102 protein-coding genes, 1 tRNA gene and 1 pseudogene (1 of these 104 running past the window's edge) are annotated in these 114,407 nt (G+C 70.9%); 49 read left to right on the top strand and 55 right to left on the bottom strand.

Translation table 11 applies throughout. The annotated features are described in order from the left end of the window. Positions 1–199 precede the first annotated feature (199 nt). The gene (locus AB0C78_RS11035; RefSeq protein ID WP_360745151.1) at positions 200–910 is read right to left on the bottom strand and encodes a VOC family protein; all 711 of its coding nucleotides are present in this window, start codon (positions 908–910) and stop codon (positions 200–202) included. Positions 911–1,091: 181 nt separating this feature from the next. Next, complete coding sequence (locus AB0C78_RS11040) at positions 1,092–1,340, bottom strand: SCO4226 family nickel-binding protein (protein ID WP_151543452.1); 249 nt, start codon at positions 1,338–1,340, stop codon at positions 1,092–1,094. A 255-nt stretch (positions 1,341–1,595) separates the two neighbouring features. Between AB0C78_RS11040 and serB the strand changes: the two genes are divergently transcribed. Further along, complete coding sequence (gene serB / locus AB0C78_RS11045; protein ID WP_360745155.1) at positions 1,596–2,804, top strand: phosphoserine phosphatase SerB; 1,209 nt, start codon at positions 1,596–1,598, stop codon at positions 2,802–2,804. A gap of 39 nt (positions 2,805–2,843) precedes the next feature. On the opposite strand, the gene AB0C78_RS11050 is transcribed toward serB, so the two are convergent. Together AB0C78_RS11050 and AB0C78_RS11055 are read right to left on the bottom strand one after the other, a co-directional pair. Continuing rightward, positions 2,844–3,683 carry a MerR family transcriptional regulator gene (locus AB0C78_RS11050; RefSeq protein WP_360745158.1) on the bottom strand — a complete coding sequence of 280 codons (840 nt, stop codon included), beginning with the start codon at positions 3,681–3,683 and terminating at the stop codon, positions 2,844–2,846. Beyond that, a complete protein-coding gene (locus AB0C78_RS11055) occupies positions 3,680–4,171 on the bottom strand; it encodes a VOC family protein (RefSeq protein WP_360745161.1) in 492 nt (163 codons plus the stop codon). Before AB0C78_RS11055 ends, AB0C78_RS11050 begins: the two co-directional genes overlap by 4 nt. Before the next feature lie 137 nt (positions 4,172–4,308). On the opposite strand from AB0C78_RS11055, the gene AB0C78_RS11060 reads away from it, so the two are divergent. Continuing rightward, positions 4,309–4,797 carry an isochorismatase family protein gene (locus tag AB0C78_RS11060; RefSeq protein ID WP_360745164.1) on the top strand — a complete coding sequence of 163 codons (489 nt, stop codon included), beginning with the start codon at positions 4,309–4,311 and terminating at the stop codon, positions 4,795–4,797. Positions 4,798–4,933: 136 nt separating this feature from the next. After that, positions 4,934–7,183, top strand: a complete 2,250-nt coding sequence (locus tag AB0C78_RS11065; protein WP_360745166.1) for an FUSC family protein — start codon at positions 4,934–4,936, stop codon at positions 7,181–7,183. A gap of 27 nt (positions 7,184–7,210) precedes the next feature. Here the strand turns inward: AB0C78_RS11065 and AB0C78_RS11070 are convergent, their stop codons facing one another. The 3 genes from AB0C78_RS11070 to AB0C78_RS11080 all read right to left on the bottom strand — a co-directional run bounded on the left by AB0C78_RS11070 (position 7,211) and on the right by AB0C78_RS11080 (position 11,910). Then, positions 7,211–7,684 (bottom strand): histidine phosphatase family protein, encoded by a 474-nt coding sequence (locus AB0C78_RS11070; protein WP_360745169.1) that lies wholly within the window; start codon positions 7,682–7,684, stop codon positions 7,211–7,213. A 345-nt stretch (positions 7,685–8,029) separates the two neighbouring features. Next, positions 8,030–10,510 (bottom strand): sodium-translocating pyrophosphatase, encoded by a 2,481-nt coding sequence (locus AB0C78_RS11075; RefSeq protein ID WP_360745172.1) that lies wholly within the window; start codon positions 10,508–10,510, stop codon positions 8,030–8,032. A gap of 443 nt (positions 10,511–10,953) precedes the next feature. Continuing rightward, positions 10,954–11,910 carry an AraC family transcriptional regulator gene (locus AB0C78_RS11080; protein ID WP_360745175.1) on the bottom strand — a complete coding sequence of 319 codons (957 nt, stop codon included), beginning with the start codon at positions 11,908–11,910 and terminating at the stop codon, positions 10,954–10,956. 124 nt (positions 11,911–12,034) lie between these two features. Between AB0C78_RS11080 and AB0C78_RS11085 the strand changes: the two genes are divergently transcribed. After that, on the top strand, positions 12,035–12,967 hold the full coding sequence (locus AB0C78_RS11085) for an NADP-dependent oxidoreductase (RefSeq protein WP_360745178.1): 933 nt from the start codon (positions 12,035–12,037) through the stop codon (positions 12,965–12,967). 205 nt (positions 12,968–13,172) lie between these two features. On the opposite strand, the gene AB0C78_RS11090 is transcribed toward AB0C78_RS11085, so the two are convergent. Next, complete coding sequence (locus tag AB0C78_RS11090) at positions 13,173–13,613, bottom strand: ATP-binding protein (RefSeq protein WP_360745181.1); 441 nt, start codon at positions 13,611–13,613, stop codon at positions 13,173–13,175. A gap of 16 nt (positions 13,614–13,629) precedes the next feature. Then, positions 13,630–13,983, bottom strand: a complete 354-nt coding sequence (locus AB0C78_RS11095; RefSeq protein WP_021597910.1) for an STAS domain-containing protein — start codon at positions 13,981–13,983, stop codon at positions 13,630–13,632. 248 nt (positions 13,984–14,231) lie between these two features. Between AB0C78_RS11095 and AB0C78_RS11100 the strand changes: the two genes are divergently transcribed. After that, complete coding sequence (locus AB0C78_RS11100) at positions 14,232–16,538, top strand: DEAD/DEAH box helicase (RefSeq protein WP_151543230.1); 2,307 nt, start codon at positions 14,232–14,234, stop codon at positions 16,536–16,538. Positions 16,539–16,616: 78 nt separating this feature from the next. Here the strand turns inward: AB0C78_RS11100 and AB0C78_RS11105 are convergent, their stop codons facing one another. The 11 genes from AB0C78_RS11105 to AB0C78_RS11155 all read right to left on the bottom strand — a co-directional run bounded on the left by AB0C78_RS11105 (position 16,617) and on the right by AB0C78_RS11155 (position 27,113). After that, a complete protein-coding gene (locus tag AB0C78_RS11105; protein WP_151543229.1) occupies positions 16,617–16,988 on the bottom strand; it encodes a hypothetical protein in 372 nt (123 codons plus the stop codon). 187 nt (positions 16,989–17,175) lie between these two features. Then, the gene (locus tag AB0C78_RS11110; RefSeq protein ID WP_360745184.1) at positions 17,176–18,453 is read right to left on the bottom strand and encodes a hypothetical protein; all 1,278 of its coding nucleotides are present in this window, start codon (positions 18,451–18,453) and stop codon (positions 17,176–17,178) included. Between the two features lie 177 nt (positions 18,454–18,630). Further along, entirely contained in the window at positions 18,631–19,194 is a 564-nt protein-coding gene (locus tag AB0C78_RS11115; protein ID WP_360745540.1) for an Rv3654c family TadE-like protein, read from the bottom strand. Positions 19,195–19,317: 123 nt separating this feature from the next. Beyond that, positions 19,318–19,770, bottom strand: a complete 453-nt coding sequence (locus AB0C78_RS11120) for a TadE family type IV pilus minor pilin (protein ID WP_360745187.1) — start codon at positions 19,768–19,770, stop codon at positions 19,318–19,320. Continuing rightward, positions 19,767–19,961 (bottom strand): DUF4244 domain-containing protein, encoded by a 195-nt coding sequence (locus AB0C78_RS11125; RefSeq protein WP_360745190.1) that lies wholly within the window; start codon positions 19,959–19,961, stop codon positions 19,767–19,769. The genes AB0C78_RS11120 and AB0C78_RS11125 overlap by 4 nt, the downstream gene beginning before the upstream one ends. A gap of 108 nt (positions 19,962–20,069) precedes the next feature. After that, positions 20,070–20,726, bottom strand: a complete 657-nt coding sequence (locus AB0C78_RS11130; RefSeq protein ID WP_360745193.1) for a type II secretion system F family protein — start codon at positions 20,724–20,726, stop codon at positions 20,070–20,072. Between the two features lie 915 nt (positions 20,727–21,641). Then, the gene (locus AB0C78_RS11135) at positions 21,642–22,358 is read right to left on the bottom strand and encodes a type II secretion system F family protein (protein WP_360745196.1); all 717 of its coding nucleotides are present in this window, start codon (positions 22,356–22,358) and stop codon (positions 21,642–21,644) included. Further along, positions 22,355–23,506: a TadA family conjugal transfer-associated ATPase gene (locus tag AB0C78_RS11140; RefSeq protein WP_360745199.1), complete on the bottom strand. Its 1,152-nt coding sequence runs from the start codon at positions 23,504–23,506 to the stop codon at positions 22,355–22,357. The genes AB0C78_RS11135 and AB0C78_RS11140 overlap by 4 nt, the downstream gene beginning before the upstream one ends. Positions 23,507–23,543: 37 nt before the next feature. After that, positions 23,544–24,620: a septum site-determining protein Ssd gene (gene ssd, locus AB0C78_RS11145; RefSeq protein ID WP_360745202.1), complete on the bottom strand. Its 1,077-nt coding sequence runs from the start codon at positions 24,618–24,620 to the stop codon at positions 23,544–23,546. 1,034 nt (positions 24,621–25,654) lie between these two features. Next, complete coding sequence (locus tag AB0C78_RS11150) at positions 25,655–26,275, bottom strand: pentapeptide repeat-containing protein (RefSeq protein ID WP_360745205.1); 621 nt, start codon at positions 26,273–26,275, stop codon at positions 25,655–25,657. Positions 26,276–26,321: 46 nt separating this feature from the next. Continuing rightward, on the bottom strand, positions 26,322–27,113 hold the full coding sequence (locus AB0C78_RS11155) for an oxidoreductase (RefSeq protein WP_360745208.1): 792 nt from the start codon (positions 27,111–27,113) through the stop codon (positions 26,322–26,324). A gap of 246 nt (positions 27,114–27,359) precedes the next feature. Here AB0C78_RS11155 and acs point away from each other — a divergent pair, with 246 nt between their 5' ends. From acs to AB0C78_RS11180, 5 genes are all read left to right on the top strand, one after another. After that, positions 27,360–29,327 (top strand): acetate--CoA ligase, encoded by a 1,968-nt coding sequence (gene acs, locus AB0C78_RS11160; protein ID WP_360745211.1) that lies wholly within the window; start codon positions 27,360–27,362, stop codon positions 29,325–29,327. Positions 29,328–29,584: 257 nt separating this feature from the next. Next, positions 29,585–30,784, top strand: coding sequence for a Na+/H+ antiporter NhaA (gene nhaA, locus AB0C78_RS11165; protein ID WP_360745214.1), 1,200 nt, complete (start codon positions 29,585–29,587; stop codon positions 30,782–30,784). Positions 30,785–30,812: 28 nt separating this feature from the next. Next, the gene (locus AB0C78_RS11170) at positions 30,813–31,244 is read left to right on the top strand and encodes a phage holin family protein (RefSeq protein WP_360745217.1); all 432 of its coding nucleotides are present in this window, start codon (positions 30,813–30,815) and stop codon (positions 31,242–31,244) included. Positions 31,245–31,252: 8 nt separating this feature from the next. Continuing rightward, on the top strand, positions 31,253–32,176 hold the full coding sequence (locus tag AB0C78_RS11175) for an alpha/beta hydrolase (protein WP_360745220.1): 924 nt from the start codon (positions 31,253–31,255) through the stop codon (positions 32,174–32,176). A 41-nt stretch (positions 32,177–32,217) separates the two neighbouring features. Next, complete coding sequence (locus AB0C78_RS11180) at positions 32,218–32,670, top strand: DUF309 domain-containing protein (RefSeq protein ID WP_360745223.1); 453 nt, start codon at positions 32,218–32,220, stop codon at positions 32,668–32,670. Positions 32,671–32,702: 32 nt separating this feature from the next. Here the strand turns inward: AB0C78_RS11180 and AB0C78_RS11185 are convergent, their stop codons facing one another. From AB0C78_RS11185 to AB0C78_RS11200, 4 genes are all read right to left on the bottom strand, one after another. Next, the gene (locus AB0C78_RS11185; protein WP_192809031.1) at positions 32,703–33,899 is read right to left on the bottom strand and encodes a MarP family serine protease; all 1,197 of its coding nucleotides are present in this window, start codon (positions 33,897–33,899) and stop codon (positions 32,703–32,705) included. A gap of 266 nt (positions 33,900–34,165) precedes the next feature. Beyond that, positions 34,166–34,762, bottom strand: a complete 597-nt coding sequence (locus tag AB0C78_RS11190; RefSeq protein ID WP_360745543.1) for a CoA pyrophosphatase — start codon at positions 34,760–34,762, stop codon at positions 34,166–34,168. Positions 34,763–34,919: 157 nt separating this feature from the next. Continuing rightward, positions 34,920–35,576, bottom strand: a complete 657-nt coding sequence (gene nth / locus AB0C78_RS11195; RefSeq protein WP_360745546.1) for an endonuclease III — start codon at positions 35,574–35,576, stop codon at positions 34,920–34,922. Positions 35,577–35,741: 165 nt separating this feature from the next. Continuing rightward, the gene (locus tag AB0C78_RS11200; RefSeq protein WP_360745227.1) at positions 35,742–37,991 is read right to left on the bottom strand and encodes a SpoIIE family protein phosphatase; all 2,250 of its coding nucleotides are present in this window, start codon (positions 37,989–37,991) and stop codon (positions 35,742–35,744) included. Positions 37,992–38,219: 228 nt separating this feature from the next. Here AB0C78_RS11200 and AB0C78_RS11205 point away from each other — a divergent pair, with 228 nt between their 5' ends. Further along, complete coding sequence (locus tag AB0C78_RS11205; protein ID WP_225992000.1) at positions 38,220–39,491, top strand: helix-turn-helix domain-containing protein; 1,272 nt, start codon at positions 38,220–38,222, stop codon at positions 39,489–39,491. Between the two features lie 25 nt (positions 39,492–39,516). On the opposite strand, the gene AB0C78_RS11210 is transcribed toward AB0C78_RS11205, so the two are convergent. After that, on the bottom strand, positions 39,517–40,980 hold the full coding sequence (locus tag AB0C78_RS11210) for a sigma-70 family RNA polymerase sigma factor (protein ID WP_360745230.1): 1,464 nt from the start codon (positions 40,978–40,980) through the stop codon (positions 39,517–39,519). A gap of 181 nt (positions 40,981–41,161) precedes the next feature. Between AB0C78_RS11210 and AB0C78_RS11215 the strand changes: the two genes are divergently transcribed. Genes AB0C78_RS11215 through AB0C78_RS11225 form a run of 3 tightly spaced genes read left to right on the top strand, consistent with a single transcriptional unit; the run spans position 41,162 to position 43,998 of the window. Next, on the top strand, positions 41,162–42,040 hold the full coding sequence (locus AB0C78_RS11215; RefSeq protein ID WP_360745233.1) for an SDR family NAD(P)-dependent oxidoreductase: 879 nt from the start codon (positions 41,162–41,164) through the stop codon (positions 42,038–42,040). After that, positions 42,037–42,597, top strand: coding sequence for a carboxymuconolactone decarboxylase family protein (locus tag AB0C78_RS11220; protein WP_360745236.1), 561 nt, complete (start codon positions 42,037–42,039; stop codon positions 42,595–42,597). The genes AB0C78_RS11215 and AB0C78_RS11220 overlap by 4 nt, the downstream gene beginning before the upstream one ends. A 24-nt stretch (positions 42,598–42,621) precedes the next feature. Next, positions 42,622–43,998: an alpha/beta hydrolase family protein gene (locus AB0C78_RS11225; protein ID WP_360745239.1), complete on the top strand. Its 1,377-nt coding sequence runs from the start codon at positions 42,622–42,624 to the stop codon at positions 43,996–43,998. Positions 43,999–44,000: 2 nt separating this feature from the next. On the opposite strand, the gene AB0C78_RS11230 is transcribed toward AB0C78_RS11225, so the two are convergent. After that, positions 44,001–44,627, bottom strand: coding sequence for a TetR/AcrR family transcriptional regulator (locus AB0C78_RS11230; RefSeq protein WP_151540230.1), 627 nt, complete (start codon positions 44,625–44,627; stop codon positions 44,001–44,003). 179 nt (positions 44,628–44,806) lie between these two features. Between AB0C78_RS11230 and AB0C78_RS11235 the strand changes: the two genes are divergently transcribed. Next, a complete protein-coding gene (locus AB0C78_RS11235) occupies positions 44,807–45,523 on the top strand; it encodes a Crp/Fnr family transcriptional regulator (RefSeq protein WP_151540231.1) in 717 nt (238 codons plus the stop codon). Positions 45,524–45,590: 67 nt separating this feature from the next. Here AB0C78_RS11235 and AB0C78_RS11240 read toward each other — a convergent pair whose 3' ends face one another. From AB0C78_RS11240 to AB0C78_RS11265, 6 genes are all read right to left on the bottom strand, one after another. Beyond that, positions 45,591–46,520: an MBL fold metallo-hydrolase gene (locus tag AB0C78_RS11240; protein WP_360745242.1), complete on the bottom strand. Its 930-nt coding sequence runs from the start codon at positions 46,518–46,520 to the stop codon at positions 45,591–45,593. Between the two features lie 99 nt (positions 46,521–46,619). Then, complete coding sequence (locus tag AB0C78_RS11245) at positions 46,620–47,438, bottom strand: NUDIX hydrolase (protein ID WP_360745549.1); 819 nt, start codon at positions 47,436–47,438, stop codon at positions 46,620–46,622. 164 nt (positions 47,439–47,602) lie between these two features. Beyond that, positions 47,603–48,064, bottom strand: a complete 462-nt coding sequence (locus AB0C78_RS11250; RefSeq protein ID WP_360745245.1) for a RidA family protein — start codon at positions 48,062–48,064, stop codon at positions 47,603–47,605. A gap of 53 nt (positions 48,065–48,117) precedes the next feature. Next, a complete protein-coding gene (locus AB0C78_RS11255; protein ID WP_151540233.1) occupies positions 48,118–48,276 on the bottom strand; it encodes a DUF4177 domain-containing protein in 159 nt (52 codons plus the stop codon). 49 nt (positions 48,277–48,325) lie between these two features. Continuing rightward, positions 48,326–48,691: a DUF4345 domain-containing protein gene (locus AB0C78_RS11260; protein WP_360745249.1), complete on the bottom strand. Its 366-nt coding sequence runs from the start codon at positions 48,689–48,691 to the stop codon at positions 48,326–48,328. Positions 48,692–48,762: 71 nt separating this feature from the next. Continuing rightward, positions 48,763–49,197 (bottom strand): helix-turn-helix domain-containing protein, encoded by a 435-nt coding sequence (locus AB0C78_RS11265; protein ID WP_360745252.1) that lies wholly within the window; start codon positions 49,195–49,197, stop codon positions 48,763–48,765. A 132-nt stretch (positions 49,198–49,329) separates the two neighbouring features. Here AB0C78_RS11265 and AB0C78_RS11270 point away from each other — a divergent pair, with 132 nt between their 5' ends. Both AB0C78_RS11270 and AB0C78_RS11275 read left to right on the top strand, forming a co-directional pair. Next, positions 49,330–50,280, top strand: coding sequence for an NADP-dependent oxidoreductase (locus AB0C78_RS11270; RefSeq protein ID WP_360745255.1), 951 nt, complete (start codon positions 49,330–49,332; stop codon positions 50,278–50,280). 153 nt (positions 50,281–50,433) lie between these two features. Then, positions 50,434–51,624 (top strand): FAD-dependent monooxygenase, encoded by a 1,191-nt coding sequence (locus AB0C78_RS11275; protein ID WP_360745258.1) that lies wholly within the window; start codon positions 50,434–50,436, stop codon positions 51,622–51,624. Between the two features lie 17 nt (positions 51,625–51,641). Here AB0C78_RS11275 and AB0C78_RS11280 read toward each other — a convergent pair whose 3' ends face one another. Further along, positions 51,642–52,223 (bottom strand): MarR family transcriptional regulator, encoded by a 582-nt coding sequence (locus tag AB0C78_RS11280; RefSeq protein ID WP_360745261.1) that lies wholly within the window; start codon positions 52,221–52,223, stop codon positions 51,642–51,644. Between the two features lie 80 nt (positions 52,224–52,303). Between AB0C78_RS11280 and AB0C78_RS11285 the strand changes: the two genes are divergently transcribed. Then, the gene (locus tag AB0C78_RS11285) at positions 52,304–53,563 is read left to right on the top strand and encodes an MFS transporter (RefSeq protein ID WP_360745264.1); all 1,260 of its coding nucleotides are present in this window, start codon (positions 52,304–52,306) and stop codon (positions 53,561–53,563) included. A 31-nt stretch (positions 53,564–53,594) separates the two neighbouring features. Here the strand turns inward: AB0C78_RS11285 and AB0C78_RS11290 are convergent, their stop codons facing one another. After that, positions 53,595–54,671, bottom strand: coding sequence for an SPFH domain-containing protein (locus AB0C78_RS11290; protein WP_360745267.1), 1,077 nt, complete (start codon positions 54,669–54,671; stop codon positions 53,595–53,597). A gap of 220 nt (positions 54,672–54,891) precedes the next feature. On the opposite strand from AB0C78_RS11290, the gene AB0C78_RS11295 reads away from it, so the two are divergent. Beyond that, positions 54,892–55,887, top strand: a complete 996-nt coding sequence (locus AB0C78_RS11295; protein ID WP_151540240.1) for an ArsA-related P-loop ATPase — start codon at positions 54,892–54,894, stop codon at positions 55,885–55,887. Next, entirely contained in the window at positions 55,887–57,059 is a 1,173-nt protein-coding gene (locus tag AB0C78_RS11300; RefSeq protein WP_360745270.1) for an ArsA family ATPase, read from the top strand. The genes AB0C78_RS11295 and AB0C78_RS11300 overlap by 1 nt, the downstream gene beginning before the upstream one ends. 127 nt (positions 57,060–57,186) lie before the next feature. On the opposite strand, the gene AB0C78_RS11305 is transcribed toward AB0C78_RS11300, so the two are convergent. Next, complete coding sequence (locus tag AB0C78_RS11305) at positions 57,187–58,014, bottom strand: MerR family transcriptional regulator (RefSeq protein ID WP_360745273.1); 828 nt, start codon at positions 58,012–58,014, stop codon at positions 57,187–57,189. Positions 58,015–58,140: 126 nt separating this feature from the next. On the opposite strand from AB0C78_RS11305, the gene AB0C78_RS11310 reads away from it, so the two are divergent. Continuing rightward, positions 58,141–58,545: a hypothetical protein gene (locus AB0C78_RS11310; RefSeq protein ID WP_360745276.1), complete on the top strand. Its 405-nt coding sequence runs from the start codon at positions 58,141–58,143 to the stop codon at positions 58,543–58,545. 276 nt (positions 58,546–58,821) lie between these two features. Here the strand turns inward: AB0C78_RS11310 and AB0C78_RS11315 are convergent, their stop codons facing one another. After that, a complete protein-coding gene (locus tag AB0C78_RS11315) occupies positions 58,822–59,133 on the bottom strand; it encodes a WhiB family transcriptional regulator (RefSeq protein WP_151540244.1) in 312 nt (103 codons plus the stop codon). A gap of 326 nt (positions 59,134–59,459) precedes the next feature. Between AB0C78_RS11315 and AB0C78_RS11320 the strand changes: the two genes are divergently transcribed. Next, positions 59,460–61,817, top strand: coding sequence for a transglycosylase domain-containing protein (locus tag AB0C78_RS11320; protein WP_360745280.1), 2,358 nt, complete (start codon positions 59,460–59,462; stop codon positions 61,815–61,817). Between the two features lie 97 nt (positions 61,818–61,914). On the opposite strand, the gene AB0C78_RS11325 is transcribed toward AB0C78_RS11320, so the two are convergent. Further along, positions 61,915–62,370 (bottom strand): GatB/YqeY domain-containing protein, encoded by a 456-nt coding sequence (locus AB0C78_RS11325; protein ID WP_151540246.1) that lies wholly within the window; start codon positions 62,368–62,370, stop codon positions 61,915–61,917. Positions 62,371–62,463: 93 nt separating this feature from the next. Here AB0C78_RS11325 and AB0C78_RS11330 point away from each other — a divergent pair, with 93 nt between their 5' ends. From AB0C78_RS11330 to AB0C78_RS11345, 4 genes are all read left to right on the top strand, one after another. Beyond that, complete coding sequence (locus AB0C78_RS11330) at positions 62,464–63,360, top strand: metallophosphoesterase (protein WP_225991583.1); 897 nt, start codon at positions 62,464–62,466, stop codon at positions 63,358–63,360. Next, on the top strand, positions 63,357–63,986 hold the full coding sequence (locus AB0C78_RS11335; protein ID WP_360745284.1) for a methyltransferase domain-containing protein: 630 nt from the start codon (positions 63,357–63,359) through the stop codon (positions 63,984–63,986). Before AB0C78_RS11330 ends, AB0C78_RS11335 begins: the two co-directional genes overlap by 4 nt. A gap of 37 nt (positions 63,987–64,023) precedes the next feature. Then, a tRNA-Pro gene (locus AB0C78_RS11340) sits at positions 64,024–64,097 on the top strand. Positions 64,098–64,493: 396 nt separating this feature from the next. After that, the gene (locus AB0C78_RS11345) at positions 64,494–64,829 is read left to right on the top strand and encodes a class I SAM-dependent methyltransferase (protein ID WP_360745287.1); all 336 of its coding nucleotides are present in this window, start codon (positions 64,494–64,496) and stop codon (positions 64,827–64,829) included. 597 nt (positions 64,830–65,426) lie between these two features. On the opposite strand, the gene AB0C78_RS11350 is transcribed toward AB0C78_RS11345, so the two are convergent. From AB0C78_RS11350 to AB0C78_RS11360, 3 genes are all read right to left on the bottom strand, one after another. After that, positions 65,427–66,023, bottom strand: a complete 597-nt coding sequence (locus AB0C78_RS11350; protein ID WP_360745290.1) for an NgoMIV family type II restriction endonuclease — start codon at positions 66,021–66,023, stop codon at positions 65,427–65,429. Beyond that, positions 65,962–66,291 (bottom strand): NgoMIV family type II restriction endonuclease, encoded by a 330-nt coding sequence (locus tag AB0C78_RS11355; RefSeq protein ID WP_360745293.1) that lies wholly within the window; start codon positions 66,289–66,291, stop codon positions 65,962–65,964. Before AB0C78_RS11355 ends, AB0C78_RS11350 begins: the two co-directional genes overlap by 62 nt. Before the next feature lie 160 nt (positions 66,292–66,451). Continuing rightward, a complete protein-coding gene (locus AB0C78_RS11360) occupies positions 66,452–67,300 on the bottom strand; it encodes a hypothetical protein (protein WP_360745296.1) in 849 nt (282 codons plus the stop codon). 309 nt (positions 67,301–67,609) lie between these two features. Here AB0C78_RS11360 and AB0C78_RS11365 point away from each other — a divergent pair, with 309 nt between their 5' ends. The 3 genes from AB0C78_RS11365 to AB0C78_RS11375 are packed head-to-tail and all read left to right on the top strand — an operon-like array spanning position 67,610 to position 68,747. Continuing rightward, positions 67,610–68,002, top strand: coding sequence for an HYD1 signature containing ADP-ribosyltransferase family protein (locus AB0C78_RS11365; protein ID WP_360745299.1), 393 nt, complete (start codon positions 67,610–67,612; stop codon positions 68,000–68,002). Next, entirely contained in the window at positions 67,987–68,277 is a 291-nt protein-coding gene (locus AB0C78_RS11370; RefSeq protein ID WP_360745302.1) for a hypothetical protein, read from the top strand. The genes AB0C78_RS11365 and AB0C78_RS11370 overlap by 16 nt, the downstream gene beginning before the upstream one ends. After that, on the top strand, positions 68,244–68,747 hold the full coding sequence (locus AB0C78_RS11375; protein ID WP_360745305.1) for a very short patch repair endonuclease: 504 nt from the start codon (positions 68,244–68,246) through the stop codon (positions 68,745–68,747). Before AB0C78_RS11370 ends, AB0C78_RS11375 begins: the two co-directional genes overlap by 34 nt. Positions 68,748–68,762: 15 nt before the next feature. Here the strand turns inward: AB0C78_RS11375 and AB0C78_RS11380 are convergent, their stop codons facing one another. From AB0C78_RS11380 to AB0C78_RS11390, 3 genes are all read right to left on the bottom strand, one after another. Next, positions 68,763–69,500: a DUF3883 domain-containing protein gene (locus AB0C78_RS11380; protein WP_360745308.1), complete on the bottom strand. Its 738-nt coding sequence runs from the start codon at positions 69,498–69,500 to the stop codon at positions 68,763–68,765. A gap of 85 nt (positions 69,501–69,585) precedes the next feature. Then, positions 69,586–71,421 carry a DEAD/DEAH box helicase gene (locus AB0C78_RS11385; RefSeq protein WP_360745311.1) on the bottom strand — a complete coding sequence of 612 codons (1,836 nt, stop codon included), beginning with the start codon at positions 71,419–71,421 and terminating at the stop codon, positions 69,586–69,588. Beyond that, positions 71,418–72,833 carry a ParB/RepB/Spo0J family partition protein gene (locus tag AB0C78_RS11390; protein ID WP_360745314.1) on the bottom strand — a complete coding sequence of 472 codons (1,416 nt, stop codon included), beginning with the start codon at positions 72,831–72,833 and terminating at the stop codon, positions 71,418–71,420. Before AB0C78_RS11390 ends, AB0C78_RS11385 begins: the two co-directional genes overlap by 4 nt. Before the next feature lie 115 nt (positions 72,834–72,948). On the opposite strand from AB0C78_RS11390, the gene AB0C78_RS11395 reads away from it, so the two are divergent. The 7 genes and pseudogenes from AB0C78_RS11395 to AB0C78_RS11425 all read left to right on the top strand — a co-directional run. Next, entirely contained in the window at positions 72,949–73,647 is a 699-nt protein-coding gene (locus AB0C78_RS11395; RefSeq protein ID WP_360745317.1) for a hypothetical protein, read from the top strand. A 178-nt stretch (positions 73,648–73,825) separates the two neighbouring features. Continuing rightward, positions 73,826–75,217, top strand: a complete 1,392-nt coding sequence (gene dcm / locus AB0C78_RS11400) for a DNA (cytosine-5-)-methyltransferase (protein ID WP_360745320.1) — start codon at positions 73,826–73,828, stop codon at positions 75,215–75,217. Positions 75,218–75,820: 603 nt separating this feature from the next. Then, positions 75,821–76,306, top strand: a complete 486-nt coding sequence (locus AB0C78_RS11405; RefSeq protein ID WP_360745323.1) for a hypothetical protein — start codon at positions 75,821–75,823, stop codon at positions 76,304–76,306. A 764-nt stretch (positions 76,307–77,070) separates the two neighbouring features. Next, positions 77,071–77,703, top strand: coding sequence for a hypothetical protein (locus AB0C78_RS11410; protein ID WP_360745326.1), 633 nt, complete (start codon positions 77,071–77,073; stop codon positions 77,701–77,703). A gap of 977 nt (positions 77,704–78,680) precedes the next feature. After that, entirely contained in the window at positions 78,681–80,768 is a 2,088-nt protein-coding gene (locus tag AB0C78_RS11415; protein WP_360745329.1) for a hypothetical protein, read from the top strand. Then, the gene (locus AB0C78_RS11420) at positions 80,765–81,757 is read left to right on the top strand and encodes a hypothetical protein (protein WP_360745332.1); all 993 of its coding nucleotides are present in this window, start codon (positions 80,765–80,767) and stop codon (positions 81,755–81,757) included. The genes AB0C78_RS11415 and AB0C78_RS11420 overlap by 4 nt, the downstream gene beginning before the upstream one ends. Further along, positions 81,672–85,307, top strand: a pseudogene (locus AB0C78_RS11425) (DEAD/DEAH box helicase); the annotation flags it as partial. The gene AB0C78_RS11420 and the pseudogene AB0C78_RS11425, both read left to right, overlap by 86 nt. 1,832 nt (positions 85,308–87,139) lie before the next feature. On the opposite strand, the gene AB0C78_RS11430 reads toward AB0C78_RS11425, so the two are convergent. The 4 genes from AB0C78_RS11430 to AB0C78_RS11445 form a co-directional block, all read right to left on the bottom strand. Beyond that, positions 87,140–88,831, bottom strand: a complete 1,692-nt coding sequence (locus tag AB0C78_RS11430; protein ID WP_360745335.1) for a site-specific integrase — start codon at positions 88,829–88,831, stop codon at positions 87,140–87,142. Between the two features lie 641 nt (positions 88,832–89,472). After that, on the bottom strand, positions 89,473–90,564 hold the full coding sequence (locus AB0C78_RS11435; protein WP_360745338.1) for a pentapeptide repeat-containing protein: 1,092 nt from the start codon (positions 90,562–90,564) through the stop codon (positions 89,473–89,475). A gap of 12 nt (positions 90,565–90,576) precedes the next feature. Then, on the bottom strand, positions 90,577–92,259 hold the full coding sequence (locus AB0C78_RS11440) for an RHS repeat-associated core domain-containing protein (protein WP_360745341.1): 1,683 nt from the start codon (positions 92,257–92,259) through the stop codon (positions 90,577–90,579). A 61-nt stretch (positions 92,260–92,320) separates the two neighbouring features. Continuing rightward, positions 92,321–92,479 (bottom strand): hypothetical protein, encoded by a 159-nt coding sequence (locus AB0C78_RS11445; RefSeq protein ID WP_360745344.1) that lies wholly within the window; start codon positions 92,477–92,479, stop codon positions 92,321–92,323. A 402-nt stretch (positions 92,480–92,881) separates the two neighbouring features. Here AB0C78_RS11445 and AB0C78_RS11450 point away from each other — a divergent pair, with 402 nt between their 5' ends. Genes AB0C78_RS11450 through galK form a run of 4 tightly spaced genes read left to right on the top strand, consistent with a single transcriptional unit; the run spans position 92,882 to position 96,710 of the window. Continuing rightward, entirely contained in the window at positions 92,882–93,709 is an 828-nt protein-coding gene (locus AB0C78_RS11450) for a sugar ABC transporter permease (RefSeq protein WP_360745347.1), read from the top strand. Between the two features lie 21 nt (positions 93,710–93,730). Continuing rightward, on the top strand, positions 93,731–94,594 hold the full coding sequence (locus AB0C78_RS11455; protein WP_360745350.1) for a carbohydrate ABC transporter permease: 864 nt from the start codon (positions 93,731–93,733) through the stop codon (positions 94,592–94,594). Beyond that, entirely contained in the window at positions 94,591–95,634 is a 1,044-nt protein-coding gene (gene galT, locus AB0C78_RS11460; protein WP_360745353.1) for a galactose-1-phosphate uridylyltransferase, read from the top strand. The genes AB0C78_RS11455 and galT overlap by 4 nt, the downstream gene beginning before the upstream one ends. Continuing rightward, positions 95,631–96,710, top strand: coding sequence for a galactokinase (gene galK, locus AB0C78_RS11465; RefSeq protein WP_360745356.1), 1,080 nt, complete (start codon positions 95,631–95,633; stop codon positions 96,708–96,710). The genes galT and galK overlap by 4 nt, the downstream gene beginning before the upstream one ends. On the opposite strand, the gene AB0C78_RS11470 is transcribed toward galK, so the two are convergent. From AB0C78_RS11470 to AB0C78_RS11480, 3 genes are all read right to left on the bottom strand, one after another. Then, positions 96,698–97,861, bottom strand: a complete 1,164-nt coding sequence (locus AB0C78_RS11470) for an ROK family transcriptional regulator (RefSeq protein WP_360745359.1) — start codon at positions 97,859–97,861, stop codon at positions 96,698–96,700. The two genes, galK and AB0C78_RS11470, sit on opposite strands and share 13 nt — an antisense overlap. A gap of 46 nt (positions 97,862–97,907) precedes the next feature. Further along, positions 97,908–99,401 carry a glycoside hydrolase family 36 protein gene (locus AB0C78_RS11475; RefSeq protein WP_360745362.1) on the bottom strand — a complete coding sequence of 498 codons (1,494 nt, stop codon included), beginning with the start codon at positions 99,399–99,401 and terminating at the stop codon, positions 97,908–97,910. A gap of 157 nt (positions 99,402–99,558) precedes the next feature. Then, positions 99,559–100,914, bottom strand: coding sequence for a sugar ABC transporter substrate-binding protein (locus tag AB0C78_RS11480; RefSeq protein WP_360745365.1), 1,356 nt, complete (start codon positions 100,912–100,914; stop codon positions 99,559–99,561). 145 nt (positions 100,915–101,059) lie between these two features. Here AB0C78_RS11480 and AB0C78_RS11485 point away from each other — a divergent pair, with 145 nt between their 5' ends. From AB0C78_RS11485 to AB0C78_RS11500, 4 genes are all read left to right on the top strand, one after another. After that, positions 101,060–102,472 carry a hypothetical protein gene (locus AB0C78_RS11485; RefSeq protein ID WP_360745368.1) on the top strand — a complete coding sequence of 471 codons (1,413 nt, stop codon included), beginning with the start codon at positions 101,060–101,062 and terminating at the stop codon, positions 102,470–102,472. 124 nt (positions 102,473–102,596) lie between these two features. Then, positions 102,597–104,552: a carbohydrate-binding protein gene (locus AB0C78_RS11490; protein ID WP_360745371.1), complete on the top strand. Its 1,956-nt coding sequence runs from the start codon at positions 102,597–102,599 to the stop codon at positions 104,550–104,552. 61 nt (positions 104,553–104,613) lie between these two features. Next, a complete protein-coding gene (locus AB0C78_RS11495; protein ID WP_360745375.1) occupies positions 104,614–105,834 on the top strand; it encodes a Gfo/Idh/MocA family oxidoreductase in 1,221 nt (406 codons plus the stop codon). A 193-nt stretch (positions 105,835–106,027) separates the two neighbouring features. Next, positions 106,028–106,546 (top strand): hypothetical protein, encoded by a 519-nt coding sequence (locus tag AB0C78_RS11500; protein WP_360745378.1) that lies wholly within the window; start codon positions 106,028–106,030, stop codon positions 106,544–106,546. Between the two features lie 30 nt (positions 106,547–106,576). Here the strand turns inward: AB0C78_RS11500 and AB0C78_RS11505 are convergent, their stop codons facing one another. The 3 genes from AB0C78_RS11505 to AB0C78_RS11515 form a co-directional block, all read right to left on the bottom strand. Continuing rightward, the gene (locus AB0C78_RS11505) at positions 106,577–107,119 is read right to left on the bottom strand and encodes a Pycsar system effector family protein (RefSeq protein WP_360745381.1); all 543 of its coding nucleotides are present in this window, start codon (positions 107,117–107,119) and stop codon (positions 106,577–106,579) included. A gap of 111 nt (positions 107,120–107,230) precedes the next feature. Beyond that, positions 107,231–107,956, bottom strand: coding sequence for a hypothetical protein (locus tag AB0C78_RS11510; RefSeq protein ID WP_360745385.1), 726 nt, complete (start codon positions 107,954–107,956; stop codon positions 107,231–107,233). After that, a complete protein-coding gene (locus AB0C78_RS11515; RefSeq protein ID WP_151546294.1) occupies positions 107,953–108,252 on the bottom strand; it encodes a helix-turn-helix transcriptional regulator in 300 nt (99 codons plus the stop codon). The genes AB0C78_RS11510 and AB0C78_RS11515 overlap by 4 nt, the downstream gene beginning before the upstream one ends. Positions 108,253–108,319: 67 nt before the next feature. Here AB0C78_RS11515 and AB0C78_RS11520 point away from each other — a divergent pair, with 67 nt between their 5' ends. Genes AB0C78_RS11520 through AB0C78_RS11530 form a run of 3 tightly spaced genes read left to right on the top strand, consistent with a single transcriptional unit; the run spans position 108,320 to position 110,935 of the window. After that, positions 108,320–109,243, top strand: coding sequence for a hypothetical protein (locus AB0C78_RS11520; RefSeq protein ID WP_360745388.1), 924 nt, complete (start codon positions 108,320–108,322; stop codon positions 109,241–109,243). Beyond that, entirely contained in the window at positions 109,231–110,151 is a 921-nt protein-coding gene (locus AB0C78_RS11525) for an ATP-binding cassette domain-containing protein (RefSeq protein ID WP_360745391.1), read from the top strand. The genes AB0C78_RS11520 and AB0C78_RS11525 overlap by 13 nt, the downstream gene beginning before the upstream one ends. Next, positions 110,138–110,935: an ABC transporter permease subunit gene (locus AB0C78_RS11530; protein ID WP_360745394.1), complete on the top strand. Its 798-nt coding sequence runs from the start codon at positions 110,138–110,140 to the stop codon at positions 110,933–110,935. The genes AB0C78_RS11525 and AB0C78_RS11530 overlap by 14 nt, the downstream gene beginning before the upstream one ends. On the opposite strand, the gene AB0C78_RS11535 is transcribed toward AB0C78_RS11530, so the two are convergent. Continuing rightward, the gene (locus AB0C78_RS11535; RefSeq protein WP_360745396.1) at positions 110,932–111,693 is read right to left on the bottom strand and encodes an NAD(P)H-binding protein; all 762 of its coding nucleotides are present in this window, start codon (positions 111,691–111,693) and stop codon (positions 110,932–110,934) included. The genes AB0C78_RS11530 and AB0C78_RS11535 overlap by 4 nt on opposite strands. Positions 111,694–111,827: 134 nt before the next feature. Then, complete coding sequence (locus AB0C78_RS11540; protein WP_360745399.1) at positions 111,828–112,370, bottom strand: hypothetical protein; 543 nt, start codon at positions 112,368–112,370, stop codon at positions 111,828–111,830. Between the two features lie 99 nt (positions 112,371–112,469). Here AB0C78_RS11540 and AB0C78_RS11545 point away from each other — a divergent pair, with 99 nt between their 5' ends. Both AB0C78_RS11545 and AB0C78_RS11550 read left to right on the top strand, forming a co-directional pair. Next, positions 112,470–113,153 (top strand): response regulator transcription factor, encoded by a 684-nt coding sequence (locus tag AB0C78_RS11545; protein WP_151546289.1) that lies wholly within the window; start codon positions 112,470–112,472, stop codon positions 113,151–113,153. Beyond that, positions 113,150–114,407 carry the 5' portion of a HAMP domain-containing sensor histidine kinase gene (locus tag AB0C78_RS11550; RefSeq protein ID WP_360745403.1) on the top strand. The gene runs 29 nt beyond the window's last position, so only the first 1,258 of its 1,287 coding nucleotides appear in the window; it begins with the start codon at positions 113,150–113,152; the stop codon falls past the right edge of the window. The genes AB0C78_RS11545 and AB0C78_RS11550 overlap by 4 nt, the downstream gene beginning before the upstream one ends.

The following is a 114,407-nucleotide window of genomic DNA, read 5'->3' on the forward strand; positions in this document are numbered from 1 at the left end:
CCATCGCGAAGCGACGCCGAAGGCGCCCTTGACTTTGGAGGGGCGGCCCCGTACGCAAGCGCCACCCCACCACCCGAACACCCCTCTTGCGATTCGCCCGAACACCCAACCGCACCAAAGACACGAATCTGGCTGGGGGCAATCCAAACAGCCTTTGGAATGTCGAACTTTGAGAGAACCAGGTCGGGCGCCGACCCGCTCAGCGAGGGGTGAGCAGGCAGAACTCGTTACCCTCCGGGTCGGAAAGGACCGTCCAGGGGACGTCGCCCTGGCCGATGTCGGTGTCGGTGGCGCCGAGCCCGCGCAGCCGGTCGCCCTCCGCGGCGTGGTCGTCGCCGGCGTACGGGCGGAGGTCGAAGTGGATGCGGTTCAGCCCGGTCTTCTCGTCGGGCGTGCGGATGAACTCGAGGTACGGCCCGAGGCCCGTGGCGGAGCGCATCCTCGCGAGATCGTCGGTCACCTCGTGGACGGTCCAGTCGATCGCCTGGTCCCAGAACCGGACCATGGCGCGCGGGTCCGCGCAGTCGACCACCAGCGCCGCGATCGGCCCGGTGTCCCGGTAGAGCTCCCGGGGCTCCAGGACGCAGAACTCATTGCCCTCCGGGTCGGCGAGGACCGTCCAAGGAACGTCGCCCTGGCCGATGTCGACGGGCGTCGCGCCGAGCTTCTGGAGCCGCGCGACCAGTTCCGCCTGATGCTCCAGGGAGGTGGTGGCGAGGTCGATGTGGAGGCGGTTCTTGACCGTCTTGGGGTCCGGCACGCGGAGGATGTCGATGAAGAGCACGGCGGGGTCGGGGTAGTCGACGCCCTCGGGCGCGAGGTTGGTCACGCCGGGGCCCTCGCTGTCGGTGCCCCAGCCGAGCGCCTCCGCCCAGAACCGCCCGAGCGCCGAGTCGTCCCCTGCCTTCATCGCAATCTGAATGAGCCGTGTCGCCATCCGGCGATCCTATGTCCGGACTGGGGGCGTGCCGTTGTCCGGGCTGGCGCGTCGGGCGCGTCCCCAGAACCAGGTGCCGGGCGCGTCCCCAGAACCAGAAGGACCCGGACGAGAACCAGAAGGACCCCGGACGCCGGGGGCGCGCGGCCGTTGCTCAGAGGGCCAGCGTGACGCAGTGGACCTCGTCGGCGCGGTGGCCGGCGCGCTCATGGATGCGCTGGACGGCGTCGGCGTCCGGCGCCTCGGACAGGCAGTAGACCGTGCCGGACTCCGGGTCGGCCCAGGTGTGCTCGAAGACGACGCCTTCCTGGTCCTGGATCGCGAGGTCCGCCTCGTGGGCCTCCCTGAGCTGGTCGCCGGTGAGCCCGGTCATGCCGTGGTGAACGTCCATGAACTTGGTCATGGTTCCTCCCCCGATCTCGACGCTTCCGCCTCGGGGACGGGCTGGGCTCGCGATCAGTCCGAGCCCCGTTCCCGAGCCGATCGGACATTTCCGGCGTAACCGCCGTCACCAGCAGGTAAACCTCCCCCGCGGCGGCCGGCGGCCCCGGAACCCGGCCGCGAGAGGCGGCGGCGCGTCCGCGAAAGGCAGCGGCGTCTCGCATGGCGGACCTGGCGCACGAGGGGTGTCCCGCGGCCGGTACCGTTGTGGACAGCTATGGACGGGTCAGCACAGCGAACGCTGCTCATCACACTCACCGGACGCGACCGCCCCGGCGTGACGTCGCGGCTGTTCCGCACACTCTCCCAGTTCCCGCTCACCGTCGCCGACGTCGAGCAGGTCGTGATCCGGGGGCGGCTCGTCCTCGGGGTCCTGCTCGCCTACACCGAGGGCGCCGACATCGGCCGCGTGTGGAACGCGGCGGAGAAGGTCGCCAACGATCTCGACATGGAGATCGAGCTGTCCACGGGCCGGAACAAGCGGATGCCGAAGCGCGGCGGGCGGCTGCACGTCACGGTGCTCGGCGCCCCGCTGAAGCCCGCCGCGATGGCCGGGATCGCCGGGCGGATCTCCGCGCACGGCGCCAACATCGACCGGATCGAGCGGCTCGCGCAGAACCCCGTGACCTGCATCGAGATGGACGTGTCCGGCGCCGACCCCGACACGCTGCGGGCCGGGCTCGCCACCGAGGCCGCCGAGCAGCAGGTCGACATCGCCGTCCAGCACGGCGGGCTGAGCCGGCGCGCGAAGCGGCTGATCGTCATGGACGTCGACTCGACGCTGATCCAGGGCGAGGTGATCGAGCTGCTCGCCGAGCACGCCGGCTGCCTCGACGAGGTCGCGAAGGTCACCGAGGCCGCGATGCGCGGCGAGCTCGACTTCGAGGGGTCGCTGCGGGAGCGGGTCGCGCTGCTGGCGGGGCTCGACGCGACGGCGATCGACGACGTCCGCGACAAGCTGCGGCTCGCGGCGGGCGCCCGCACCATGGTCCGCACCCTGAAGCGCCTGGACTACAAGTTCGCGATCGTGTCCGGCGGGTTCACGCAGGTCACCGACGCCCTGGTGGACGATCTCGGGATCGACTACTCCGCCGCGAACACCCTGGAGATCGAGAACGGGAAGCTCACCGGGCGGGTGACCGGGCCGGTGATCGACCGGGCCGGGAAGGCGGCGGCGCTGCGCCGGTTCGCCGCGGAGGCCGGCGTCCCGGTGAGCCAGACCGTCGCGATCGGCGACGGCGCCAACGATCTCGACATGCTCCAGGCCGCGGGGCTCGGCGTCGCCTACAACGCCAAGCCCGTGGTCCGGCAGGCCGCCGACACGGCCGTCAACGTCCCGTACCTGGACACGATCGTCTTCCTGCTGGGGATCTCCCGCGAGGAGGTCGAGGCGGCCGACGCCGCCGACGCCGTCCGGCAGGACTGAGCCCCGCAGCCGTCCGGCAGGACTGATCCGCGCAGCCGGTCACTCCCAGCGGGCGGTGGCGGGGTCCACGCCGTGGCGTGCGGCGTTCGCGAAGATCGCGTCGCGGAGCCAGGCGGTGAGGCCCGGCTCGATCCCGTCGAAGTAGGCGGCGAAGCCGGGGTCCTCGGCGAACATCCGCCCCAGGCACGCGTGCATCGCGTGGGTGCAGTCGAAGTAGGTGGACAGCAGCCCGCGGTGCCGTTCGGCCAGCGCGTCCGCCTCGGCGGAGCCGGGGGCGACGCCGGCGCGGCGGGCGGCGGCGAGGGCGGCGTTGAGGGCCTCGGTGCGCGCCGCGACGTCCTTCCAGTCCTGCGGGGTCATCGCGGCGGCGCGTTCGGCGTACTGCGTCCACTGGACGGTGCCGCCCCACCGGTCCCGGGCGTCCCCGACCCACTCGGGCCGCCAGTCGGCGCCGAAGATCTCGACCTGCTCCTCGGGGGTGAGCCGCAGCCCGGCGTCCAGCGCCTCCAGCATGCGGTCGACGGCGCGGGCCATCTCCCGGAGGCGGCCCGCGCGCCGCTCCAGCTGCGCCCGCTGCCGCCGCAGGTGGTCGCGGGCGTCGGCGGACGGGTCGTCGAGGATCCGGGCGATCTCGGCGAGCGGGAACCCCAGCTCCCGGTAGACCAGGACGCGGTGGATGCGGGCGATGTCGTCGCCCGAGTACACCCGGTACCCGGCGGGGGTGTGCCCGCCCGGGCGGACGAGGCCGACCGCGTCCCAGTGGTGCAGCGTCTTCACGCTCACCCCGACCAGCGCGGCGGCCCGTCCGACGGTCAGCCCGTCCGCCTCGGCATGCGTCACCGGCCCAGTGTGCACCAGGCCGGTGACGGGCGCGCTCACGATCGCGGGACCTCCATGCCCGCCTCCCGCATCCAGTCGGCCTGCGGGCCGTCCGGGTCGAGGGGCCTGGCGGCCGTCATGACGACCCGCGCGTTCTCCGGCGTGACGACCTCCAGCTCGACGGAGTTCCACGGCTTGTCGACGGGCCCGCTCGTGCAACCCGGCACCAGCTTTTCGCAGGCCGCGGCGATCTCGTCGATCTGGCCGAGCACGCAGGCGAAGCTGACGCTCACCGCCGGCGCCGCGCCGGCGGGCTCGCCGGGCACCAGCAGGACGTCCTGGAACGCCCAGCGCCGCAGGTGGGTCACCCGGTCCGGGACGGAGAACAGGTCGACGAAGCCGAGCCCGCGGATCCAGAAGTCCTTGGACGCCGCGAGGTCGCCGGTCGGGACGGTGACGAACATGGGCATCCCGTAGATCTCGCGGTAGATCTCCGCCGGCTGCACGCCGGGCGCCGGCACGGGAACGGGGCTGATGTACTCGCTCATGGCCCCCGATCGTCGACCCTCCCGCGACGTCAGGGTCAACTCCGGCGGTGCCGGGGTCGACTCGGCGGCGGCCCGGGGTCAGCTCCGGCGGCGCCCGGGGTCAGCTCCGGCGGCGGTCCGGCCCTAGGGTGACGATCATGCCCTCCGCGCTCGTGCTCATCGACCTGATGCCCCGCATCGTCGCCCTGCCCCTCGCCCCTCACACCGGCGACGAGGTGCTCGCCCGGTGCCGATCCCTCGCGGCGGCGTTCCGCGCGAAGGGGCTCCCCGTGGCGCTCGTGCGGGCCGAACGGCCGGGCGTCGCGGAGCAGCCGCCCGGCAGCGGCCTCGCGGACGGGCTCGCCGGACCGGGCGACATCCTCGTGGTGAAGCGGACCGTCGGCGCGTTCCACGGCACCGACCTCCATGAGCGGCTGCAGGAGCGCGGCGCCACCACCCTGGTCTTCGGCGGGCTCGTCACGACGATGGGCGTCGAGTCGACCGCGCGGGCGGCCGACGACCACGGCTACGAGGTCGAGTTCGCGTCCGACGCGATGTCCGGGTTCGCCGCCGACGAGCACGAGTTCGCGGTGCGGCGGACCTTCCCCCGCTTCGGCACGGTCCGGAAGACCGCCGACTACCTGTGACCCCGCGGCCCGCGCCGCCCAGCCCCGGCCCGGCCCGGAACGATCATCGTGGGGGTTTTCGGGGTAGGAGTGGCGGTGTGCGGTCCCCGGCACCCGCCGGGGCCCGCGGGACGAGTCGGGAAGGCGAGCCGGAGCGGTGCTGAAGCGTGCGCGGTCGGCGTACGCCCAGATCAACGGGCAGTCGGCGCCGTTCTATGGGCTGGCGGCGGCGCTCGCCATGGCGATCCCGCTGCTGGTCGGGTCGCTGACGGGCCGCGGCGCGCAGGGCGCGATGATCGCGCTCGGCGCGTACCTGGTGGCGCTGCGCGCGCCCGAGGGCCCGTACGGGAACCGGGCGCGGGACCTCGCGAGCGGCGTGCTGATGGTCGCGGTCGGGTCCGCGGTCGGCGGTCTGCTCAGCGGGCACACCTGGCCCGCGGTGATCGTGGTGCCGCCGCTGATCGCGCTCGGCGTCGCGGTGCCGCGGATCGGCTCGACGGCCGGGCTCGCGGTGCTGCTGAGCGCGATCCGGCCGCCGTCCGCCGACGTCATCGGCATCGGGCTGCTGGAGCTGATCGGCGGGCTGCTCACCATGGGGCTGCTGCTGGTGCCGTGGCCGGTACGGCGGCTGCGGCCGCTGCGGGAGGCCCTCGCCGAGGCCGCCGACCGGGTCGCGGAGGCCATCGACGCCGTCGCGCAGGACGTCGGCGCGCCGGACCCGAGCCCGCTGAACGCCGTCGAGCTCACCAACCCCGACCTGCTGGCCGTCACCCGGATGCCGGACTGGGAGGAGCGGCGGCGCGCCGCGTCCGAGGCGCTCACCGACGCCCGCGCCACGTACGGGCTGTACCGGTCCGGGCGGGGCCGCGGCGAGCCGACCCGGCCGGAACGGCTGATCGACGCGCTGGGCCGTGTCCTGCACGAGACCGTCACGCTGCAGGCCGTGCTGGAGGCGGCGAAGAACTACCCGCCGGACCGCGAGTGGGAGCTGGAGACGCAGACCGCGGTGTCCGCGCTCGCGGCGCGGCTGCGGCTGCTCGCGGGCGCGATCGCCACCAACGGCGAGGCGCCGCTCGGCGGCGAGGAGTCCGCGGCGGTCCGCCGGATGGGGCGGCTGTCGGAGCAGATCCGGCGCGCCGGGCTCGCCGGCGACGAGGACCTCGTCGCGGTGTCGCTGATCGGGCAGGTGCGGCGCTCCATCGACCGCATCGCCGGTGAGGCGGCCTCGGCGCGCCGCACCATCGCGGGCGGCCTGCGGATCGGGATCGGCCCGCCGCGGATGCCGGGCGCGCCCGACCCGCGGTCGGAGCTGGCCCGGGTGCGCCGCGCCGTCCGCACCCGCTCCCCGCTGTTCCGGCAGCTCACGCGCGTGTACGTGACGGCGGTCGTGTCGATGGCGCTGGCCGCGGGGCTGCACATCCCGCACGGCCACTGGCTGACGATCACCGCGATGCTGAGCCTGCGCGCGACGTACGGGGAGACCGTCGAGCGGCTGGTGCAGCGCGTCGGCGGTACCGCCGCCGGCTCGGTGATCGCCGCGGTCGTGCTGACGCTGGCGCCCACCCAGCCGGTCGTCGCGGCGATCGTCTTCGTGTTCGCGCTGGCCGGGTTCGCGCTGCGGCCGATCAACTTCGCGTACTGGGGGCTGTTCGGAACGCCGCTGGCGATGATGCTGCTCGACTTCTCCGCGCCCGCCGACTGGCGCATCGCGGGCGAGCGGATCGGCCTGGTCGCCGGGGGGACGGTGCTGTCGTTCCTCGCCGTCCGGCTGCTGTGGCCCGCCGGTCACCTGGAGCGGCTGCCGGTGCAGCTCGGCCGGATGCTGGCGGTGCACGCCGACCTCGTCCGGGCGGCGGCGGACGTGGTGGGCGGCGAGCGGGTCCGGCTGCCGCAGGAGAAGGTCGTCACCGCGGAGCGGTCCGCCGAGGCCGTCGCCGAGACCCGGGACCGGCTCACGCACGAGCGGGTGCCCGACACCGCGCTGATCGGCCGGCTGCGCGACGCCGTCCGCGCCGCGCACCGCGTCCGCGACCACCTGATCGCGGTCTCGCGGGTGACGCGGGAGGAGGCCGTCGACGCGGGGCCGGTGCCAGAGATCCTGGACCGGCTCGCCGACCAGCTGGAGGAGGCCGCCGGGCTGCTGGAGGACCCCGACGACGAGGACCTGAAGTCCCGGTCGCCCGCCGCCGAGTTGGAGGAGGAGCTCGCCGACCTCGACGACTACCTGAAGAAGCTCACCAAGCGGCGCCGCGCGGAGATCAAGTCGGGCGTCGGGCGGGAGGAGTTCACGCCGCTGCGGCACGCGCTGGCGCAGGTGTCCGGGACCCGGTACACGGTCCGCTCGCTGCGCCGTGACACCGGACGGGTGATCAACGCGTCGCTGGCGGCGGTCGGGCAGGACTCCTGACGCTTCCGGTCCGGGGCGCCGGAGGGGTCAGTCCTTCGGGGTGCGGAACGTGACGAGGGTGCCGGCGCCGGGCCGCACGTCCGCCCACGCGCCCGGCAGGTCGATGACGGCGAGCGCGCACGTCGGGAAGCTGTCCGGGGCCTGCCCCGTCAGGTCGTGGACGAACTGGTGCACCGACGGGTTGTGACCCACGAGCAGTACCGTCCCGGCATCGTCCGGCGCCTCCGCGACCAGGGACGGCAGCAGGTCCGGGTCGTTGTCGTAGATCTTCGGCTCGAACGCCGTCCCGGCGGCGGGCCGGACGGCGAGCAGGTCGAGCGTCTCCCGCGTCCGCACGGCGGGGGAGCACAGCACCCAGCCGGGGGCGAGGCCCTCCGCGCGCAGCCACTCCCCGGCCGCCGCGGCGTCGCGCCGCCCGCGGTCGTTGAGGGCGCGGTCGATGTCGGCCGTCCCGAAGCCCGCGACGGCCTTGGCGTGGCGGAGCACGATCAGCGTCGGCATGACGCCAGCCTACGGCGCGACCGCCACCGGCAGGCCGCCGCCCTGCGGCAGGCTACGGCGCGAACAGCGCCGCCGGCCCGTCACCTTGCGGCGGGCTACGGCGCGACCAGCGCCGCCAGCCCCCACAGGGCGAGCAGGATGGCGAGCATCCCGCACAGCACCAGGGCGAAGCCCTTACCGCCGGACAAGGCCGGCTTCTCGCCGCTCGCCACAGCGCCTCCCGTTTCCTCGGTCCCGTTCCCGCGTACAGCGTACGACCGGTCCCGCGTGCTCCGGACACCACCCGGGGGGAACGCGGAAGGGGCCGGCGGCGCGACGCCACCGGCCCCTCGCGATCAGGACGGATCAGGACGCCCCGGCCGGGGACTCGTCCGCCTTCCCGGACGCCGCCGAGCCGTTCGCCTCGACCGCGACCGCCTCCTCGGCGGGCGCCGGCGCCTGCTCCGGCGCGGTCGCCTCGACGGCGCCGCCCTTCGCGTCGCCGCCCTCGACCGTGCCCGGGCTCGCCGCCCGGTCGCCGCCCGCGTCGGCGGACGGGGCGATCGGGTCCGCGCGGCGCTTGGAGACGACGATCGCCGCGACGACGATGCCGACCGCCACGACCGTCACGCCGGCCCGCAGCGCGTAGTTGTCGGCGTACGTCACGACCGCGTCCGCGATCAGCAGCGCGACCAGGTTCATCACCTTGATCAGCGGGTTGATCGCGGGGCCGGCGGTGTCCTTGAACGGGTCGCCGACCGTGTCGCCGATCACCGTCGCCTCGTGCGCCTCGCTGCCCTTGCCGCCGAGGAAGCCCTCCTCGACGACCTTCTTCGCGTTGTCCCACGCGCCGCCGGCGTTCGCGAGGAACACCGCCATCAGCACACCGGCCGCGATCGCGCCGCCGAGGTAGGCGCCGAGCGGCGCGTACCCGAGCGCGAACCCGACCGCGATCGGCGTCATGATCGCCAGCAGGCCGGGGGTGGCCAGCTCCCGCTGCGCGTCCCGGGTGCAGATGTCCACGACCCGGTCGTAGTCCGGCTTCTCGGTGTAGTCCATGATCCCGGGCTTGGTGCGGAACTGCTCGCGCACCTCCACCACGACCCGTCCGGCCGCCCGGCCCACCGCCATGATCGCCAGGCCGGAGAACAGGAACACCACGGCCGCGCCGATGATCAGCCCGATCAGCACGTTCGGGTTGTCGATCGACAGGTTGATGCCGTGGTTGAACTGCGAGCCGATCGCGTCCTTCGCGGACTTGGACGCGTCCGCGAGCGCGGAGTTGACCGCCGTCCCGAACGAGCCGAACAGCGCGGTCGCCGCGAGCACCGCCGTCGCGATCGCGATGCCCTTGGTGATCGCCTTGGTGGTGTTGCCGACCGCGTCCAGCCGCTCCAGCACCGACGCGGCCTCACCCTGGACGTCGCCGGACATCTCCGCGATGCCCTGCGCGTTGTCGGACACGGGCCCGAAGGTGTCCATGGACACGATCACGCCGACGGTGGTGAGCAGCCCGGTGCCGGCCATCGCCACCGCGAACAGCGCGACGGTGGTGTTGCCGAAGCCGAGCAGGAACGCCCCGTAGACGGCGGCGCCGATGACGAGCGCGGTGTAGACCGCCGACTCCAGGCCGAGCGAGATGCCGGACAGGATGACGGTCGCCGGGCCCGTCCGGGCGCTGTCGGTGACCTCCTTCACCGGCTTGCGGTTCGTCTCGGTGAAGTAGCCGGTGAGCAGCTGGATCGCGCTCGCCAGCACGATGCCGATGATCACCGAGCCGAGTGCCACCCAGCGCGGGTCGGCGTCCACGTTGTGGATCCCGCCGTCCAGGTCGGCGAACGACGAGGGCAGGTAGGCGAACGCGGCGATCGCGACGAGCACCGCGGAGATGATCGCGGAGATGAAGAAGCCGCGGTTGATCGCCGACATCCCGGACCGGTCGCCGTCGCGCGGCATCACCGCGAAGATGCCGATCACCGCGGTGATGACGCCGATCATCGGCACCAGCAGCGGGAACACCAGGCCCTGCGTGCCGAACGCCGCGGTGCCCAGGATGAGCGCGGCGACCAGCATCACCGAGTACGACTCGAACAGGTCCGCGGCCATGCCGGCGCAGTCGCCGACGTTGTCGCCGACGTTGTCGGCGATCGTCGCCGCGTTGCGCGGGTCGTCCTCCGGGATGCCCTGCTCGACCTTGCCGACCAGGTCGGCGCCGACGTCGGCGGCCTTGGTGAAGATGCCGCCGCCGACCCGCATGAACATCGCGAGCAGCGCGGCGCCGAACCCGAAGCCCTCCAGGACCTTCGGCGCGTCGCCCTGGTAGGCCAGCACGACGATCGCCGCGCCGAACAGCCCGAGGCCGACGGTGAACATGCCGGCGACGCCGCCGGTGCGGAACGCGATCCGCATCGCGGTCTTCTCGCCGCCCTCCTCGCGGGCCGCCGCCGCGACCCGCACGTTGCCGCGGACCGCCAGCCACATCCCGGTGAAGCCGGTGACGGCCGAGAACACCGCCCCGATGACGAAGAACACCGACCGCCCGATGCGCTCGCTCCAGGAGTCGGCGGGCAGGAGCAGCAGCACCAGCGGAATGAGCACCACGAAGACGCCGACCGTGCGGAACTGGCGTTTCAGGTAGGCGCTCGCGCCGACCTGGACCGCGCGCGCGATCTCCTGCATCTTCTCGGTGCCCTGACCCGCGGCCAGTACATCGCGTACCAGACCCGCGGCGACGGCCAGTGCCAGCAGGGCGATCACGGCTACGACGACGACCAGTGACAGGTCGCCGCCGCCGAGATCCACGTCTGCTGCTGCAGTGGCCGGGCTTGACAGGGAAAGCCCAGACATCCGTCCTCCTCGACAGGGGCGTTGCGATCCGACCGTCAAAAGACGATCTTTACCGCCTACCCCGCGAGTCCTGATTTCGAACGCCTCGCACGGCAGCGCGGGTGCCGGGAGTCTACGCAGGCGGAGGGCGAATGAGAAGGGCGCCAGACCCTTAATGAGGATGTCACGGAAAAGCAATCCGCATTACGCCGTAATTTGACCTTTGAACCGGGTCGGCCGTTATTTCAGCAGGTCAGTCCGGGTAAGCACACTATTACCCCGCGGCTGCCTTGACAGGGCCGCGGCCGACGTCGCCCGGCGGCGCGGCGCGCGCCGCTCGTTAATTAAGCTAGGCATTAACACACAATATGTCCAGGCCCAAATCCGGGCGATTCAAGATCATTCTTCGGAGAGAATCTCACACCCTGACGAGTGCTCCGTCCCGGGGGTCCCACCGGCGCCGTTCAGGCGGAGCGGGGGCGGGCGGCGGACTTGCGGTAGCCGCCCGGCGCCACGCCGAACTCCCGCTTGAACGCCTTGGCGAACGCGAACTCCGACGTGTACCCCGTCCGCTCCGCCACCGCGCTCAGCGGGTCGCGCGTCTCCCGCAGCAGCCGGCCCGCCGTCGTCATCCGCCAGCGCGTCAGGTACGCCAGCGGCGGCTCCCCGACCAGCGCCGCGAACCGCCGCGCGAACGCCGCCCGCGACAGCCCGGCGCACCGGCCGAGCGCCTCCACGGTCCACGGCCGCCCGGGCTCCTCGTGGATGGCCCTGAGCGCGCGCGAGATGCCCGGGTCGGTCAGCGCCGCCGCACAGCCGTCCGGGGCGTCCGACTCGTCCAGCCAGGCCCGCAGGAGGTAGAACAGCAGCACGTCGATCATCGGCGGGACGATCCCGTCCGCGCCCGGCCGCCCGCCGGACAGCTCCGCGCAGAGCAGCGCGACCGCCGAGCGCAGCTCCGGATGCCCGCCCTGCCGCGCCCGCACGTGGATCACCGGCGGCAGCCCGCGCAGCAGCGGATGCGGGCGCGCCTGGTCGAGGTCGTACGCCCCGCACAGCATGACGGTCCGCGCCCCCGGCCCCTCGATGGTCAGCTCGCCGAAGCCGCCGCCCCCGTCCGGCCCGGTGTGGAGCCGGACCGGCGTCGTGGCCGGATCGTCCGCGAGGACGTGCTCCCGCCCCGACCGCAGGAACACCACGTCGCCCGCGGCCAGCTCGACGGGCTCGCCCGCCTCGCCCGCCTCGCCGGCCTCGCCCGGCCCGCCCGGAGGGAGGAGCCAGCAGGAGCCCTCCAGGATCACGTGGAATCCGGGGCCCGCGACCGGACGAAGCCTCATGGCCCAGGGGGCGCGCGCGTCGGTGCGAGTCGCCGTCGGGAGGCCGGTCCGCATCGAGGCGATCACCTCGCTGAGCACGTCCATACCCGGAATGCTACGCGACCTGAGACGGACGGACATAAATCAGCGACTGAGAGATATTCAGCGTCTCCAGTCCACTCCGTAGCGTGATTGGTGTCAGGTTCACGCCCACACCAGGAGAGACATCATGCGTGCGGTCACCCAGCGGGCCTTCGGCGGCCCCGAGGTCCTCGAAGTCGTCGAGACCGAGCGTCCCGTGCCCCTGCCGTCCGAGGTCCTCGTCCGCGTCCGCGCGACGGCGGTCAACCCGATCGACGCCTACATCCGGGCGGGCTCGTTCCCGCTCCTCGGCGAACCTCCGTTCGTCCTCGGGTGGGACGTGTCGGGGGTCGTGGAGGAGGTCGTCCCGGGCGTGACGCGCTTCCAGCCGGGCGACGAGGTCTACGGCATGCCGCTGTTCCCGCGGGCCGCCGCCGGCTACGCCGAGTACGTCGTGGCGCCGTCGCGGCAGATCGCGCGCAAGCCCGCCGGGCTCGGCCACGTCGAGGCCGCCGCGCTGCCGCTCGTGGGCCTCACCGCCTGGCAGGGCCTCGTGGACGCCGCCGGAGTGCGGGAGGGCGACCGGGTCCTCGTGCACGGCGCGGGCGGCGGCCTCGGCCACGTCGCCGTGCAGATCGCCAAGGCACGCGGCGCGCACGTCGTCGCGACGGCGAGCGCCCGCAAGCACGACTTCGTCCGGTCGCTCGGCGCCGACGAGGTCATCGACTACCGGACGGCCGACTTCACCGAGGCGACCGGCGACCTCGACATCGTCTACGACGCCGTCGGCGGCGGGTACGGCGAGCGCTCGCTGCGCGTCCTGCGGCCGGGCGGCCTCCTCGTCACCGCCGTGGACCGCGAGGACGCCGCCCTCGCGGCGGCCGCCGCCGCGGCCGGGCGCCGCTTCACGGGCATCACCGTCGAGCCCGACCACACCGCTCTCGAAGCGCTGACGGCGCTCGTCGAGGACGGCCTGCTCCGCCCGCACGTCGCCCAGGTCCTGCCGCTCGCGGACGCCGCGAAGGCGCACGAGCTCGTCGAGTCCGGCAGCACCCAGGGCAAGATCGTCCTCACCCCCTGACCGCCCCCGCGTCGGGCGGGGCGGTGTGACGCGGGCGCCGGGCGCGAGGTCACGCCGGGCGCTGCGGGGTGACGCCGGGCGCTGCGGTGTGACGCCGGGGGCGGGGACGGCGAAGGCCCCGCCGGGGCGGGGCCTTCGCCATGCGGTCTGGGGGACGGGTGCGCGCTGCCTTGCGGCCAGCCAATTCCGCCCGGCCGCGGCCGGGTCAGATGGTCGCCTCGGCCTCCGCGGGCCAGCTCATCCTGATCTGGACGCCCTTCGGCGTGGTGGCGATCTCCACGTCGTCGGCGAGCCCGGCGATGACCGCCAGCCCGAGCTCGGCGGTGCCCTCGCCCAGGTCGAACTCCAGGTCGTCCTCGTCCGGCCGCGCCGGCGGCCCGCCCGCCGCGTCGTCGCCGGGCACGGTGTCGCTCACCGTGACCTCGAAGCGGCGGCCCGCGCCGGTCAGCTCGAGCCGGACGGGCTCGTCCGGGCAGTGCAGGCGGTGCGCCTCCACGGCCCGCGAGCACGCCTCGCCGACCGCCAGCCTCACCTCGTCCAGCAGCGCCTCGGCGACGCCGCTGCGGCGGGCCACCGCGGTCACGATCAGCCGGGCGGTCCGGACGTGGACGGGCAGCGCACTGAAGAACAGTTCAACGGTCGCCATCGTGGTGTCAGGCCGCCTACTTCGCGCCCTTGCGCTTCTCCTCGGCCTCGGCGATCGAGTCGTGGATGCCGAAGACCTTGGTCAGCCCCGTGATCCGGAAGATCTTGAGGATGCGCTCCTGGGTGCAGACCAGCTCCAGCGAGCCGTCGTGCGCGCGGACCCGCTTCAGCCCGCCGACCAGGACGCCGAGGCCGGTCGAGTCCAGGAACTCGACCTTCTCCATGTCCACGAGCAGGTGGAACTTGCCCTTGTTGACCAGGTCGATGAGCTTCTCGCGAAGCTTCGGCGCCGTGTAGACGTCGATCTCGCCCTCCACGTTGATGACGGTGAGGCCATCGTCGGTGGTGTAGTCGTTCACCTTCAGGTCCACAAATCCTCCAGCGCCGTGCAGCACAATCCGATCCCGCCCTCCGGGCTCCGCGGCGGCGGCCCGGGTGGCGAGACATCGCCGTGATTCAACCACGCTCCGGCGCGGCGCACGCACGTTATCGACCAGTCGGGCGAAAGTTCGCGCCGTCCCGTCTGACCTGCTGATCCACAGATGAGCACAGGGGGAACGGGCCCACCGGCGCCGGGGCGTTCCCGTAGTTTTGCCCCGGCTGGCAAACTGAAAACCTGATGCCCGCCCAAAGATCTTCAACCCCTCTCGACCGGCTGCTCGCCGACCCGTCGCGGCGGGACCGCATCACCCATGTGGAGCGCGTTCCCGCACGTGAGGGCCGTCGTGCGGGGTGGCCGTCCTGGTCGCCCCCGCTGCTCGTGGACCGGCTGGCCGCCGCCGGGATCGAGGCCCCGTGGGAGCACCAGGCCGCCGCCGCGGAGCACGCCCGCGCCGGCCGCTCTGTGATCATCGCCACAGGCACCGCGTCCGGAAAGTCCCTCGCCTACCTGCTGCCCTCGATCGAGGCGATCTATGCGGGCGAGGACGACCACCGCCGCGAGGGGACGATCCTCTACCTGTCCCCGACGAAGGCGCTCGCCGCCGACCAGCTCCGCGCGCTGCGCGGCCTGCGCCTCACCCGCGTCCGCGCGGCGACGTACGACGGCGACACCCCGCAGGACGAGCGCTCCTGGGTCCGCCAGCACGCCAACTATGTGCTGACGAATCCGGACATGCTGCACCGGTCGATCCTGCCCGGGCACTCCCGCTGGTCGTCGTTCCTGCGCCGCCTCCGCTACGTCGTCGTCGACGAGGCGCACGGATACCGAGGCGTCTTCGGCTCGCATGTCGCGCAGATCCTGCGCCGCCTCCGCCGGATCTGCGCCCGCTACCACGCCTCGCCCACCTTCATCCTGGCGTCCGCCACCACGTCCGAGCCCGCGTCCACCGCGTCCCGGCTCACCGGCCTCGACGTCGTCGCCGTCGACGACGACGCCTCCCCGCGCGGCCCCGCCACCTTCGCGCTCTGGGAGCCGCCCCTCACCGACCTGCGCGGCGAGCAGGGCGCGCCCGTCCGCCGCACCGCCACCGCCGAAGCCGGCGACCTCCTCGCCGACCTCGTCGTCGAAGGCGTCCAGACCCTCGCGTTCGTCCGGTCCCGGCGCGGCGCCGAATCCGTCGCGCTCGGCGCCAAACGCGCGCTGCACGAGGTCGCGCCCGCGCTCGCCGACCAGGTCGCCGCGTACCGCGCCGGGTACCTCCCCGAAGAGCGCCGCGCCCTCGAAGCCGCGCTCCGCTCCCGCTCGATCGTCGGCCTGGCCAGCACGAACGCCCTCGAACTCGGCGTCGACGTGTCCGGGCTCGACGCCGTCCTCGTCTGCGGCTGGCCCGGCACCCGCGCATCGCTGTGGCAGCAGGCCGGACGCGCCGGACGGTCCGGGCAGGCCGCCCTCTCCGTCCTCGTGGCCCGCGACGACCCGCTCGACACCTTCCTCGTCCACCACCCCGAGGCGATCTTCGGGACGCCTGTCGAGGCCACCGTCCTCGACCCCGACAACCCGTACGTCCTCGAACCGCACCTGTGCGCCGCCGCGTCCGAACTGCCCCTCACCGACGACGACGCCGCGCTCTTCGGGCCGTCCACCGCCGACCTGCTGCCCGATCTCGTCCGCCGCGGGTTCCTGCGCCGCCGCCCCAACGGCTGGTACTGGACGCGCCGCGACAAGGCCTGCGACCTCGCCGACATCCGCGGCGCCGGCGGCGCGCCCGTCCAGGTCGTCGAGACCGCCACCGGACGCCTCCTCGGCACCGTCGACGAGGCGTCCGCGCACACCACCGTGCACGACGGCGCCGTCTACATCCACCAGGGCGACTCGTTCATCGTCCAGACCCTCGACCTGGACGACTCCGTCGCGCTCGTCGAGGCCGCCGACCCCGACTACTCCACCACCGCCCGCGACGTCACCGACATCACCATCGCCGAACGGCTCCGCTCCACCTCCTGGGGCGACGCGACGCTCTGCTACGGCACCGTCGACGTCACCAGCCAGGTCGTCGCCTACCAGATGCGCCGCGTCCAGACCGGCGAGATGCTCGGCGAGAAGCCCCTCGACCTGCCGCCCCGCACCCTGCGCACCCGCGCCGTCTGGTGGACGCTGTCGGAGGCCCAGGTCGACGCCCTCGGCGACCTCGACCTCGCCGGCGCCGCCCACGCCGCCGAGCACGCCTCGATCGGGCTGCTCCCTCTCTACGCCACCTGCGACCGGTGGGACATCGGCGGCGTCTCCACCGCCGTCCACCCGGACACCGGGCTGCTCACCGTCTTCGTCTACGACGGCCACGAGGGCGGCGCCGGCTTCGCGGAGCGCGGCTACGCCGACGCGTCCGCCTGGCTGCGCGCCACCCGCGACGCGATCGCGTCCTGCGAATGCGACTCCGGCTGCCCGTCCTGCATCCAGTCCCCCAAGTGCGGCAACGGCAACGAACCCCTCGACAAGCAGGGCGCGCTGACGCTCCTCGCCGTCCTCCTGGAAGCGGCCCCCTGACCCGCCTCCAGCGCCCCGCTCGCCTCGACGAACCCGAGCCGCGTCAGCCCGCGCTGCCTTGGAACGACCGGGGCCCGGCTAGTTAGGCGCGACGCGCTGCGCCGGGACGGACGGCTGCTCGTCCAGCCCGCGCCGGGCCTGCGCCAGCGCCTGCTGCAGCTTGCGCCGCTCCAGCTCCAGCGTCTGCAGCGACTCCTCGTGCTCGTCCCGCAGATCCCGCAGCTCCCTGCGCATGTTCATGGTGCGCCGGAACCCGAGGGCGGCGATCCCCGCGCCCGCCATGAACACGATGGCGACGACGACGCCGGCCAGGAACAGGTGCCACTGCTGCGTGATGCCGGGCACCTCGTGCCCGAACGCGGTCACGTGGACCCCGCCGGTGTTGTCCAGGATGACGGCCACGGCCGCGACGATGGCGGCGAGCGTGACGACCAACCCCAAAATGATCATGCGGAGGGTCTCCTCTCCCGTGCCGGACGATCCGGGGGATCCGGCTGGCAAGGCAGCCTAGACCGTTCGCCACCTCCGTCCAAGACCGCACCTCCCGCCCCACCCGACGCATCCGGCCGGATGGTCGCAGCGGACGAAGGCGCGACGCGGCTACACGCGTCCCACCGGGGCAGGGCCGGTCACCCGGCTACTTGCGGCGGCGGCCGCGGCCGGAGGAGCGGCGCCTGCCGGCGGGCTTCCCGGAGGCCGGCTTGGCGATCTGGACGTCGACGCCGCCGGTCGTGCCCATGGTGGCCGGACGGCGTCCGGACCTGCTCTTCGTCTTCGCCTTGGGCGCCGCGCCGAGCACCATCGTGTCGCCCGGGCGGGCGCCCTTCGCGGCCGTCTTCACAGATCCCGTCTTGGCGATGGCCTCGGCCCGGGCGATCCGCTCGCGGGCGTTCTTGACCCGCTTGCGTCCGGTGCCGCCGCGCGCGATGCGCGCGGCCATCCCCAGGCTGTTCGCCCCGGCCTGATGGACGCGCAGCCGCCGCGTCCACGTCCCGAGGTGGGCCGCGACGATCAGCAGGATCAGCGCGATCCCGACGCTCTTGCCCCACTGCAGCCGGTCGGTCGCCGCGACGTTCACGGCCTTCGGCGCGTCCGTCGCGATCTGCGGCGCCGGGTAGGTGAGGCCGGGCGTCGCGCCGTCGGGCTGGACGGACGGCAGCGTGACCGGCGACTCGTTATTGAACGGCGTCAGCGGGGTGGACGTGCTCGGCCCGGAGGTCCCGGTCGGCAGCGACGGCGCGGAGCCGGTCGGAAGACCGCCGGTGGCACCGCCCGCCACGGCGCTGGCCGTCGCGGGGGACGAGTACAGCGACCCGCCCGTCCCGGTGGACCGCCTGGCCTTCACGGCGACCGAGACCGATCCGCTCGACCGCGTCAGCGACAGGCTGGCGGAGCAGTTCGTGCCGGAGCAGAGCGACCCCAGCGACCCGGACTTGGAACCCACCCCGGAACCCGACAGGGAGTAGCCGAGCAGGTCGTCCTCATAGCCGCGGTTCCACTTCACCACGACCTTGCTGCCGGACACGCTCGCGGAGACACCGGTCGGCGCCGCGGGCGCGATCCGGACGGTGAAGGTGTTCGAGTCGTAGATCTGCCCGGTGATCGAACCCTTGAGGTAGGCCTTGTACTTGCCGTTGCGGCGCAACTCCAGCGGGGCCGACAGGTCGCCCGCCCAGCTGCTCTCCTTGAGGAACGTGTCGCCGATCCCGGGGCCGTCGACGCGCAGCTGCATCTTCAGCGCGAAGTCGTAGTGCGCCTTCACGGTCACGCTCGACCCGCTGGTGATGACGGCGCCGTTCGCCGGGCTGATCACCGCGGTCGTCGCCGCGTCCGCGGGCAACGCCCCGAGGACCGGGATGCTCATCGCAAGGGGAGCCGCGAGCGCGACTGCACCGATCCTGCGAATGATGGTCACGGCCTCAATCCCTTCGACAGCGTCCTGCAAATCCACCCGCCGAGGACGACGCTCGCGGGGCGCACTGTGCCGAGTGATGACTATGGGCTCAGGGCAGCGTAACGTACTGGACGGTAGGAAAAATCACAGGAAGGTGACAAAGAGGTAGCGGAAACCAGGGCCACCTCACGCACCTCCCTATTGACACTCAGTGCAACGAGTCGCGCGGGGCCAGGTTACGCCGTCTCGCCCCACGGGGCCAGCCCGGGCCCTCGACAGGACACGGACGGCACCGCCCCCGAGCGGCACTCGCAGCGCCACCGTCACCGAGACATCGACGTTCTCCCCGCGCACCCGGCACCGCACCATCCGCGCCCCGGACCGCCTCGCGATCTCCTCCGCCCTCCCGCACGCGTCCGCCGCCCCGTCCGCGACTCGTGCCGCCGCCGCGAGCGCGGCGAGGTCCGCCGCCGCGTCCCCGCGATGCCGCGCGGCCCGCACCCCGCCGACCCCGACGGCCACCACACCGCCGACCCAGATGACAGCCATGAACGCCACCACCCAGATCGTCCCGGACCCCCGATCCCCCCGCCCCCTCTCCACCACCCACCGCCCACCAGCCCAAACCCACCCCCCAACCACCCTCACAACCCCACCCCCCAATACCTTCACGACTCCAACTCCCTCAACTGCCTGAACCTTCGCCCCCCGAACCCCTCCACCAACCGCTGCCACCCCTCTCACTCCCACCCACCACCGCATCTCGCACCCACCCAACGCCACCGCTCACCCTCCACCCCACCGCGACGCCCCACCGCGCCACGCAGCGCATCCCGGCACCGTGGTCCCGGTGGCGGGCGAGCACAGTGGAGGTGCTGCTGCTGGTCAGGTCGGGGTGGCCGGTTCGGTCCCGGTGGTCGGATCTGTTGGGGTGGTCGGATCTGTTGGGGTGGTCGGATCTGTTGGGGTGGTCGGATCTGTTGGGGTGGTCGGTTCGGTTGCGGCCGCTACGTGGGCGTGGACCGTCAGGGGCGGTAGGCCAGTCGCGGCCGGGGGTTCGACCGGGGCCGAGACGTCGACATCGACGGTCGCGGCGTCGCGGCGGATCGTCACCGTGGCGTGCGGCGGGACCGCCTTGGCCACCAGCTCCCGCACCGCGGCGAGGGATTCACCGCGTGCCGCCGCTCGCGCTCCGGTCCGGGCGGCGTCGGCGCAGGTGAGCTGGGCCGACGCGGCGGCCACACCCCAGAGTGCGATGGCGGTGACCAGCACCAGGCTGGGCAGCGCCAGCGCGATCTCGGCCGTCACCATGCCCCGGTCGCGGGCGCCGCGGCTCACCCCGCCATCTGCAGGGCCTTCTTGATGATCCCGGTGAGCATGGTGTGCACCTCCGGACTCTGGACGATCTTGAAGAGCAGGGTCGCGAACGCCGCGGCGGCGATGGTGCCGACGGCGTATTCGGCGGTCGACATCCCGCGGTCTCCGGAAAGGCGTCGCCATCTCCGCACCACCATCTGTATCGCCCGCATGGGGCCTCCTTGTTCTCCTTGTGGACGCCCGGTCGCGTCCGATCCCAGGCTCGTGCGCGGCGGATCCGCCCGACAGGTGAACCGCGTTCTGTGGATAACTCGGCGGGGTCACCACGGCAGGAGGATGGTCGAGGCGATCCCGGCGATCGCCGGCACCACTCCGAGCAGGACGAACGCGGGCAGGAAGCACAGCCCCAGCGGCGCGAGCGCCCGGACGCCCGCCGCACGCGCTCGCGCGGCCGCCGCCGTGCGCGCGACCCGTCGCTGGTCTCGGGCGAGGCGTCCGAGGGTCGGGGCCAGGGCCGCGCCGCTGGAGACGGCGCGGACGGCAGTGCGGGCCAGCGGCGCCAGGATCGGCTCGTCGGTCAGCGCGAGCCATGCCTCCACGGGGTCGGCGCCGAGACGGATCTGGACGGCCACACCGCGCAGTTCCTCACCGAGAGGTCCCCCGACCGCGTCCGCGACGGCCTCGACCGCGTCGTGCCATGGGGCACCGCCGCGCAGGCATGCGGCGAGGAGGTCGACGGCGACTGGAAGGTCCGCGATGAGACGCGCCTGCCGTCGCCGACGCTCGGCGCTCCCGAGCCGTCCGAAGGAGTACCAGACGGCCACAGCGACGACGACGCCCAACGCCCCGCCCATCAGCCCGCCGAAGGCCACCCAGCACAGGACACCGGCCACCGCCGACGCGGCCCGCCGCAACGTGGCCTCGCGTCGCCCGCTCTCCGGATGCCGCTTACCGTCGCCACCCTCCGCATCACGCACAACCCCTGAGCTATCCGGGGCGCGGCTCCACCGCCTCGCCGGCCTCGGCGGCTGCGTTCCTTGCGTGCCCTGCTCGAATTGCCCATCGAGCCTGCGTCCCGCTGTGTTCGTGCCCTTCGGCGAGAGAAAGCCCGCCACCGCAGCGCAGAGCATCACCGTCAACGTCACCATCGTTCCTCCATCTCTAGATGCCTCACAGCACGCCACCCCGAGAAGAGCAGCCACTCCCCGCCCTGCACTCGCTCGCACGTGCGGGGTCCTCAACAGCCGTCGCCCGATGCCACAGAAGCAATGCCGCCCTACCAACACAGCCGAGTCCCCAACGCGGCAGGTGCCCCACCGCCGCCGCGCCGCAGACGCGCGGCGTGGACGCCTGACGTGAACGCGTGACGCGGACGCCTGACGTGAACGCGTGACCTGGACGCGCGGCGCGGACGCGCGGCCTGGGCGCGTGACGTGAACGCGCGGCGTGGACGCCTGGCGTGGACGCGGGTGGCCTCGGCGGTGGTCGCGTTATCGGGGGTCGCATGGATGGTCGTGGCATGGGCGGGAGTCGCGTGGGCGGGAGTGGTACGGGTGGGAGTGGTACGGACCGTGGCATGAGCGCGGGGCATGAGCGCGGGGCATGAGCGCGGGGCATGAGCGCGGGGCATGAGCGCGGGTGGCCTCGGCGGTGGTCGCGTTATCGGTGGTGCGGGCGGTGGTGGTGCGGGCGGAAGTCGCGTGGGCGGAAGTCGTGCGGGCGGGAGTTGTGCGGGCGGGAGTCGTGCGGGAGGGAGCCGCGTAGGCGGGAGTTGTGCGGGCGGGAGTCGTGCGGGCGGGAGTTGTGGGGACGGGAGTTGTGCGGGCGGGAGTCGTGCGGGCGGGAGTCGTGCGGGCGGGAGTTGTGGGGGCGGGAGTTGTGGGGGCGGGGGGTTAGGTGGGGGATTCGGCGGATTTGGCTAGGTGGCGGGTCCAGTAGAGGCCTGTGGCGTTGAAGGCGACGCCGGTGAGCAGGCAGGCGAGGCCGGGGAGCGAGCCGCAGAGGAAGGTGAGGGGATGGGCGCCCAGGGCGGCGGCCATGCCGACGCCCAGGAGCGGCAGCGCGGCGAGGAGGCGGGCCGTTGCGCGGGGGCCCGCCAGTTGGACCGAGACGTCCTGGCGTTGGGCTTCCTCGTCGCGGAGCGCGGCGGCCAGGCCGTCCAGGACGGTGGCGAGGGTGCCGCCGCGTTCGGTGCCGATGCGCCAGCAGGCCGCGAGGAGGCGGAGGCCTTCGGCACCGGGCTCGCGCGCCAGGTCGGAAAGGTGGTCGGGGATCGACGGGGGTGGGCGTCCGGGGCTGAGGAGTTCCGTGGCTACGTGCGGGTCGAGGACGGCGGCCGAGAGGGCGAAGGCTTCTTCGGGAGTGCGGCCGGCGGCCAGTTCCGCGGCCATCCCGTCGCAGAGTTCGATGATCGCGGTGCGGCGGCGGCCGGGGCGTCCCCGGCGTTCCCTCATCGTTTCGATGCGGGTTCGGAGGGCGGGCAACGGACCGCCGGGGGCCGGGGCGGGAGCGACGATGTGGGAGAGGCGCGCGCTGGCGGGGGACGGGCCGAGCAGCAGCCAGGCGGACGCGGCGGAGCAGAGGACGGCGAGCCCGGCAGCGGTGGTCATGGCGTCCACCCCAGGCGAGCCGCGAGGATGTCGGCTCCTGCGCCGGGGACCGTCTGCCCGGCGGCGGTGAACGTGACGGCGGGCAGGACGCCGACCAGGCCGTCGGCGGCGCGGCGCAGCAGGCAGACCTCGGCGACGCGGCGGCGGGCGCCGCCCGGCTCGCGGACCAGGTGGACGACGATGTCGAGCGCGGCGGCGAGCTGGCTGTGGACCGCCTCACGGGAGAGGCCGGCGGCGCAGGCCAGCGCCTCCAGGCGGGCCGGCACGTCGGCGGCGGTGTTGGCGTGCAGGGTGCCGCAGCCGCCTTCATGGCCGGTGTTCAATGCCTGCAGAAGTACTACAACTTCAGGGCCTCTCACCTCGCCTACCACCAGGCGGTCGGGGCGCATGCGGAGGGCTTGGCGGACGAGGTCGTTCAGCGTGACGCCGCCTGCGCCCTCCACGTTGGGCGGGCGGGCTTCGAGGCGGACGACGTGGGGGTGCGCCGGGCGCAGCTCGGCCGAGTCTTCGACCAGCACCAGCCGCTCCCCAGGGTCGGTCAGCGAGAGGAGGCTGCTCAAAAGCGTGGTCTTTCCCGTTCCGGTTCCTCCGGTGATGAGGAAGGCGGTGCGGGTCTCGATCAACGCGGAGAGCAGGGCGGCGCCTTCGGGCGGGACGGTACCGGTCGCGACGAGTTCGGCGAGGGTGAAGGCGCGCCGGCGGGGGAGGCGGAGCGACAGGCAGGTGCCGTTCGCCGCGACCGGTGGGAGGACGGCGTGCAGCCGGACTCCGCCGGGCAGCCGCGCGTCGGCGTACGGGGACGCGTCGTCGAGGCGGCGGCCCGCGGCGGCGGTGAGGCGCTGGGCGAGGCGGCGCACAGCGGCCTCGTCCGGGAAACGGACGTCGGTGCGGACGAGCCCGGAACCGGCGTCGATCCACACCTCGCCGGGGCCGTTCACGAGGACGTCCGTGACCTCGGGTGACCGCAGCAGCGGCTCGAGCGGGCCCGCGCCGACGAACTCGGCGCGCAGTTCGTCGGTGAGCGCGAGGACCTCGCGGTCGCCGAGGAGCCTGTCCTCGGCGCGCAGCGCCGCGGCGACGCGTCCGGCGGTGGCCTCGCCGCCCGCGTCGGCGAGCCTGTCCCTGACGGCGGACGAGAGCCTGGTCACGACGCCTCCGCACGGGCGGTCAGGTGGTGCGGCGCTTTCACGCTGCCTCCTCGCGGTACGCGTAGGGCTGGAGGGCGAGGTCGGCGAGGAGGCGGGCGCAGAAGTCGGCGAGGGGGCCGCGGCGGCAGGCGCGGGCGAGGCCGCCCTCCTCGATCGCGGCGGGGAGGCGGCGGTCGCGTTCGTAGACGCCGACGACGGGGAGGCCGAGGGCCTGCGTGACCGCGCCGGGGGTCAGGCCGCCCGGGGACGGGCCCTGCACGACGAGGCGGAGGTCGGGGGTGTCGCGGCGCAGGGCGGCGGCGAGGCCGTCGGCGGCGACGGTGGCGCGGACCTCGGCCGGGACGAGCAGGAACGTGACGTCGGCGGTGCGCAGCGCGGCACGGCCGATGTCGCCGGGGAAGCGGGGCACGTCGGCGATGATCAGGTCGTAGCCGCGGGCGGCGGCGTCGAGCAGGGAGACGACGGCCGCGTCGGCGATGGGGACGGACTCGCCGCGCCGCCAGGACAGCACGGACAGGTCGCCGGAGGACGGCAGCGTGTCGCGGAGGGTCGCGGCGTTCAGCCGGCCGTGCCGCTCGGCCAGGTCGGGCCAGCGGGCGCCTTCGTGGCCTTCGAGCCCGAGCATGAGGTCGACGCCGCCGCCGAGGGGGTCGGCGTCAACGAGGAGGGTGCGCAGGCCGCTGCCCGCCGCGGCGAGGCCGAGCGCTGCGGACAGGACGCTGGCGCCCACGCCGCCGCGGGACCCGACGACGCAGAGGGTGGTGGCGCGGCCGGCGTCGGGTTCGCTCGCGGCGGCGAACGCGTCGATCAGCCACTGCTCGTGGTCGGGCAGGACGGCCACGTCCTGCGCGCCGATCCGGACGGCGGCCTGGTACGCCTCGGGGGTGGCCGCGCCGGCGACCAGGACGACGCCGCCGCGGCGGGGGAGGCCGGCGGACGCGACGTCGCCGGCGGCGTCGGCGCCGACCAGGACGAGCGCGGGCCAGGTCCAGGCGGCGCGGGCCTCGCCGGGACCGGGGGCGACCTCGGCGTGCGCGTCGGCGGCCGCGGCGAGGCGGAGCAGGGCGTCGGCGGTGGCGGGGTCGGCGGTGATGATCAGTGCCGCGATGTTCATCGGATCCTCCAGTGGCGTTCAGAGGACCCCAGCGTGCGGCGCCGCGGCCGGGCGGCGAAAGCGTTCCGTGAATTGTGGATAACTCTCCGCGTGGCCCGAGCGGCCGGGCCGGGGAGGCCCTAGTGGGCGGGGCGGAGAAGGAGGCGGCGGGCGGGCGGTGGCGTGGAGGATCTGGACACGCCACCGCCCGCCCGCCGCATGTTTGGGCGACCCCCGCCGGGGGGGAGAGCGGGGGTCGCCGAACGGTCCGGCTCCGGGGGGGTAGAGCCGGTCCGTTTTCCCAAGAAAGTCTCGGGGGGAGATCGGCTGAGCCGTTAGCAAGGCCGGTCTATAGGAGAGGCAAACTCGTTGCCTCCAGTCTAAGCAGATACAACATATGCTGCCCGACCGCCGCGAGTTCCGTCGAGTCGCAAAGTCGCCCGGAGGGCGGCGTTTATCCTCATCTGTCGATGCCGCCCCCCTCCGGATCCCCGTGCCGGACGGAGGAGCGGGCACCACAGGGGCCGTCCCCGCCCATACGGAGTGCAACGGGACGGAAGTGGGAGCGTACCGGAGAACCAAAGATTTTTCCGGCCGAGCTCCCGATCAGGGGACCAAAAAGAAACGATCACACTGCGTGATCGTTTTGGCGTCCGCAGCCGCGGTTGCGGATAGCCCGAAATTGCATGTTTCGCCCCTTATCGGGCGAAGAAGTCGGCGCGAGCGGCGCGCCGGACGGCCGCCGCGGACCGTCCGGATTTCCGAATAGGGGCTTGTCAACTGGGCAAATGAGGCGTAGACAGGGTCTACGGACCACGTGTCCGGGCACGGCAGCCGGGCACCCACGCGCGACCAGCCGCGGGAGGCGCGCCGAGACGGGCTTGACCCGATCCGGCGATTGTGAGGTGCACGCTTGGTAACCCGGTGTGACGTGATCGGCGGCGGCGCTCCTTGGCGGGCGCCGTTCGCTGTGTCCGACACCGCACTCCCCGCCACCGCACACCCCGCCGCAAGCCCCGGTGCACAAGCAGCCGCACAGGCCGTCCTATAGGCCGTCAGTCGCCGCGCACGTCCAGGCCGAGGGCCGTCGCGAGCACGACCGCCTGGTACGGGTCGATCACCGCGCCCTTCAGCTCGACGGTGTGCGGGTCGATCGACGAGATGTCGCTGCCGCGCAGGTCGCAGCGGGACAAATCGGCGCGGTGCAGCCAGGCGCCCGACAGGTCCAGGCCGCGGAGCGTGGCGCCGGCGCAGCGCGCGCCGGTGAGGTCCGCCTCGCGCAGCCGGACGTCGGTGAACGACGCGCGCCGCAGGTCGGCACCCGGCAGCCCGGTGAACGACCAGTCCCCGCCGGTCACCTTCATCAGGTCGTACGTGCAGCCGTCGAACATCCCGCCGACGACCTTGCAGCCGGCGAAGGTCGCGTCGAAGAAGCCGCAGCGGACGAACGTGCAGTTCAGGAATGCCGCGTCGGTGTGCGTGGACGCGTTGAACCGGACGCCGCGGAAGGTGCACTCGGTGAACACCGCGCCGGTGCCGGTCGCCTCCGTCATGTCGACGTCCACGAACAGCACGCGTTCGTGCCGCTCACCGGTCAGGTCGCGCGAGTCCCAGTCGGCGGACGCGATGGTGGTCTCGGTGGGCGCCGCAGGGCGCCCGTCCTTCCGTTCGGCCATACCGGCAGCATGGCGTGCCGGGCCGACAGAACGGCCGGCGGGACCGTCAACCCCGCATGAAGGCTTCGCAGATGGCCTGCGAGTCGCGGGCCGCCGCGGCCACGGCGGCCGAGCAGTGCGCGAGCCACTGCGCGACGCCTTCGGACGTCCCCGACGCATAGGCGCGGAGTGCTTCGGCATAGTCGCCGGCCAGTTCCGCATGGCCGACCTCTGGCGCGACCAAGGATTTCGGGTCGAGGCCGCGGGCGACGAGCGTGATCCGCTGCGCGGCGCGGGCGATGATGCCGTCGCCCCAGCCGAACGGCCGCAGCGTCAGCAACTCGCCGTGGACGACGGCGGCGACCACGAGCGCGGGGGCCTTGGTGGGCTGGGTTAGGAGCCCGCTGAGGGCGTCCAGGCGCGCCGCCACCTCCGCAGGCGAGGGCGGGTCGCCCAGCCCGAGGACGTCCTTCACCGGCTGGTCGTCGGCACGGGGACGTCCGAGGTCGGCGCTGTCGACGGCGTCCGCCGCGGCCAGCACGTGCAGCCGCGCAAGGACCTGACGGGGGGCCTGCCGCCACGTCTCGGTCAGCGTGCCGAGTTCCGCCGACACCCGAAGCGCCCCCTGGACGACCGGGTCCGTCGGGTTCTCGGTGGTGCGCAGATCCTCAAGGGTGACCGAGGCGCCTTCCAGCACGGCGGACGCGCGCGCGCCGCGCAGTGCCGACTCCGTGGACACCTCGGCGCTGCGGCGCCGCAGGATGCGGTGGCCCAGCAGCCGGTCCACGGCGGAGCGCGCGTCGGCGACGGCGTCCGCGACGCCGGGCAGGTTCGCTATCTGAGCAAGGGCATCGGTCACGGCCCGACCCTATGCGGTCGCCGGTATCGCTCGCGCAACCCCCCTGCGCGCGCGTAGAACGGAGGCGGTTCCCGAGGCGCAGCACCGGGAAGGCACTGTGTGTCGGGCATCACAGCCATCATCCGGAGCCGTGAGCGCCGGTCGCGCTCTTCCTCGACACTCGGGAATGCGGCCTTGTGGGGGCGGGTCCTTCCTGGTGGAGTGGGGATACCGGGCGACCCCCGTTCAGCTAGCAAGGAGTACGCGTTGAGCCAGAGCCAAGAGACACTGTCGAACCTTCTGCAGGAGACGCGGAGCTTCCCCCCGCCCGCCGAGCTCGCCGCAGCGGCGAACGTCAAGGCCGAGGCGTACGACGAGGCCGCCGCGGACCGCCTGGGCTACTGGGCGAAGCAGGCCGAGCGGCTGACCTGGTCCAAGCGCTGGGACGAGATCCTGGACTGGAGCAACCCGCCGTTCGCCAAGTGGTTCGTCGGCGGCGAACTGAACGCCGCCTACAACTGCGTCGACCGGCACGTGGAGGCCGGCCTCGGCGCCAAGATCGCCTACCACTGGGAGGGCGAGCCCGGCGACACCCGCACGCTCACCTACGCCGACCTGCAGCGCGAGGTGAACAAGGCCGCGAACGCCCTGCTGGAGCTGGGCGTCCGCAAGGGCGACCGGGTCGCGATCTACCTGCCGATGATCCCGGAGCTGCCGATCTCGATGCTCGCGTGCGCGCGGATCGGCGCCACCCACTCGGTGGTGTTCGGCGGCTTCTCCTCCGAGGCGCTGCGCACCCGCATCGACGACGCGCAGGCCAAGCTCGTGATCACCGCCGACGGCGGGTACCGGCGCGGCAAGCCGTCCGCGCTGAAGCCGACCGTGGACGAGGCGGTCGCGCAGACCCCGACGATCGAGCACGTGCTGGTGGTCCGCCGTACCGGCGAGGACGTCGCGGAGAACGAGCGGGACGTCTGGTGGCAGGACCTGGTGGAGCGGCAGAGCGACCAGCACACCGCCGAGCCCATGGACGCCGAGCACCCCCTGTACATCCTGTACACGTCGGGGACGACGGGTAAGCCGAAGGGCATCCTGCACACCACGGGCGGGTACCTGACGCACGTCTCCTACACGCACAGCGCGGTGTTCGACCTGAAGCCGGAGACGGACGTCTACTGGTGCTCCGCCGACATCGGCTGGGTGACGGGCCACTCCTACATCGTGTACGGGCCGCTCGCCAACGGCGCGACCAGCGTGATGTACGAGGGGACGCCTGACACGCCCAACAAGGGCCGCTGGTGGGACATCATCCAGAAGTACAAGGTGTCCATCTTCTACACGGCGCCCACGGCGATCCGCACGTTCATGAAGTGGGGCGACGACATCCCGGCGCAGTACGACCTGTCGTCCCTGCGCGTACTGGGGTCGGTGGGCGAGCCCATCAACCCGGAGGCGTACGTCTGGTACCGGGAGAACATCGGCGCGGGCCGGACGCCGGTGGTCGACACGTGGTGGCAGACCGAGACCGGCGGCATCATGATCAGCCCGCTGCCGGGCGTGACGGCCGCCAAGCCGGGCGCGGCGATGCGCCCGCTGCCGGGCGTGTCCGCGCAGGTGGTGGACGACCAGGGCGAGCCGGTGCCGAACGGCGGCGGCGGGTTCCTGGTGCTGACCGAGCCGTGGCCGGGCATGCTGCGGACGATCTGGGGCGACGACGAGCGGTACATCAAGACGTACTGGTCGCGCTTCGAGGGCAAGTACTTCGCCGGCGACGGCGCGAAGAAGGACGAGGACGGCGACATCTGGCTGCTCGGCCGCGTCGACGACGTGATGCTGGTGTCCGGGCACAACATCTCCACGACGGAGGTGGAGTCGGCCCTCGTGTCGCACCCGAAGGTGGCGGAGGCGGCGGTCGTCGGCGCGACGGACCCGGTGACCGGGCAGGCGATCGTGTCGTTCGTGATCCCGCGCGGCAGCGCCGGCGAGGAGGTCGAGGGCGAGGAGTTCCTCAAGGAGCTGCGCGACCACGTCGCGAAGACGCTCGGCCCGATCGCCAAGCCGCGGCAGATCATGATGGTGCCGGAGCTGCCGAAGACGCGGTCCGGCAAGATCATGCGGCGGCTGCTGCGGGACGTGGCGGAGAACCGCAGCATCGGCGACGTGTCGACGCTCGCCGACAGCACGGTGATGGACCTGATCTCCGAGAAGCTGCCCAGCGCCAAGTCCGAGGACTGACCGGACGGCTTCAAGACGGCCCGTGGCGGGAGCGCGAGAGCGGCGCTCCGGCGCGGGCCGTCGCGCGTCCGGAGGCTTGGGGCGGTGATCGGGCGGGTAGCCTGGTGATCAGGTGTGCCGGGAAGTCTGGTCGGCGATGGACGCCCCCTTCCGCGGCACCGTGCGGGCGGGGCTCCGCGTCCGGACCGTCCGCCGCCTTCCGGGGGTATCTCATGCCACGCCCGTCCACTGCGCCCGAAAAGCGCCGTATCGCCCATGTGTGGCCGTTCCGGCCGACGGTCCGGTACGGCGGGCAGGTCGCCGCGGCGCTGCGCACGGAGACGGTCGGCGGCATCGTCATGCTGCTCGCCACGGTCGCCGCGCTGGTCTGGGCGAACACCCCGTGGGCGGACGCCTACAGGAGCCTCCAGGGCCACGAGCTGAGCCCGCACTGGCTGGGCCTGGAGCACATGGACGTGCAGCACTGGGCGTCAGGCGGGCTGCTGGCGGTGTTCTTCTTCATCGCCGGCCTGGAGCTGCGCGAGGAGCTGGCGCACGGGGAGCTGCGCGACCCGCGGGACGCGGCGCTGCCGGTGATCGCGGCGGCGGCGGGCGTGGCGATGCCGGCGCTGATCTTCGTGGCGGTGAGCGCGGGCGAGCCGGGGGCGCTGCGCGGCTGGGCGGTGCCGACGGCGACCGACATCGCGTTCGCGCTGGCCGTGCTGGCGGTGACGTTCTCGTCCTGCCCGGCGCCGCTGCGCGCGTTCCTGCTGACGCTGGCGGTGGTGGACGACCTGATCGCCATCACCATCATCGCGCTGTTCTACACGGAGACGCTGCACTGGGCGTGGTTGGGCATAGGCGTCGTCCTCATAGCAACCTACGGGCTTCTACAGCGCAGGGACATAAGGTCCCCGTGGCTGTACCTGCCGATCGCGGTGCTCGCCTGGTACTGCGTGCAGCGCAGCGGCATCCACGCGACCGTCGCAGGTGTCGCCCTGGGGATGTTGACCAGCTCGCGGGAGACGCCCGATGGCCGGCCCACGAACGCGGAGCGGGCCGACCACGTCCTGCGGCCGCTGTCGGCGGGGTTCTGCGTGCCCGTGTTCGCGTTCCTGTCGGCGGGCGTCGCGCTCAGCGGGTCCGCGCTGAACGCCGTTCTCGGTGATCGGGTGGCCCTCGGTGTGATCTGCGGTCTGGTGATCGGTAAGTTCGTGGGGGTCCTCGGCGGCGCCTGGACGGCCGTACGGGTCGGCCTGGCGACGCTCGGGGAGGACCTGCGCTGGCGGGAGATCGCGGGAGTCGCGATGCTCGCCGGGGTGGGTTTCACCGTTTCCCTGCTGATCGGCGGTTTGGCCTATACCGACCCGTCCCGATTCGAGAGAGTGACGACTGCGGTCCTGATCGCGAGCATCATCGCCTCGGCGGCCGCCGCCGTCGTCTTCCGGAGGAGGGCGCGCCCGCGCCCGGCGGAGTGACGGCCGACCTGGAATGGAGAGGAGCGCCATGTCCGAGGCACTGCCCGGCGAGAGCGTTGAGGACAAGTCCCTCGGCGAGCTCGTCGCGCTGGCGTCCAGCAACGTCTCCGCGCTGGTCAGGGCGGAGATCGACCTGGCCAAGCTGGAGCTGAAGGCGGACGCGAAGAAGGCCGCCTACGGCAGCGTGATGTTCACCATCGCCGCGCTGATCGGCGGGCTGATCGTCATCCTGCTGTCGATCGCGCTGGCGTACGGGCTCGTCGCCGCCGGGCTCTACCACTGGGCCGCGTTCCTGGTCGTGTCCGGCATCTACCTGGTGCTCGCGGCCGGCCTGATCGGCTTCGGCTACCTGCGCATCCGCAAGATCGACGGGGCGAAGCGGACGCGCAGGACGCTCAAGGACGACTTCGCGGCGCTGCGGCACCGCGGCGACTCGGACACCCCCGCCCTGACGGACTGACCCCTGCCATGTCCGGGCACGACACGTCCCTGGTCGAGGTCGACGGACCGTGGACGCACCGGGCCGTCAGCGCGGGTGGTACGCGGTTCCACATCGCGGAGGCCGGGGAGGGGCCGCTGGTCCTGCTGCTGCACGGCTTCCCGCAGTTCTGGTGGTCGTGGCACCACCAGCTGGTGTCGCTGGCCAATGCCGGCTACCGGGCGGTCGCGGTGGACCTGCGCGGCTACGGCGGCAGCGACAAGCCGCCGCGCGGGTACGACCTGATCACGCTGGCGGGTGACGCCGCGGGGCTCGTGCGCGCGCTCGGCGAGGCCAACGCGGTCGTGTGCGGGCACGACTGGGGCGGGCTGCTGGCGTGGACGACGGCGGTGTACCACCCGAAGATCGTCCAGCGGCTGGCGGTGGTGGGGGCGCCGCATCCGCTGCGGCTGCGGCAGTCGGTGCTGGGCGACCCGCGCGGGCAGGGGTGGGCGACGCGGCACACGTTCGGCTTCCAGGTGCCGATGTGGCCGGAGCGGCGGCTCGTCCGCGACGACGGGGAGCTGGCAGGGCGGCTCCTACGCGACTGGTCCGGTCCGGGGTGGCCGGACGAGCGGACGGAGCGTTTCGTGCGGAAGGCGGTGCAGATTCCGGGGACGGCGCACTGCGCGCTGGAGTACCACCGCTGGCTGATCAGGTCGCAGGCCCGTCCGGACGGCATCCGCTACGCGCACCGTATGCGCACCCCTATCCAGGCGCCCACGCTCCAACTGCACGGTGCCCTCGATCCGTGCACGCTCCCTTCCAGTGCTCAGGGCTCGGGGCGCTACGTGGCGGCGCCGTACCGGTGGAAGCTGATCGAAGGGGCGGGGCACTTCCCCCACCAGGAGCGTCCGCGCGCGTTCGACGCGCAGCTCCTCAGGTGGCTCGCCGACCCGGAGCCCGACAGCTGACGCGGCCCGCACCATGGACGGGCCCCGCGTACGGTTGAGGCATGCGGGATCGTGACGAGTCCGGACGCCCACGCAACGCACGGCCGCGCGACGCGTACGGCCGTCCCCTGCCGCACGGCGCCGCCGGAGTGCCGACCATGCCGGACGACCTCGACATGCCGCCCGCGGAGGCCCTGGTGGAGGCGCAGCGCCTCCTCGACGAGGATCGGCCCTTCCACGCGCACGAGGTCCTCGAAGCCGCCTGGAAGGCCGCTCCGGAGGCAGAACGGGAGCTGTGGCGAGGGCTCGCCCAGGTCGCCGTGGGGATCACCCATCTGCGGCGCGGGAACCTACGCGGTGCGCAAGCACTGCTGAGCCGCGCCGCCGACCGCATCGAACCGTACGGCGAGGCCCCTCCGCACCACATCGACGTGGACGGCATCGTCCGGCGGGCGCGCGCGCTGGCGGACCACCCCGAGGACGCCCCGGTGAAGCTCCGCCTCACCACGCCCTAGGCCCACCCCACCAGGCAGGGCCAGGGCCGGGGTCAGTCGGAGCAGCTCTGCGTGCCGACCGGCTTGGTGAGGGACGCGCCGTCCCTGGCGTCCGGCGCGACCTCCTCGGCCGTCAGCGCGTACCCGGTCGACGGCGTGTCCAGCGCCGCCGCGAAGATCACACCGTAGACGCGGCCCTCGGTGGACAGCAGCGGCCCGCCCGAGTTGCCCGGCTCGACCTTCCCGCGGATCGCGTAGATCTCGCGGCTGACCTGCCCGGCGTGGTAGATGTCCGGGCCGCGCGCCGTCTGCCGGGCGCGGATCCGGGCGGCGCCCGGGGTGAACGGCTGGTTCTTCGGGAACCCGGCGATGATCGCGCTGTCGCGGACCCGCGCCTCACCGGCGAACTTCAGCGGCTGCGCGTCCAGGTCCGGCACGTACAGCACCGCGATGTCGCGCTTCGGGTCGTACAGCACGACGCGGCCGCGGGTCCGGTTCCCGGTGCGGGACTCCACGATCGACGGCCCCTGCGCGCCCGCGACGACGTGCGCGTTCGTCATGATGTGCTGCGGCGCGAACACGAACCCGGTGCCCTCGATGCGGCGCTGGCACTGCGGCGCGGTGCTGACGACCTTGACGATGCTGTTCTTCGCCTCGCGCAGGCCCGCGGTGTTCAGCACCGACTCGTCCGGCGGCGGCACCTGCACCACCGACTCGCCGCCGAGCCCGTTGAAGACCTGCGGGAACTCGCTGCTCTTCACGAACCCCTGGAACGAGGTGAACCAGGTCTGCGCCTGCGCCGGCATCACCCCGTTGATGCCCTTTATGATCGTCGAGCCCTTGACCTGGGTGCGCACCGGCCGGAACTCCGAGTTCGCCACCAGGTTCCCGAAGAACCAGGCGACGACCAGCAGCGACAGCGCGCTGACGACGGTGCCGCCGACCGCGTCCGCGGTGCGCGCGTTCAGCCCGGTCACCCGGTTGCGCAGCACCGCGCCGACCGACGAGGCGATCAGCTGCCCGAGCGTGGCGGCCAGGAACGCGACCACGATGGCGAGCAGCGCCTGCTGCGCGGCCCCGTTCACCGTGGCCTCGGCGATCGGCGGCGCGATGAGCACCCCGATCACGCCGCCGCCGACGAAGCCGACGAAGCTCAGCAGGCTGACGATGAAGCCCTGCCGGTACCCCGAGACTCCGAACAGCACGACGAGCACGAGCAGGATGAGATCGAGAACGTGGTCGTGCAGCACCGCTTCACCGTATAGGGCGCCGGGCCCGCTTCACGTCCCCTCACCGGACCAGTTTGGGCTGCGGCGGATGACCGTGCAGGGCGACGCGGCGCCGGGCCCGTCCGCGCCTGGGATGACGGCACCGTCCTGACCTGCGCGAACTTCGGGGGCGTCCGGAAATGCCCGCGCGGACCCGCCGGAAGTGCCCGCGGAGACGCCGGAAGTGCCCGCGGAGACGCCGGAAGTGCCCGCGGACGTGCCGGAAACCCGTACGGGGGCGCCGGACGTCAGCCGCGGGACGCGAGGCTCAGCACGTCCGGCGGCAGGTCCTCGACGCGGCCCGGGTCCCAGGGGCGGTCCCAGCCGCCCGCGACCAGCACCTGCGTCAGCACCGCCGCGGTGAACCCCCAGACCAGCATGCCGCCGGCGCGGAACGCCGGGCCCATCCGGAGCCCGGACGGGTGCCGGACCGTCAGCCGGTTCGCCGGGTCGGCGAGGTCGGCGATCGGGACCCGCGCGACCAGCGCCACCTCGCCGGGATGGCCGGGCGCGACCTCCGACGGCTCCCGCCACCAGCCCGCGACGGGCGTGACGCGGTGCCGGCTGTGCGACAGGTACAGCTCGGGGAGCGTGCAGAGCACGTCCACCCCGGACGGCTCGACGCCGGCCTCCTCCCACGCCTCCCGCAGCGCCGCCGCGACCGGCCCGTCGTCGCCGGGGTCGATCCGCCCGCCGGGGAACGCGGGCTGCCCGGCGTGCTTGGACAGCGTCGCGGCCCGCTCGGTGAGCAGCACGTCCGGGCCGTCCGGTCCCTCGCCGAACAGGATGAGCACGGCGGCGGCGCGGGCGCCGGGCTGCGGCTCGAACATCGGCGGCACCGGCAGCCGCGGCGCCTCGGCGCGGAAGCGGTCGAGCCACGGCGGGCAGGTGGATGCGGTCTCGGTCACGCCACTCCCAACTCCGGAACGCCCGCGTTCCTTCCCCATGGGAAGGCTCCCGTCACCTTCCCGCGCACGCGAAGACCGCTCACGAGAACGGCGCTCACGAGAACGGGCCGGGCTTGACGAGCTTGCGGGCCGCCTCGGCGTCGACCGGCCCCGTCCCGTAGGACGGGCAGTCCTTGGCGAGCGGGCAGGCCCCGCAGGCGGGACGGCGCGCGTGGCAGATCCGGCGGCCGTGCCAGATCAGCCGGTGCGACAGCATCGTCCAGTCCTTGCGGGGGAACATCTCCCCGATCTCCTTCTCGACCTTCACCGGGTCGTCCTCGGCGGTCCAGCCGAACCGGTTGACCAGCCGCCCGAAATGGGTGTCGACGGTGATGCCGGGCACGTCGAACGCGTTGCCCAGCACGACGTTCGCGGTCTTGCGGCCGACGCCCGGCAGGGTGACGAGGTCCTCCAGCCGTCCCGGGACCTCGCCGCCGAACCGGTCGCGGAGCGCGGCCGACAGGCCCATCACCGACTTGGTCTTGGCGCGGAAGAACCCGGTCGGCTTCAGCAGCGCCTCGACGTCTTCGGGATCGGCACCGGCCAGATCCTCGGGGGTCGGGTACTTCGCGAACAGCGCCGGGGTCGTCAGGTTCACCCGCTTGTCGGTGGTCTGCGCCGACAGGACGGTCGCGACCAGCAGCTGGAACGGGGTGCCGAAGTCCAGCTCACAGTGCGCGTCGGGGTAGGTCTCGGCCAGTATCCGGTTCATCCGCCGGGCCCGCCGCACCAGCCCGATCCGGGTCTCGTTCCGGAACCGGCGCGCCCGCGCCGCCCCGCCCGGCACGGCCTTCCCGGCCCCCGTCTCCTCAGCCATGCGACTCAGACTAGAGCGCCCGGCGGCCGGAGCACGCGAAGACGGCCGCGCCCCGGGCCGTCACCCGAGGTCACCGAGATCGCCCAGATCTCCGAGGTCGCCGAGATCGTCGATGTCATCGATGTCATCGATGTCATCGATGTCGCCGAAATCGCCGAAGCCGGGGAGACCGCCGGGCGGGCCCTGGGCGAGCAGCGACTGCTCCGCCCAGATGGTCTTCCCGTTGGCGGTATGGCGCGTCCCCCAGCCCTGGGTGAGCTGCGCGACGAGGAGCAGGCCCCGGCCGCCCTCGTCGAAGACGCGGGCGCGGCGCAGGTGCGGGGCGGTCTCGCTGCCGTCGGAGACCTCGCAGGTCAGCGTCCGGTCCAGGATGAGCCGCAGCCGGATCGGGCCCTCGGCGTGCCGGATCGCGTTGGTGACCAGCTCGCTCACCACCAGTTCCGTCACGAACGCGGCGTCGCCGATGCCCCACTCCGACAGCTGCTCCGTGACCTTCCGCCGGGCGTCGGCGACGACGGCGGGATCGGCGGGCAGGTCCCAGGTGGCGACCTGGTCCGCCTTCAGGACGCGGGTCCGGGCGACCAGCAGGGCCGCGTCGTCCACCGGCCGGTCGGGCATCACCGAACCGAGGATGTTCTCGCAGGTCGTCTCCAGCGACGCGGACGTCCGGGTGAGCGCGCGGCGCAGCCGCTGCAGGCCGGCGTCGATGTCGTTGCCGCGGGACTGGACCAGGCCGTCGGTGTAGAGGACGAGGGTGCTGCCCACGGGGATCTCCATGTCGACGCTCTCGAACGGCAGGCCGCCGAGGCCGAGCGGCGGGCTCGCGGGCACGTCCACGAAGTCGACGGTGCCGTCCGGGGTGACGAGCGCGGGCGGGCAGTGCCCGGCGCGGGCGATGCTGCACATCCGGGAGACCGGGTCGTACACCGCGTACAGGCACGTTGCCCCGAGGTCGGGGTCCTGCTCGCCGGGCCCGGTGGCGTCCGCCTCCGACGCGAACCGGCCGACGAGGTCGTCGAGGTGGGTGAGCAGCTCGTCCGGGGGCAGGTCGATGTCGGCGAGGGTGCGCACGGCGGTCCGGAGCCGGCCCATCGCGGCGGACGCGTACAGCCCGTGGCCGACGACGTCGCCGACGACGAGGGCGACCCGCGACCCCGACAGCGGGATCACGTCGAACCAGTCCCCGCCGACGCCGTTGTGCGCGCTCGCGGGCAGGTAGCGGCCCGCGACCTCCACCGCCGACTGCTCCGGGAACCGCTGGGGCAGCAGGCTGCGCTGCAGCGCCAGCGCGGTGGCGCGCTCGCGGCTGTAGCGGCGCGCGTTGTCGAGGCAGACGGCGGCCCGCGCGGTGAGCTCCTCGGCGATCAGCACGTCGTCCGGTTCGAACGCCTCGCGGTCGCGGCCGCGCAGGAAGGTGGCGACGCCGAGGGTGATCCCGCGGGCCCGGATCGGCACGCTGAGGAACGAGTGCAGGCCGTGTTCGACGACGGCCCCGATCCGGTCGGGGTTGCCCTCGATCGAGGGCAGGAAGCCGGGATCGCCGAAGCCGGTCAGCACCGGTTCGCCGCTGGTCAGGGCGCGGACCGAGGGGAACGACTCGGGGTAGTGGTCGATGTCGCCGAGCCGCACCGCGCTCGGCACGTCCCCGCCGGCGGACCCGTGCGCGGCGCGCCGCATCACCACGGTGGCCGGGACGGGCCCCGGGCGCGGCTCGCCCTCGCCGGTCATGGAGTCGAGCAGGTCGACGATGGCGACGTCGGCCAGCCGCGGCAGCACCACGTCGACCAGCTCCCGGGCGGTCTTGGTGACGTCCAGGGTGCTGCCGATGGCGGTGCTCGCCTCGTTGACCAGGGCCAGCCGCTGCCGCGCCCGGTACTGCTCGGTGATGTCGAGGACCCCGACCCACACCGCGCACGTCCGGCCGTGCTCGTCCTTGAGCGGGGCGATGGTCACCGACCAGGCCCGTTCGAGCTCCTCGCCGGGCACCTTGCGGTAGGTCTCCCGCTGCACCGGCTCGCCCGTGTCGAGGACCTGGCGCATGTAGCGCGCGAGCGCCTCGAACTGGGGGCCGGGCAGGGCCTCGGTGAGCCGCCGGCCGCGGATCTGGTCCTCGGTCATCTCGAACATCCGGCACATGCGGTCGTTGACGCGCAGGCACACCAGGTCCGTGTCGTGGACGGCCACCGCGAAGGGGGACTGGTCGAACGCCCACTCGGTGATCGGCGCGGACCGCGCCGACCGCGCTGCCGCGCGCCGCTCGGCGCCGGTGCCGCCGCCCAGAGGGGTGTTCGTGTGGGTGTCCAATGCCATCCGCCCCGCAGAAGTCCCTTTTCCCCCGGTTGTCGCAGGTCAGGTTGTTCAAACTACCCACCGATCGGCCGTCGACCCAGGAATCGCCGCAGCCTTGGGCAGGTCGTGACGGAACCGGCTCCGGACGGCACGGGCGCGCCCGGCCGCGAGAACTTCCGCGAAACCCCGTAATCCCGGGCGGTGCGCGCCGTCTCTATCAGCACGTCGTACCCCGCGAAGGAGATCTCATTGTCTGACTTCAGCCAGGTGGTTTCCCTTCCCGTGCGCCGCATCGAGCTCGGGCTGTCCTTCGACGGCTCCGCGCGGCTGGCCGGCGAGCTGCGCGGCGAGGTGCCCGCCGTCGCCGAGGAGGCGGCGCGGCGGATCGAGAAGCGGCTGCCCGAGCTCGTCCGGCCGCACGACCCCCGGTACGCCCGGGGCCTGGAGACGGCCGTGGAGTGCGCCATCGGCCACTTCCTGGACCTGCTGGCCGATCCCGGCGTCTCGTCCGCCGACGTGCTGGACTTCTGGTGGCGGGTCGGGGCCGGCGAGGCCGGCGAGGGGCGCACGCTCGACTCCTGGCACACGGCGATCCGGATCGGCGCCGGGGTCGCGGTCGAGGAGCTCACCGAGCGGGCCGGGCGCCTCGGCTACCGGGCCGACGCGTCCACCATGGCGGGCATCACCCACGCGATGTTCGACTACATGAACCAGCTCGCGGCGGCGGTCTCCGAGGGCCACGCCGACGCGGCGGCGCGGGCGGCCGGGTCGCAGCAGGACCACCGGCGGCGGCTGCTGGACCTGCTGCTGGGCGACCCCGCGCCCGCCGTGCGGGACCTGCGGGAGGCGGCCGGCGAGGCGGCCTGGCCGCTGCCCCGGACGGTCGCGGCCGTCGCGCTGCGCGAGGCCGGGCCGGAGACGCGGCGGCCGTCGCTGCCGCCGGACGTGCTGCTCGGCCTGCACCGCGCCGAGCCGTGCCTGATCGTCCCGGACCCGGAGGGCCCCGGCCGGGCCCGGCTGCTGGAGCGGCGGCTGGACGGCTGGACCGCCGCGATCGGCCCGGCCGTGGAGCTGACGGGCGCGGCGAAGTCGCTGCGCTGGGCGCGGGACGCGCTGGACCTGGCCGACCAGGGCCTGATCGACCGGGACCCGCTCGCCCCGGCGACCCCGATCGCCGCCGAGCTGCACATGCCGATCATCGTGATGATGCGGGAGCGGGACCTGGTCGAGAAGGTGATCGAGCGGCGGCTCGCGCCGCTGCTGGCGGCCCGTCCGGCGCAGCGGCACCGGCTCGCCGAGACGCTGCTGGCCTCGCTGGAGTGCGGGTTCAACGCGACGGCGGTCTCCGGCCACCTGCACGTGCACCCGCAGACCGTCCGGTACCGGTTCCGGCAGCTGGAGGACCTGTTCGGCGACACGATCAACGCGGATTCGGACCGGCTCGAACTGCACATGGCGCTGCGGGCCTGGCTCGCCCTCAACCCGGAGCCGTCCACGCGGGAGCAGCTCCGCTACGGCTGACCGGCGGCGCCGTGCGCGGGAGTGGTCAGCTCACGGCCCAGCCCTGGGCGGCCATTCCCGCGTACGAGGACGGTTTCAGCGTCACCGGCTGCAGGCCCGACCAGCTCGCCTGCAGGTACCAGCCGTCGCCGTTGGCGAGCCGGTACACGCCGCCGAACTGCACCAGCTTCCACACCTGGTTCGCGCCGCCGCAGGACGCCATCACCACGGAGTACTCCTGCCCGCCCTCCCACATGGGACCGGCCGAGAGCTGCCCGCGCGCCATGCATTTCCCCGTGGACACGCTGGTCAGGGTGAAGCCGCCGGCGGTGTTCTTGCGGCGCCAGGTCGTCGCCGAGCCGCTGCAGGAGCGCTGGACGACATCCGTGCCGCTGGGCGCCAGGCAGGACTGGAGGGTCGTGTTGCGCACGCGGTAGGGGCCGGTGCCCGCCGGACCGGCCCCGGCGGGCCCGCCGTTCGGGCCGCCGGGCTGCCCGCGCCCGGCGGGCTTCTTCCCGGACGCGTGGTCGGGCGCCGTTGACGCCCGGTCCGGCGCGGGCGTGCTCGCGGGGGACGCGGACGCGGCGGTCGGCGGCGCGGCCCGGGTCGTGCCGGGCGGGTCGTCGCCGCCACCGCCCGTGGCGAACAGGACGGCCAGGACGCCCGCCGCCGTGGCCGCCGCGACCCCCGCCGGGACGGCCCAGGCGGGGAACGACGCGGCCGGGGCGAGGCCTCCGAACGGGGCGGTCGGGGCGGCCAGCAGCACGGCGCCGATCGGGAGCGCCCGCCGCAGCCGCCCGTTCAGGTCGGCCATCTCCTCCGCGGTACGGCGGCACCGCTCGCAAGACTCCAGGTGACGGCGGAGCGCGCGGCTGCGGCGGCGGCCCGGCCGGCGGACGGACGCGGCGAGCTGCGCGGTGTACTCCGCGCAGTCCGGGTGCCCCTCGCAGCTCGCGGCGAGGTACGCCTGCCGGAGCCCCTCGCGGGCCCGGAAGGACAGCTGGGCGACCGCCCCCGCCTCCATCCCGAGGATCTCCGCGACGCGCTGGACGGGCTCGTCCTCGATGACGGTGTGCCACAGGACGGTCTGCCAGCGCTCGGGCAGCGACCGGAACGCGCGGACGAGGGCGTCCATCTCGTCGACGTCGGGCAGCTCCTCGGGCGGGCCGTCGGCCCATTCGGCGACCTGGTCGGTGACGACGGTGCGGCGGTCGGTGCGGGCCCAGTCCACGGCGGCGTTCCGCACGACCGTGTAGAGGTAGGGCCGGCACGCCTCGCGGGGGCCGCGGCCCTGCCGCAGCGCCGCCAGCGTCCGGGTGAACGCCTCGCTGGCGAGGTCCTCGGCGAGGTACTGGTCGCGGACGAGCCCGCGGGCGTAGCCGAGGACCGCCGCATGGTGCCGCCGGTACAGCTCGTCCGAGGCCCGCTCGTCGCCCGCGCCCGCGGCCGCCGCCAGATCGGCGTCCGGCTCCGCCCCCGCGGTCCCCGCGGTCCCCGCGCCTGTCACCACGACGACATCCAACCCAGAGCACGCATCTGATCACAACCCTCGTAGGTCGCCATCCGCCGCCCCGTAAGACGCCCGAACACTCACTTGATTACGAAGTTTCTGGAAGTTTCCTGAGCATCAGGACGCGCACCTGTGCCCGCCTTAAAAAGACGGGTCTGTTTTTTTATGCTACCGTCCCGGCATGATCTACGACTCCGCACGCTGGACGGCCACCCTCGCGGGCCGGCGCGTGCTGATCACCGGGGCGGCGCGCGGCATCGGCGCGGCGCTCGCGGCCCGGCTGCACGAGCGCGGCGCGCGGGTCGCCCTGGCCGGCCTCGAACCGGACCTGCTCGGCCCCGTCGCCGCCGGCTGCGGCGACGCCCCCTGGTGGACCTGCGACGTGACCGACCGCGACCGGGTCCATACCGTCGTAGACGAAGCGGCGCGCGCGCTCGGCGGCCTGGACGTCGTCGTGGCGAACGCGGGCGTCGCCGCACAGATGCCGGTGATCGGCGGCGACCCGGCGGTGCTGGAGCAGAGCCTGCGGGTCAACGTGCTCGGCGTCCACAACACGCTGTCGGCCGCCGGCCCCCACATCAGCCACCGGCGCGGCTACGCCCTGAGCGTCGCGTCGCTCGCCGCCGCCCTCCACCTCCCGCTGCTCGGCGCCTACAGCGCGTCCAAGGCGGCGGTCGAGGCGCTCGGCGACACGCTGCGCATCGAGCTGCGGCCCTGGGGCGCCAAGGCGGGCGTCGCCTATTTCGGCGAGCTCGACACCGACATGACCAGCCGCGGGTTCGGCACCGAGGCCGCCGCGGCGCTCTCCCAGGGGGCGCGCGCGGCGATGGTGTCGCGGGTCGCGCCCCTCAAGGCCGGGATCGACGCGCTGGAGCGCGGCATCGCCCGCCGGTCCCGCCGGATCGTCGCGCCCCGGTGGGTGGCCGCGGCGCTGCCCGCGCGCGCGGCGATCCAGCCCCTGCTGGACCGGACCGTCCAGCCGAGCCTGCGTCGCGCGCTGGAGATCGCGCGCGAGGAGCACGCCGCCCTAACCACCCCGCAAGCGGACCGCGCGCTGTGAGCGCCGCCCCGGACGCGCCGCGCGTGGCGCCCGGCGGCCGCCGCGACGTCGGGCCGCTCAACTGGCTGATCTGCGCGGTCTCCGGACGGGTCGCCGGGACCGGCCCGCCCAACCTGTTCCTGACCCTGGCGCGGCAGCGCGGCCTGTTCCGCGGCTGGCTCTGGTTCGGCGGGCGCCTCATGCCGGGCGGGAAGCTGAAGCGCCGCGAGACCGAACTGGTGATCCTCCGCGTCGCCCACCTGCGCGAATGCCGCTACGAGTTCGACCACCACGTGCGGCTCGCGCGCCGCGCCGGGGTCCGGGCGGCGGACGTCGAACGCCTCAAGGAGGGCCCCGACGCCGACGGCTGGAGCCCTCGCGAGCAGGCGATCCTCGCCGCCGCGGACGAACTGCACCACCGGCAGGACCTCTCCGACGAGACCTGGGCGCGCCTGCGGGCCCGGCTCACCGAACCCGAATGCGTCGAGCTGTGCATGCTCGCCGGCCACTACGAGATGCTCGCGACCGTGATCACCGCGCTGCGCGTGCGTCCCGACCAGCCCCGTCCGCGACGCTGACCCCAGCCCCCCGGGAGGTCCCGAATGCGCACACGACGGTTCATCACCACGACGCTGCTGCTCGCGGGAACCCCGGGGCTGGCGGTCGCCGCCGGAGCATGGCAGCCCGCCGCAGCGCAGACCACCGCGCCCGTGCGGTTCGCGGCGTCCGTGCGGTTCGCCGACGTCGCCGGCATCCACGTGGAGCGCGTCCAGCGGATCGACGACCGGCAGTACGCGGTCCGGGTCGGCACCGCCGCCCTGGGGCGGGCCGTGGACGTCCGCATCCTGCTCCCGGCGGGCTACGACGCGCTGAAGACCGCCCGGTATCCCGTCCTGTACCTGTTCCACGGGACGGGAGGGCGCGCGTCCGACTGGGTCCGGAAGGGCGGCGCCGAGGCCACCACCGCCGGGAAGCCGCTGATCACCGTCATGCCGGACGCCGGGTTCGACGGCGACGGCGGCGGCTGGTTCACCGACTGGGCGGACCCGAAGACCAAGCTCGGCCCGTCCCGGTGGGAGACGTTCCACGTCGGGCAGCTCGTCCCCTGGATCGACCGCAACCTGCGCACCGTGGCCGACCGGCGCGGCAGGGCCGTCGCGGGCCTGTCGCAGGGCGGGTTCGGCGCGATGAGCTACGCCGCCCGGCATCCCGACATGTTCGGGTCCGCGACGTCGTTCTCCGGCGCCCCCGACATCGCCTACGACCCGGTCACCGCCGCCGGCGCGTACGGCGTGATCTCCTACGTCGCGGCCGTGGACGACGGCGTCCCGCCCGACGCGATCTTCGGCTCGCGGTTCGCCGACGCGATCAACTGGCGCGGCCACGACCCCGCCACCCTCGCCGCCAACCTGCGCGCGACCCGGCTGTCGCTCTACACCGCCACCGGCCTGCCCGGGCCCCTCGACCAGGGGATCCCCGACCCGGCGGCGGTCGGGATCGAGGCCCTCACCCACCAGTCGACGCTGACCTTCCACCGCCGCATCCAGGAGCTGGGCATCCCGAGCCGGTTCGACGACTACACCTTCGGCACGCACACGTTCCCGTACTGGGCGCGGGACCTGCGGCAGGAGATCGGCCCGCTGATGCGCGCGTTCGCCCATCCGGCCCGTCCGCCGGCGAGCGTCTCCTACACCTCGATCGACCGGTCCTGGACGCAGTGGGGCTGGACGGTCTCCCTCGACCGGCGCGCACCCCGGGAGTTCAGCGAGCTCAGCGGCGCCACGTCCACCGGATTCACCCTGAGGTCGAGCGGCACCGCGACCGTCACCACGCCCGCGTCCTACCGCCCGGGCGCCCGCTACACCGTCACGACCGGAACCCGCCGCATCACCACGACGGCCACCGCGTCCGGCCGCCTGACCTTCACCCTCCCGCCGGCCCCGACCGTCCGAGCCGAGATCGCCGCCGCCTCCCGCTGAGGTCAGCCGTCGAGGACGCCGGAGCGGGCGAGGGCGCGGACGTGCTCGACGATCGGCGGGCCGACGGCGCGGAGGGCCGCCATGTCGCCGGACGCGACCGCCGGGGTCACCATCGTCCCGACCGCCGCGACGACGACCTGGCAGGCGAACCGCGCCCGCTCCCCGGTCGCGCCCATCAGGTCGGCGAGCGCCGCCGCCAGGTCGCGCTGGACGGCGGAGCGGCGCGCGACGGCCTCCGGGCCGGCGGCGAACACCTCCACCAGGAACACCCGCGCGTAGCCCGGCTCGGACGCGAGGACGTCCAGGTACACGGTGATCGCCCGCTCGAACCGGTCGGCCGGGTCGGCGCCGCCCTGCGCCGCCTCCGCGAGCCGGTCCCGCACCAGCTGCCCGGCCTGGTCGAACGCCGCCATGAAGCAGTCGAGCTTGGACGAGAACAGCCGGTAGAAGCTCTGCCGGGACACCCGGGCCCGCTTCAGCACGTCCTCCACGGAGGTGCCGGCGTACCCCTTCTCGGTCATCGCCTCGGCCATGGCGGACAGCAGGCGCCCACGGTGGACGCGGTCGACCTCCGCACGGGACAGCGCGTGGCGGCCCCGCGGGAGCCGGGAGGGCGAGGACTGCGGCACCCGATCACGATAGAGCACCCGCCCGCGGCGCCGGCCCGTCCGGAAAACGGGGAAGAGACCGGTGTGATGGCATTCACCGGATGGTCCGTACACTGGGCGAACGGGATCGTGGAGGCGGTCCTGCGTTTCGGCGCGCCGTGACCCTACCTTCACGTACGCGGTGGGACGTACGTCACACTATGCATGTAGGTGTTTCGAGGAGGAGAAGCGTGACCGACCGCGACGTGGACGTTCTGAGCAGAGCCCCGCTCTTCGAGGCCCTCGACGAGCAGGGTGCCAAGGCGCTGCGCGCCAACGTGACGGAGGTGCGCCTGGCCCGCGGCCAGACGCTCTTCAACGAGGGGGAGACGGGCGACCGGCTGTACGTCGTCCTGGAAGGCAAGATCAAGCTGACCCGGACGGCGCCGGACGGCCGGGAGAACCTGCTGAGCGTGCTCGGCCCGAGCGAGATGTTCGGCGAGCTGTCGCTGTTCGACCCGCGGCCCCGCACCGCCAGCGCGATCGCGGTGACCGAGTGCCGGCTGGCCGGGCTCGGGCACGACGACCTGCGGCCGTGGCTGACCGGGCACCCCGAGGTCGCCGTGCAACTGCTGCGCGCGCTCGCGCAGCGGCTCCGCAAGACCAACGACGTGATGGCCGACCTGGTCTTCACCGACGTGCCGGGCCGGGTCGCGAAGGCGCTGCTGGACCTCGCCGAGCGGTTCGGGCAGCCGTCCGAGGCGGGCCTGCACGTGCACCACGACCTCACCCAGGAGGAGCTGGCGCAGCTCGTCGGCGCGTCCCGGGAGACGGTCAACAAGGCCCTCGCGGACTTCGCGCAGCGCAACTGGCTGCGGATCGAGGCGCGCGCCGTGGTGATCCTCGACATCGAGCGGCTGCGCAAGCGCTCCAAGTAGGGGCCGCCCGCCCGACGAGGCCGGCGCCGGCGGCCGTCCCGGCCTCCGCTCAGCGGCGCGCGGAGCGTCAGGGGCGCTCGTCCAGGTAGTCCAGCTGCGACTGGACGGACCACTCGGCCGCCGGCCACAGCGACTTGTCGACGTCCGCGTAGACGACCTCGACGACCTCGCGGGCCGTGCGCGCGCCTGCCGCGACGGCGGCCTCGACCTGCGCGAGCCTCTCGCGCCGGTGGTCGATGTAGTGGTCGAGGGCGGCGAGCGGGTCGTCCAGTTTCGGGCCGTGCCCGGGGAGGATCACGGCCGCGTCCTGGTCGGCGGAGAACGCGCGAAGCCGGTCCAGCGAGCTCAGGTAGTCGCCGAGCTTGCCCTCCAGCACGGTGGTCCCGTAGCCGAGGACGGTGTCGCCGGTGAGGACGGCGCGGTCCGCCGGCAGCCAGAACGTGAGCGAGTCGTCGCTGTGGCCCGGGGTCTCCATGATCCGCAGTTCGAGGCCGCCGGTGGTGACGACGTCGCCCTCGCCGAGCCCCTCGTCGCCGAGCCGGTGCGCCGGGTCGAGGGCCCGCACCTTGACGCCGCCCCCCTTGCCGCCCCCCGCGAGCTCGGCGAACTTCGCGGCGCCCGCCGAGTGGTCGGGGTGGCCGTGGGTGAGCAGGACGAGCCCGACCCGCCGTCCCTGGCCGGCGATCAGGTCCGCGACGCGGCGCAGGTGCTTGCCGTCCTTGGGGCCGGGGTCGACGACGACGACCTCCTCGGCGCCGGGCTCGCCGATGATCCAGGTGTTGGTGCCGTCCAGGGTCATCGCGGACGGGTTCGGCGCGAGCACGCAGGTCGCCCGTTCCGTACCCATCCCATCGATCTCGCTCATATCGCCCATCCTGCCCGAGGCCCGATCGGGGTGGCGGACCGGGTTCCAGCCCAGCGTCTCCAGGTGCCGCAGCACGGACGTGCCGGCCAGCCGCCACATCACGGCCCGCGACCACGGCACCCGCCGCGTCACGCCCCGCCCCCCGGCGTCACGGCCCGGCCCCCGGCGTCACGCCCCGGCCCCCGGACTCGCGCCCGGGCCCCGGCGTCGGCTCGGCGTCATGTCCCGCCCCTAGCCCTTCGGGTAGTACTCGGCGGCCTTCTCGGGCAGCACCAGCCACGCCTCGCCGTCGATGATCTCGGCGGTGGGCTCGTGCACGATGATCTCGCGGGGCGCGGCGAGCGCGTCCGCGACCGTGTCGAACGCGGCCAGCTCGCTCAGCGTCGCCAGGGTCGGCGGCAGCATGAACCATTCACCGGCCTGCGCGCGTTCCACGGCCTCCGCAGGGCGCACCCACGCGACCTGGTCGGCCTCGGTGCTGACGTCGCGCGCGCGCTGCCCCTCGGGCATCGCGGCGACGAAGAACCGGGTGTCGTAGCGCTTCGGCTCGATCTTCGGGGTGATCCAGTGCGCCCACGGGCGCAGCAGGTCCGAGCGCAGCACGAGGCCGCGCCGGTCCAGGAACCCGCCGAACGACTGGGACCGGTCCAGCAGCGCCTGCCGGTCGGCCTCCCAGTCGTCGCCGCGGGTGTCGTCCACGACCGTGTCGCCGGTCGGGCCGGCCAGCAGGACGAGCGTCTCCTCGAACGTCTCCCGGACCGCCGCGCACACCAGCTCGCGGGCGGTCTTCTCGTCGGCCTTGAACGCCGCGCCCCACTCCGCGGGGGACGGCCCGGACCAGGCGAGGTCGGCCTCGCCGTCGCGCGGGTCGACCGAGCCGCCGGGGAAGACGTAGGCGCCGGGCGCGAACGCCATGGACCGCACCCGGCGCAGCATGAACGCCTGCAGGCCGTGCCGGTCGTGGTCGCGCAGGACGACGACGGTGGCGGCGTGCCGGGCGGGGGCGGGCCGCGCCCTGCCGGACAGGATGTCGTCGATCTGGTCCCGCATCGTCTCCGGCAGCTTCAGCCCGTTCACCATCGCCCCGCCCAACTCGTCGCACTCATGGCGGTTCATTCGGACATACCGAATGGCATTCCGTCAACCCCGGCGTCCCGTCCGCCAGGCCCCGGACCAGGGGCCCGGCCACGGGCGGGTGGCGGGCCCGCCGCAGGTCAGGAGACCTCGGCGATCAGCTCGACCTCGACGGGCACGTTGCGCGGCAGCACGGCGACGCCCACGGCGCTGCGCGCGTGCTTGCCCGCGTCCCCGAACACCTCGCCCAGCAGGTCGCTGGCGCCGTTGATCACCTGCGGCTGGCCGTAGAAGTCCGGCGCGGACGCGACGAACCCGACGACCTTGACGATCCGCACCACCCGCGACAGCTCGCCGAGCTCGGCCTTCAGCGCCGCGACGCAGTTCAGCGCGCAGATCCGGGCCTGCTCGGCGGCCACCTCGGCGGAGACCTCCGCGCCGACCTTGCCGGTCACCTTGATCTCGCCCTTCACCAGCGGGACCTGCCCGGAGGTGTAGACGAGCGAGCCCGTCCGCGCGGTCGGGACGTACGACGCCAGCGGCGTGACGACCTCCGGCAGCTCCAGCCCCAGCTCGATGATGCGCTCTTCGGGCGTGCTCATGGCGTTCCTCCTCGTTGAGGCCTCGGGTGCTTGCTGATCAATTATCCGGGCGGCTACGACTGGATCTCGCGCTTGAAGTAGGCCACCAGGTTCTCCGGGTTCGGGCCCGGCAGGACGGTGACGAGCTCCCACCCGTCCTGGCCCCAGTTGTCGAGGATCTGCTTGGTCGCGTGCACCAGCAGCGGAACGGTCGCGTACTCCCACTTCTTCATGGGTTTCAGCCTAGCGATCAACACCTCCGGGGCCCGCCCGAACCCGGCTTCAGAGCGCCGCCACCAGCGCGCCCGCGGCGGCGGCCTCCACGCAGAAGTAGAACCACGTCGGGTAGAAGCCGCCGGAGCGGTCCGCGGCCCATCCGACGAGCCGCCCGGCGGCCATCCCGGCGAGCGCGCACGCCACCGCGATGACGGCGCCCTCCCGGACGCCGTGGACGTCGGCGGCCGCCGCGGCGAGCAGCCCCGCCATCGCCACGCCGAAGCCCCCGTAGACGGCGCGGACCTCCGTCCGGGCGGCCGCCGACCCCAGCACCACCCCGAACGGCCTGATCAGCGCGGCCGGGGCGACGAGGCCGTAGACCCCCATCCCGAGGAAGAAGACCGCGACGACCGCGATCACTGCGGTGGGCATGCTCGACCTCCGGGTCGCTCGCCGAATGCGTTCACCCGGGGATCATGGCCCGCCGCACCGCGCGGGCGCTTTCAGGAACGTGCTGCTTCGTCGGGGGCCGGGGGTCGGTCCGCGGCGGCGTCGTAGTGTTCGCGGGAGGCGCGGATCTCGGCGATGTTGTGCTCGGCGAAATGCCGGACGGACGCGAGCAGCGGGACGAGGCGCTCGCCCAGCAGCGTCAGCGCGTACTCGACCTGGACCGGCACGGACGGGGTCACGCTGCGCGCCACGAACCCGTCCCGCTCGAGCGAGCGGAGCGTCTGCGTGAGCATCTTGGCGCTGACGCCCGGCAGGGCGCGCGCGAGGTCGGCGTACCGGCGCGGCCCCTGCGTCAGCTGGAACAGGACCACCGAGGTCCACTTGTTGCCGATCACGCCGAGGACGTCATGGGTCGGGCAGGCGTCCATGTAGGAGTCGAACGCGGCCTTCGCCTCCTGGCGCCGCTCGGCCGCGGTCATCGTCGTCATGCTGCGGGCTCACCTCCGGGTGCCGATCGCACTCGTAAGTAACCTCTTCCAGCGCCGCGATGTTCCGGGTGACAGTGGGCTCATCGCGGGGGTCCTCCCCGCTCCCTCCCACGTCAGGAACGGAGTTTCGGCATGCGCGCGATCATCGTGGAGAAGCCCGGCGGGCCGGCCGCGCTGGAGGCCGTCGAGGTCCGGGAGCCGAGCCCGGGACCCGGGCAGGTGAGGATCCGGACGGCGGCGGCCGGCGTGAACCCGGTGGACGCGGCGACCCGCGCCGGGCTGCTCGCCGACGCCGGGCTGATGCCGCCGTTCGGGTCGCGCGGCCCGATCGGCATCGGCTGGGACGTCGCCGGGACCGTCGACGCGGTCGGCCCGGACGTCGTCCGGTTCGCGCCCGGCGACCGGGTCCTCGGCCTGCGGGACCGGCTGGACGTCCCGCTCGGCGCCTACGCGGACGCGATCGTCCTGGACGCGTCGGCCGTCGCGCGCGCGCCGCGCTCCGCGTCCCTCGCCGAGGCCGCGACGCTCCCGCTGAACGGGCTCACCGCGTCGCAGGCCCTCGACCTGCTGGACCTCCCGGCCGGGAGCACGCTCCTCGTCACGGGCGCGGCGGGCGCGCTCGGCGGATTCGCGGTGGAGCTCGCCGTCCTGCGCGGGCTGCGGGTCGTCGCGGCGGCGTCGGAGGCGGACGAGGCGCTGGTCCGCGGGCTGGGCGCCGAGTGGTTCGTGCCGCGCGGCGCCCACCTCGGCGACGCGGTGCGCGCGCTCGTCCCGGGCGGGGTGGACGGCGCGCTGGACGCGGCGCTCCTGTCGATCGCGGCGCTCGACGCGGTGCGCGGCGGCGGCGTGTTCGTCGCCGTCAGCGGCGGCCCGGCCGCCCCGGTGCCGCTGCGCGGCATCACCGTCCACAACGTGTGGATAAGGGCGGACGGCGCGCGGCTGGAGCAGCTGTCCGCGCTCGTCGACGCGGGCCGCCTCACGCTCCGCGTCGCCGGCACGTACCCGCTGGAAGAGGCCGCGAAGGCGCACGAACGGCTGGAGGCGGGCGGGCTGCGCGGACGGCTCGTCCTCACGACCGAGTGAACCGCCGTGAACGCCCGAGCCGGGCTGGCCCCGCCTGACCTGGGCTGACGCCGGCTGACCCCGCCGGACGCACCGCGGTCAGCGAGCGGTGCGCCGGCGGTCAGCGTGCCCGCCGAGTCTCTGTGTCGACGGCGACGACGAACGGAGACGACGATGACCATGAACGTGCTGATCTCGGGTGCGAGCATCGCGGGCCCGTCCCTGGCCTACTGGCTGAGCCGGCACGGCCACCGGGTGACGGTCGTGGAGAAGGCCCCGGCGATCCGGCCCGGCGGGCAGGCCGTCGACTTCCGCGGCGAGGTCCACCTGAGCGTGCTGGAGAAGATGGGCGTCCTGGACGAGATCCGGCGGCGGCAGACGCACGGCGGGGCGCTCGACCTGATCGACGCGGACGGACGCGTCCAGGTCAGCCTGCCCGACTCCTTCACCGGCGGCGAGGTGGAGATCCACCGCGGCGACCTCGCCGAGATCCTCTACACGCTGACCCGCGACCGCGTCGAGTACGTCTTCGGCGACTCGATCGCGGCGATGGCCGACACCGGGGAGGGTGTGCACGTCACCTTCGAGCGCGCCGCGCCCCGCGTGTTCGACCTGGTCATCGGCGCGGACGGGCTGCACTCCAACGTCCGGCGGCTCGCCTTCGGGGACGAGTCGCAGTACGTGAAGGACTCCGGCCACCACGTCGCGATCTTCGAGGCGCCGAACCGGCTCGGCCTCGACACCGGCAAGCTGTACAGCGAGGTCGGGCGCGGCGTGTCGGCCTACCCGACGCGCGGCGGCGCCGGCGCGAACGTGATGTGCGTGTTCACCGACGACCGCCTCCGCCCGCACCACCGCGACGTGGACGGGCAGAAGCGCGCGCTGGCCGACCGGTTCCAGGGCATGGGCTGGCACACCGGCACCCTGCTGCAGGACATGTGGAACGCGCCGTACTTCTACTGCGACTCGATCAGCATCGTCCGGATGGACTCGTGGACGAAGGGCCGCGTCGCGCTGCTCGGCGACGCCGGGTACGGCGCGACCTGCGGCGGGATGGGCACCGGGCTGGCCGTCGTCTGCGCGTACGTGCTGGCGGGCGAGTTGGCCGCGGCCGGCGGCGACCACCGCGCCGCGTTCGCCGCCTACGAGAAGGAGATCAAGAAGTTCACCACGGCGTGCCAGCGGGTCGCGGGCGGCGTCGGCGGGTTCTTCGCCCCGAAGAGCGCGGGCGCGCTGCGCCGCCGCGCCACCGTGTACAAGCTGCTGACCCGGGGGCCGCTCACGAAGGTCCTCGACAAGCTGGCCACGCAGGCCGCCACGTCGATCAAGCTGAAGGACTACCCGGAGCCGGTCCACGCGGCATGACCGCCGCCCCTCGGCCGTCAGCTCTCCCGGGCCTCCTGCTCGGCGCGGACCATCACGCGCCGCAGGAGGTCCGCCAGGGTGCGGCGCTCGTCCGCGGTCAGGCCGCCGAGCAGCCGGTACTCCTCGTGCCCGACGCCGCCCATCGCGCCGAGCCACGCGGCGCGGCCCTCGTCGGTCAGCTCGACCTGGACGCGCCGCCGGTCCGTCGCCGACGGCGTCCGGCGGACGAACCCGCGCCGCTCCAGCGCGTCGAGCCGGCCGGTGACCGAGTTCGGCGGCATGCCGAGGTCGGCGGCGAGCTCGGAGGGGGCGGCGGTGCCGTGCCGGCCGCCGAGCGCCTGCAGGGTGTCGTACTCGTGCCGGTGCAGGTCGTACTCGACGAGCGAGCGGTCCTTCACCCGCCTGATGTGCTCCACGAAGCGGACCATCCGGGTGACGGAGCCCTCGATGTCGGGATCGAGGTCGGGCAGGATCCGCGTCCACCGCACGATGTGCTCGTCGGTCCGGTCGCGCGGTTCGGCGCCGCCTCCCTGGTCGCGCGGTTCCGCGCCGTCCCCCCGGTCGCGCGGTTCCGGCCCGCCGCTCCTGCTGCCGCCCATGCACGGATCGTACGACCCCCATCACTTCCGTGGCGAATAATTCTTTGACGAATAGTTCGCTGTCGAACTACATTCCGGTCATGGCCCATCCCCTGCGCGGCCGGGACTTCCGGCTGCTGTTCACCGCCCGCGTGCTGTCCCTCACCGGCGACGCCGCCGTGCCCGCGGCGCTCGCCCTCGCCGTGCTGCGCGCCACCGGCTCCACGTCCGCGCTCGCCCTCGTGCTCGGCTGCGCGATGGTGCCGCGCCTGCTCCTGCTGCCCCTCGGCGGCGTCCTCGCCGACCGGCTCAACGCCCGCGCCGTCGCCGTCGCCACCGACCTCGCCGGCTGCGGCGCGCAGCTGTTCGCCGCGCTCGAACTGCTCGGCGGCCACCCCCGGCTCTGGCACCTCGCCGTCGCGCAGGCGGTCGGCGGCGCCGCGTCCGCGTTCCAGACCCCGACGATCTCCCCGATGATCACCGGCACGGTCGAGGCGGGCGCCCTGCACAAGGCCAACGCGCTGATCGGCACCGCCAACGGCGCCACCCGGCTGGCCGGGCCCGCCATCGCCGGCACGCTCGTCCTCACCGCCGGGCCGGGCTGGACGTTCCTGCTCGACTCCGCCTCGTTCGCCGCCAGCGCCGCGCTGCTCGCCCTCGCCCGCGTCCGCCGCGCCCCCGCCCCGGACCGCCCGGACGGCGAACCCGGCCGCGGCATGCTCCGCGACCTCGCCGAAGGCTGGACCGAGGTCCGCTCCCGCGACTGGTACTGGACGAGCCTGATCGCGCACGCGATCTGGAACGGCGCGTCCGCCGTGCTGCTCACCCTCGGCCCCGCCATCGCCGTCGACCGGCTCGGCGGCGAGGGCGCCTGGGTCGCGACGGTGCAGGTCGGCGCCGTCGGCCTGGTCGCCGGCGCGCTGCTCGCCGCCCGCGTCCGGCCGCACCGGCCCGTGCTCGTCGCCAACCTCGGCCTCGCCGTGTTCGCGCTGCCGCTCGCGCTGCTGGCCGTCGCCGCGCCCGCGCCGCTGGTCATCGCCGCGTACGGGCTCGCGCTCACCGGGCTCGGCGTGCTCAACCCGACCTGGGAGACCGTCGTCCAGCTGACCGTCCCGCGACGGTCGCTGGCACGCGTCACCTCGTACGACTGGCTGCTCTCGCTGGGGGCCGCGCCGCTCGGCTACGCGCTCGCCCCGCTGGCCGCGTCCGCGTGGGGCACGTCCGTCCCCCTGATGATCAGCGCGGTGCTGGTCGGCGGGAGCTGCCTGGGGACGGCCGCGGTCCCCGGCGTCCGCGCCCTGACCATGCCGAACGCCCCCGAGCCCGAACCCGAGCCCGTCCCCGCCCCCGCGGCTCCCTGAGGCACGCGCGGGGACGGTGGACGGCGGAGCGTCAGAAGTCGGTGGGGGGCTCCTCCTCAGGGGCGCCCCCGCCGGCCGGCCGGTCGCCGCCCGCGATGCCGCGCCGCTCGCCCTCGCGAGGACCCTGCACCTCGTCGGACCGCTCGCCGCGCGCCAGCCCGTGGTGCGGACGCGGGTCGTCCAGCCCGATGACCGGCGGGACGTCCTCCGCCGACTCCAGCGTCGACGGCTGCTCGGCCGCCTTCGCCAGGTCCTCCTCCGCCTTCGCGAGCCGCTCCCGCAGGTCGAGGCGGTTCGCCGCGGACTGGGACCCGCCGTCCCCGCCGCCGCTCATCTTGTCGAAGAACCGCAGGATCTCCACCGGCAGCGGCATCACCAGCGTGCTGTTCTTCTCCGCCGACACCTCCACGACCGTCTGCAGCAGCCGCAGCTGCAGCGCCGCCGGGTCCTGCGACATGATCTCCGCCGCCGCGGCCAGCCGCTTGGACGCCTGGAACTCGCCGTCCGCCGTGATGATGCGGGCGCGCCGCTCCCGCTCCGCCTCCGCCTGCCGGGCCATCGACCGCTTCATGCCCTCCGGCAGCGAGACGTCCTTGATCTCCACCCGCTCGATCAGGATCCCCCACGGGTCCTGGGTGATCTCGTCGATGATCGAGCGCAGCCGGACGTTGATCTTCTCCCGCTCGCCGAGCAGCTCCTGCATGTCCGCCTGGCCGATCGCCGACCGCAGCGACGTCTGCGCCACCTGCGAGATCGCGTAGCCGTAGTTCTGCACGTTCACGATCGCCTTCACCGGGTCCACCACCCGGAAGTAGACGACCGCGTCGACCCGGACGCTCACGTTGTCCTGGGTGATGCCGTCCTGCGCCGGCACCCCCATCGTGACCGTCTGCTGGTTCACCTTCTGCATCCGCTCGATGTACGGGATGATCGCCGTCAGCCCGGGCCGGCGGACGGCGCCGGGCCGCAGCTGCCCGCCGCGCTGCACCTGGCCGAACCGGAACACGATGCCGTGCTCGAACTGCTGCACGACCCGCAGCGACGAGGCGAGCGTGATCAAACCGCCCACCACGACGATCAGCACAATGATCAGGGCCACCGCTGCCATCACGGGCCACCTTTCCGACGTGGACGGTCCGGACCCGCCCGGGTCCGGACGTACCGGCCCGAGGACCGGTCTCACGTTTCCCAGCTAACCTCGCGGGCACGCCCGGCACAACGGCCCCGGCGAGCGATCTACCCACGGGTACGGCACCGTGTCAGGGATCACTTGCATCAGGGAGGGCGCCCTCTCAAGTCCTTGCCGAGTGAACGATATGGTCGATCGGGTGAGCGCGAGAGACACCGACTGGGACGGCGTACGCCTCCATGTCGTCACCGGCAAGGGCGGCACGGGCAAGACGACCGTCGCTGCCGCACTCGCCCTGGCCCTGGCCGCCGGCGGCCGCAAGGTCCTGCTCGTCGAGGTGGAGGGCCGGCAGGGCATCGCCCAGCTCTTCGACTGCCCGCCGCTGCCCTACGAGGAGCGCCGCGTCGCCGTCGCCCCGGACGGCGGGGACGTCTACGCGCTCGCCGTCGACACCGAAGAGGCGCTCATCGAGTACCTCGAGATGTTCTACAACCTCAAGCGCGCCGGGAAGGCGATGACCAAGCTCGGCATCGTCGACTTCGTCACCACGATCGCCCCCGGCCTGCGCGACGTGATCCTCACCGGCAAGACCTCCGAGTCCGTGCGGCGCAGGAAGAAGGACGGCTCGTTCATCTACGACGCCGTCGTCATGGACGCCCCGCCCACCGGCCGGATCACCAAGTTCCTCAACGTCAACGACGAGGTCTCCGGGCTCGCGAAGGTCGGCCCGGTCCGCAACCACGCCGACACCGTGATGAAGGTCGTGCGCAGCCCCGAGACCGCCGTCCACTTCGTCACGCTGCTGGAGGAGATGCCCGTCCAGGAGACGATGGACGGCATCCGCGAGCTCACCGAGGTGGGGCTGCCCGTCGGCGGCGTCATCGTCAACATGGAGCACCAGCCGGTGCTGTCCGAGGACGACCTCGCCGCGGCCGCCGCCGGCGCCCTCGACACCGACGAGATCCTGCGCGGCGTGAAGGCCGCCGGGCTGGAGCACGACGCCGAGTCCATCGCCGCGGTCCTGGCCGCCGAGGCCGGCGAGCACGCCCGCCGCACCGCGCTGCAGCGCCGCGAGAAGGAGCGGCTGGAGTCCGTCGACCGGCCCCGCTACACGCTGCCGATGCTGTCCGACGGCATGGACCTCGCCGGCCTGTACGACCTGGCCGCCGCGCTGCGCGCGCAAGGTGCCGCTTGATGGGGGAGAGGCTCGTGACCGGCAAGAACCCGCCCGCGCTGGACGTCGACGCGCTGCTCGACGACCCGCGCACCAAGATCATCGTGTGCTGCGGGTCCGGCGGCGTGGGCAAGACCACCACCGCCGCGGCCCTCGGCGTGCGGGCCGCCGAGCGCGGCCGCGACGTCGTCGTCCTCACCGTCGACCCGGCGCGCCGCCTCGCCCAGTCCATGGGCCTGTCCGAGCTGGACAACAACCCGCGCAAGATCGAGATCGACGGCGACGGCGAGCTGCACGCCATGATGCTCGACATGAAGCGCACCTTCGACGAGATCGTCGAGGCGCACGCCGACCCGGACCGGGCCAAGCAGATCCTCGCCAACCCCTTCTACCAGTCGCTCTCCTCGTCGCTGTCCGGCACGCAGGAGTACATGGCGATGGAGAAGCTCGGGCAGCTGCACCGCTCCGGCGCCTGGGACCTGATCATCGTCGACACCCCGCCGTCCCGCAACGCCCTCGACTTCCTGGACGCCCCCGAGCGGATGGGCCGCTTCCTCGACGGCCGCTTCATGAAGATCCTCGCCGCCCCCGCCAAGACCGGCGGCCGGTTCGGCGTCAAGGTGATCAGCGCCGGGTTCGGCATGTTCACCGGCGCGATCAACAAGGTCCTCGGCGTCCAGCTGCTCCGCGACGTGCAGACGTTCGTGGCCGCGTTCGACACGATGTTCGGCGGGTTCCGCGAGCGCGCCGAGAAGACGTTCAAGTTGCTGCAGACCCCCGGCACCGCGTTCCTCGTCGTCGCCGCGCCGGAGCCGGACGCGCTGCGCGAGGCGTCCTACTTCGTGGAACGGCTCGCCGAGGAGCGGATGCCGCTCGCCGGGCTCGTCGTCAACCGCGTCCACGAGTCCGCCGCGGACGGGCTGTCCGCCGCGCGCAGCCAGGCCGCGGCCGAGACGCTGGAGGAGCGCGGCGAGCACACGCTGACCGCCGCGCTGCTGCGCCTGCACACCGACCGCATGCAGCTCGCCGCTCGCGAGGAGCGCCTCCGCGACCACTTCGCGTCGACGCACCCGACGGTCCCGGTCACCGCCGTCCCCGCGCAGGCCGAGGACGTCCACGACCTCGAAGGCCTCCGCCAGGTCGGCGAGGACCTCTCAGCACTCCCCGAAACCCGCACCAAGCACCCCGCCTAACCCCGCCCCAACGCGCCCACGTAGCGGCCCCGCCTAATGCGAGCGGGCCACCACCACACCCGCCTAACGCGCCGCGCCAACAAGCCAGGCCACGCACCCGCCTAACGCGCCGGGCCATCGCGTCCGCTTAGCGGGCCGGGGCGGTCTGGAAGACGGGCCAGCCGATCTCGGTGCGCCAGCGGGACGCGTCGGGGGTGTCGCGGCGGCCGACGAGGTAGTACTCGCGCATGGGGCCGTCCACGGCGAGCGCGTGCCGCGACACGTAGGCGGCGAGCGTGCCGTAGGAACGATCCACCTCGTCGGGCGGGCCGTGGTGCGTGATGACGGCGAGCTCCGCCGCCGGCACCTCCCGCGCGACGACGCGGCCCATCGGCCGGACGGTCCCCGCGCACGGCACGAAGATGGTCGCCTCGCCGCGATGCCGGGTGTACAGCTCGTCGGCGAAGACGCCGCCCGCGTGTCCGGTCTCGGAGACGTCCTGCGCGGCGAGCGTCCCGTACAGCTCGCCGAGCGCGCCCTGGAACCACGCGGCCATGTCGGCGACGTCGACGACCTCGGTGATGGACGCGGCCGGGACCGCCGGCACGCTGCGCAGCTCGACGTTCGCGGACGCGTCCGCCGGGGGAGGCGCGAGGAGGTCGCGCAGCGAGGCGACGGCGCGCCGCGTGCGGCCGAGGTCGTCCTCCAGCCGGTGCAGGTGCGCGACGATCCGCTCGTTGCGGGCGTGCACGTCCGGCGCCGCGAGCACCGCGTCGATGTCGTCGAGCGGCATGCCGAGGTCGCGGAAGCGGCGGATGACCTGCGCGGTCGGGATCTGCTCGGCGGTGTAGCGGCGGTAGCCGGTGGCCGGGTCCACGTGGGCGGGTTCGAGGAGCCCGACGCGGTGGTAGTGCCGCAGCGTCTTCACGCTCATGTGGGTGGCGCGCGAGAAGTCCCCGATGGACAGGTACGTCATGCCGCCCATTCTGGGGTCTCCCCTCAGGGGAGAGTCTGCGCCGTTCGCCCGGCTTGACCCTGCCCGTGCGGCAGCGGAGAGCGTCGGTCGCGACGGCCCGCCGGGCCGGACGGAAGGAGACCGACGATGACGCAGGCGACCGACTACGAGCTGCGGCCCGCCACGATCGAGGACATCGCCCGCCGCTACGTCGCGGTGTGGAGCGAATCCGACGCCGGACGGCGCCGCGCCGCCATCGCCGCGCTGTGGGCGGAGGACGGCGTGGAGCTCGTCGAGACCGCGCGGTTCCGCGGCCATGACGAACTGGAGGCGCGGATCGCCGAGGCGTACGACGAGTTCGTGGTCCGCCGCGGGTTCGCGGTGGTGTCGGCGGGCGACGTGTTCGGCCACCACAACGCGGTCACGTTCACCGTCCGCCTCGTGGCGGGCGGCGGTGACGTCGCGTGGGCCGCGCGGGTGTTCCTCGTCCTCGGCGAGGACGACCTCATCCGCTACGACTACCAGTTCACCGTCCAGCCCCTGGAGGCATGACCATCACGCGCGCGCAACACCGCACGCATGCACGTGGGACGCATCTGGGTCGGCGCAGGCATGAGCACGCACGCGGTGCGCCGACGTGGGTGCATGGCGTGAGCGTGGGTAGGCGCGGCGGCAGGCCCGTACCGCATCGGTACGGGCCCGCAGCCGCACTGAGGTGGACCTTCCGGTCACCTGCCGTCTTATGAACGAGCCTTGCCAGACCGTCCGTGCCCTGCCCGCCCGTCGGACGGGCCGTGGGCGTCGTCCCAACCGGCGCCGAGCCGAGGCTCAGCTCGCGACGAGCTCTTCCTCGTCCGCCTCGACCGACCGCTCGTACTCCTCCTTGGCGGTCTCCAGCAGGTCGCGCCACGATCGCACGTCCGGCCGCCGGCGGAGGAGCGCGCGGCGCTCCCGCTCGGTCATCCCGCCCCAGACGCCGAACTCGATCCTGTTGTCGAGGGCGTCGGCGAGACACTCCGTGCGCACCGGGCAGCCGCGGCAGATGAGCTTGGCCCGGTTCTGCGCCGCTCCCTGCACGAACAGGGCGTCCGGATCCGCGTTACGGCAGGCGGCGCGGGCGGTCCAATCCGTGATCCACATCTTGGCCCCACTCCCCTAGGGTCTGTGTCGATTTGCGCTCCTTGGCCGGACGGGCGCGGACGTCAGGCCGCCAAACGAAAGCCGTGGGGAAGAACTTACGGAAGCGAGGGACGATTCAACAGACCCCGATGGGCCCATTCTCGATATAGCCCACCGGGGCCATACCGCCGGAACGGACTAGTTACCTGTAGTTGACGCGCCAGACATGGCGCAGGTTGTCACGAGGGGCACATACCGGACGAACGTCCGGCGCCGGCCGGCCCGCTCCGCCCGGGCCCGGGGGACCTGTCCCGAATGCACTGGTCGTCCCGCGTACCCTAGACCCCGTGCGCGATGCGAAGCTAGATCGGGGTAAGGCCTTCTCCACGCTGTTCAGGCTGCTCGGAGCGGGTGTCGTCGCGGGCGTCCTGGTCGCGTTCATCGCGCTTCCCGGCGTCGGCAGCGCGGGACTGACCGCGCGCGACGCCGCGAACAACTTCGAGAACATGGACAGCGCGCTCAAGACGACACCACCGTCCGAGAAGACGGTGATGTACGACGCGAACGGCAAGCAGATCGCCACGTTCTTCGACAAGTACCGCGAGTCCGTCCGGCTCGACCAGGTCGCCCCGATCATGCGGCAGGCGATGGTCGACATCGAGGACTCGCGCTTCTACAAGCACGGCGCGCTCGACCTCAAGGGGACGATCCGCGCGCTGGCCTCCAACGTCGAGTCCGAGCAGACGCAGGGCGGGTCCACCCTCACCCAGCAGTACGTGAAGAACCTGCTCGTCGACCAGGCGACGACCCAGGAGGAGTACAAGGAGGTCACGGCCCCGACCGTGGGCCGCAAGCTGCGCGAGCTGCGCTACGCGCTCGACATCGAGCAGCACATGACCAAGGACCAGATCCTCGAGGGCTACCTGAACGTCGCGTACTTCAGCGCCGGCGCCTACGGCATCCAGGCCGCCGCCAAGCGCTACTTCAGCGTCCCCGCGAACAAGCTGAACCTCGGGCAGGCCGCGCTGCTGGCCGGCATCACGCAGAACCCCACCCTGTACGACCCGATCCGCAACCCGAAGGAGGCCCGCAAGCGGCGCGACGTCGTCCTCTACCGGATGGCGCAGCTCGGGCACATCTCCAAGGCGCAGGCGGACGCGGAGGCCGCCAAGCCGATCCTGCTGAACCGCACCGACCCGGTCGGCGGCTGCGAGTCCAGCAAGGCGCCGTACTTCTGCGAGTACGTCAAGTACGACATGCTCGACATCCTCTCCAACGGCAAGTACTGGTCGATGACGCCGAAGGAGCAGCAGAACGTCGTCAACAAGCTGAACCGCGGCGGCTACACCATCCGCACCACCCTCGACATGAAGGCGCAGAACGCCGTCGACCAGGCGCTGCGCAGCCACGTCGCGCCGGCCGGCAACCGCGTCGGCGCCGAGGCGATGGTCGAGCCCGGCACCGGGCGGATCAAGGCGATCGGGCTGAGCAAGCGGTTCGGCGCCGGCAAGGGCCGCACCACCATCAACCTGCCCGCCGACTCCCACCACGGCGGCGGCACGGGCGTGTCCGCCGGGTCGACGTTCAAGACCTTCACGCTCGCCGCGGCGCTGGACGAGGGCATCCCGGTCAGCACCACCATCAACTCGCCGCAGACGACGACCGTCAGCGGCTTCCAGCCCTGCAAGTACACCGGGACCATCAACGGGGTGAAGTACAAGAACCAGATGGCGGGCGGCGGCACGTGGACGCTCCACAACGCCGGTGACAGCGAGGCCGGCAACTTCGACCTCAAGACCGCGACCTGGCACTCGGTCAACACCTTCTACGCCCAGCTGGAGAAGCGCGTCGGCGTCTGCGACGCCGTCGCCATGGCCAAGGCGTTCGGCATGAAGCGGGGCAACGGGGAGGACATCGCGCCGGTCCCGTCGCAGGTCCTCGGCAGCAACGACATCGACATGGTCCACCTCGCCGCCGCGTACGCCGGCTTCGCCGCCCGCGGCAAGTACTGCTCGCCGCTGTCGGTCACGCAGGTCATCGACTCCGACGGCAAGCAGCTGAAGCTGCCCAAGCAGGACTGCCACCAGGCCGTCGACCAGGCCGTCGCCGACAAGGTCGACTCGATCCTCAAGGGCGTCCTCACCAAGGGCACCGCCGCCGGGCGCGGCATCGGCCGCCCCGCCGCCGGCAAGACCGGCACCTGCGAGGAGTTCACCTGCGCGGTGTTCGCCGGCTTCACCCCGAACATGGCCGCCGCCACCGCCTACTGGGACTACCGCGGCCCCTGGCAGTACAAGGTGTACGGCGTGTACGGCGCGGACACCCCCGGCGCCATGTGGCAGCAGAGCATGCAGTCCGCGCTGGCCGGGAAGCCCGCCCCCGACTTCAACACCCCGTCCCGCGACTTCGGCGACACCACGAGCGTCCCGAAGGTGAAGGGCATGAAGGTCGCCGCGGCCCGGGCCAAGCTCCTGGGCGCCGACCTCCAGGTGCAGGTCGCGTCCGGGTCCGTGGACTCCGACCAGCCGAAGGGCACGGTCGTGTCCACCTCGCCGGACGCGGGCACCGAGGTCCCGCCCGGCACCACCGTCATCCTGTACGTCAGCAGCGGCAAGAAGAAGAACGACGGCGGGAACGGGAACGGCAACGGGAACGGGGACGGCGGCGACCAGGGCTTCCCCGGCTGGCCGCCGCCCGGCCACTGACAAGCGAAAGGCCCGGCGGTTCGCCAGGCCTCCTGAGAAAGGGCCCGGCGGTTCGCCGGGCCGTCGAGAAGGGCCCGGCGCGCGCCGGGCCCTTCGCTCACTCCGCGAGCTGCCGCTTGACCTCCGCGGCGACCCGCCCGCCCTCGGCCCGCCCCGCGACCTTCGGGTTCACGACCTTCATGACCTGCCCCATCGCCCGCGGGCCCGCCGCGCCCGTCTCCGCGATCGCGTCCGCGACCAGCGCCTTCAGCTCCGTGTCGGACAGCTGCGCCGGCAGGTACTCCTCCAGCACCGCGCCCTCGTCCCGCTCGGCCTGCGCCTGCTCGGCACGGCCCGCGTCCCCGAACGCCGTCGCGGCCTCCCGGCGCTTCTTCGCTTCCCGGGTCAGCACCTTCACCACGTCGTCGTCGGACAGCTCGCGCGACCGCTTGCCGGCGACCTCCTCGTTCTTGACGGCCGTCAGCGCCATCCGCAGCGTCCGCGTGCGGACGTCGTCGCGCGCCTTCATCGCCGCCGACAGGTCGGTCTCGAGCTTCTCCTTCAGGGCACTCATGGTCACATCATGCCCGCACGAACCCGGCCGCCTCATCAGGATTACCGCGAGGTGCCCATCTCTGGAACCATGGACGCCAGAGAAGGGAGAACCGTGCGAAAGATCTACGCCGCGTCCCTCGGCCTCCTGGGCGCGGGCGCCGCGACCTTCGGGTACGCCTCGGTGATCGAGCGGAACTGGTTCCGGCTCCGCCGGTTCGACGTGCCGGTGCTGCCGCCCGGCCGTCCCCCGGTCAAGATCCTGCACATCTCCGACGCGCACCTGACGCCCGGCCGCTCCCGCCTCATCCACTGGGTCCGGTCCCTGGACGCCCTGGAGCCGGACCTCGTCGTCAACACCGGCGACACCCTCTCCCACCGGGACGCCATCGGCCCCTTCCTGGACGCCCTCGGGCCCCTCCTGGACCGTCCCGGCGTCTTCGTCTACGGGTCCAACGACCTGTACTCCCCGATCTTCAAGAACCCGCTGCGCTACATCTGGCGCACCAGCAAGTCCGACTACAAGCGGCACCGCCGCGAACCCGACCTGCCCTACCGCGAGCTCGGCTCGTCCCTGCAGGCCGCCGGCTGGCTCGACCTCAACAACCGCATCGGACGCCTCAAGGTCGGCGAGCTCGACGTCGAGTTCGGCGGCATCGACGACTCGCACATCAACCGCGACCGCTACGACAAGGTCGCCGGCCCCGTCGACCCGCAGGCCGACGTCCACCTCGGCGTCATGCACTCCCCCGAGCCCCGCAACCTCGACCGCTTCGCCGCCGACGGCTACGACCTCCTCCTCGCCGGCCACACCCACGGCGGCCAGGTCTGCGTCCCGTTCTACGGCGCCCTCGCCACCAACTGCGGCATCGACCGTCCTCGCGTCAAGGGCCTGCACCGGCACCGCGGCTCCTGGCTGCACGTCTCCGCCGGCCTGGGGACGTCCCCCAAGGCCCCCATGCGCTTCTGCTGCCCCCCGGAGGCGTCCCTCCTCACCCTCGTCCCCCGGTGAACTGGAAGACCTCCCACCTCCAAGCCGCCCTCTACGACGCGGGCGTCCACAACCCCACGGTCTCCCGCCTGGCCGCCCGCGTCCTGTGGGGCTACGACATAACGCACCTCTGGCGCAGCCTCGGCAACCGCCCGCCCGGCCTCACCCTCGACATCCCCTGCGGCGGCGGCCTGGTGACTCCCACCCCCCACCAGGTCTCCGCCGACCTCTCCGCGTCCATGCTCCACCGAGCCCGCCGCCGAGGCGCCCACACCCTCGTCCAGGCCGACATAACCCGCCTCCCCTTCCCCTCGGCGACCTTCGACACCTGCCTCACCCACAACGGCCTCCACTGCCTCCCCGACCCCGCTGCCGCCGTCCGCGAGCTGGCCCGCGTCCTCCGCCCAGGAGGCACCCTCCGAGGCACCACCCTCGTCCGCGGCACCTCCCCCCGCCACGACGCCCTCTACGCCCTCATGCGCCGCTTCGGCCTCTTCGGCCCGTCCGGCACCGCCGCCGATCTCCGCGCCTGGCTCACCGCCGCCGGTCTGACCGACATCACCCTCACCCCGTCCGGCGCCGTGACCGGCTTCACAGCCCGTAAATCAGGGACGCAGCACTCCCGAACATCCGCTAAAGTGGTCTAGGCGCCGGGAGCACGTACGACTCCCGGGCAGCCACCACCGGGGTGTAGCGCAGCTTGGCAGCGCGCTTCGTTCGGGACGAAGAGGTCGTGGGTTCAAATCCCGCCACCCCGACAGAAAACGCCAGATCAGAGGCCGGTTCTCCCCCAAGGAGACCGGCCTCAAGATCTTTCGACCCCCATCCGACCCCGCCCCCACAACATCCAGAGTCACGCACCATCACTCCGTGGCCACATCTCAGCCCCTCCGACACCCATCTGAACCTCGGCCCCAGGGCCGCCAGGCGTCGTCACATATGCCGGACAACGGCGTCGCGAGCCAAGTCGGCCCACGAGCCCCTCCGCCTCGCCTCAACGGCCAGCATCGCCGCTACGGGTCCGGCTCTGCCGTACAGAGCGCCTCAGCAAGCAACACTCAGTCGACCAGGACCTCATCAGACAGACGGCTGGTATCCCAGGGAACTACCGTGACCGCTGGCCCCGCCATCCCAATCTGCGAGGAACCGCCGACATGCTGCCTGCCATAACCAACCAGACCACCTACTGGGACCACTACGCGGAAGGCGTCGCGGACCAGCCCCTCAACGAAGCCCTCAAGGACGCCTTTGGCTGGACCCAATACCCGGGCCACGGCCCCGGCGATGAACTACTCGGCGCCCCTGCAACGACCCTGGAGCTCGGCTCGGGCCGAGGCGACGCCGTAGCAGCCCTCGCCACCAGGGGCATCACCGCAACCGGCCTGGACATCTCGCCAGCTCAATGCGAGAGGGCTCGGACCCGCCGGGGCCCACCTCTCCAAAGCTCACGTCGAACATGGCTACGTCCTCGAATACCTTGCCACCACTGATCGCTGCTGGGACGCCATCTACTCCATGTGGGGAGCCGTCTGGTTAACCAACCCGGATGACCTGCTCCCGCTCATCAGCGACCACCTGACCCCAGGCGGCAAGCTCGTCTTCTGCAACGCCCCACCCGTCCCGGGCGCCTACGGCGTCCAAGGCACCTACGCCGCCGGCCTAACCGGCCGTCAGGTCTGGCCCTACCGCTGGTCCTACGAACCCGCTACCTGGGGAACTATCCTGGAGGCCCATGGCTATACGAACATACAGGCCGCCATCGAACCGGCACCAGCGAGTCGACATATACCCGGCGTTGAAGTGATTGAAATTCCAGGACTCGGCTACTGGTCTTCGCGCGAGTCCGCTCAGGATGCACTAGAGAAGCTAGCTAGCGGCATCTGCCCGATGACCCATCAAGTTGAAGTGGGATTTGAGCCCAAAAGATGCTCCATCTGCGGGAGAACCGTGCAAACGATAGAGAATACCGAGAACAACGATTAGCCGGGTTCGCGCGCGTCGACCTACCGAACCGCATGCCACAGCAGGCCCCGTGAACCGCCTGGCATGCTCGATACGGTTCACGCCGCTCACGACGACATCGACTTTTAAACAGCCAGATCCAGTGGCAGGTCGGTTATATCACGTATTCGCTTTCCATCCACCAAAGTGTTGAGCATGTCAATCGCCTCGTCGTTGTCGGCCCCTTCTACCGCTCCGATCAGCTCCGGCAACGCAAAATGGTAGACCGTATCGATGTCGCCGGTGCCAAGCGCCAGAGACGCCAGTCTTGACGGTGACGGCTCCCCGGTAACGACCACAGTATGTGGCACGCGCCCTTTCCGGTTTCGGATAACGTTCAATGCTTCGGAACGAGCATTCTGCGCACGATCACTGCGCAGAGTCCACTTGCACGAGACAATAGCGCGAACAATCGCACGCTCTTGGTTCGCCCTCCTGATGACCGCATACCGGCCAAATTCGGCGTCTACAAGCTCTCGTTCACGATTAATCACTTCATCCGGTTCGGGACTCCGCACGATCAGAACGTCGGGACTGATCTCATATGAGTTCCCCAACACCGAGGCAAGGGTCGGGTCAGTCTGGATTGCGCGAGCCAGATCAGCCAGATGAGTATAGGGCTCATACTTGGCCACCTGATACTCTTTGCGGGAAACCGCCGACGTTATAAATAGTCCAATCACCGGGGCGGAGGGATTGGAAATAAGGAAAGGTCTCCCTCAGAAATGTCTCGACAGCCTGCTCGAACTGCTGGCCCGCACGCTGCCCCTGTATCTTTTCTGCTACAATATGAGCAGCGAGGTCCCGCGCAATTCTTCCCGCTATGGCGACGCTGCTCTTTTGGTTTTTGTCGGCATTCGAGGCGATATAGTTAGACGACAGCGTTAGCGTGCGCCTATTGACAAGGTCGCCATGGAATCTTCTCCTGGCCGCAGTGAGTATTGAAGTCATACTGCTAGGCACCCCTTGACGACACAGAACTGCAATAGGCCAGCTGGCCGAGCCGCTACTCGCTGGAACTAGCTTGGATGGTACACCAAGCCCATGCCCCACAGCCGCATCTTCTGCTGATCATCAACCTCCCGGCCGGCACTGTTTCAGGATCGGTATGTCAGCCTTCAGCCAGCTCATTTTCCGGATTAGGAAGCAGATTGCCGGCCTCGCCGTGACCGCTGCCCTGGGCCGCAGAAAACCGGCTCCGATTCTTTCCTTTGCGCCGCAGCTCATCCCAGGCCCCAGCCTCACGCAGCAAAAGGGCGGCCCCTTCGTGGCCCGACTCTGCCGCGAGCGCGAGATAAATCTCGGCAACCTGCCCTTGGCTTTCAAAGAGATACGAGAGCCCTAAGGCATACGCCTCCTGTACCGCGACTTCAGCGTCCAGGGTTTCCAGCGCCTCCGTTGTCGCTTGGCTCGCGCACTCATTCCAGTGACGTGCATCATCGCTGTTTCCCGAGAGCCACTGCAGTACAGCGATCTCCCGAAAGGAACTCGCGTCATTCTGCGCGATCGCGTGCTCAAGCAGGCTGATCCCGTGACCACCGAAGAGGTCTGCCATGCGATCATGACGCGGGTCATTTGGGTTGAAGCGACTGAGCTTCAGATCTTCCGCCGTGCCGCCGGCGCTGAGCACTGCATCAGCGAAAGCTTCTGCTTCTGCCAATGCCCGACGCACCGCTCCTTCACCCTCGGGCCTTGGGCTATTAACATACGTGATCGTCAGATGCAGCAGCTGAAGCTTGCCTCTCTTGAGCTTCTTCAAGCCGCTGCCCGTCTTCATGCGGCTGAGAGTGGGGGCAGTTAAAGCGCCTGGAAGGCCCGGACAGAACACTTTGAAGGCCGTCGACGCTTCCTCGCTCCATCGCGCGATGAGCTCCTGGGTTACACCAGACTGTTTAAGTAGATCTCCGACCAGGCGAGTCTGCTCTTGCGGCACCCGCTCAGCATTGCCCTCCCCTTCCATGCCGAACCGCCTCACTGCTCAGGCCGAGAAGCCGATGACGACAGGGAGAATAGTCCGGCATGCCAGGCTTGTCCACCTGCCCTACTCGTTTCCTGCCTCGCTGTCCGTATTTCATTTTCTTGCAGATCGGAGGAGACCGGCGCCGCACCTGGCGATGCGCGGCTCGTCGTTCCGCACCACCGCCTCGCAGATCCGTGAGCCGACCAGCTGGAATGCGAGGAGCAGGTGACCGGCAGCCCAGGTTTGTGAAATATTTCAGAGGCCCGAAAATGTTGACGCAGTACGCTGGATCCTGGTCGTCTTGCCCGCGTGGAAAAGGACGACTCCGTAGCAGCGGCGATTCGGCAGGTCGAGCGAGCGACACTGTGGCACTACACCGACGCGCATGGGCTGCACGGCATTCGGCAGAGCCTTGTGCTGCTCCCGTCTCTGCGGGAAGCGAACCCGAAGGACGCGCGCTATGGCGACGGCCAGTACCTCTCCGACGTCCCCCCGGGGTCGATGTCCCTCGCCCAGCTGTCCCGGCGCCTCGTGGGAGTCCCGTGGCAGGTGCGCCGCTTCACGCACTACGTTGAAGTAGACGTTACGGGGCTTGCCCGGATCGAATGCAGGAGCTGCGTCATCCTCATCCCCGGGCGCGAGCCGCTGCAGCTCGATGGGAGGATCGTCTCCTGGGGGGCAAACGAATGGTCTGGTACTTGAGAGTCGAGTGGGTCCACGACTTCAGCGATGAGCCGGTCGAGATCTACAGCGAGGTCGGCGACGACGGCTATGAGGTCCGCAAGATCGAGCTGTTCCGCGACGGGCGCCTACAGTACGCTGACGAGCGCCATGAGGCTGCAGGGACAAGCCTCTCAGAGGCACCCGTGGGCACAGTGGCTAAGATCGCGGCCCATGAGGAGTTCCGGCCTAGCGTGATCAGTGGACAGGAGTTCGAGGAGATATGGGCTCGGGCCGTCGCGGCACGGGGGGAGTAAGCCCCCTGCCTGATGGCGACGCGAACGGCGAGGTCTGGAAGCCTCCTGAAGGCTCTTGGGCCTCGTCAGCTGCGAACCGCCGCAGCATGCTCGGAAACCGCAACCGCGACACGTCGCCTGAGCTTGCCCTCCGATCGCTTGTCCACGCTGCCGGGCTGCGCTACAGGGTGGCAGCCAAGCCTCTTCCGGGGATGCGCAGGACGGCGGACCTGGTCTTCCGGCCGACTCGGGTCGCTGTCTTCATCGACGGATGCTTCTGGCACGGTTGCCCAGAGCACTTCGTGCCGCCCAAGACCAATCCGGAGTACTGGCGCGGAAAGATCGGCCGCAACGTGGAGCGGGATCGCGATACGGATGCCCGTCTCGCGGAGGCCGGATGGCTCGTGCTGCGATTCTGGGAGCACGAGCCAGCAGACCACTGCGCCCGCACAGTCTACGAGGCGGTCCGATCCCGGCGCTCTGCCGGCTGAGCACCTTTGGCCGTCTCAGCCGCGCAGCAGCGTTGGAGCTTCTTGATCGAGAACAGGAGCGAGCCGCGGGATCCCGCTTACTGCCTGCTCTGCAGGCACCTCCACTCTGCACGCCTCCCAGCGCCCATACAACCCTTGGTCGTCCGGTACCTGGGCCTCGATCCAGCTACTGGCAACAGAGCCGATCGCGCTGATCTCGAAACGGTCTGTGAGCTGCAGAATGACGAGCTGCCAGAGCGGGTCGCAGCGCATCACTTCGTATTCGCGACGGGACAAGAAGAACGTCAGGCGGTTGCGGCGTGTGGTGGCCTTGGCCTCGATGTGCAGGCTGTGTCGGCCGGCGTGGACCCCTATGTCGTAGCCGTATCCGTCGGAGTGAGCGGCGACATGCTCGATTCCCGCGGTTGTTGAGGACGAGAGCAGCTCTACTAGGGCGGTTTCGCCGGCGGCGCCGATTCGCGAACGCTCGGCAGCATCGACCTTGCCCCACAGAGCGTGGATCTGTTGGTATGCCTGAAATTCGCTGAGACCGAGCACCGCGGCGGCTCGTCCCGCGTCAAGGGGAAGCTCGGCGGGTACGCGTACATGGACGTCGGCGTCTGGGAACCACGCGACGTCACCAGTAAGCAGGGCGGCCCGGAATATGAGCTCACCGGCTGGCAGTGCCTCGTCAGGATCCTGCAGAAGCCCGGCCTCCGCCAGCCATTTGTAGGCTGCGTCGTACTGCGTAGGGCTGATGTCGCTGTATTCCACGTGGGTGGTAAACAGCGCCCGGCACCGTGCTCGGCCGTTAACGGGCAGCTTCTCTAGCCAGCGGACGGCGGCTCGCAGGACGGGGTCAGGCGGCACGGGCACGGACGTGGCCCATCAGCGCCCGAAGGTCGGCCTCGTCAAGGCCGCCGCCTACGGCCGGTTCCTCATCGAGATCGGAGAGCTGCCTTACGCCTGGATCGTCCAGCACTGTCCCCATGAAGTTGAGCTTTTCATCCAGCCGCAGCTTCACGACGTCGTCGATGGTCTGCTCGGATGCCAGGACGGTAACCCGGGTCTCTGCCTCGGGCGACAGGCCGAGGCGGTGGATCCGGTCCAGGCTTTGCAGAAAGCGGCCAGCAGCAAAGTCCCGGTCGACGTATACCGCGTCGTGGCAGCACTGGTGGAGGCTGATGCCCTCGCCGAGGGTCGCCGGGTTCGAGAGCAGCACCATGCAGTCGGGGTCGTTGCGGAAGCGATCGATCTCCGCCTGGCGATCCTCTGTACCGCCGTGGACCAGCGCCGGCCGGAACCTCTTCAAAATGCGTTCGAGGGTGTTGAGGCTGCGGATGAAGGTAGACCACACTAGGGTCTTTCGTCCCTGAGCAGCGTTTGCATCCACGATGGCCAGCGCTTCCCGGTACTTCGGCGAAAGCTCGTAACTCGGCAGGTCTCGTAGAAGGTCGAACAGCGGTGTCCCCTTCGGCACCTGCAGCGGCGGGACCTGGTACTCCAGCGGCTCGTAGCGGGTGGTTCCTGTGTGCAGAAGCGCGGGACTCGTCGCGGCCATCAGCAAGTAGACCGTGATCTTCCCCCAGGCCAGGAAGTCGGCCTCCGACCCGGTGGCGCGTGCGGAGAACCTGCCGACAAGCGCTTCGTAGATCTCGTTGTGCAGGGGCGGCATCTCCAGCGGCGTGATCTTCGTCTCGACCGGAGGGAGCCCCAACTCGTGCTTCGTTGTACGGACGAACAGCGGGCGGAGGGCTTCGCTTGCCTTTGCGAGGTCACCGCCGCCGACGGCCTGGACCACTTGCTGGCGGCCGTAGCCCGGCCATACGAAACCCAGAAGGTTCTCAAGGTCCTTGGCACCGTTGGGTGCTGGTGTCCCCGTCAAGATGAGTCTGCGATGGGCCAAGGGGCCGAGGGCTAGGCATGCTGATCCGTAGACGCCCCGGGCTCCTGCTTTCATACGGTGGGCTTCGTCCAGGAGCAGCAGGGACGGCCTCATCGAAAGCCACGAGCCGAGATCGTCGAGCGCACCATCTAGTCGCTCATAGTTGATGATCAAAGCTTCAGCCGACGGATCAGGGTCCTTGCCGTACAGGGACATCCGCAGAGGCCCGCTGAAGCACACCCCGTTCTCGTATAGCCAGGACTCGTAGGCGGACTTGGGGCCGACGACAAGCAACCGCTCGACCTCGCCTCGCTGACGCAGAGCCTGGAAGACCGCGAGGCCGACGCGGGTCTTGCCGGCTCCTGGGACGGAGAAGTTCGCGCCGTGCCGTAGAGATAGGAGTTTGACGATGTCACGGCGCTGGAAGGACGTGAGATCGCCTGTCCACGAGGGACCGAGGAGATCGCTGAGGTTCTCAGGAGCAACTTCGTCCGCGGCTGATGGCGGTGAGGCTAGCCGCTGGGCAACAGTCCGGGCATCCGCAGTGGAGTCTTTGACGAGATGGGCCAGCTGCGGCTCCCAGTGCACAGTCTTGGGCTCTGGCCACGTGGCGAGCGCGCGGAGGTTGCTGAGTAGGTCGTCAAGCTCGACGTCGAGGATGGTCGGGGTGCGCTGGACGCCGCTCTGGAAGCGCAAGGCAAGCCGCCGCAGGTCCGATGCGCGATCCTTCCGCGCATGCAGCCGCGCGGTAACCGCGTCGTCCCCGAAACCGATCTCAAGGCTCAGCCCGGTAGCGGCGTCCACGGTCACCGGTCCTTTGTAGCGTTGAGGAGCCAATCCACGCCGTCCCCAGGCGAGGTGAAGGTCCTGCCAGCCTGCTTGGCTAGGCGAGCGAGGCTCTCGCGCAGAGCGATCAAGGCATCGTCGAACGCCTCCTCGTCCAGAGCGCGCTTGGCCCTCGCCTCCGCGAACTCAGCAGCGCACTGGTCGATGAACTCCGCCGCATCCGTCAGCCGCTCCGGAACGGCGATCTGCCGCTTGCGCAGCTTGGCGTCCTTCCCAGCGAGGGTGGTTGCTGTCTCGAACACCTCCCTGGCTTCGGTGAAAACGGTGTTCGCAGCAGAGACCTCGGCGGGAGGAACCTTGTCAGGAGCCCTTCTGGCCGCATCCGCTTTCAGGAGCTTGTCGGTGAGATCGCGGACGGCTCTGACATCGACGGCATCGCCAGGGACAGCGACATCGTCGAGCCCAGGGATGCCGATCGCATCGCCGTCCTCATCGCCGTCTGAGCGAAGCGATTCAGGAAGCCGCTTCTCCAGATAGCGCTCATAGAAATTTGCTTCGGCGAGGCGGAGCGTCGTCTTGGGAAGGTTGAGAACCACCATGGCAAGACGCGCTTCCTTCAGCCGCTCAGCCCCGTCGGGATCTGCCGCAGCCAGTGTGGCGTAGTCGCGCGCGAGCTCTCGGAGCTTCTCCTGATGGTCTTCGAAGTCCACCAGGCGGAGGCCAGCTCCCTCCTTGGTCTTACTGCGGTCAATGGCGTCATTGATCAACTCGTAGACCCATCGGTCCCGTTGGAGGGTTGGGAGCTTGATGTTGAACTCCCTGGCGATGTCCTCCTGCTTGCGCCCTGCGGCAAGCTCCTCCTCAACCGCTATGAGCCTGTTGAGGTACGAGTAGTCCCGGCGCTTGTCGCGGCGAAGCTGCAGGGAGAGCTCGACCCTGTTGATGTCCTGCCGGCTGGTGTCCTCTGGCAGGACTCCGACACGGATGTGCTCCTTGCCCAGCTCCCTGAGCGCAGCACAACGAGTATTTCCGTCGACCAGGATGCCGTTTGGGCTGATGATCCCGGGGTCCCGCTGGCCGAACTCCTCCAGCTCCTCGAGGAGCGCCGCGTACTCCGGATCGGTCTTGCTTGGGTCCTTGGGGTCCCGGGTCAGCAGGTAGCGGAGGTACTCCTGGCCTTCCTCGCTCCACGGCCGCTCGTTGAGGTCCCGGTTGCGTTCAGGGTCGAGCGTGCGCTGCGCCCGGACACGGTGAGTGTCCGGGTTGAAGTACAGCATGCTGACCGGCATCGAGATCACGTAGAGGTGCCGCTGCTCGGCGCCCCTCCACTCGACAGTGATCTTGGCGCCCTCCTCGGCGGCAGCCTGCTTCAGCCGGTCCTGGACGAGTGCCTTGATCGTTTCGCCCTCAGGCGGAATGCCGAAACTCGCAGCCATAAGTAATGTCCCTCCAATGGGCTAGCGTAGCGATCGCCGTAGGCTTCGAGCACCCAGCGCTCTCGGCCGCTGGGTCCCGCAGACACCCAGCGCTTGATGGTTAGGGGGAGGCAGAGTGAACGCACCCGCCTGGGACGACCCGGAACTCAAAGCAGGCACTATGGTCCGGGCTGCCCTCTGGCTCGTTCAGGAGGTTGGGGAGGGCAACACCTTCACCAAGGAGCAGCTCCGGGCAGCCTTCCCCGGTGTCTCGCAGATCGATCGCAGGGTGCGCGACCTCCGCGACTACGGCTGGAGCATCCTGGCCAACACTGAGGACGCCAGCCTGACTACCGAGGAGCAGCGGTTCGCCAAGATCGGTGCAGCCGTCTGGGACCCGAAAGAGCGACGTGCCGCGAGTCCCCGGAACAGTCCGTCCGCCAAGGAGATCAGGGCGACCTTCGAGCGTGACGACTTCCTGTGCACCGTTTGCGGCATCGCCGGCGGCGAGGAGTACCCGGATGACCCCAACAGGACAGCGGTGCTGTCGGCAACCCGACGCACCACCGTGCTGCCCGACGGCCGCCAGGAGGTGCTCCTCGTCACTGAATGCAAGCGCTGCCGGGCTGGCTCCTCCGACGCTGCGGCCAGGGCCGACGAGATCGTGGCCGACATCCGCATCCTCGACCCGACGGAGCGGCGAAGGCTTGCACGCTGGATCCAGCGCAATCGCCGCGTCTCCACCCCCGTGGACCGGGTCTGGTCGGCCTACCGGCGACTGCCGGCGGACGCCCGCGCTGAGGTCCTTACTGAGCTGGAGGCCGAACTCCGCTAGGAGCGCGGCGGAAGTCGACGGCTGGTCGGGCCAACCGTAAGCTCGTGGTCTCATCAGACGCACGCTAGGCGCGTGGGACGACGAACCGCTTCAGTCTTCCCGGGCTGCGACAGGCTCTGACGCATGGGCGGAGTGCAAGCCGAACACAGGTCCCCACGGTGCTTGGAGGGAGAACAACTTGTCCGGAGCTGCCGAGGGCAAGCCGCTCGAGGTCGTAGAGATCTGCGCAGGTGCAGGTGGTCAGACACTCGGCCTTGAACGCGCCGGTTTCCGCCACCGCCTAGCAATCGAACTGGACGAGAACGCTGCCCGCACACTTCGCCACAACCTCGTCCACGTGTTGGCATACGACCAAAAAGAGGCTAAGGACACAGTTCGCGTAGGCGACGTAGCGGATCCGAAGACTTGGAAGAAGCCCAGTGAGGACTCTGACCGCGGCGAGGAGTCCGATCGAAGCGAAGACTGGGACCTAAAGGAGTACGAAAACATAGACCTGCTAGCCGGAGGCGTTCCCTGCCCTCCATTCAGCATCGCAGGCAAGCAGTTGGGCGCCAGCGACGAGCGCGACCTGTTCGCCTGGGCGGTCGAGCAGTGCGGCCGCATTAAACCGAAAGCCCTCCTCCTTGAAAACGTCAAAGGCCTGAGCGGGAACCGCTTCACCGCGTATCGGAAGCACGTCCTCGACCGACTTCACGAACTCGGTTACGTCGCCGAGTGGAGATTGCTTCAGGCCGACCAGTTCGGTGTCTCCCAGCTACGTCCCCGTTTCGTTCTCGTGGCGCTTCGTCCTGAGTATGCCAAGTATTTCCACTGGCCGAAGCCGCAAGTCGAGCGCCCTACGCCAGTAGGAGAGCTGCTTCGCGACTTGATGGCTCAGGGCACTTGGACCGCAGAGCAGCTCGAAAGCTGGGTCAAGCAGGCAGATGACATCGCACCGACCATTGTAGGCGGCTCCAAAAAGCACGGGGGCGCCGACCTCGGTCCGACGCGCGCCAAAGCAGCTTGGGCGGCAATGGGCGTTGACGCCAAGGGCGTAGCCGACGACCCACCTGGGCCGACCAACCCCAGAGTCAAGGGCGCTGAACACCCGATGCTCACCGTTGAAATGGTTGCCCGGATCCAAGGCTGGCACGGTAAAGAGTTCGCCGATTGGAAATTCCTCGGAGGCAAGACTTCCAAATACCGACAGATCGGCAACGCGTTTCCCCCGCCTGTCGCCAAGGCGCTCGGCGAGGCCATCAAGAGAGCTCTCCTGAAGACAGCCGAGGAGCGCTCCCTCGTCGAGAGCTCAAAGGTCACCCTCGACCCCGTGTACAAAATCTTGCGCAGCCGGAAGCGGCCCATGACTGTGGAGCAGTTGGTCGCCAAGCTAGAGGCTGATGGAACTCCGCTGGAGCAACCGGAGGTGGAGCGTCGGCTTGCTCATCTCAGCCACGATTTCGAGCTGATAGAAAAACAGCGTTCAACAGGCGAAGTAGCTTTCCTCTTGGGAGAATTCAAGGCATTTATCGGCCAGGACGACCACCAGCGACACCAGCTCTTCGCCGAGCACCGCACCAAGATCAGCTGAAACGCAGGCGCAGCGGGCACCGGCCTCCGCAGGCTGCAGGCCCGGACAGTCAGTCCAAGAGTCTCAGCTCCGGAGACCGGAGAGTTTACCCAGGCTTCGTCTGCGGCTCGGCAGGCAGCCTTTCGTGTTCGGGCTGGTGCAGGAATCGGTGGTCCGCCTATCGCGAACTGACAGCGATCCGCCCCGGCGCCTGCCGACGAGGCGCCCACTGTGCTTCTCGGCTACTCACTGCCTGCGGATCGGCGCTTCTTTAGGGGAGTCTCGAAGCACGTCGAACGCCGAGTGTGCTGCAGAGGGGCGTCGCGTTAGGGGTTGTCGTTGCTGGACATGAGGCGCAGGAGGTCGGCGGTGACTACTCGGTAGGTGGTGCCTATGCGGATGGCCTTGCAGGGGAAACGGTTCTCGCGGGCTAGTTGGTAGGCGCGCGTTCGGCCAAGGCTGAGGGCTCGGGCGGCGGTCTCGATGGTCGTCGTGGTGGCGGAGCGCGGCGAGCTCCTCGTGGGTCATCGGCTCCATGCTCATGGCTCCGGAGTGTTCGGGCGGTGACTGTGGGTGAAGTGGTCCCGTACGCCGGTGGGAGGTGGTGCGAGGAGCGTCGGATCGATGATCGGTCTGGGAGAGTCGTTCGCCGCCGCCGCTACGTCGGCGTCGTCCACGGGGGTTCTGCCCTCGATGGTTTGGGGTGCTTCGCGTCCTTGGAATGCGTTGATGGTCGCTTGGGCGTCGCTGAGGGCCGTGCAGAGGGCTCGGGCGTGCTGCCTGGCTTCGGCTAAAGCTTTGCCCGTGGTGGCTCAGGACGTCGGCGAGGTCTTCGGGCTGGTCGTGGGCGAGACGGTCGGCTTGCAACTCCCGGAGGAAGAAGCGGTTGATCTGGTCGAGGACCTGATCGAGGCCGTAGGTGGCTGCGCTGAGGTTGCCGAGGATGGTGTACGCGGTGCCGGGGAGGGTGAGGCTCGGAGGGCCGGCCGTGGCGTGGTTGAGCTGGCGGACGTGTTCGTAGAGGCTCCTGGCGAGGTCGGCCGTTTGGCCGTCGTTACGAGCGGTAGCGGGAGCCTGCCTGTGGTCGGTCATGTGGATGTGCCCTTGTAGCCCGCTTGGGGGCTGTGATCGGTCATGGCTTCGCCTCTCTTGCATGGTGGTCGTGAGGTAGTGCTGCTCTGCCGGTGCGGATGCTGCACCGATGCACTGCTTGCGCATTACTGGCGCTGTTTACGCTCCGTAGTAGGCAAAGGCGCTGATCTTTGCGCCTGGACCAGGACGGCGTGGCGCTGGGGTTGCGGGGTTCGGGGTTAACGTGCTGGGCCCCGGCGGTGGTGGGGGCTGGGGTGCGTCGGTGTGGGCGCACTGGATCGATATGGACTGCCTGCGAAGTGGTTGCTAAGGGGGACGGGGACGGTCCAGCTCCGAGTCGCTGCTGTTGCGCGTCCGGACCGCACTGGGACGTCTGGCGTGGAGCTGGTCGGCGTTCGACGTTGCGCTGGCGCTCTATTGGGAGCGCAATCATCCGGGTGAGTCGCTCGCCGCCTTCTCGGAAAGGAGTCTGATGTTGCCCCGGTTCTATGGGCAGGTCGGGGCTTGTGCTCACGCAGCAGCGTGAGCGTGTTGGGGGGCGTGTCCCTCTCGTATGCGGTCGGGCTGTAAATGCCCAGGCTGGAGGTGGCGGCGTGGGTCGCTGAGCGCGAGGGCGCCGGCGTCAACCGGCAACCTGCGTAGGCACTGCAGTCCTGACCAGAGGCGGACAGTGGGTCAGTGTCACTGTCCGGTCCGTTGATGCCGCAAACCAAGGACACGATCGTGACCGTATGTCCCATATGTGTACCTGTCCGACGCGGCGTCCTGGTCCCTGTCGGCGCATGGTTGCCAAGCTTCCGGACTACTGCTGGCAACATGTCAATGGACCAAGCAGAGAGAGAGCAGGACGGAAGCGCAGACGATCCCGTAAGCACCAGAGCGCCGACCGCGAGGGCCAAGAGCGCACCCCCCAGCTAGCGGACAGAGTCTCGCTCGCCCTAACCGCGGACGACCTGAGAATCATCGGCGAGGAAATCTGCAACGAGACTTGGCAGGCCTCAGTTGCCCGGCGATTCACAGAGAAGGTCGGCGACCGGATCTGGACCGACGCCATCAGCAATTGGTCGGCAGGCAACTGCAGACCGCTTGCGAGTCTCGCCCACGAACTAGAGAAGATCAACGCACGATCGAAGGAAGCCGTCGAGCAAGCAATCGACACATGCGTGGAGGCTCTGCGAATACCCGCGCCGATCCGCATCCTCCTCTTACCACTCACGGACAAGATCAGCCTGCCGTGGTCGGACATGCTGACCGAACTCGCGCACTCGCTCCGCATCTTGGGCGTCTTCCTGTGTGCATCGCTGGGCCGAGACCTTGGAAAATGCGCCTGCATGAAGGCACTAGCCGAAGAAGGGGCGGGGAAGGAAGAACTGAAGAAGTCCCTGGCCATGCTCTTCAACCACGTTGCCAACTAACGCGCGCCGCCGACCATCAAGCGCCGTAGATGCCGGAACTGACATGGCAGCTTGACGAACTAAAGGGGAGGGCACGAAGCGACCCATGGCATCGTCCGACCATCTGTATCACTACCGAATGGCGAAGAATCTTCTCACCCGGGCCCCAGCGACCTCAGTACCCAGCGCAATCCAAATGCGGGACGAGACCTGAAGGCGGCCGTGCGACCAAGGCGAAGGCGGCCATGACTGACACGGTGACCGAGGTCGTAGAAACGCTACACACCCTCCTGCGAGGGAAGCGACTCCGAGACATCGCCGTCCCCGGCTAGTTCTCACTGTTTGGGGCTCCACCTCCGTGTTCGCACCGTCCCTGATGCAGAGCTGCCTCCTCGCAGGCAACGATAGGCAGGCACCTTGTCGGAGCCGACCTGCACGAGACCTTGCCAACTTGTAAACCACCGTCAACCACGGGGCGTCTACAGACTGACGGGAAGGGGACCAGCTCATGCGGGTTAATCCGGCTACAGCGCGGACTGCGCAGCGCACTCACTACCTGCTCATGGACGTTGTCAGCCAGGTGTTGGGTTGGACCGCGCTGACCAACTTGGGAGCCCCGGCCCCCCAGCTCCGCTCGGGGAGCGCGATAGGCCTCACCGAACCGTCTCGTCCGCTGAAAGAGACGGGACAAGGTCGTGAGCGCCCGAAGGAACGCGCGGATTCCCGCAGAGGCTGGCGGCAATTAATTATGGCCCAGCTTCTCGTCGCCCGCCTTGTTAAGGTGAAAGAGACCTGCCTATGCCCGAGCCTGCATTAGTCGAAGACGGCTGCGGAATATACCCCTGATTATTTTAAAAAGCTCTCTGCCCTAAAGGTATAGCTCGATATATCTACCTCGGCAATCGATGTTTCCCCTCAGGGCCTTTCCCCCTCTCGCGGCAACGCATTCTAGAAGATTCTCAAAGGTCTCTAGCACTACATAATTCAAGGAGCCGCCGATGGCTGCGCTTCCACCTTCGGCCGCGTACGCGGCTTGGAATGAAGCGCTCGCCGAGGAGTTCTTCAAGAGGGCTCCGGCGGGCACACCGGTTATTTTCTGGGTGGACCAAGACACGGCTGAGGAGCTCGCAAAGAAGTACCAGCTGGGTGTGCCCCTCTCCGAGGCAGTGCGCAGCGTTCTCAATATGGCTTCGCGCTCGCAGGTATTCGGCCGAGTCAGCGCGTGGTGCGAGCAGCTCCACCGGCCGGAGTATCCGCCACCGTCCCTGCCTCTGCTTGCCGCGTCCGTCGTAGCGGCATCGATGATGGCCTCGGACGGCAGCATCAGAGTGACGAACTTCTACGTACCGCTCGCCAGGTACCTCTTCGGCAAGGGACACGCTGAGAAGCACTTGATCCTCCGCCAGAGCTCCCAGCAGATCGCTGATCTTTGGGTTGACCTCGACCACTGGCTCGACAGCCAGGAGGGCAAGTTCGGCGTCAGCACGATCAAGGGCCACAAGAAGCTGACAAGGATTGGGTACCCGATCTCCCAAGCAGTCCTGAAAACGCACGACCGGCGGGCCCTGAGCCAGTTCTTCCGCGACGCGCGGCTGACTCCAGGCGAGGACATCAGCCCCGAGTATCTGGAGCGGGCCCTCGGAATCTGGCTCCGTCAGCACCCCAGAGCGTTCTCTTCTACGTTCACTGACGCCTACGCGCATCCCGATCTCACGGAATTCGTGAACCAGCTCGTGCTGGACTGCGCCCGCATGTGGGACGGCGTGGTGCGGGACGCCTCTAGCGGGAGGCGCGCCATCAAGCTGCGGGTCCGCCTCAGAATGGATAGACGCAGCGCCCGTCCCGGTTGGGCCGCCGAGGCCGTCGACGGCATCAACAGCGGTACGGTGATCGGCTCGGAGGGTGAGGAGTATAAGTTCGACCGCGACCCTGGCCGCTTCTACGAGGGGCTGGACGGGCTCCCCTTCCATCCGTCGCAGCTCGTGTCCGGCGCAGCCCTCGAGGGGCGGACATCGAGCGGCGCTGAGATCACTTTTGTCTACCAGCCGTCTGACATCGTCTTTTTCCGTCAGGACCCGGACCTGGGCTGGGTGAGCCGGGACAATCCGGAGGCGTTCAAGCAGCACATGGTGCTCGTCAGGGACCGGGCCGTCTCCGAGGTGACCAGCGATCTCCGCGAGGCCGGCGTCGCGGAGCCCAAGCACACCGAGGCTACATTTGCTCTGGGTTGGAGCCTGTTCCCCCGTGTCTCATTCCACGAGGAGTCGAAGTTCACCAAGGCTTCGGCCAGGGAGCAGTCCTCGCTCCGGACAGCCAGGGTCCAGAGCGTCGCCAAGCCACGGCTCGTCGGAGGGCTGAAGCTGAGGCAAGGGCTTGCACAGAACCTTTACCTTGCTGGCGGGCAGCCGGACCTGCTTGTCGATATGCAGGCACAGAACCAGCGCTTGGTGAGCCTCGAATTCGGCGACGGGCAGGCGGCGGCGGTGTCGACAGGGGGCTTTCCGATCCCACTGACGCACAAAGCGGCGTCAGGAGTGGGACGGCACCGCCTCATGGTTGACGGCTTCTCGCTGTCGTTCGAGTTGGTGGAAGTCCTTGCGGAGGGCGAGGTCACCGGCACTGGGACTGTAGCGTTCCCCGCCGGGGAGCGAGCCGAGAGCCGCGCGGGAACGGTCCGTCTCGAAGACCGCGCCATCCGGGGGGCGCTGCTGCCGGAGGGCGCGGAGCCGACGCCGCGTCCGCTCCTCTCGTTCAGAAACTCGTCCGATCGCTACCTGATCTCCTTTGATGGGCGCGGGATCGAGCCAGGCGCACCGGAGCTCCCGGACCTATACGAGCGGCTCGGACTTGCTCCTGACTACTTCTACTACGCCGACGTCGTCCCACCGCGCGGCTGGTCCGGGTGGCTGATCGAGTGGCAGCGAATCCGGCTCACGCCTATTGCGCCGCGCCGTCCCGACCGCGAGGCGGTCCTGGCCTCACCAGACAAGGAGGAATGGGCCCTCGCGATCCTGGACGCGCGAGACTGCTCAACCGACCCGGTATGGCAGGAGTACGTCTCGCTCGCTGCGGAGGTTGCCCGATGACCTCTGTCGGAGACCTGCTGCTCCACTGGGCCAGCGAGAACGGAGCCGGCGAGCTCAGCACCCTGCTCAGTGCAGCAGAGTGGGTTGCGCGCCGGTACGGCATACCGGCTACGGGTGGCGCCCCCGGCCGTTGGGTACGGGACGCGTCTGCGCTCGGCTATCTGGACGTCGATTGGCAGGCAGGGAAATGGTCGGTCGCCCCTGCGGTACTCACTGCACTCCCCATGTCCGGCGGCCTGCTCATGCTGACGGGCGCACGGAACCAGGCGATGGAGGAGCGCATCGAGGATGCTGCCGACGAGTTCGGCCTCGAGTACCACTCGGCGGCCAACCACGGCGGTAAAGGTGACATCCCACCGCCAGACTCCGTCATCTTCATGACCGATCCGGGCACCGATGCGATGGCTCTGGCCGCTGCACTGAATGCGGCCTGGGTGCCGTGCTTCGCCCTCCAAGTCATACCCTTCCTTCCCCGCCTGGCACTAGGTTCTGAGGCACCGGAGCCGGTTCTGGGGACGCTTCTCAAGCGGTACAACGAGAACAAGCGGTTCGGCAGCAAGATGGGCGGCTATGAAGAGGTCCTCTCGGCCCGAGAGGACGGCATCTACCGCTTCAGGACATCGGATCGCAGGGAGGTCGTGCAGCTCCGACTGGACGGCAACTGGTATAAGACCTCGCACGAGGAAGCCATCTACCTGCACAGGGCTTCCCGCTTCACCGATCCCGGCGACACGCTGCGGTGGCGCGCGGAGTCCAATGGCGAGCGAAGCTCGATCGGGCGCCTAATCGTCGACTGGGGCGCTCCGCTCCCGCCGCTGCATGCACGGGCTGCAGTGCTCAGTAGCGGTACCGCTCCGTGGTTCTCCGAGACTGCCGAGACCGCCGTCTACTTCAATGTGCCTTATGCGCTGGCGGCAGCGATTGCCGAGAGCTTGCAGCAGAAACTGGGACTACTGGACGTACTATCAGGGGGTAAGCGCGGTGGCTGAGGAAACCGAGATCCGGACATTCGATGGCCTCGGTGCCTTCGACGCACTGAAGGACGCGCTCTTCCGCTACTACGACACGCCCTTCGGCCTCGCCGACCCGTCGCTCCAGAGCGAAAGGCGAGCCCTCTTGGACCGAGACGGCGGCGCTTGGCGGCGCCCGCTCCTCGAGGTCCGCCCGCGGTACGTATCCAGCGGTGTCCCGGTGGCTGCGTCGGTGCGGCAGGCAGGCGCGCCCGCGGAGTTCGCCGAACTCGCCTCAGCCGGCCTAGTGCGCGATGTCAAGGAGCTGTACAAGCACCAGCACGATGCCCTGACCGCCGCGATCGGCGCCGACAAGGACGTGGTCATCACCGCAGGAACGGGCTCTGGCAAGACAGAGTCGTTCATGCTCCCCGTCCTGGCCTCCCTGGTGCAAGAGTCCGCATCATGGGACGGAGCCCCTGCTCGGCACCAGGACCGCTGGTGGAGCGCCTACAACGGCGAGTTCCAAGCCCAGCGGCACGGTGAGCATGGACGTCCGGCTGCTATCCGCGCCCTTGTCCTGTACCCGATGAACGCGCTCGTCGACGACCAGATGATGCGGATGCGGCGGGCGCTCGACAGTGACGCCGCGCGGGCCTGGTTCTCGAAGTACAGGAATGGCCACCGCTTCTACTTCGGCCGCTACACCGGTGCCACCCCCGTTCCGGGCAACCCTCCGGAGGGGAGGACGCGCAGCAGCCAACCTCTCAAGAACCTCCGGCGCTACCTCGCTGCGACGGAGGCCCGCAGCAACAGGGCGAGGGTCAACGGGGACGACGGCAAGGCAGCCTTCTTCGTGCCGCGGCTCGACGGCGCAGAGATGCGCTCGCGCTGGGACATGCTCCTGAGCCCGCCCGACATTCTTGTCACCAACTACTCGATGCTTAACGTCATGCTGCTCCGGCCGCGCGAGAGCCGCATGTTCGACCCCACCCGTACATGGCTGAATGAAAACCCAGACGTCAAGTTCACACTGATCATCGACGAGCTCCATATGTACCGCGGCACCGCGGGCACGGAGATCGCATATTTGATCCGAGCGCTCCGCCACCGCCTCGGCCTCGATACACGGCCGGACCGGCTGCGCATCCTAGCCGCGTCGGCATCATTGGAGGAGCACCGGGACCGTGCTTTCCTCGGGCAGTTCTTCGGCGTGGACAGCGACCGGTTCGCAATCCTGCCGGGTGAGACGCTTAAGCCCGCCTCGGGAGCACTGGACCTGACACCCTACGCCCGGCGATTCGCTGAGCTTCCACATGACCCGGCTGCCGAAGCCGCAGATTCCGTCCTCATGGAGTCGAATGCAGCAGACGCCCTGGTCAACTGTCTTACTGTTGAGGACGGACGCCCAAGCGCTAAGAGTGACGACGAGATCGCATCCGTCCTCTTCCCGGAGGCAGACGACAAGGAGGCAGCACTCCAGGGGCTGCTTTCCGCGCTTCGCTGGTCGACTGATCCAGACATGGTGAAGCTGCGGGTGCACCTGTTCTTCCGCAACATCACCGGTGTCTGGGCCTGCTCCAGCCCTGAGTGCTCCGGCGTCGCAGACCGCTCACCCGAACGACGCATCGGCCGACTCTTCTCTGAACCAGCCACCCGCTGCTCCTACTGCAACGCCCGCGTCCTCGAACTGCTCTACTGCCAGACTTGCGGCGATGCGTTCCTTGGTGGTTACTTCCCGGAGACAGCCGAGGCGCCGGACCGCTTTGACGCGGGTCTTCTCGCCGACCACTCAGAACTCGACCGGCTCCCTGATCGAGGCGGCGAAGGGCCCAGTGCAGCGAACTATGTCGTCTACTGGCCCCACAGCGACAAGAAGCCCGAGCTCAGCAAGACGAGCTGGGATCCGACCGCCGCCGGCATCAGTGTTACATGCTCCTGGCGGCGGAGCATCTACAGCCCGCAGACCGGACGCCTCGAGAACAACCGCGATGGATACACCGGCTGGTCGTTCCACGTCAGTGCGAACAATAAGACGCCAGCGGGGCTCATTTCCAAGTTGCCGGCCTTCCCATCCCGATGCATCGCGTGCGGCGACGACGTTGAGATTTCGCGGGGGAAGGGCAACCGCTCCATACCGTTGACAGACTCCTCGCGGCTCCGCCCCGCCATCCGAACGATGCGCACCGGTTTTGAAAAGTTCAACCAGGTCCTCACAGACGAGCTCCTGACCAGGCTCCCCTCGGAGCAACGCAAGCTCGTGGTGTTCTCCGACAGCCGGGCTGACGCTGCGAAGCTAGCCAGCGGCCTCGGGCTGCGCCACTACCAGGACCTCATCAGGTTTCTGCTCTTCCGCCTCGTAGCAGAACGCGGTGACACGGCTGCCGACCTGGACGTCCTCAGGAAGCGCTACACCACCTCCGACTGGAGCAAGGACGAGGTCAAGGCCGCGAAGCAGCGCTTGGAAGCCCAGGGATTGAGGAACACCGTCAACGAGCTTTCCATGCTCTGGATTGACATGGCGGAGACCGACGAGCCCGACTCAGAGCAAGTGCACAGGGAACAAGAGCTGGTCGCACAGATCCTGGCGCTTCCATCCCTACAGGCCTATATCAGCGAACTCGAAGGCAAGCTCCTCGCTATGGGCGTCAACCCTGGCGGACCCGCAGCAAGCCTCTGCAAGACGGAGAAGCAGCGAGGCAACGCGGCCCGTACCGAGGAGAAGCCGTGGACATCCCTCTACAACTGGACCGCAAAGACCCCGCAGCGGAAATCTGTTCTCGATCTGGACAACGATCAGGAGACCCTCCGCGAGAAGATTGATGGGAAGCTCCGGGAGGAGACACTCTCCGGGCTCTTCTCCGGTGCCGGCCGCGACTTCGAGTCGCTTGGCCTCGGGTGGCTTGCTCCCGTCGGTGACAACCTGGGGCCGGAAGTCCCGCCCACCTCGGATACAGCACTAGCCCGGGCGACCCTGCGGGTCCTAGGCCATGCGCGGCGCTTCCCCGGACTGCGCAGTGGGCAAGCAGAGCCGCCAAAGAAAGTCCGCGATTTCTGGGCCAAGGTCGGCGAGCAGCACGGTATGGACGCCGACCTTGTAGCAGACCGCGCCACGGCGGCTTTGCGGGGCACCCTCACAGAGTGGCTTATCAAGCCGGACGCAGTGGGCCTGCGGCCCGCCGAGAGCAAGTCCTGGACGTGCGGCAACTGCCAGCGGCTCCACCTGCACCCTGGAACTCTCACCTGCACCAAGTGCTACACCGCGCTCCCAGCCGAGCCCGAGCGTTTTGAGGCAGCAGACGCTGAAGCCGATTACTACGCTTGGCAGGCGTCCCGCGATACCGAGCCCTTCCGCCTCCACACCGCGGAACTCACGGGCCAGACTGACCGTATCGACGCCCAGTCGCGACAGGCGCGCTTCCAGGAGGTCTTCCTGGACGACTCGGAGGTCGAACTAGCCGATGCCGTCGACCTGCTGTCGGTGACGACCACGATGGAAGCAGGCGTGGATATCGGCGCGCTCACGGCCGTCAACATGGCCAACATGCCACCGACGCGCTTCAACTACCAGCAGCGGGTAGGCCGGGCGGGACGGCGCGGATCACCGATCGCAGTCGCACTCACTGTGTGCCGCGGCCGCAGCCACGACGACTACTACTTCGCCAGGCCTGAGCTGGTCACGAACGAGCCCACGCCGAAGCCATATCTCGCGATGGACATGGTTGCGGTCTTCCAGCGGGTCCTGGCGGCAGAAGTGCTCCGCAGCGCATTCGCGGCCAACGGACCTGCCATGGCCGACAGCGAACTGGCGTCCACGGCCAATGTCCACGGCCAGTTCGGACTGGCCAAGGACTGGCCGGTCATCAGACCGCACATCGAGAAGTGGGTCATCGCCAACCAGGACAAGATCACCGCCGCCGCCAACGCACTGAAGCTTGCAGCAGGCAAGGCTGTCAGGGCAGTCGAGCCCGTCAGCCACATTCTGAACGTTCTGCTCCCCGCCATCGACCAGCATGCCGCCGCCAAGACCGCCCACCCGGACCTGAGCCAGCGACTCGCCGAAGCGGGGGTCCTGCCGATGTTCGGCTTCCCGACCCGAGTCCGGAACCTGTACACGCAGAAACCCGAAAAATCCTACCCCTGGCCCCCGAATGGAGCCATCGACCGCCCCTTGTCCATCGCCGTCTCCCAGTTCGCCCCAGGCGCCGAAACCGTCCGCGACGGGCGGGTCCACACAGCGATCGGCCTCGGCTCTTTCATACCGGCGGGGTCCAACGCCGCCCCCATCGGCGATCCCCTCGGCATCGTGCGCACCATTGGCTACTGCCTATCCTGCGGTCATCTCGACGAGGAGGCGGAGGAGCAGGAGCAGGCCTCCGACGCGACACCGGCCCCCTGCCCCGCTTGCGGCGGACCCGACTACCAGGTCGTGAGCATGGCCGAGCCGGAAGGCTTCATCGCCGGAATACCCAGAGACTTCGACGGGACATTCACCTGGTCCTCTCGATCATCCGTCAGCCGAGCAGCCGCCAACCTCGAGCAGCTCACGGACAAGGTGACCGAGAACATGACGGTCCGCTCTGGGCCGGGCCGCAAATACAGCGTCAATGACAACAGCGGACGGCTCTACAGCTTTCAGAAGCCGTCACTCAGCTGGAGCAGCTGGGGCGGACTGATCGCCAGCGAACTGGTCGACGAGTACCCCTATCTCAGGTCCCGGCTCGGCAATGAGCCCCCGCTGCCGCCCGTCGCCCTGGGCTCGAGTCAGCAGACCGACCTCTTCCTGCTCGGCCCGGCTCCCGGGCAGAGCACCGCCGACGGGCTCCGCCTCAGCCTGGAGCCCGCCTTCCAGGCCCAAGGGCTGCCCGAGCCCCTCCACGGCCGCCGCGCAGCATGGATTTCATTGGCGACCCTGCTCCGTCGAGCCGCCTGCCCTCACCTCGATATCCAACCGAGCGAACTGGTCTCCGGCCTCTACGGCTCTGCCGGCGATGTCCCGGTCTACGCCTTCATGGCCGACACACTCGACAATGGCGCAGGCTTCTGCACCCACCTGGCTTCCAGCACCGAGGAGCTCAACGCCTTCCTCGACGCGGTCTCCGCCTACCTCGGCGAGCTCGCGGAGCCGACCCACAGCTCCGAGTGCACCGCCTCCTGCTACGAATGCCTCCGCGACTACGCCAACATGTCGGCCCACGCCCTCCTGGATTGGCAGCTGGCACGCGACCTCTTCACCATCCTCCGGGGCCAACCGCTGCCCCTCGACCTCGACAAGCAGGCCCGCCTGCTCAACGCCTGGGCCAGCGAGGACGGTTACGAGACGCTGACCACCGCGTCCGGACCCGTCGCGATCTACAGCAGCCTCTGGGGCAGCGGCAACCAGATTGCCGTCATCCCCAAGCACCCACTTGAAGCCTCCGACTACGCCGCCGGCCCCCGCCTGTCCAAGGCACTCTCCGACGCCCGAAATGCCGTCCCTGAGGCCGCAGCCGTCGTCGCGATCGACACCTTCCTCCTAGACCGCTCTCCAACCACTGTCACCACCCACCTTGAAAGAGCCGACGATGTGATCCCCTGAGCCACTGGGCAAGCGCGCAGATGGCGGGGAAGCGGTGGTCTTGATCGTTCCGCCGGTCGGCGCGGTGCCGAGCCTGGAAAACGCACCGTGCCCATGGAGGTCGTCCGGGTTCGCATGAACTCGTGATCGAGGAGGGCCGGGTTATCCGGCCCTCCTCGATCACGTTTGACTACCGGGGAGGTTGAGCGGTTGCGGGTTTTGGCTAGGGCTTCGAGGGCGGTTTCGTCTGCGGCGGGGAGGGTGTGTAGGTAGCGCTCGGTTGTGGCTATGGAGGCGTGGCCTAGGCGTTCCTTCACCACTTGGAGGTCGGCGCCGCCGTTAAGGAGCCAGGAGGCGTGGGCGTGGCGCAGGTCGCGCATGGTGGGTCTGAAGTTGAGGCTGGCGGCGGCCAGGGCGGGATACCAGATCTTGCGGCGGAACCAGTCGTTGGGGATGTGGCCGTCCGTCTCGCGGACGCGGCGGGGGCGCGGGTTGTCCTTGCCGTTCGCGCGGCGGGCGGCTCGGTAGAGGGTGAAGCAGCCTCGGCAGTAGTCGCAGCGGCAGCGGCCGACGGTGTACCCGCTGAGGGTGCCGTGGTTGTAGGTGCGGCCCTTCTCGTTCGGTTCCGTGCGGCCGAGGGTGGCTGGGTCTGGGATCTCGGTGATGCGGGCTCGGGGCTTGTCCTGGGGTGGCATCTGGAAGAGGAGGTCGTCTTGGGTGAGGTTCGCTGACCTGATGTGCTCCTCTAGCTTCTCGGTGATCTGGGTGCTGAGCTTGAAGCGGCGGTACTCCTTGTCCTTCGGGTAGTCCTTGACGAGGAAGTGGCGGCCTTCCGGGTGGAACTTCGGGTTCAGCTCGACGACGGTGCGGCTGACCGTGAGGATGCGGGACCTGAGGTTGAGGTCCTTCACGCGCAGCTCGCTGAGTTCGCCCCAGCGAAGGCCGCTCTCGATCTCGGTTTCGGCGAGGAGCCGGAAGGCGCCCTCGGGGAGTGCGTGGTAGACGTCGTCGAACTGCTCGGGGGTGATGATCTCGAGGGGCTTGCGGACTACCGGGGGCGTACGCACTCCGCGGCAAGGATGGATGAAGGTGACCTGGTCGTCCATCGCCGTGGTGAAGATGGCGCTGAGGATGATCTTGTTGTGGCGGATGCTCACCGGCTTCATGCCCTGGTTCTTGAGGGCCGTGATCCACGCGCGGACGTGCTCGGGGAGGATGTCGATCATCCGCATCGAGCCGAACGTCGGCATGATGTTCCTGTAGATCGCGTACGTGTAGCCCTCACGGGTGGTGGCCTCGACCTGGTGGTTCGGGAGCCAGGTCTCCTCGACGTAGTCCTTGAAGCGTTGTCTTCCTCGGCCTGGGTCGCCGGTTCGGCCTCTGGAGACTTCGACCTCTGCTCGCTGCCATGCCTTGTCGGCATCCTTTTTATTCGAGTATGTCCCGGCTGACCGCAGTCGACCTCGGATGTCGACGTAGCAGGCCGTGTAGCGGCACTTTCCGTTGTTGCCCTTGCGCTTCTTCGCGTATCCCAAGGCACGATCCTCCATGATCATCCGTCCGTGATTTGTCCGTGGACGGTGGCGGACGGGCCATCCTTGTCCGTGAATGGCTGACACCTCCACAGGCCGTCTACCTGGGATTTTAACGCGGATCGCCTTTACCTGCATGACCCCCAAATGGGCAGGATTTGAAGTTCGGGATGAAGAAGTCGTAGGCTCAAACGCCGCCCGACAGAAACTGTTAAACTGGATCGGTGCGTTTATCCGGCCCGGGGTCGGACCGCGAAACATGGTTCACGAAATGCGTCGGCTTACGCGCAATGAGCGCTTCTCTTCCGGGACTGATAGAGGCTGTCACCGTTGCACGGAGGGGAGGAGCGAGCGCGGCGTGCTGATGGTTCGGGCGGATCCAGTGCGGCATCAGGACGGCGTGATCGCGATGGGGGCCTCCCGCGCCGCCTGGCTGCGCCAGCGACGACTCCGGAATCCGGCCTGCCGGTGCTAACACAGACCGTCTCGACCGGGTGAGGGACCGCAGCGGTCGGTATAAGCCGGTGAAGGCGATGCTCATCGTAGGTGGTGCGGCAGTACGTTGCGTGCCGCGGTGTAGGGCCTTCCTGCGGGTGGGACCGTGCTCCGCCGGTGTGTGGGCCGGCGGGTGCAAAGCTTGTGGGTCAGGTTACAAGCCTCTCGTGTCAGTGTCGGAGGCCGTCGGTGGTGGCGTGGTCGAGGAGGATTCCGGCTCGGGATGCGCCGTGCATGGTGGTGTCGGTGATGCTGGCGGCGGTGAAGTCGGCGCCGTCGAGGACGGCGTTGACGAAGAGAACGTGATGGACGGTGGCATCGCGGAACCGGGCGCGGGTGAAATCACCGCGGGACAACACGGCCCAGTGAAGGTCGGCCTCCGTCAGGAGGGCGCCGGTGAAGTCGGCGCCGACCGTGGTGATCTTGTTGAGCCGGGCGCCGGTGAGATCGGCTCCGGACAGGTCGGCGTGGTCGAGTTCGGCGCCGAACAGATCCACGCCGCGCAGGTCACGCCCGGCCAGCGGGGCGCCCTGCAGGTCGGTGTAGTTTCCGTCGCTGGCGGGATAGCGGGCGTCGGTCCAGTCGTCGCCCCGTTTGGCGGCGCGGATGACGTCCTCGAGGTTGGCGGCCTGCTCGGGGTCGGCCCAGCGGGCGCGGGCGGCGTCGCGTTCGCGTGCCAGTGCCGACAGCGCCTCGCCATGCCGAGGTGAGGTCGCCTGCCAGGCCGTCGCGGAGTGGCTGTTGTGCATGCCGATGGTGACGGCCGCGTCGAGAGCGGCCGGATCGGTGAGGTTGCCGGTCCAGATACCGCCGGTGAGATCCGCGCCGGTCAGGTCGGCGCCGCTGAGGTCGCAGGTGAGGACGGTCGTGCGGACGGCACGCACCCCCGACGCGCGGCATGCCGTAAGGCGCGCCTCGGACAGCCGGCTCGCCGACAGGTCGGCGTCGACGAGCACGGCTCCGGACAGGTCGGTGTGGCGTGCGCTGACGTCGAGCAGTACCGCCCCGGTGAGGTCGGCTCCGGACAGGTCGGCGAAGTCCAGAACGGCCCTGGTCAGGTCGATACCGGCGAGGTCGCGGCCGGCCAGCGGCGCACCGCCGAGGTCGGTCTCCAGCTCGAACGGCGGCCGCTCGCCCAGGGCCGCCGCCCAGTCGCCACCGGTCAGCGCCTCCTCGAGCGCCTCCTCCAACCGCGCGGCCATGAGGGGCTCGGCCCAGCGCTCCATGCGCCACACCGTCGCGGCCGCGTTGATGGACAGCATTCGCCGATTCTCCTACGCGCCGGGCGGCCAGTGGTGCATGGGCGCACTCGGCGGGTAGCCGATGCCGTGCAGGAAGCCGTTGACGTTGTGGAACAGCTTGTTGGCACGTTCGTGCTGGTCGAACAGGTTGGTGAGCGCCTCGTGGGTGAGGTCGTCGGGCAGCCTGCGTTCGAGTCGGGAGATCTCCCGATCCAGTGCGGGGATGATGTTGTTCTGCAGCGCGTTGCGGGCCTGCTGGAGGTCGTGGATGTGGCTGTACGGAACGTTCGTGACCGGTTTGCGCGCCACCACCACACCCTGGGACTCGAGTCTCGCGGCCTTGAAGTGGTTGTGGTCGGTCTGTCGGTTGATCTTGCCGAGCGGATCGTCGGCGACGTTCTCCAGCTTGTTCATCGCCTGTTTCGCCTCCTGGCTCAGCCCGCTGTAGTCGGGGGCGAGCCCGAAGGGATCGGCCCATCGCCAGGGGTTGGGCACGTAGGCGTGCGGGTTGGGACCTCCCGCCAGGCCGATGGGATCGGCGCTGATGTAGCGAGCCGTCTCCGGGTCGTAGTAGCGGTGATAGTTGTAATGGAACCCGGATTCGTCGTCGTAGTACTGACCTGGGAAGCGCAGCGGGCATGGCACGTCGGCGCCGGCTCCTCTGGGCGATCCGGTGCCCGCTCCCCGAGCGGTGTCCGCGCCCCAGATCGAACTGCCGTCGGCGGAGACGACGTCGCCGCCGGGCGTCACGAGTTCGGCGGGCGCGCCGACGAGGTCGGCGACGATGGCGTGAAAGTGCGCGTCGGTGCCGTCAGACGAGTGGACGTCCTGCAGCAAGGGGACGAGGCTTCCCGGCTCATGGGCCCAAGTCGTCACTGTGTCGTCGCGTTGCTGCTCGACGAGTACCGGACCGTCCCATGTGAACGACGTCCGTTCCACGATGGTCTGCCCGTCGGCGGTGACCCGTTCCTTGGCGATGCGACGGCCGAGCGCGTCGTAACGGTAGCGCCAATGTGTCCCGTCCGGGGTGACGAGCGCGACGAGCCGGTCCTCGGGGTCCCAGAAGTAGCGCCAGTCTCGGCGGCCTCCTGACAATGTGGTCTGCCGCCGGACGACCAGGCGCCCCTGCTGGTCATGCTGATACTGCGTCCTGCCCGCCCGCCGCAGCAGCGTCCCGGTGAACACACGGCCGCCTTGCACGGCGCCCGTGTCTTCAGGGGCCGCAGGGCCGGGCCAGGTCGCCGCCGTCACGTTGCCGGCGAGGTCGTAGCCGTACTGCTCCACACCGGCTGCGCTGTGCACGGAGGTGATCCGGCGGTGTCCGTCGACCCGGGCCAGCCGTTGCCCGCGCCGGCGATCGTTGACGGCGGTCGGGCTTCCGTCCTCTCGGTAGGCGTGCGTGCGGTGCTGGAGCGGCCTGGCGTCGGGACCGGTCCGCGGGGTCGGTGCACCCCAGAGGGCCTGGGACGTCAGCCGTCCCGCGGCGTCGTACTGCTGGTCGAGCACCACGGTGTCGCCCAGCCGCCGCCGCGTTTCCCTGCCCAGGGCGTCATAGCCGAAGCCGAGCCGTTGGCCCCCCGCCACCAGAGCGGTGAGGCGGCCGGACGGATCGTAGGCCCACGCCGCCTCCCAGCCGGACGGCGTGCGGCGCCGCATCCGGCGGCCGAGGGGGTCGTAGTCCGTCCGCACCGTGCGTCCGTCGCAGGTCTCGGCCACGACCCGGCCGAATATGGGGCGCGTTCGAACACCGCCTCGGAGTGGGCGTTGGTGGGGCGGATCATCCGGCCATTGGGTCGTAGGCGTCGGTGCTTGTCCCGGCCGCCGTACGCTGCGCCACCACCCGTCCGAGCAGGTCCTGCTGGAACTCGATCACCTCGTCCACGCGGTTGGCCGGCGTGATCAGCTGGTTCCCGGCGTCGTGGGAGTAGCGGAGCATGCGGCCGTTGACGTTGGTCTCGGAAACGATGTTCCCGGTGTCAGGGCTCGGGCGGGCGGTTCGGGGGTTGCGGCACGTTGAGCTACTTCGGACGAGCTCGGGTTGGGAGGGTCTTCGCGTTGGCCGGCTCCGAGGGGTAGGCGGTTCCTTCTGGGGTGTGTTCGGAGGGTGGGGGTGGTTCGGGGCGGGGTGCACGGTGGGGGTATTTACGATTTGGTCTTGACAAATATTCGCTTGCCCGCATCATTATTGGCTGGTGGGTGGTCGGGAAGCCCGAGGAGGAGGGCGCGGATGCAAGCGGTTGGAACGCGGCTTGAGGCCGGGGCTGGGCGGCGGGTGAAGCCGGCAGGTCGGCGCAGGGGACGGGACGATCGGCGGGTCGGGTGGTTGTTCCTTCTGCCGGTGATCGTCGGGTTCGTGGTGTTCTATGCGTATCCGACGGTGCGGGGCGTCTGGTACTCGCTCACCGACTACAGCCTGCTCAACGAGCCTGCGTATGTGGGGGCCGACAACTACCGGCATCTCGTCGACGACGCGCAGTTCTGGAACGCTCTCAAGGTCACCGCCTACTACGTGGTCGTCAACATCGCGTCGCAGACGGTGTTGGCGCTGGGGCTTGCCGCGTTGATGCACCGGCTTACCCGGTCGGTCGTGCTGCGGGCGGCGTTGTTGGTGCCGTGGTTGGTGCCGAACGTGACGGTGGGGCTGTTGTGGGCGTGGTTGCTGGATCCGGATCTCGGGTTCGTCAACCACGTTCTTGGTGGGGTCGGGATCGACACGACGTTGTCGTTCAACTCGCCGACGTGGGCGATGCCGTTGGTGGCGCTGGTGAACAGCTGGGCTTACACCGGGTACACGGCCCTGCTGCTGTATGCGGGGATGCTCCAGATTCCGCAGCACCTGTACGAGAGCGCCGCGATCGACGGGGCGGGGGAGGCGCGGATGTTCCGGTCGATCACGCTGCCGCTGCTGCGCCCGATCCTGGCGCTCGTGCTGGTGGTGTCCCTGATCGGCTCGTTCCAGATCTTCGACACCGTCGCAGTCGCGTATGGGGGGAAGGCGCCGATCCCCGAGACCCGCGTCATTTACTACTACATCTACCAGCAGGCTTTCACGTACTTCCATATGGGTTACGCCGCTGCTGTGGCGATGGTCCTCGTTGTTCTTCTGGGTCTGCTGACAGCCCTGCAGATGCGGCTGCTGCGCGCTTCCCGCTCGGACCTCGGTTAGGAGCCCCGATTGTTCTCCCGTATGGGCCGAGGCGCTTCCTGGGCCGTTCTCGTTCTCGCGGTCGCCGTCACCATTTTCCCGTTCTACTGGATGGTCAGGACGGCGCTCACACCGGCGGCCGATCTGTATCGGGACTCGACGTCGCTGTGGCCGCACCATCCGACGCTGATCAACTTCAGGCGGGTGCTGGGGCTGGTCGACGCGCGGCAGGCGCGGTCCGCGGGCGGCTCGGGCGCGCAGATCGACTTCCTGCGGTACACGCTGAACTCGATGATCTACAGCGGGCTCATCGCGGTCGTGCAGACCTTCTGCTGCGCGATGGCCGGGTACGCGTTCGCGCGGCTGCGGTTCCCGGGCCGCGACCTGGCGTTCGGGGTCATGGTGGCGGCGCTGATGGTGCCGCCGATCTTCACGCTGCTGCCGAACTTCGTCCTGGTCAAGCAGCTCGGGATGCTGAACACCATGCAGGGGATGGCGCTGCCCAGCCTGCTGATGACGCCGTTCGCCGTCTTCTTCCTGCGGCAGTTCTTCCTGTCGATTCCGAGGGACGTCGAGGAGGCGGCGACGCTGGAAGGGATCGGGCCCTGGGGGATGTTCTGGCGGATCGTCCTGCCGATGAGCCGCGGGCCGCTGATCACCGTCGGCCTGACGACCGTCGTGTGGAGCTGGAAGGACTACCTGTGGCCGCTGCTGGTGGGCAAGGGCGAGGGAAGCCGGGTGCTTACCGTCGGCCTGGGGGTGTTCCTCCAGCAGTCTCCTAATACGGCGCCGGATTGGACGGGGCTGATGGCCGGATCGGTCATCTCGGTCCTTCCCGTGCTCGTTCTTCTGCTCTTCCTCGGGAGGCGGCTGGTGCAGTCGCTCAACTTTTCTGGCATGAAATGACCGGCGTGATCGAAGCGAGGACGTCAGTTGTCCTGGCCGACGGGCGGGAGTTGTTCTACTTCGACGACGAGCCCGGGCATGACCGGACGGCGTCCGACACGCGGTCGCTGCACAGGCCGGCGGGTGGCGCGGAGCTGCGGTACGACAGGTTGACGGGCGAGCCTGTTCTGGTGGCCGCCCATCGTCAGACGCGGACGGTGAGCGCGGCGGGTGGTGACTGCCCGCTGTGTCCGAGCAGGCCGGGTCATCCGACGGAGATTCCCGCCGGCGATTATCACGTCGCGGTATTCGAGAACCGTTTCCCGTCGCTGGGCGGTCCGGTCGGCGGACGGTGCGAGGTGGTGTCGTTCTCCAGCGATCACGATCGTTCTTTCGCCAGTCTTTCCGATGCGCGCTGGCTCACTATCGGGCGAGCCTGGGCGGATCGCACCGCTGCGCTGTCTGCTGTCCCTGGTGTGGAGCAAGTCTTTGTCTTCGAGAACCGGGGCGCGGAGGTGGGGGCGACGCTCAGCCATCCGCATGGCCAGATTTATGCCTATCCCTATCTGCCGCCCGTCCAGGCGGCGGTTCTGCGGACGGCGCGGGCGCACCGTGGTTGCCTGCTCTGCTCGATCGTTGAGGAGCAGGTGGCGGGCCCGCTCGTCGTCGCCGAGACGGAGGGCTTCGTCGCGTTCGTGCCCGTGGCGGCGCGGTGGCCGTACGAGGTGCACATCGTGCCGCGCGGGTGCGTGCCGTACCTGACCGACCTGGACGACGATGACCTCGCCGAACTGATGTGCCTGTACGGCGACGTCCTGCGCAGGTTCGAGGACCTCTTCGGCGACGGCGAGACCGCCTACATGGCCTGCTGGCATCAGCCTCCGCTGAACCAGACGGATCTCGCCCATTTCTACGTGCAGGTCTTCACGACGCGCAGGTCCGCGGACCGGTGGAAGTTCCTGGCGTCCAGCGAGTCGGGCGCGGGGGCCTTCATCAACGACGTTCGTCCGGAAGCCGCCGCCGAGCGGCTGCGGAACGTTCCGAAGCCGGAGCCGCGGTGACGGGGGTGTGGCGGGCGCCCGGCAGGGTCAACCTGATCGGGGAGCACACCGACTACAACGACGGCCTGGTCCTGCCATTCGCTCTTTCTCAGGGTGTCACCGTCAGCGGTTGCCGACGGGATGACGACGTTCTGGAAATGCACTCCATGGGGCGGATGGAGCGCGTTGACCTGACGGTGCTGGCCCCTGGCGTTGTTACCGGATGGGCGGCCTATGTCGCAGGCGTCGCGGGCTGCCTGCGCGATGCCGGATATGCGGTCGGCGGCGCGACCCTGCGGTTCGCGTCCGATCTTCCGCAGGGTGCGGGTGTGTCGTCGAGTGCGGCTCTGGAATGCGCCACCGCTGTGGCCCTTGCCGGACTCTACGAGCTCGACGTCGGCGGCGAGGAGCTCGCGCGGATCGCGCAGCGGGCCGAGCACGAGTACGCCGGGGTCCCCTGCGGGATCCTCGACCAGTCGGCTTCGCTGCTGTGCCGCGCCGACCATGCGCTGCTGCTCGACTGCCGCACCGGTGCCGCCGCCCATGTGCCGCTGCGGCTCGGCGACCACCGCGTTCTCGTGGTCGATACGCGCGCCGGGCACCGGCTCGGTGACGGCGAATACGCGAGCCGCCGGTCCTGCTGTGAGGAGGCGGCGCGCGCGCTGGGCGTCGGGTCGCTCCGAGACGTCACCGACCCCGAAGCGGGATCGCTGCCGGATCCGGTGATGCGCCGGCGGGTCAGGCACGTCGTCCAAGAGAACCGCCGCGTCGAGAAGGCCGTCGACCTCCTGTCCAGAGGCGAAATCGCCGCGCTGGGACCGTTGCTGACGGCGAGCCATGTCTCGCTGCGCGACGACTACGAGGTCTCCTGGCCGCAGGCGGACGTCGCCGTGGACGCCGCGCTGGCGGCGGAGGCGTGCGGCGCCCGCATGTTCGGCGGTGGTTTCGGCGGTTCGGTTCTCGTCCTCGCGCACCGGGACGCCCTCGCCGATGTCCGCGCCGCCGTCGACACGGCCTTCGACGGACGTGGCTGGGCCGCGCCCCGGTATCTGGAGACGACGGCGTCCGCCGGCGCCGGCCCGGCTCAGGAGGAGTGAACGAGAGGGTCGGGCATCCCGTCGGTGAACAGCTGGGCGTCGATGTGGTCGAGGGCGACGCGGAGGGCGCCGAGGGCGACGCTGTCGGCGCCGAGCGTGGACGCCCGGATCTCCGGGACGCGCAGGCACAGCCGGCCGAGCTCCCGGGCGAGCGGGTCGATGATCAGGTCGGCGGAGCGGGAGTAGCCGCCGCCGAGGACGACGACCTGCGGGTCCAGGGCCAGGACGAGCGCGGCCGCGCCGACGGCGAGGTCCTTCACGTACTTGCGGAGCGCGGTCTTCGCGTCGCGGTCGCCTGCGCGGGCGTGCTCGAAGACCCACGCGGCCCTGTCGTTGGGGTGGACGTCCGCGGGGAGTCCGCGGCAGTTCTCCAGGTGCGACGGGGCGGCGAGCCAGCGGACGGCCTTGAGGGCTCCTATCTCGCCGGCGGCCCCGCCGTAGCCGCGCCGCAGCGTGCCGTCGAGGATGAGGCCGGCGCCGGTGCGCATGCCCGCGAGCAGGTAGACGATGTCGTCGGCGTCCTGCGCGGTGCCCTGCCAGCGTTCGGCGACGGCGCCGAGCTTGCAGTCGTTCTCGACGAAGACCGGGCAGGTGAACCGGGCGGACAGGTGCTCGGCCGGCGAGACGCTCGCCCAGCCCGGCAGCGGGGTGAACAGGGTGGTGCGGCCGGTGGCGTCGACCGGGCCGGTCACCCCGACCGTCACCGCCCAGACCTGGTCGGGGCGCATGCCCGCACCGGCCAGGCACTGGGTGATGGCGGTGTCGACGGCGTCGAGCCGCGCGACCGGGTCGGCCTCCGGCTCCACCGGCAGCCGGTGGCTGTGCAGGACCTCGCCCTCCAGGTCCGCAAGCAGCACGAGGATCTTGTGGCCGCCGACGTCGACGCCGAGCACGTGCCCGGCGCCGGCGTTGAAGCGGTAGCGGCGGGCCGGGCGGCCGACGCTGCTGCCGTCGGGTTCGACGACCTTGACCCATCCGTCGGACACGAGCCCGCGGACGACGACGTCGGTGCCGGGCCGGGACAGGCCGGTGCGGGCGGCGAGTTCGGTGACCGTGGCGGGCGGCTGCCCCCGCATCGCCTTGACGACGCTGAGCGAGTTGAGCTCGCGGAGCTTGCTGACATCGGCCCCTGACGCGGCCCCGTCGGTCACCACGACCCCCTTTACGCTTCGGTGAAGACAAATTCTAGCCGTCAGGTCACGAGATCGGGTACAGCCGGCCGGGATCCAGGGCGGCCCCGAAGTCGACGGGACGGCCGCCGACGACGAAACGGTAGCGGCCCTGCCGCGTCACGGCGGGGCGTTCCGCGAGGTAGTCCGCCAGCTGCTTCAGCTCGTCGGCGCGGAGCCAGGACGGCGGGTCCGAGACCGCCTTGAACCCGCAGATCGCGGCGAGGTCGCGCAGCCAGCCCATCTGGGTGTCGGTGAGCAGGTTGAGGCGGCTGCGGAAGTAGACGACGTCGGGGTCGACCTGCGCGAGCGGCGCCTGCCACAGCCGGTGCAGGGTGTTGACCAGGGCGTTGTAGGCCATCGCGTCGGACGGGTCGTCGGTGGCGTAGTTGGCCCACATGGGGGCGACGTCGGGGCCGCTGCGCAGCCCGTCGAGCAGGCCGAGGGAGGGCAGCAGCAGGCTGCCGCTGCCGAGCAGGTAGGCCTCCGGGCCCGCGACCTGCCGGATCAGGGCGAGCGCTTCGCGGTAGGCCAGTTCGCGGTGCGCTCCCGAGTGCCGGACGCCCGGGACAGCCCCGGCGTTGATGAAGTCGAGCTTGAGGTAGGTGAACCCCCACTCGTGGACGACGCGGCGGATCAGGTCGGCGAGGTGCTCGCGGACCTCCGGGTGCGTGGTGTCGAGGGCGTGGTAGCCCGTCCCCCAGTTGTGTCCGGCGATCACCGGCTCGCCCCGTTCGTCGGCGAGCAGCCATCCGGGGTGCTCGCGGGCGACCTCGGAGTCCGGCAGGGCGATGAAAGGAGCGATCCAAAGACCGGCCCGCATGCCGGCGCCCGTGATGCGCTCCGCGAGGGCGGCCATGCCGGAGGGGAACTTGTCGTTGGCGTGCCAGTCGCCCACGGCCCGTTCCCAGCCGTCGTCGACCTGGACGACGTCGAACGGCAGCTCGGCGAGGGCCGCGAAGTCCTTGGTGAGCTGCTGCTCGGTGATGCCCTCGTAGTAGGCGTACCAGGTGCACCACACGTTGCCCGCGACGCGGTCGCTGCTGCCGAGCCGCGCCGCCAGCTGGTCGGTGTAGCGGGCGAAGACCTCCTCCTCGTCGCCGTACGCGAGGAACCACGGGGCACCGTCCTCCTCGCACCAGCCGGCGAGGGTGTCCCGGTCGGCGGACAGGCGCGGGGTGCCGAGCCCGAGCGAGCCGAGGAGCAGCACCCGGCCGTCCTCGCCCTGGAGCGCGGCGACGGCCGAGGAGTGGTGGCGGGCGGGGTCGTCCCAGACGGTGTCGTCGGCGGTGAGGCGCCGGTCGGGGGAGGCGATCCGGAGCGGGGCCTCGCTGAGCCGCCGCCACCCGCACGGGCTCCAGGAGTTCTGGCCGTGCCGGTAGAACAGGGCGTCTCCGAGGCCGTGCAGGACGGCGATCCGGCCGGGCGGCAGGATCAGTCCGCCGCCGGCGGGCTCGGGGGGCCGCACTCCGGCCGTCTCGACCGCGAAGGCGCGGCCGGCCAGGTCGACGAGCAGGGGCATGGGACTCCTTACAGGCGAGCAGAGCATTCGGCGGGACGTGCCCGGGCGCGGTCGGCGTGGCCGGCGCGGCCGGGAGCGGTCGGCCCGGCCGGCACCGGATGGGGGCCGGCCGGGGACCTCGCAGCGGTACGTCCCGCCGGGGGAGCGGGTCGGACGGTCAGCGGAACAGGGCGTTGACCTGCTGGTTGGCCTTCTTCAACGCCGACGCGGGATCGGCCTGGCCGAGGACGACCGACTGCAGCGAGTCCTGGACGATCTGGCTGACCTCGGTGCCGTGGTCGGTGATCGGCAGCTGGAACGTGGCGCCGGGGGTCTTGGTGTAGTCGACGTAGACGTGGACGTCGCGTCCCTTGGCCTTGTGGGCGGCGAGGGCCTTGTCCGTCGCGGTCTTGATCGCGGGGAAGACGACCGCGTTGGCGGCGACGAGGTCCTGGCACTGGGTGGAGCCGAGGAACTTCACCCACTTCCAGGCCGCGTCCTTGTGCTTGGTGCCCGCCCAGATCGCGTCGGACAGCCCGTTGATCGCGGACTTGCGGGCGCCGACGGGGCCGACCGGCAGCGGCGCGAGCGCGAACTTCTGCTTCGCGCCGTCGCCCAGGTAGGTGTTGATGGTCCAGGAGCCGGCGATCGTCAGCGCGGACTTGCCGGCGTTCATGATGGCGTCGATGCCGAGCGTCGACTGCTTGTCGAACCTCGGCGCGTAGCCCTTGTCCGTGATCGCCTTGTACCAGGCGATGGTCTGGACGAGCTTGGGGTCGTCGTACTGGAACTTCGTCCCCTTGGCGTTGCCGTCCAGGTAGGTGAAGCCGTTGGCGGCGGCGAGCTCGCCCCACCCGTTCTGGCCCTGGGAGCCGTCGTTCCACTCCGGCTGGTAGCCGTAGACCTTCACGTGGTTCTTGTCGAAGCCCGGGTCGAGGCCGTTGCGGCCCTTGTCGTCGATCGTGAGCTTGGCGATGGTCTGCTCGAACGTGCCGCCGTCGTTCGGGTTCCAGGTGAGGTTCTCCAGGTCGGCGGGCTTGATGCCGGCCTTGCTCAGCATGCCGGCGTTGTAGACGACGGCCTCGGTGTCCCAGTCCTTCGGCAGGCCGTAGCGCTTGCCGTCCTTGGTCCACACCTCGGCGAGGCCGTTCTGGTACTGCGACAGGTCGATCTTGTCCTTCTCGACGTAGGGCTGGATGTCGAGGATCTGCTGGCTGGCGACGAACTGCGGGTAGTACGACGCCTGGTCGGTCCACACGTCGGGGGCGTCGCCGGCGGCGAGCTGCGTGGTGAGGTTCTGCCAGTACTGCGCCCACGCCGTCTGAGTGATCTTGATGCTGACGTTCGGGTTCGCGGCGTGGAAGGCGTCCGCGCACTGCTGGTAGGAGGCCTGCTGGTTGTCGTCCCACAGCCAGTAGTTCAGCGTGACCGGGCCGTCGCTCTTGCCGTCGCCGGAGCCGCCGCACGCGGCGAGCGCCGTACCGGCCAGCAGTCCGCACAGCAGCGCCGCGCCGGCCCGCCTCTTGTTGATCATGGGTGCCTCAGCTCGGGGTGGGGGCGAGGGTTCTCGAGGTTCCCTCTTGCCTGGTTGGCTCTCGCCAATAATGATGTGGCTCATCGGAAAATTGTCAAGGGCGCCTCATAACCCCTTGGCCGGGCATCCCCCTGGAGGGCTTGCGATGGTCCACTCCCCGATCCCCAGACCGGCCCTGCTGGCGGCCGCCGCCGCGCTGACCTCGGTCGTCGCGGCCGTGCCCGCCGCCGCATCGGCCGCCGGCCCCGAGCCGGGCTGGCGGACGCTCGCCGAGGGCGAGGCCCCGGACGCCAACCCGCTGTCCGGTTTCATCCCCTACGCCGGGAACTACGCGACCTTCCCGCACTCGATGGAGTGGTTCTACCTGCCGGTCAACGCGGTGATGAAGGGCCCGCACCGGTTCGACTGGAAGGCGCTGGAGGACCAACTGGACGCCATCGCCGCGCGCGGGCACCAGACGGCGTTCCGCTTCTACCTCGACTACCCGGGCCAGCCCAGCGGAGTGCCGCAATACCTGCTGGACGAGGGCCTGGCCACCCACTCCTACGACGACTTCGGCAACAACGGGACGAGCGTCTCCCCCGACTACGACGACCCGCGGCTCGCGTCCGCGCTCGACCGGTTCATCGCCGCCCTCGGATGCCACTACGACGGCGACCCGCGCATCGGGTTCGTCCAGCTCGGCCTGCTGGGCTTCTGGGGCGAGTGGCACACCTGGCCGCACAACGGCGACCCGGGCACCGAGAACTGGTTCGCCTCCCAGGCCGAGCAGGTCAGGGTCCTCCACGCCTACGACAAGGCGTTCGACAGGACCCGCCTCATGGTCCGCTACCCGAGCGCCGACAACGCCGCCCTCGACATGGGCTACCACGACGACTCGTTCGCCTACTCCACCCTCCCGGGGACCGGCTGGAACTTCATGGACCTGATGCTGCAGGCCGGGACGGGCGGCAAGTGGAAGGACGAGCCCGTCGCCGGCGAACTGCGGCCCGAGCTGCAGGGATGCATCTTCAACGTGCCGGACGACTGCGTCACCGACGGCGACGACGACTTCGCCGGCGGCGTGGCGCAGACCCATGCCACCTGGCTGCTGAACCAGTACGCCTTCAGTCCCGGATACACCGGCGCCGCCTACGGCAAGGCGCTGCAGAGCGCCAAGTCCCTCGGCTACCGGTTCCGCGTCACCGGGGTGAAGACCGGTATTGGCACCGACCGGCGCGGCCTCAGCCTCTCGATCCGTCTCCAGGACGACGGCGTCGCCCCCTTCTACTACGACTGGCCGCTCCAGATCGCCGCCGTCGGCCCCGACCGGACGATCGCCCGCACCTGGACGACGTCCTGGAAGCTGACCGGCGTCAAGCCCGGCGCCCCGGCCGAGCTCACCGCCACCCTGCCCACGCGCGGCCTGCCGCGGGCGGGCCGGTCCGGCGGCGGCTACACGCTCGTCCTGCGGGCCGCCAACCCGATGCGCGGCGGCATGCCGCTGCGCTTCGCCAACGCCGGCCAGGACACCACCCTTCCCGGCTGGCTCACGCTCGGCGACGCCCGCATCTCCTGAGCACTCCGCCCCGCCGAGCACGCCGCCGGGCACTCCGCCCGCCGAGTACGCCGCCCGGCGAGCGCTCCGCTCCGCGCGCCTTCGGGGGACCCCTGCCCACCCCAACCGAGGAGGTCACCGTCCCATGCACCCGCTCCTGACGCGGTCGTCCCGCGCCTCCGCCGCACTCGCCGCGCTCGCCGCGGGCGTGCTGCTGACGCTGCCGCCGGCGTCCGCCGCGGCGGACCCGCAAGGCCCGCCGCCCCGGCCCGCAGCCCCCGCCGCGCCCGATCCGTCCCTGACCGTCCACCCGCTCACGGCCGCCGCAGGCCCCGTCGACAACCCGCTCAAGGGATTCGCCCGCTTCTACAACCCCGGCGCCGACCAGAACCAGGGCTACCCGCACTCGCTGACCTGGAGCTACTTCGGGCTCTCCGAAGTCATGACCAACGCGTCCGACTGCAATTCCTACGACTGGTCGAAGGTCGACGCCGCCCTCGATGAGAGTGCGCGCTACGGCAACCAGGTCGCGCTCCGGTTCTACATGGAATATCCCGACGGCACCGGCAGCCATCCGGCCAACGCGATCCCGCACTGCTTCGACGGGCACGTCACGTACCGCACCAACACCCGCTGGAACACGACCAGTCCCGACTACGACAACGCCTACCTGCTCACCGGCCTGAAGAACTTCATCGCCGCGTTCGGCGCCCGCTACGACGGCGACCCGCGACTCGGCTTCGTCCACCTCGGCCTCATCGGGCTGTGGGGCGAATGGCACACCTGGCCGTACGACAGCGACACCAGCGACGGCTACCCCGACTACATGCCGACCAACGCGCACCTGGCCGACATCCTCCAGGCCTACGACAACGCGTTCGACAAGACGAAGCTGGAGGTCCGCTACCCCGACTCCGGCGGGGGCGCGGCCGACGCCCGCGACATCGGCTACCACGACGACTCCTTCTGCTACCGCGAAGGCAGCCCGCTCGCCGGCGTCACCCTGCCCGAGTCGCTCGGCGGCGCCGGCTACTCCCAGCTCCAGCGGGCCCTCGACCAGGGCGTCGAGAACAAGTGGATCACCGACTCGATGGGCGGCGAGGTCCGGCCCGAGATCCAGGCCCAGGCCTTCTCCTCCTGGCCCGGCGGGTCCGGGACGGTCGACGACATGAAGGCGTGCATCGAGCTGGAGCACACCACCTGGAAGATCAACGAAGGCAGCTCCGGATACGGCCCGGCGGACGCGAACGTCGGCGCCGCGGTGCGGCTCATGGGGTACGACCTGGGCGTCCGCAACGCCTACTACCGCAACTCCGTGAGCGGCACCGCGCGGATCGGCGTCCAGATCGCGAACGACGGCGTCGCCCCGTTCTACTACCCGTGGACGGTCACGCTCGGCCTCAAGAACGGCTCCGGGACGGTGGTCAAGACCTGGGACACCCCCTGGGACCTGCGGACCGTCATGCCGCTGAAGATCCGGGCGTTCCCCGAATGGGGCGTCGGCTCCGACCCGGCCTACCGCGACTACGGCTACCCGCAGTACTTCCAGGCCGACGTCGGCCTCTCCGGCGTCGCGAACGGGAACTACCAGCTCGTCATGCGGGTGAAGAACCCGCTGGAGGCGGTGAGCGCCAACGCCAAGAAGCTGCGGTTCGCCAATGCCACCCAGAACGCCGACGGCTGGCTCGGCCTCGGTGCCATGACCGTCGGGGCCGGCGCGCCGTCCGCCACGGTCGAGGCCGAGGATCCGGGCAACACGCTCGCGGGCGGGGCCGCCGTCGCGTCCTGCGCCGGATGTTCGGGCGGCTCGAAGGTCGGCTACATCGGCAACGGCGGCACGCTCACCTTCAACCACGTCACCACCGGCGTCGCCGGAAGCCACGCCCTGACGATCTCCTACACCTCGGCGGAGGCGCGGTCGGCGACCGTCACGGTGAACGGCAATGCCACCACCGTCGCGTTCCCGTCCAGCGGAGGCTGGGACACCGTCGCGACCACCACCGTGCCGGTCACGCTGACCGGCGGCGACAACACGATCACCATCGCCGGCCCGAGCGGCTGGGCCCCCGACATCGACAAGATCACGATCACCTCGGGCTGAACCCCGCCGGTCGCCCCGGGCCGGTACCGGCCCGGGGCTCCGGCCCGCAGTGAGGAGCACCATGACCGACGACCTGCGTCTCGGCGTGATCGGAGCCGGCGGGCAGCGCGGCGTGCTCGCCGCCGCCGCCCATCGCCCCGGCCGGGGATCGCGCATCACCGCCGTATGCGACACCGACCTCGCCCGGCTGCCGGAAAGCGCCCGGCGGCTCGGCGCGGACGACGCCGCCCTCGTCACCGACCACCGCCGTCTCCTGGAACGCGACGACGTCGACGCCGTGCTCATCGCCACCCCCGACGACACGCACGCCGCGATCGCCGTCGACGCCCTGCACGCGGGCAAGGCCGTCTACCTGGAGAAACCCCTCGCCATCACCATCGACGACTGCGACGAGGTGCTCCGCGTCGCCGCGAAGACCGGGACGCGCCTGTACCTCGGCCACAACATGCGGCACATGGGCGTCGTCCGGCTGATGCGCGACATCATCCGGCGCGGCGACATCGGCGAACCGAAGACGGTGTGGGTGCGGCACTTCGTGGGACGCGGCGGCCAGTACTACTTCAAGGACTGGCACGCAGAACGCCGCCGCACGACCGGGCTGCTGGTGCAGAAGGCCGCCCACGACATCGACGTCGTCCACTGGCTGGCGGGCGGATACACCGAGCGCGTGAACGCCCTCGGCGACCTCATGGTCTACGGCTCGCTGCCACGCCGCCCCGCCGGTGAGCCACCCTCCGAAGGCTGGCTCACCGCTTCGCCCTGGCCGCCAGCCTCCTCCACCGGTTTCCATCACCACATCGATGTCGAAGACGTCTCCGTCATGAACATGCGATTGGACAACGGCGTCATCGCCGCCTACCAGCAATGCCATTTCAGCCCCGACTACTGGCGCAACTACACCGTCATCGGCACTCACGGACGTCTGGAGAACTTCGGCGACGAGGAGGGCGCCGTCGTCAAGGTGTGGAACAGCCGCCAGTCCGGCTATCGGCACGACCCCGACATCACCTACACCGTCCCATCGGCCACGGGAGATCACGGCGGAGCCGACGGCGCCGTCATCGAGGAGTTCCTCCGCTTCGCCCGCGACGGCGGCCCCACCGACACCTCACCCGTCGCCGCCCGAATGAGCGTCGCCACCGCCTACCTGGCAACCCTCTCCCTACGCGAGAACGGCACCCCCCACACCGTCCCCCACCTGGACCCCGACCTGACCGCCTACTTCACCAACCACCAAACCCCACCCCCTAGCAGCAGCCAAAGCGCGCCAATGCGCGGATAGGAAAGGATTTCTTGGAGGGGCGAACTTTTGTGGGCTTACGGACATCCTGATGCGCGTGGTGGGCCACTGGTTCGGGGGAAAGCGGGTCGGATTGATCACGTGGTGGGGGGGCAACTTCGCGGGGGCGGGGCCGCATCTCATCCGGCACAGCGCGACCACGAAGGTGGCGCACCGAGAACGGGAGCGGCGACCCATGCGGAAGATCGTGATCAGCGGAGTGGCGGCGGCACTGGCGCTCGGCCTGACGGCCTGCGGCGGCAACGGCGACGGCAGGACCGCGGCGGCGCCCTCCTCGCCCGGCGGGTCCGCGCCGGCGCCGAGCGAGAGCTCCACGCCGGACGGGACGGCCACGCCGAGCGGGCCGTCCACGCCGGGCGGCACGTCCAGCCCGCAGGGCTCGGGCGGTCAGGGCGCCCCCGTCGTCCGGCACACCCCGCCCGCGCCGCAGGGCGGCCAGCAGATCACCACCAAGTGGGGACGGCTGCGCTACCTGGCGCCGGGCAAGTTCCTCGTCGGCAACGTCGCCTTCTTCACCGCCGACGACACCGTCCTGTACGTCGCCGGCGGCACCTGCCCCGACGGCTCCCCCACCCCGCCCGACGTCATGAAGTGCTCGCTCGACGGGTTCGACCAGTGGGTGCAGGCCGCGCCGCACAACGCGAGCGTCCGCTTCTCCGGCCAGGCCGCCGTCCGCATCACCGAGACCCAGTAGCCCGGCGGGGGCACGCGGTACGGCGTGGGGTCAGGAGAGGAGGAGGGGGATCCAGACGCCCACGTTGCCGAGGATCACGGTGATCATGGAGTACTGCAGGAACGAGTGCTTGCGCCAGACGATCTTCGAGAGGGCGATCAGCTGGGTGCTGAGGACGAGGCGGTTGCGCCGGCCGACACCGTGTTCGAGGGCGGCGACGAGCTCGGCCGGGTCCCAGCGGCGCAGGTGGCCGAAGTAGACGTAGTTGCGCCGCCAGTTCCTGCGCGCCTCCATGCGGTTGAGCTGGGGGAAGACGGCGGCTCCGGCCAGCACGATGGCGCCGACCAGCAGGGCGACGCCGATGCCGAAGGCCCAGGTCTCCAGGCCGGACAGGTGCCGCAGCCGCTTTCCCGACTGCGCGAAGACGACGATCATGCCGAGGATCGCCGTCTCCAGGGTGAGGACGACGGAGGCCTTGGCGTCGACCTTCGCGGTCCAGTCGTGCAGGGCCTGGTGGACGCGCCAGGCGTAGGTCTCGAAGGTCTCGTCACCGGGCTCGGACTGCCGGCCGGAATGGTTCGAGGTCTGCGTCATCGTCCCCCCACTGGTCGCCGGCTCCTTCTTTTTGGACGACGTGGGGCGAACCGTGAGATCCGGTGGAACGGGAGTATGTCTCGCGGGTAACGGGATGCGCTGTGCGTGCGGCTAAAGGCGGAGGGCGCCTTTGGCGAGGTCGTGGGCGGTGAGGAGGGTGGTGAGGGCGAGGGCCGCCAGGGCGGGGGTGGCGGTGATGGTCGCGGTTTGTGCTGCGGCGGCGGCCAGGCCGGTGCCAGTGAGGGCCAGGGCGGCGGTCAGGCGGCGGGTGGAGGGGAGCGCGGCGGTGCGGGCGGCGCGGGCGATGAGGGTGCAGAGGCGGTAGGCGGTGAAGACGAGCGTGGCCCAGTAGTAGGCGAACAGGGCGGCGGCCACGGGCGCGGGCGGGTGTTGCAGGGTGCCGGTCCTGGCGATGAGGAGCATGGCCAGGACGGCCAGGGCGGGGGCCGTCAGGGTGCGGACGGTCTCCAGGGCCAAGCGGCGGAGCACTGACCAGTGGAGAGGCGGGAGCGGGGCGGCGAGGGCGGCGCCGAGCAGGACCGGGACGAGCCACACGCTGGTCGCGGGGTGGTTCGTGTCGGCGGTCAGGGCGGCCGACGGCGAGACGGCGCGCAGCAGCAGGGTCGACAGGGCGAGGACCGCGAAGAGGGCGACGGCGACGGTGCGGCGCGTCTGGCCGGTGCGGGGTTCGGGCCAGTCGGTGGGGTGGAGCCAGAGGCGGGCGGCGCCGGCGAGGGTGTCGGGCCAGGCGCGGAGGCCGGCGTCGCGGAGCGCGTCGTCGATCTCGGTGCCCCACCGTTCGCGGACGGCCGGCGGGTAGAGCGCGGAGGCCTTCATGCCGGGCCCAGGGCGCGGAGGCCGGCCTGGGAGACGCGGGCCATCTGCTCCAGTTCGGCGCGGAGGGTCGCGCGGCCGGCGTCGGTGATGCGCATGGTGCGGTGCCGTCCCTCGGACGCGTCGTCCGAAGGGCGGATCAGCTCGCGGGCCTCGAGGCGGGACAGCGCGCCGTAGAGGCTGCCGGGGCCGAGCTTGCGGCCGGTGAGCTCCTCGATGGCGGTGTTGATGGCGTAGCCGTGCAGGGGGCCCTCGGCGAGGACGGTCAGGACGAGCATCTGGGCGTCGTTGCTGTGCACGTCCCCGAGTGTAGTACGAGACGCGATGCTACTTGCCACGTAGTACGAGGCGCGTACTATGGCGGCCATGGAACGGACGCAACGGCCGCGCGCCGTGCTGGCGGGCCTCGCCCTGGCCTGCCTGTTCGAGGCGCTGACGGTCGTCGAGACGCAGGACAAGGGCGTCCGGGCGGCGAGCCCGTGGCAGGACGACCCCTACGACGTGGCCGTGTCGCTGGCGCAGTTCGCGGTGCCGATGCTCGCCGCGGTGATCGCGCTGCGGCTGCTCGCGTGGCGGGAGCCGGGCGGGCCGGACCGGGAGCGCCAGACGGTCCGGGCGGCGGGGGCGATGACCGCGCTGGTCGGGCTGACGCTGGCGTTCGAGTGGGCCGCCGCCGGCGTGGTGCGGCGGTCGTGGACCGGGTGGACGTGGGTCCTGGTCGGCGGGCTGGCCGTGACCTCGATGTGCGCGGTGGCCGTGGCGGTGATGCTGGCGCGGTGCCGGGGGACGCGGGGCCGGTGGCGGCATGACTGGCTCGGGGACGTCCTGCTGGTCGCGGCCCGGACGCCCGTGGTGCGGCGATGGGCCGTGCCGGAGGCCGCGGACTGGGTGCGGCGGCACGCGCTGGGCGTGTTCGCGCTGGCCAGCGGCCTCGCCGCGGGAGGGATCGTCGGCGCGATGGCCGTCGGCGAACGCTGGACGGATCCGGGGCTCATCGCCTGGGCGCTCGCCGTCGAGTTCACGTCCAACCTGGCGTTCTGCCTGATCGGCAACGCGGTCGCCGGGTTCGTCGCGCGGCCGGAACGGCCGTGGACGCGGCGGGCCGGCGAGGCGTCGGCCGTGGCGGGGTGCGTCGCGGTCCAGCTCGCGGTGGCGTTCCGCGACGCGCTCTGGCCCGGGACGGTGACGTCGGTGTTGGACCTGGCCGTCCTCACGCTCGGCGCCGGGGCGGCCGTCGCGGCCGTCGCCGGGGTCCTGCTCATGGCGAAGGGGAGGCAATGGCAGCGGTGATCAGTGCAAGCGGGCTGTCGAAGCGGTACGGGCGGCGGCAGGCCGTCGGCGGGCTCGGCTTCGCGGTCGGGTCCGGGCAGGTCTGCGCGCTGCTCGGGCCGAACGGGGCGGGGAAGACCTCGACGATCCGGATGCTGGTCGGGCTGTCCCGGCCGGACGAGGGGACTGCGCGGATCCTCGGCGAGCCGGTCGGGCTCGGGGCTCCGGTGCTGCGGCGGGTCGGGGTGCTCATCGACGGTCCGGCGTTCGTCCCGCACCTGTCCGGGATGGCGAACCTGAGGCTGCTGTGGACGGCGACCGGCCGGGCGTGGCCGCCGCCCGCGCTGGACGACGCGCTCGACCTGGCAGGCCTCGGCGCGGCGGCGGACCGGAAGGTCAAGGGCTACTCGATGGGGATGAAGCAGCGGCTGATGCTGGCGCAGGCGCTGATGCGCGCGCCCGACGTGCTGATCCTCGACGAGCCGGCGAACGGCCTGGACCCGGCGGAAGTGCGGGCGCTGCGGGAGCGGCTCGGGGAGCTGGCGCGGGACGGGGCGGCGGTGCTGGTGTCGAGCCATCAGCTGGCGGAGGTGCAGCAGCTCGCGACGCATGCCGTGGTGATGAACCGGGGGCGGCTCGTCGCGTCGGGCCCGCTGGACGAGCTGCTCGGCGGCGGGGACGCCTTCCGCGTCGAGGTGGACGACACCGGGCGGGCGGCGGCCGTGCTGCGGGAGGCGCGGAGCGTCGCGTCGGTCGCGGTGCGCGACGGCCGTCTCGTCGTGACCGCGCCCGGGACGCCCCCGGCGGAACTCGTGGAGGCGCTGGTCACCGCGGGTGTCGGCGTCATGTCGGTGACCCGGGCCGACCGGTCGCTGGAAGAGGCGTTCCTGACCATGACCGAAGGGGAGGGCGAGCATGCTCCGCGTTGAACTGAGGACGCAGCTGCTGCGGATCCGCACGCTCGTCGCCCTGGCGTGCCTGGCCGCCGTGCCGGTCATCGCCGGGCTCGCGACCGCGTCGCACGCCGGGCACCGCAACGGACGCCAGGGCGGGCTGTTCGGCGCGTCGTCGTTCTCCGCGCTCAACCACGCGATGGCGAGCCTGGAGTTCATCGGCCCGCTGCTGCTGCCGGTCGTGGTGGCGCTGCTCGCGAGCGCGATCGGCTCGTCGGACCGGGACTGGGGGACGCTGCGGTACCTGTACGTCGCGCCGGTCGGCCGGGCGCGGCTGCTGGCGGGCAAGCTCGGCGCCGTCGCGGTCGTCACCGCCGCCGCGACCCTGTTCGTGCTGGTCGGCGGCGTCGGCGTTGGGCTGGCGCTGTTCGGCTGGCATCCGTTCCACATCATCGGCGCGCCCGATCTGTCCACCGGGGACGCGATCGGGCGCGTGGGCGCGGCGTCCGGCTACACGCTGCTGTGCATGCTGAGCATCGCCGGGATCGCGTTCGCGCTCGGTCTGCTGCTGCCGCGCGGCGCGGAGGCGCTCGGCGCGTCCGTCGGGTTCGTGGTCGCGGCGAGCATCCTGAACGGGTCGCCGGTGCTGCGCGCCGTCCAAGCGGTCCTGCCGGTGCACTACTGGCAGGACTGGACGCACCTGTTCGACGCCGGCGAGACGGCCCGCCTCGGCACCGGGATCGTCTGCCAGCTCGCCACGACCGTCGTCTCCGCCGGGGCGTCCGTGCTGATCCTGCTGCGGCGCGACCCGGCGGCCTAGCGGACATGCGCCGCGACGAAGTCCTCCCACGTCAGGGTGCCCTTGTCGGCACCGTCCAGCGAGAGGTTCGCGGCGTCGCGGTAGGCGCGGCCCGCCTTGCCCGGCACGCGGACGGGCATCATCAGCCGGTGCTTGCCCGCCGCGTCGAGGTAGCCGCGGACGAGCTCGTCGATCCGGTACACCTTCGGGCCGGCCAGGTCGGGCACGCGTCCGGCGGGCTCGCCGAGGGCCAGCTCCACCAGGCGCGCGGCGACGTCGCGCGAGTCGACCGGCTGGAAGCGGATGCCGCCCGGCGCCGGGACGACCGGCAGCTTCGCCATCTTCCGCGCCATGGTGAACACCAGGTCGTGGAACTGGGCGGCGCGCAGGATCGTCCACGGCACGCCCGACTCCATCAGCGCCTCCTCGGCGCGCAGCTGCGTGCGCAGGTAGCCGATCGGGACGCGGTCCGCGCCGATCACCGAGATCAGCACGAAATGCCGGACGCCCGCGCGGGCGGCGGCGCGGGCGAGGTTCCGGGTCGCCACGTCGTCGCCCTTCGCGCCGCCCGCGAGGTGCAGGACGGTTTCGACGCCGTCCACCGCCGCGTCGACGCCCTCGTTCTTGAGCAGGTCACCGGTCACGTACTGAACGCCGGGGGCGTCCTCGTGCGGGCGGCGGCTGAGCACCCGGACGTCGCGTCCGGCGTCCCGCAGCAGGGGCAGGACATGCCCGCCGAGAGTGCCGGTACCGCCGGTGAGCAGGATCTGCGCGCCCATGTCGTCCTCCTAGGCCGTTCTCATTGCGATCGACCACCTAGACGGAAGGGACCGCAGGGAACGTGACATGCCGCGCAGGGTGACCTGGGTCATGGAAGGGCGGGAGCGCAGGGGCTAGCGAGTCGGGGGCCTCGCTAGCCCCTGCTGGGGAAATGGCGGTGGGGGTACCGGTAATGGCGATCGTCGCGGCGGTCCACGCTGACGGCGGCGGTCGGGCGGTCCGCGCGGCAGGTGACGGTCATCGTGACGAACCGGCTGGACGACTGGAACCGGACGAAGACGGCCCCGGGGGGCGTGCGGTTGCTGTCGCCGACGCTGAAGTTCTGCGCGGGCGTCCAGGAGACGAGGAACGCGGCGCCGCCGTCGCAGCGGGCGACGATGTCGCCGGCCTCGGAGGCCAGGTTGGTGATGGCGGTGGTGACCTGGCGGGTGACGGTGACGGTCGGCGCGGGCCGGGGCCTGTCGCGCGGCGGCGACGGCGAGGACGGCGCGGGCGACGGTTCCGGCGGCGTGGGCGGGACGGCGAGCGCGGCGTCGACCTCGTCCGGCGTCATCGGCTTGACGCCGCGTTCGGTGATGCCGGTGCCGACGGCGGAGATCGCGGCCATCCCGGCGCCGACTCCGAGCACGGCGGCCGCCGACCACACCGTGGCGGCGAGCGCGCTGTGCTTGGACATGCGCGAACTGTCCCACATCGATGACTAAGGTTCGGTTAAGCCGCCCTTAAGGCGTCTATAGGGCCTTTATCGGCCGCTTTCCCGGTCTAGCGTGGCGCCGTGGCGCAACTGTTGCTGGTGGAAGACGACGCCGAGGTGCGCAGCAGGCTCGTCCGCGCGCTGGGCGAGCGCGGGCACGCGGTCGCGTCGGCGCCCACGGGCATGGACGGCATCCGGCGGGCGGTGAGCGCCCGGCCGGACCTGGTGATCCTCGATCTCGGGCTGCCCGACCTGGACGGCGGCGAGGTGCTGCGGATGCTGCGCGCGGTCAGCTCCGTCCCGGTGATCGTGGCGACGGCCCGCGACGACGAGCGGGAGATCGAGCGGATCCTGAACGCGGGCGCGGACGACTACCTGGTGAAGCCGTTCGGGGCGGGCCAGCTGGACGCGCGGGTCCGGGCGGTGCTGCGCCGGGCGGAGGACCCGGGCGCGGCGGCCCGGGAGGTGCGGGTGGGCGGGCTGCGGATGAACGCGGCGGCGCGGGAGGCGGCGCTCGACGGGCGGCCGCTGGAGCTGTCGCCGAAGGAGTTCGACCTGCTGTTCTACCTGGCGTCGCGGCCGGGGCAGGTGGTGTCGAAGCGGGAGCTGCTCACCGAGGTGTGGCACGTGCCGCTCGGCGGGGCGAACAAGACGATCGACGTGCACGTGGCGTGGCTGCGGCGCAAGCTCGGCGAGTCGGCGTCGCGGCCGCGGTACCTGCGGTCGGTGCGCGGCTCCGGCATCAAGATCGTCGATCCGTCGTGAGGCGGCACATCACGCTGCTGGTGGCGTCGACGGTGGTGCTGGTGCTGGTGGCGTTCCTCGTCCCGCTGTCGCTGCTGGTGCGGGACGTGGCGCGGACGCGGACGCTCGCGGCGGCGAACGTGCGGGCGCAGGCGCTGGCGCCGGTGGTGGCGGCGGGCGACCGGGCGACGGTCGAGGTGGCGCTGCAGCAGACGGCGTCGAGCGGCTATCCGATGACGGTGCTGTGGCCGGACGGCCGGTTCAGCGGCGCGCCCGCCGGCCGGGACGCGGGGGTGCGGCTGGCGGAGCGGGGCCGGAGCCTGACCGTGGACACGCCGGGCGGCCGGGAGATCCTCGTGGCGGTGCTCGGCGGCCGCGGCGGGACGGCGGTGATCCGCGCGTTCGTCACCGACCGGCAGATGTTCGCGGGCGTCGGCCGCGCGTGGGCGATCCTGGCGGGGCTCGCGGCGGGCCTGCTGGCGGTGAGCGTGCTGGTCGCGGACCGGCTGGCGCGGTCGCTGGTGCGGCGGATCACGAAGCTGGCGGCGCTGGCGAAGGGCATCTCCACCGGCGACCTGGAGGCGCGCATCGAGCCGGGCGGCCCGCCTGAGATCCGCGACGTGACGGTCGGGCTGAACGAGCTGGCGGGCCAGATCGACGCGCTGCTGTCGCGGGAGCGGGAGCAGGCCGCGGACCTGTCGCACCGGCTCCGCACGCCGCTGACGGTGCTGCGGCTGGAGGCGGAGACGCTGCGGGACCCGGCGGAGGCGGGCCGGATCGGCGAGCAGGTCGACGTGCTTGAGCGGACCGTCACCGAACTGATCAACACGACGCGGCGGCCGGTGCGCGCGGAGGCGCCGTGCACCGACGCGACGGCGGTCGTGGCGGAGCGGGTGCGGTTCTGGTCGGTGCTCGCCGACGAGCAGGACCGCAAGATGGACATGCGGATCCCGTCCGGTCCGCTGCTGGTCCGTGTGCGCGCGGAGGACCTGTCGGCGTGCCTGGACGCGCTGCTGGGGAACGTCTTCGCGCACACCCCGGAGGGCGGCGCCATGGGCGTGGCACTGGAGGCGCGCAGCGGCGCGGTGTACCTGACGGTGGACGACGCTGGCCCCGGGTTCGGCGGGCGGCATCTGCTGCGACGCGGCGTCAGCACCGCCTCGTCGACGGGCCTCGGGCTCGACATCGTGCGGCGGACGGCGGAGGCGAGCCACGGCAGCCTCCAGCTCGGCGAATCCCCGGCCGGGGGCGCGCGGGTGATGGTCCGTTTCGGCG

It is taken from the genome of Actinomadura sp. NPDC048394 (genome assembly GCF_040651755.1).
GTDB lineage: Bacteria > Actinomycetota > Actinomycetes > Streptosporangiales > Streptosporangiaceae > Spirillospora > Spirillospora montaniterrae.

Bases quoted from the DNA above. Each gene is read 5' to 3' on its own strand.
- AB0C78_RS11235 (WP_151540231.1), top strand. From the start codon at position 44,807: ATGCATGTAGGTGTTTCGAGGAGGAGAAGCGTGACCGACCGCGACGTG.
- AB0C78_RS11170 (WP_360745217.1), top strand. From the start codon at position 30,813: ATGTCCGAGGCACTGCCCGGCGAGAGCGTTGAGGACAAGTCCCTCGGC.
- AB0C78_RS11250 (WP_360745245.1), bottom strand. From the start codon at position 48,064: ATGAGCACGCCCGAAGAGCGCATCATCGAGCTGGGGCTGGAGCTGCCG.
- AB0C78_RS11415 (WP_360745329.1), top strand. From the start codon at position 78,681: ATGGCTGCGCTTCCACCTTCGGCCGCGTACGCGGCTTGGAATGAAGCG.
- AB0C78_RS11445 (WP_360745344.1), bottom strand. From the start codon at position 92,479: ATGCTCCGCTACTCCCACGACGCCGGGAACCAGCTGATCACGCCGGCC.
- AB0C78_RS11410 (WP_360745326.1), top strand. From the start codon at position 77,071: ATGGTTGCCAAGCTTCCGGACTACTGCTGGCAACATGTCAATGGACCA.
- AB0C78_RS11080 (WP_360745175.1), bottom strand. From the start codon at position 11,910: ATGGACGTGCTCAGCGAGGTGATCGCCTCGATGCGGACCGGCCTCCCG.
- serB (WP_360745155.1), top strand. From the start codon at position 1,596: ATGGACGGGTCAGCACAGCGAACGCTGCTCATCACACTCACCGGACGC.
- AB0C78_RS11530 (WP_360745394.1), top strand. From the start codon at position 110,138: ATGCTCCGCGTTGAACTGAGGACGCAGCTGCTGCGGATCCGCACGCTC.
- AB0C78_RS11485 (WP_360745368.1), top strand. From the start codon at position 101,060: ATGGTCCACTCCCCGATCCCCAGACCGGCCCTGCTGGCGGCCGCCGCC.
- AB0C78_RS11125 (WP_360745190.1), bottom strand. From the start codon at position 19,961: ATGCGGGCGATACAGATGGTGGTGCGGAGATGGCGACGCCTTTCCGGA.
- AB0C78_RS11135 (WP_360745196.1), bottom strand. From the start codon at position 22,358: ATGACCACCGCTGCCGGGCTCGCCGTCCTCTGCTCCGCCGCGTCCGCC.
- AB0C78_RS11520 (WP_360745388.1), top strand. From the start codon at position 108,320: ATGGAACGGACGCAACGGCCGCGCGCCGTGCTGGCGGGCCTCGCCCTG.
- AB0C78_RS11200 (WP_360745227.1), bottom strand. From the start codon at position 37,991: ATGGCATTGGACACCCACACGAACACCCCTCTGGGCGGCGGCACCGGC.
- AB0C78_RS11260 (WP_360745249.1), bottom strand. From the start codon at position 48,691: ATGCCCACCGCAGTGATCGCGGTCGTCGCGGTCTTCTTCCTCGGGATG.
- AB0C78_RS11355 (WP_360745293.1), bottom strand. From the start codon at position 66,291: ATGACTTCAATACTCACTGCGGCCAGGAGAAGATTCCATGGCGACCTT.
- AB0C78_RS11245 (WP_360745549.1), bottom strand. From the start codon at position 47,438: ATGCGGGACCAGATCGACGACATCCTGTCCGGCAGGGCGCGGCCCGCC.
- AB0C78_RS11105 (WP_151543229.1), bottom strand. From the start codon at position 16,988: ATGATCATTTTGGGGTTGGTCGTCACGCTCGCCGCCATCGTCGCGGCC.
- AB0C78_RS11305 (WP_360745273.1), bottom strand. From the start codon at position 58,014: ATGACGTACCTGTCCATCGGGGACTTCTCGCGCGCCACCCACATGAGC.
- AB0C78_RS11505 (WP_360745381.1), bottom strand. From the start codon at position 107,119: ATGACGCAGACCTCGAACCATTCCGGCCGGCAGTCCGAGCCCGGTGAC.
- AB0C78_RS11510 (WP_360745385.1), bottom strand. From the start codon at position 107,956: ATGAAGGCCTCCGCGCTCTACCCGCCGGCCGTCCGCGAACGGTGGGGC.
- AB0C78_RS11090 (WP_360745181.1), bottom strand. From the start codon at position 13,613: ATGGCGACCGTTGAACTGTTCTTCAGTGCGCTGCCCGTCCACGTCCGG.
- AB0C78_RS11270 (WP_360745255.1), top strand. From the start codon at position 49,330: ATGCGCGCGATCATCGTGGAGAAGCCCGGCGGGCCGGCCGCGCTGGAG.
- AB0C78_RS11255 (WP_151540233.1), bottom strand. From the start codon at position 48,276: ATGAAGAAGTGGGAGTACGCGACCGTTCCGCTGCTGGTGCACGCGACC.
- AB0C78_RS11540 (WP_360745399.1), bottom strand. From the start codon at position 112,370: ATGTCCAAGCACAGCGCGCTCGCCGCCACGGTGTGGTCGGCGGCCGCC.
- AB0C78_RS11495 (WP_360745375.1), top strand. From the start codon at position 104,614: ATGACCGACGACCTGCGTCTCGGCGTGATCGGAGCCGGCGGGCAGCGC.
- AB0C78_RS11525 (WP_360745391.1), top strand. From the start codon at position 109,231: ATGGCAGCGGTGATCAGTGCAAGCGGGCTGTCGAAGCGGTACGGGCGG.
- AB0C78_RS11315 (WP_151540244.1), bottom strand. From the start codon at position 59,133: ATGTGGATCACGGATTGGACCGCCCGCGCCGCCTGCCGTAACGCGGAT.
- AB0C78_RS11435 (WP_360745338.1), bottom strand. From the start codon at position 90,564: ATGCTGTCCATCAACGCGGCCGCGACGGTGTGGCGCATGGAGCGCTGG.
- AB0C78_RS11225 (WP_360745239.1), top strand. From the start codon at position 42,622: ATGCGCACACGACGGTTCATCACCACGACGCTGCTGCTCGCGGGAACC.
- AB0C78_RS11430 (WP_360745335.1), bottom strand. From the start codon at position 88,831: ATGATCATGGAGGATCGTGCCTTGGGATACGCGAAGAAGCGCAAGGGC.
- AB0C78_RS11535 (WP_360745396.1), bottom strand. From the start codon at position 111,693: ATGGGCGCGCAGATCCTGCTCACCGGCGGTACCGGCACTCTCGGCGGG.
- AB0C78_RS11060 (WP_360745164.1), top strand. From the start codon at position 4,309: ATGCCCTCCGCGCTCGTGCTCATCGACCTGATGCCCCGCATCGTCGCC.
- AB0C78_RS11490 (WP_360745371.1), top strand. From the start codon at position 102,597: ATGCACCCGCTCCTGACGCGGTCGTCCCGCGCCTCCGCCGCACTCGCC.
- AB0C78_RS11275 (WP_360745258.1), top strand. From the start codon at position 50,434: ATGACCATGAACGTGCTGATCTCGGGTGCGAGCATCGCGGGCCCGTCC.
- AB0C78_RS11475 (WP_360745362.1), bottom strand. From the start codon at position 99,401: ATGCCCCTGCTCGTCGACCTGGCCGGCCGCGCCTTCGCGGTCGAGACG.
- galT (WP_360745353.1), top strand. From the start codon at position 94,591: ATGACCGGCGTGATCGAAGCGAGGACGTCAGTTGTCCTGGCCGACGGG.
- AB0C78_RS11265 (WP_360745252.1), bottom strand. From the start codon at position 49,197: ATGACGACGATGACCGCGGCCGAGCGGCGCCAGGAGGCGAAGGCCGCG.
- AB0C78_RS11420 (WP_360745332.1), top strand. From the start codon at position 80,765: ATGACCTCTGTCGGAGACCTGCTGCTCCACTGGGCCAGCGAGAACGGA.
- AB0C78_RS11325 (WP_151540246.1), bottom strand. From the start codon at position 62,370: ATGAGTGCCCTGAAGGAGAAGCTCGAGACCGACCTGTCGGCGGCGATG.
- AB0C78_RS11070 (WP_360745169.1), bottom strand. From the start codon at position 7,684: ATGCCGACGCTGATCGTGCTCCGCCACGCCAAGGCCGTCGCGGGCTTC.
- AB0C78_RS11085 (WP_360745178.1), top strand. From the start codon at position 12,035: ATGCGTGCGGTCACCCAGCGGGCCTTCGGCGGCCCCGAGGTCCTCGAA.
- AB0C78_RS11280 (WP_360745261.1), bottom strand. From the start codon at position 52,223: ATGGGCGGCAGCAGGAGCGGCGGGCCGGAACCGCGCGACCGGGGGGAC.
- nth (WP_360745546.1), bottom strand. From the start codon at position 35,576: ATGAACCGGATACTGGCCGAGACCTACCCCGACGCGCACTGTGAGCTG.
- AB0C78_RS11215 (WP_360745233.1), top strand. From the start codon at position 41,162: ATGATCTACGACTCCGCACGCTGGACGGCCACCCTCGCGGGCCGGCGC.
- AB0C78_RS11480 (WP_360745365.1), bottom strand. From the start codon at position 100,914: ATGATCAACAAGAGGCGGGCCGGCGCGGCGCTGCTGTGCGGACTGCTG.
- AB0C78_RS11285 (WP_360745264.1), top strand. From the start codon at position 52,304: ATGGCCCATCCCCTGCGCGGCCGGGACTTCCGGCTGCTGTTCACCGCC.
- AB0C78_RS11055 (WP_360745161.1), bottom strand. From the start codon at position 4,171: ATGAGCGAGTACATCAGCCCCGTTCCCGTGCCGGCGCCCGGCGTGCAG.
- AB0C78_RS11360 (WP_360745296.1), bottom strand. From the start codon at position 67,300: ATGGAAGGGGAGGGCAATGCTGAGCGGGTGCCGCAAGAGCAGACTCGC.
- AB0C78_RS11390 (WP_360745314.1), bottom strand. From the start codon at position 72,833: ATGGCTGCGAGTTTCGGCATTCCGCCTGAGGGCGAAACGATCAAGGCA.
- AB0C78_RS11175 (WP_360745220.1), top strand. From the start codon at position 31,253: ATGTCCGGGCACGACACGTCCCTGGTCGAGGTCGACGGACCGTGGACG.
- AB0C78_RS11150 (WP_360745205.1), bottom strand. From the start codon at position 26,275: ATGGCCGAACGGAAGGACGGGCGCCCTGCGGCGCCCACCGAGACCACC.
- AB0C78_RS11370 (WP_360745302.1), top strand. From the start codon at position 67,987: ATGGTCTGGTACTTGAGAGTCGAGTGGGTCCACGACTTCAGCGATGAG.
- AB0C78_RS11035 (WP_360745151.1), bottom strand. From the start codon at position 910: ATGAAGGCAGGGGACGACTCGGCGCTCGGGCGGTTCTGGGCGGAGGCG.
- AB0C78_RS11075 (WP_360745172.1), bottom strand. From the start codon at position 10,510: ATGTCTGGGCTTTCCCTGTCAAGCCCGGCCACTGCAGCAGCAGACGTG.
- AB0C78_RS11405 (WP_360745323.1), top strand. From the start codon at position 75,821: ATGATCGGTCTGGGAGAGTCGTTCGCCGCCGCCGCTACGTCGGCGTCG.
- AB0C78_RS11100 (WP_151543230.1), top strand. From the start codon at position 14,232: ATGCCCGCCCAAAGATCTTCAACCCCTCTCGACCGGCTGCTCGCCGAC.
- AB0C78_RS11500 (WP_360745378.1), top strand. From the start codon at position 106,028: ATGCGGAAGATCGTGATCAGCGGAGTGGCGGCGGCACTGGCGCTCGGC.
- AB0C78_RS11290 (WP_360745267.1), bottom strand. From the start codon at position 54,671: ATGGCAGCGGTGGCCCTGATCATTGTGCTGATCGTCGTGGTGGGCGGT.
- AB0C78_RS11115 (WP_360745540.1), bottom strand. From the start codon at position 19,194: ATGCGGTGGTGGGTGGGAGTGAGAGGGGTGGCAGCGGTTGGTGGAGGG.
- AB0C78_RS11455 (WP_360745350.1), top strand. From the start codon at position 93,731: ATGGGCCGAGGCGCTTCCTGGGCCGTTCTCGTTCTCGCGGTCGCCGTC.
- AB0C78_RS11040 (WP_151543452.1), bottom strand. From the start codon at position 1,340: ATGACCAAGTTCATGGACGTTCACCACGGCATGACCGGGCTCACCGGC.
- AB0C78_RS11375 (WP_360745305.1), top strand. From the start codon at position 68,244: ATGGGCTCGGGCCGTCGCGGCACGGGGGGAGTAAGCCCCCTGCCTGAT.
- AB0C78_RS11345 (WP_360745287.1), top strand. From the start codon at position 64,494: ATGCTGCCTGCCATAACCAACCAGACCACCTACTGGGACCACTACGCG.
- AB0C78_RS11300 (WP_360745270.1), top strand. From the start codon at position 55,887: ATGGGGGAGAGGCTCGTGACCGGCAAGAACCCGCCCGCGCTGGACGTC.
- AB0C78_RS11310 (WP_360745276.1), top strand. From the start codon at position 58,141: ATGACGCAGGCGACCGACTACGAGCTGCGGCCCGCCACGATCGAGGAC.
- ssd (WP_360745202.1), bottom strand. From the start codon at position 24,620: ATGAACATCGCGGCACTGATCATCACCGCCGACCCCGCCACCGCCGAC.
- AB0C78_RS11180 (WP_360745223.1), top strand. From the start codon at position 32,218: ATGCGGGATCGTGACGAGTCCGGACGCCCACGCAACGCACGGCCGCGC.